The organism is Flavobacterium sp. DSP2-3-1 (assembly GCF_049896865.1).
Lineage (GTDB): Bacteria > Bacteroidota > Bacteroidia > Flavobacteriales > Flavobacteriaceae > Flavobacterium.
Genome location: NZ_JAFCVD010000001.1, coordinates 403,700 through 493,464, shown reverse-complemented (window position 1 = coordinate 493,464; position 89,765 = coordinate 403,700). Strand labels below are relative to the sequence as shown.

Below are 89,765 nucleotides of genomic sequence, written 5' to 3'. Positions count from 1 at the left end.
CTTGTTATTCTCTCTCAAAACTTTACGATAACTCCATAAGTGTTGACGGCATGTAATCGGTTCCGTTCAACACCGGCTTCATTGTTCGTGCTGCGCACGCAACGAAGCCTTATCTGTTACCTGCAGACTTTTAGTTCTTTAAGAGTCTTAATTCCAATTTTTTCCAAAAGCAATTGTTCGTGATTTTCTATATCCACTAATTTAAATTCCGTTTGTTTTCCATCAAGTTGAACTATTGCATCATTTCCAACAACAACTTGATCTTTAGATTTATAAATAGAGCATTCTCCAGCTACGTATAATCCAAGCTTTTCAGTAGCTTGTGGGGTTATTGCAATATTAAAGCCTTTTCCAGCAGTCCTAACACTTGGATACAGAATTCCGTCAAGCCCATTTCTTATTACATTCTCGGTAAAAATTGCTGAAATCATATAATCATAATCTTCTTGGATTTCTTCTTTCGCAAATTCACTTGCTAGATAATCTTGAAACTTAAGTGATTTATCAACAACTTCTTTCGGATATCCATCAATAAACCCTTTAAAAGCATTAACTAATTCTCTAGTATAATTACTTTCATTGTAATAAGATTCGTGATGAACAATTGCCATTAATTTAATATCCTCTTCAACAACCCAACGACCAAAAGAAATCTTTTGAAATCCGCTTTTAGTTTTGTCTCTTAACATTGGAATTGTCTCCGTTATTCCTATTATTCGCATATTATCTAATTCACCTTCTTCTAATTTATCTGGAACAGAAGTGGCATAAAACATTGTTTGATTTGGTGTACTCGCTCTTTGATAAGTTTTATTAAATTCTTGTGGTTTAAAAGATAAATCTGCTTTTTTGTCAAAGCGTTGGTTATCTTCGTTTGGTCTTGCTCTCATAACGGATTTTCCTCTGTGAAAGGTCACAATTATAGTCCCGACATGTCCAACTTCGTTAAATAAACTTTTTATTTCTGCATATGGATATTTAGATAAGTCTAACTTTTTAAATTCTTCTATTACTTTGTTGATTTCCATAGTTTTCTTTTACGCTTGCAGGTAACTTGTATATAAGTAAAGTAAACCTTCGTATACACACCCAAGCATGGGTAGGTAAGCGAAGGTTTGCCTTGCTTTGCGTTTTTCAAATATATTAAAATTTTCTTACAATTCGGAAAACTAAAACAGCTTATCAAAGGAATGCGTTGCGTGAGGGATGGCAGCGAAAATCCTTTATGTTTTTTCTTTAAAAACATAAAGATTGCAACGAACAGCCCGACCCGAAGTTGCAAGGAGGAACGACGAAGCAATTTGCAGGGTCACGCCCATACTTCGGCTACGCTCAGCATAAATAAAGAATTTTAAAAAACAAATCCGCTTCATGTGGAGCGGATTTATCAAACTACAAATCTAAAAAAAACTACTAACTAAACTCTTTATCCGGATTGTATCCTAAATACGGCATGGATTGTTCCTTGAAAACAACACCGTATTCCTCTAATTCTTTTAAAATAGGCACATAAACTTCCTTACGAATGGGTAATTGAACTCCAGGAGTTGTAATCTTACCATTCAGTATTAATAATGTTGCCATTGCAACGGGCAAGCCTACTGTTTTTGCCATCGCAGTATACGTTTGATCGTCCCCGATACAAACCATTTTGGAATCTATTTGTTCTTTTTTGCCATTTAATTCGTATCCAAATTTGTGATACATGACAATCATATCTTTATCATCTTGCTGGAGCGTCCAACTATCAGTCAAGATTTTTTCCAGAATTTGTGCCGGAGTGGCATTTTTCAAACTTACTTTTTTATTCGGATTGAACAAATCGAGTTCCAACAATTTGTCCCACATGATATCATCCTGATCAATCTTAAGAATCAAACGAGTCTTGATTTCCACTGAATCCGTGGGATGATACGGCAAGAAAGAATTCACGTATTCCCTGTAACTCATGTTCTCCGAATCCTCCATGACGTAACTGTCATCCGTCATTCCTAATTGCACAAACATATTCCAAGCTTTAGAAAAACCAACTCTGCGAATCGTTCCTCTATATAAAGTAAGCACATTGTCTAAACCATACACACTTCGGTATTTTAGGGAATCCCGATTCGAATAGCCTTCAAATCGTCCATATCCTTCCACTTGCAAAAACTCGGTTCTTCGAAACAAATTACAGTACGGAATGTATTTATACGTTCCTTCCTGAATAAATTTGGCAGCGCCTCCTTGTCCTGCCAAAACTACATTGCGCGGTGCCCAGGTAAATTTATAATTCCAAAGATTAGTATCGGATTCTGGCGCAACCAGCCCACCACAAAAGGATTCGAATAAAATCATTTCGCCCCCTTTTTCTTTTACTTCATCAATCACTTTCATCGCACTCATGTGGTCAATCCCAGGATCTAGCCCAATTTCGTTCATGAAAATGAGATTATTCTCTTTCGCCGCCGCATCTAATTGCTGCATAGCATCACTCACGTACGAAGCGGTAACAAGATGTTTTTTATAAATAATACAATCTTTGGCCACTTGAATATGCAAATGAGCCGGCAACATCGAAATGACAATATCAGCAATTTGAATCGCTTTTTTTCTTTGATCTTCATCAAAAATATCCAACGCAATAGCCGTTGCATTGGCGTGATTGTTCGTCTTTTTTTTGGCTAAAGCCAAAGACAAATCACCTATAACAAGATGCAAATTCTCTTTTTCAGATTTATTTAAAAGATACTGAATTAGAGACGAAGCTGATCTTCCTGCCCCAATGATTAAAATTGTTTTCATTTTTTTTATTTATAACACAAACATACAAAAATGTTGTATTTATAACAAATTGAAGTGAAATATTTTGGGTTAAATAAATAGGCATTTGTACTATTTAACGGTAAGAAAGTAAAACAATAATTGTAAATACTTTTAAATTCATTTGAGATGAAATACTTTTGCAGTAAAGACCAGCATAATGAAAAGAAAATTAATTATCACAGCAGCCATTCTAGGCATGATCGCTATAATTTTAGGTGCTTTTGGAGCACACGCCTTAAAAAAAGTACTCTCTATCGAGCAATTAGTTACTTTTGAAACTGGCGTACGCTACCAAATGTACCATGCGCTGTTTTTATTGTTCATAGGACTACTGGACAACGTCACTGAAAAAACAAAAAAAACAATCTGCTTCTTAGTCGTTTTTGGTGTAATTTTATTCTCCGGCTCTATTTATTTATTGGCTACAAACGACCTTACTGCTTTTGATTTTAAATCAATTGGATTTCTGACACCCATCGGCGGACTACTGTTAATAATGGCTTGGGGTGTTTTATTGGCATCTTCTTTAAATAAAAAAGCACAAAATTAAAAGAATCAAAGGCTAACTGAAATATAATTTCTATTTTTGCTGCCTATAAAAAAGTAACTACAACAATAAATTTATGGACAATAACACACTTTTCTCGCAATCGATTTCGTTAAAAGAATTAGGAATTGAAAATGCAAAAATTCATTACCAGTTATCCCCTGAAGAATTACACGACATAACAATAAAATCAGGTCAAGGAATTGAAAGCTCAACAGGCGCTTTAGCAGTTAATACAGGCGAATATACTGGCCGTTCTCCGCAAGACAGATATATAGTAAAAGATAGCATCAGTGAAAATAAAGTTTGGTGGGGAAAAGTAAATATCCCTTTTGAACCAGCTGCTTTTGAAGCGCTTTACAACAAAGTAACTTCCTACTTATCTAACAGAGAAGTTTATGTAAGGGATTCATACGTATGCGCTGATCCAAATTACAGATTAAATGTTAGAGTAATCACAGAAACGCCTTGGGCAAATTTATTTTGTTACAATATGTTTTTAAGACCTGAAACGGAAGAATTAGCAGACTTCGACCCCGAATGGACTTTACTTTGCGTGCCTAGCTTTATGGCAGATCCAATTATAGACGGAACACGTCAAAGCAATTTTGCAATTCTTGATTTTACACGAAAAATAGTTTTAATAGGCGGAACCGGATATACAGGTGAAATGAAAAAGGGAATTTTCTCTGCCTTGAATTTCATCTTGCCAGTTTTTAAAAATACGTTACCAATGCACTGTAGTGCCAACGTTGGGAAAGATGGTGATACAGCTATCTTCTTTGGATTATCAGGAACCGGAAAAACAACTTTATCAGCTGATCCTAACAGAAAATTAATTGGTGACGATGAACATGGCTGGACAAATGAAAATACCGTTTTCAACTTTGAAGGAGGCTGTTACGCGAAAGTGATAAACCTTTCTGAAGAAAATGAACCAGATATTTTCCGCGCTATAAAAAAAGGAGCAATCCTGGAAAATGTAGTATTTAAAAAAGATACTAATGAAGTCGATTTTGAGGATATTTCCATCACACAAAATACTAGAGTAAGTTATCCTATTTATCATATTGATAATATTCAACCAGGATCTATCGGCGAAAATCCAAAAAATATATTTTTCTTGACTGCCGATTCGTTCGGAATATTACCTCCAATTTCTAAACTAACCCCAGGACAGGCAGCATACCATTTTATTTCAGGATATACTGCGAAAGTTGCGGGTACAGAAGCCGGAATTACAGAACCGCAACCTAATTTTTCTGCTTGTTTCGGCGCACCATTTATGCCATTACACCCAACAAAATATGCGGAAATGTTGAGCAAAAAAATGAAAGATGCCAATGTAAAAGTGTGGTTAATCAATACAGGCTGGACAGGCGGACCTTACGGAGTAGGAAGTCGAATGAAATTAAAATACACGCGAGCCATGATCACCGCCGCCTTAAACGGAGAATTGGACGATGTGGCTTACGAAAATCACGCAGTATTTGGCATTGCAAAACCGCAAACCTGTCCAAATGTTCCTAGTGAAATATTGAATCCTAGAAATACATGGGAAGACCCAGAACAATACGATAAAAAAGCAGTAGAGTTAGCCCAAAAATTTAAAGATAATTTCGCCAAATTTGAAGAATTTGCTAATGCTGAAATTATGGCAGGAGCTCCTTTAGCTTAAGTTAATTATAATTCAAAAACAAATAGAGCCGTTCGTAAAGAGCGGCTCTATTTGTTTATGCAAAAGGCTAAACAAAAACATATCGGTCTTATATACCAATATTCTTTTTTTGGCGTTAAATTTGTAATTACCACAGGAACTCGACAGGCGAACTGGTGAAACAATCAATCAAAAAATCATAAATCATGTTAAAACAATTTTTCATTCTTTGCTCCGGAGCCGATAAGGATCTTCTTGAGGGCTGTTCCGAAGGCGAACAAACCAAATATGTAGGTATTGGCGCCACCGTTTTCTTTACTGCGGTCATGGCTTTTCTTGCTAGCTCGTATGCGCTTTTTACCGTTTTTGACAGCATTTATCCCGCAATCGCATTTGGTATTGTTTGGAGTCTGCTTATTTTCAATCTCGATCGTTTTATTGTTTCCACTATTCGAAAAAGAGACAAAGTAGGTAGTGAATTTCTACAGGCAACTCCACGAATTATTTTAGCGGTAATTATCGCTATAGTGATTTCGAAACCATTGGAAATTAAAATCTTCGAAAAAGAAATCAATACCGTTTTATTGAAAGAAAAAAATGTGATGGCTTTGAATAATAAAAAAGAAGTGGCCAATTATTTCAAATCAGATTTCGATAAAAACAAAGCTGAAATAGCTGGTTTGAAATCGGAAATCACCAAGAAAGAGAAAGAAGTTAATACACTCTATGAAACTTATATCACCGAAGCAGAAGGAACTGCAGGAACGAAAAAATTAGGGAAAGGTCCTGTTTTTAAAGAAAAAATCGCCAAACATGATCTGGCCAAAAAGGAACTGGACACTTTACAAAAAACCAACTTAGCTAAAATTGCTGAAATGGATAACAATACAAAAACGCTACAAACCGATTTAAACAAAAAAGTTACCGAAACCCAACCTATAATTGATGGATTTAATGGCTTAATGGCACGAATCAACGCCTTGGACAAATTACCTTGGCTTCCTTCGTTTTTTATTATGCTACTATTTTTAGCCATTGAAACCTCTCCCATTATAGCCAAATTACTTTCTCCAAAAGGCGAATACGACTATAAATTAGAAGATCTGGAAACAGCTTTGAAAGCAACAATCGAACAAGACAAATACCAACGTACTTTGCTTGTAAAAACTAGTGCTACAATGCATGATAAAGTCTACGGAGATATTGCTGACGACACCAAATTGTATGATTTACAACGAAAAAATGCTACCGATTTATTAGAATTGCAGTCCAATAATTTTGCAGAAAAGCAGAAAAGAACACTTTAAGTCAAAGGTCGAAAGTCCTAAAGTCAAAAGGGAGTAAATATCTTTTGACTCTGGGACTTTCGACTTTAAGACTAATTACATGTAACTCAAAATTTCTTTTTTGAAAGCGTCGTATTCGCCTTGTAAAATCAATCCGTTATCTAACAATTTTTTATAATTCTGCAATTTTTCAAAAAGTTCGTCTTGCGAAAAATCACTTAATGATTTGTCTTTTGACGTTACTGCAACCTCCTCAAATTCCTGATTTTCAGCAGTAAAATTAGGTTGTGAAACCGGCATTATTTCAGCAAAACTTGTCACTTCTTCTGTTTCCATTTCTTCGATAATTTCCACTTCTTCGATTGGAACAACCGGAACTTCATCCATTATTGTTGCGTTTAATACAGAACCAACTTTTAGTATATCCAATTGTTCTTTAGCATACGTAAAAATCTTGCGCGCTTGGATTTTAGGAATATAATCAATGGAAACCTCCATATTTGTTTTGGTTGTAAATGAAAACTCAGAACCCAAAATATTTTCTTTCACAAAAGTTCCTTCAACCTCATCCCAAGTGTAATCAATAAAATTCATCGATAGTCCCAGATTTTTGGGCTGACAAATGATAATTCTTTTATTCGTCATCACAATACTATCCGGCAAAACAGTAATCGCTGGTTTTTTTTGAACAGCAATATATCCGATTTCTTCATTTTTCATCAATAAATCACTCAGCTTTGAAGCGATTTTTTCAATGGCTTTTGGGTCTTGTTCCTCGTTTAAAAACTTTTTAAATTGTTCTTTCATGTGATATGCTGAATTTATTTCAGTAAGTATTTATAATTTTAATCCAAATTTATTCACAAAAGTAATGCCTAATTGTCAAATTCTTGAATTTCGTTTTGCAATTTCTTTGTTAAACTTTTGAAAACCAATTCATAGGAATGATCAATTAACGCTTTGACTAATGCATCCGCAACTGATTCATTTATCGCAATTGTATTCCAATGGGTTTTACTCATGTGAAAACCCGGCTGAATAGCATCGTATTCAGCGCGCAATTCCTGAGCACGCTCTGGATCACATTTTAAATTAACTGATGGCTGTCCTTTCTCCCACTGACTTAAAGAAGATAATGCAAACATTTTTCCACCCACTTTAAACACCAATGTATCTTTATCAAAAGGGAAATGTTCCGTCACTCCTTTTTTGGAAAGCGAATATTCGTAGTATGTTTCTAAGTTCATTTTATGAAATTATTTTCATTCAAATTTATAATTCATCATTTAAAAAAGCGTGCAAAACAGGTTTACTGGGACTCGCATCATTTTCAAAAGATGCAATTTGTAAATTCAATAAATAACTGCCATCTTTCACTTCTTCATCCACAAAAATCATCTCGGTAATCGTGCAGTCCAATCGCGCATCAGCATTCAGATTATTGACATCTTTTACATTCCAAAAGGCTTTGTGTGCCAATAATTTTCCATCATCTTTTTCTTTATCAACACTTGGCAAATCAATTAATAAATGCTGAATTCCGCTTTCGCGAATGAAACGAGCAGCATCTTCAGAAAGATATGGCGGATTGGTATTCGAATATTTTAAAGATTTTTTTATTTTAAAATTAGGTAGAGTTCTAATAATTAGGGCTTCTTTTGGAACACCTAACTTTAGCGTCACATCGAGCGCAGTCGAGATGTTATCCAGTGTAATCACCAAATCTTTTCCTTGTAGTTCCGGTACAACCGAAATCAATTCGGCCAAAAAGAAAAATTGTTTCAACGACTGATTAATACTGTAAAATTCTCTTGTTATATGACCCAGACATTCGGTGTGCGTTCCATGTCCGTGTGGATTGAAGAAAATATTGTTGAAATTAGTAGACGATTTTCCTTCCGAAACTTTCCCTATCCAATCCCCAAAAACTACCGGTTCAATGACTGGTTTCTCGATATACCACGCAATTGGATTCTCGTCTGTATTCGTTATCGGAATCGAAATATCAATGGGTTTTGATAAGTCGACTTTAAAGTTATCAATAGTTGCAATCATAATTATTCAACCACGAAGGGCACTAAGATTATCACCAAGATCACAAAGCATCGTGGACTTTGCGCCATCTTTGCGTTCTTAGTGGTTTATGTTATTCCAAATTTAAGTAAAACAAATCACTTGCAATTCCATCTGTCAAAAATTTTCCTTTCGGTGTTGGTTTCAGTATATCGTTTTCGATAAAAACTAAATCATCATCAAGAAATTTCTGCGCCTGTTTGTCCAGATATTCCAAATATTCAGTTCCAAATTCGGTTTTGATTCTATCCAAAGAGACTCCCCAAATCGTACGTAAACCCGTCATAATGTATTCGTTGTAGCGGTCCGTAATTGAAAGGATTTCTATTTCGTTGGGCAATTTATCTTCTTGAATGGATTTTAAATAAAGGGAATTATTCGACACATTCCAACTTCTCGAGATGCCATCATAACTGTGCGCCGAAGGACCAATTCCAATGTATTTTTTCCCCAACCAATACGCCGAATTATTCTTGGAAAAATAAGTTGACTTTCCAAAATTCGATAATTCATAATGAATAAAATCATTTACTTCGAGCATTTCGACCAAAATAGCAAAATGTTCTTGAGCAACATCATCTTTAGGAGCTGCAATTTTTCCCGTTTGAATCAGTTTATTCAAAGCCGTTTTTGGCTCTACCGTCAACGCGTAACTGGAAATATGCGGAATCCCGAAAGACAAGGCTGTTTCAATATTTTGCTTCCATTTCTCGTTGCTCATTCCCGGAATTCCATAGATTAAATCAACAGAAATATTGTCGAAATATTGAGTTGCTACTTCAAGGCATTTTCTGGCTTCCGCCGAATTGTGAGCACGGTTCATCATTTGTAAATCATCTTCAAAAAAAGATTGGATTCCAATGCTTAACCGGTTAATTTTGCTTTCAGACAATTCAATTATTCGGTCACTTGACAAATCATCAGGATTGGCTTCTAGTGTAATTTCAGGATTTTCTGCAACAGAATAGTTTTTATACACTTCAGCAATCAGGAAATTAATTTCTTCGGAAGTTAAAACACTTGGCGTTCCTCCGCCAAAATAAATAGTCTCAACAATTTCGTTTTTAAATTCATTTTTACGCATCTGAACTTCTTTCGCAATAGCCAAAACCATTTCTTCTTTCTTCTTCATCGAAGTCGAAAAATGAAAGTCGCAGTAATGACACGCCTGCTTGCAAAAAGGGATATGGATATAGATTCCGCTCATTTATTAGTGTTCAGTGTTCAGTTTTTTAGTATCCAGTCTTAAGAAAGTGTTCAGTGAGCAGTTATTTAGTAATCATATATGTACTGAATACTAAAAAACTGAACACTAATCACTCCTTTTTAACTCCAAACTTTTCAGGGTTCAAAATCATATAATTTACAAGTTTTCCAATTTCTAAACTTTCAGAAATAAATTCCTGATAAATAGCTTCCGAAATATATTTACAAGACACGGAAAACTCTAACCACACTTGTGTTTCTGAATTTTCTCCATCAGAATCGGTCAACTTACTATAAAAATGTTTTGGGTAAATTCTCTTTCTATATGCTTCGGCAATAGTTGCAGGAACACTCCTTGAAGAACGTCGAATTTGATCCGTTAATGAGTAGGTTTCTTCCTTTTGAAATGATTTTGTTATTTCAAAAATCTTCATTGCTAATGCAAATGATTTTTTATAGGCTAATAAATCTTGGAATCTCATATAATACATTTTAGAAAACTGAACACTCTAATTTAAAGAATACTACTGAACACTAAAAATTTGAACACTGCTCACTACTTTTTAACTCGTTCTTCGTTTTGTTTTACAAAGGCATCCCATCCGGTATAGCTTTTCTCTCCAACTACTTTCCCAGAGTTGAAAAAATGACAAACCGCAGCTGCTAATCCATCTGTACTGTCAAGATTTTTAGGCAATTCTTTTAATCCTAAAAGTTGCTGCAGCATTTTGGCAACTTGTTCTTTGCTGGCATTTCCATTTCCGGTAATTGCCATTTTTATTTTCTTGGGTTCGTATTCAGTAATAGGGATATCTCTCGAAAGTCCCGCTGCCATTGCCACACCTTGTGCGCGTCCCAACTTTAGCATCGATTGTACGTTTTTACCAAAGAAAGGCGCTTCAATTGCAATTTCGTCTGGATTGTGGGTGTCGATTAACTCGATAGTACGTTCAAAAATGATTTTCAGCTTTTGATAATGATTGTCGTATTTGGACAATTGCAGTTCGTTCAGTTGCAAAAATTCCATTTTTTTATTGACAATTTTTATCAATCCAAAACCCATAATCGTGGTTCCTGGGTCAATTCCTAATATGATGCGTTCGTTTGCCAATGATTTAGTTTAAAGTTTAAAGTCTAAAAGTTTAAAGTTTTGTTACTTTGCACCAATGATTAAAATTCCACACAAAACTAAGCAATTCCTCGTACTTCTGATCAAACTTTTGATTGTGGGCGGTGCGTTTTATTTTATATACAATCAATTGGCCAACAACGACAAACTGGATTGGCAAAAATTCATTGTTTTATTCCAAAAAAATCAATCCATTGGCGGAATTGCGTTTATTTTGTTACTGAGTGTTTTAAATCGGTTTTTTGAAATATTAAAATGGCAAAACTTAGTCGAATTTATCCATAAAATATCGTTAGGAGCAGCAACAAAACAAGTTCTTGGTGCGCTTACCGCCGGACTATTTACACCAAATGGAATTGGAGAATATGCCGGAAAAGCACTATTTTTTGATAAATCAAACGTAAAAAAAGTGATTTTCTTGAACCTGATTTGTAACGGAATCCAAATGATATTAACCGTCATCTTTGGAATTTTAGGGTTGTTGTATTTCAATGCGCAATACAATGTGATTACCACAAAAACGGCAACGCTGCTTTTTGGTTTTCTAATACTTCTTTTCATAATTTTATTTTCGGTGAAAAAAATTACTATTAAAGGCTATTCGATCGAAAAACTGATTCAAAAAATTAATGAAATTCCAAAACCAATCCATCAAAAAAATATCTTTTTAGGCATTTGCCGGTATCTGGTTTTTTCACACCAATACTACTTTTTGTTTTTGGCTTTTGATGTTGACTTGCCTTATTTTACATTGATTGCGACCATTTCGTCTGTTTATTTTTTAGCTTCCTCCTTACCTACTTTTCAATTTCTGGACTTTGCCGTAAAAGGAAGTGTTGCGGTTTATTTCTTTGCGATTTTAGGCGTTAACGAATGGATTGTGATTTTCATTTCGACTTTAATGTGGTTTTTGAATGTGGTTTTACCGGTAATAATTGGCACTTATTATGTGTTGAATTATAAAATCCTCTCCCCAACCCTCTCCAAAGGTGAGGGAGACGAAACTTTATAAAACAATTATGATTACAATTATTTTACACATCATAATTTTCTCCTATTGTTCTGCGATATTTGCATTAATTTATGGTTTTATCAAAGTAAATACATTTGAATATATTGGCTTAACGCCAAAAACAAACTTCTCCATTATTATTCCTTTCAGAAATGAAGCCGAAAATTTACCTGTTTTATTAGAAAGTTTGTCCAAGCTGAATTATCCAGTGGAATTCTTCGAAGTGATTTTAGTTGACGATGAATCTGAGGAAAAGTTCATCATTCCAAGTTTAAAATTTAAAGTTTCGGTTGTAAATAATGTCAGGTTTTCGAATTCACCAAAGAAAGATGCGATTGGAACTGCGATGCAAATTGTAAATTGGGACTGGATTATCACCACGGATGCGGATTGCACCGTCAATACAAACTGGTTATTATCCTTGGACAATTACATTCAGCTTCATGATGTTGCTATGATTGCCGGAGCGGTAACGTATGATTGTAATAATTCATTTTTGCATCATTTCCAGCAGTTGGATTTAGCGAGTTTGCAAGGCGCGACCATTGGTAGTTTTGGTATTGACAAAGCATTTATGTGTAATGGCGCTAACTTTGCTTACACTAAATCGTTTTTTAAAAAGCTGAATGGTTTTGAAGGAAACGACAAGATTGCCAGTGGCGATGATATATTTCTGTTGCAAAAAGCGATTGCTCAATTACCTGAAAAGGTGCACTATCTAAAATCGAAAAACAATATTGTACTGACAAAACCATTGAACAACTGGAAATCGTTATTCTACCAACGCGTTCGATGGGCTTCAAAAACAAGCTCGTATCAAAGTACTTTCGGGAAAGGATTGGGATTATTGGTTTTTGGTGGAAATTTGTGTTTGGTTTTAGGTATTAGCTTTTGCGTATTCGGTTTAGTTTCGTTTCCAAATATCTTCTTGTTATTCCTACTGAAATTAATTGTTGATACTGTTTTGATTTACAAAGCCAATCATTTTTTGAACAAAAGCAAAATCAGCTATTTGATTTTGAGCAGTTTGTTCTATCCGTTTTTTAGCACGGGTGTTGCGTTGTATTCTTTACTTGGTAAATATGAGTGGAAGGGGCGAAAATTTTAGATTGCAGATTTTTGATTAACGATTTTTGATTTCTGAAACGATACTTCTTGTTTTACACTAAAGCCCTAGCCCAGATGGAAACGGCATCCTTTTTCTTTTTTCTTAAAAAAAGAAAAAGATACAGTGACCAGCTGGAAATAGCTTCTAAAAAACTACTCAACTTTTAGAATAACCGGAAGAATAAATTGCGTTTTTACGGGAATTCCGCGTTTTATGGCTGGATTGATTTTTGGGAAATCAACCAAACGGGCTTTCAGAATACTGTCGATTTTGATTTTGTCGTAGGTTACGGAATCTTTGGGAAATTGAGGCTCAAATTGCAGGGTTGCATTTGGGAAAACTGTAACTTTTACTTCAATTGTATCGAGTTCAGGATAGAGAATCGACAAAGTGTCAACGCTCAGTTTCTGCTGAATCAACTGCGTTAAAACTTCAAAAAAACATTGTTGGCGTTGTTTTTTATCATCAATTTTTTCGCAATCTACCACTGATGGATATTCATCGACTTCTTTCCAGTTGATGGATTTCAGCTCCTTTTGTAACAATTCCTTTTCAGAAGGAATTTGCTTGTCAAAGTATTGACAGGAATTAAAAAATAGTAATACTAAAAAGAGGTAATGCTGCTTCAAGGCTTTGTTTTTGAATTGGACTAATATTTTATAAAAATACAATTATTTTTTTTGGGATGCTTTCGAAAGTAAATAATCTTCGTAGTTTTCAGCAAACCATTTCTTTTTGTTTTCGATTGCAATTTTTTTTTGACCTGAATCCAGAACCGTCAATCGATCTGAAAAAGTTGTAATCTGTATCATATCCTTATAATATTCCTCCTTTGTTAATATTAAACTAAGGCCGGATTTTTTATCCAAATATTCAAAAAATAATGCGTCAAACTCTTTGAGGAAAAATCCAGTACTTTTGCCCTCTCTGCGTTGTAAATGGTCTCTTTTAAAAGCAGGTCCTTGCCACTTTCATTTTTCTCGTGAGCGCTTACCGAATAAAAAGAAAGAGTAAATAAGAGTGTTCCTGAAAATAATTGTATTAATTTCATCTTAAACATTAGCGTAATACGTGTTGCTTTTGTGTTTTCAAAATTACTAAAAATAAATTTATGGATATTCTGCTTTTAACTTTAGGTTTCGCATGCGTTGTTACAGGTTTATTTGGCAGTTTTTTACCAATTTTACCCGGACCAAGTGTGAGTTGGGTTGGATTAGCATTACTCTATTTCACAAAAGCTGTTCCGGCTAATTATTGGATTCTGGGGATTGCATTCTTAATCACTGTAATGATCTCGGTTTTAGATTACGTGATTCCGGCAAAGGGAACCAAAAAATTTGGCGGAAGCTCGTATGGCATCTGGGGAACAAACATCGGTCTAATTATTGGAATTCTTGCTCCTGTTCCTTTTGGGTTCATTATCGGTCCTTTTGTTGGTGCGTTGATAGGCGAACTTATTTATGATTTTAAAGACCACAACAGGGCCTTGAAAGCGGCTGCAGGTTCCTTTGCGGGGTTTCTAGCTTCCAGTTTTATGAAATTTGTGGTTTGCATAATGTATTTGGGATTGTTTGTGTGGATTGTATGGAACTATAAATCCCAGTTGTTTTAATGTACCTTTAGTTTTAGAACTATATTTAAAAGAAAAAGCCTTTCCATTACGAAAGGCTTTCTTAAATGAGCGGTCTGGACGGGACTCGAACCCGCGACCCCATGCGTGACAGGCATGTATTCTAACCAACTGAACTACCAAACCTGCTTTATTTTTAAATCAAAAAAGCTATCCACAAAAGTGGAAAGCTTTTCATTGGTCTAACTACTAAACCCGCTACGAGTTACAAATTCGTAGCAAACAACACAACTAACGTTAAAAACCTTATGGGGCAAAAAAGCCTTTCTGTTACGAAAGGCTTTCCCCAATATTGCGGTCTGGACGGGACTCGAACCCGCGACCCCATGCGTGACAGGCATGTATTCTAACCAACTGAACTACCAAACCTCTGCGTTATTGCGGTGGCAAAGATACAATAGATTTCCGTTTACGCAAGCGTTTTTTGAAAAAATAATTGATAAAATTTCACATCAATATCCAAAGTTTTGTTTTTCAACCAAGTATGTCATTAAAACTTTTTCAAAACTTTCATTCACACTCACCGGAATATATTTTATTTGGTTTTGAGAACAGGTTAAAGCCAACTTCTTGAAGTAACTTTTAACTTGTTTTTCGTATTCTTCTTTCACATTATCCGCAAAAATCGCTACTTCTTCTCCCGTTTCCACATCAATAAACTTTCTTGGAGCGTTATCAAAGTCAAAATTTAACTCCGTCTTATTATCGACAACATGAAATAAGACCACTTTATGCTTATTGTGTTTTAAATGTTGCAGCGCATTAAACAGCGCTTCTTCTCCCGTGCCGAGACTTCGGGATTCGGGACCGGATTGAAACATATCCGTAAATAAGATAATCATCGAACGACGGTGAATTTTTTCCGCTATTTGATGCAAAAAAGTAATAGTATCCGTGTTTTTCTTTGTCACAGGTTTTTCTAAAAGACCTTCGAGTGTATTTAAAATCATTCGATGGTGGCGATCACTGCCTTTTTCAGGCGCGTAGTACTCATAAGTATCAGAAAACACACTTAATCCGACAGCATCTCGCTGTTTCTTCAACAGACTCATTAAAACCGCCGAAGCCAACACTGAAAAGCCAATTTTGTTCTCAAAAAAGTTTTGACTTTCTTTTAATTTCGGATAATGCATTGACGAGGAATTATCGATAATAATATGACACCTCAAATTAGTCTCTTCCTCAAATCGTTTGGTGTACAAACGATCGGTTTTGGCAAACAACTTCCAGTCAATATGTTTGGTGCTTTCGCCAACATTATAGACTTTATGCTCGGCAAATTCAGCCGAAAATCCATGAAACGGACTTTTATGCATACCTGAAATAAAACCCTCCACAACCTGATTGGCCAGCAACTCCAGATGCTGGAAACTGGAAATTTTCTCTATTTGCGATTCGATCTTCATATTCCAAATATATTAAAAGATTGAACAATTTAAAAATTAAACCATTACAGAAACTAAATTTAGGAACTAAAATAAATTCAGCTTAAACAAAAAAAAGGCTTGACTTTCGTCAAACCTTCTCTCTGAATCCTTACGGATTCTATATAAATCATAATCTACCGATTACAACAAAGCGTCTAAACTATCTGCGTAAGTTTGTTTTGGAGCAACTCCTACTTGTTTTCCTACTACTTCTCCTTTATGAAAAACCAATACTGTTGGGATGTTTCTAACACCATATTTAGCAGCAAATTCTTGGTTCGCATCAACATCAACTTTACCTACAACAACTTTACCTTCGTATTCGTTGCTCAATTCATCAATGATTGGACCTACCATTCTACAAGGTCCACACCATGCTGCCCAAAAATCCACCATCACCGGTTTGTCTGATTTCAAAACTACTTCTTCAAAAGTAGCATCTGTTATTGCTAATGCCATAATATTTTATTTAAAGTTTAGCGTTTGAATATCTTAAAGTTTCAAACTAGAATACAAATTTAGAAATTAAAAACAAATCAAACACTATTCTCAAATTAGTTTTGACTATTAACCTATTATCAATTCCTATCCATAACTTTTATAAAATACTTTTTCCTTCTTTCTTGAAGCTATTTCCCGCTGTACGCTATATCTTTTCCGGCTTAAAAAAGCCGGAAAAGGATGCCGCTCCCATCAGGGCTATTAACCCGTGTTTCCAAAACGAATTTTTTTAAAACAAAAAAGGGATGCTTTTTCAAACATCCCTTCACCTTTAAAAAGTTGTATTACAAGCTATATTTCAATCCAAGTGTCAAACCAAGACCACTGATTCCAACATAAGAACTTAATTCATCCATTGGTTTAGTAGAATTCAATCCATTAGGATTTGTCGCAGCATTATTTGAATTAACATCCAAACGGTTTACATAATTTGTGTGAATTTGAGCTTCAGTTCTGCCAGCCAAAGCATTTTGACCATTCATAGTAAATTCAGTAGTTTCTTTCGATTTACCGTGAACGGTAAAATTACGGTATTCTAATTCTGCAAATGCCGAAATATTTTTCCCTAATTTATAAGAAGTTCCTAATACCGCCATAAAACCAACAGTAGGATTCGGTTTCACCTTGTCCACACTATGAATGGCTACAGTAGCTGGATTAGCGACACCAGTTGGTGCAATTGCATCGGTAGTAATTTCTAAATCCCCATAAACTGGCACAAGAACTCCAACTTTAGTATATGGTTCAAAACCATTCTGCTCTCCTAAAAACAAAACTAAAGCAGGTGCTAAATCAAAAGCACTGATTTGCCCCACTGATTTAAAATTGTAAACAGGACGACCACCAGAAATAAAAATTACATCTGTGGTAGTTTGAGACATCGTTTTATCAGCACTAGAATAATAATTAATTCCCATTTCTGCTCCCAAACGAGTATTGAATCTGTAACCAACTGCTGCTCCACTTCTAAAACCTTCACCAAATGAACCTGTAACACTCTCTTCAGAAACTAATTTTCCACCTACGTATACTTTATTCAAAGCTGCATTTCCTCCTACAGTAGGGAACTCAGTGGCAGCCGTTTGAGTAAAATAAGATCCTGCTACTTTAAAATACCAACTTTCTTTTTTTTCCGTTTGCCCTACCATTGTGATCGAACAAATCGCAAATCCCAATAAAAATAATTGCTTTTTCATAATTTCGTTTATTATCATTTATGTAAAAATAAACCATTTTTGATGAAAAATTAATGACAAAAGCGATGAATAATATGTTAAATAAAAACAAAAGATTACAATTGAAGGTTTAGATAAAATTTAAAATGACACTAATTACACAACAGACTTAACATGAGATTCTATAGATTTCGTTTATAATCCGTGGATTTTTAATTCAATTTGAAGTTAACCTGCATTTTTTCTAACTCCACCAGCAGTTCGTTTGAGATTTTTATTTTCAATTTTCTGCTTGGCATCGTCAGTTTGGTTACAACTTTAATCTCTTCAACTTCTTCCACTTTTGCCAAAGTTTCAATCTCCGGGATTTCTAGCGTTTCCATTTCAGAATCTTCATTGTCATTAATAAAAGCTACCTCATCACTTTCAATCTCAACAGGAGCCACAGCAACAAGTCTTTTTGTTTTTTCTAATTCCATAATTTCAAAAGACACTGAATTATCACCTTTATTCTCTTGAAAAAGATGGCTTAATTTATGGATGAAATCCGTTTGCAAATCTTTAATATTCAAATATAAAATCAGTTTTTTAGCAAACGTTGACAGTACATCCTGTAATTGTTTTACTTCTGTAAACTGCAATCTGGGCTCGCTTTTTTTTCCTGTGTCTTGATTGACCCAGCCTTCTTTTATCAGAACTTTTATAAAAACAAACTGATTGTTGTATAAAAAATGATAGAACTTCAAATATTCCTCTCCAAAAATCTTAAACTCAAAACTCTCGTCAAAGCCTTCTAAAGTAAAGATTGCCCAATCTTTACCATTCTTTGCGGTTCTGCGTTGAAAATTGCTTACAATTCCGGCAAATGTTAAGCTTTTGCCCACATACATTTCCATGTTTCTAAGCGCTTCCAGCTTAGAATTACAAAAATATTTCATTTCAAATCTAAAATCATCCAGAGGATGACCCGAAATATAAATCCCAACAACTTCTTTCTCTCTTGATAATTTTTCCATCGTACTCCAATCCTCACAGGGCGGCACGATCGGTTCAGCGATTTGCACATCGCTGGCATCACCAAACAAACTCACTTGCGATGAATTTTCATTTTCCTGAAATTTAGATCCATACCGAATCGCTTTTTCATAAAATGTAATTCCGTCGCCATCATCATGAAAATATTGCGCTCGTGTTGTTCCTAAAAAAGAATCGAATCCTCCTGCCAAGGCCAGATTTTCCAATGCTTTTTTATTCGCTGCACGCAAATCAATACGTTTGGTCAAATCAAAAATAGACTTGTATTTTCCGTCTTTTCTTCTTTCTACAATAGTCGCTACTGCACCAGAACCCACTCCTTTTATCGCTCCCATTCCAAAACGTACCGCGTAATCATCGTTAACGGTAAACTTGTAAAATGACTCGTTGACATCGGGTCCCAAAACTTGTAATCCCATACGTTTACATTCTTCCATAAAGAACGAAACTTGTTTGATATCACTCATGTTATTGGACAAAACCGCAGCCATATATTCGGCTGGATAGTTAGCTTTTAAAAATGCCGTTTGGTAGGCAATCCAAGCATAACAAGTCGAGTGTGATTTATTAAAGGCATATTCCGCAAAAGCTTCCCAGTCTTTCCATATTTTTTCTAATTTATCTTCAGCATGCCCTTTGGCGGCCGCCTGACTGATAAATTTAGGTTTCATTTTATCTAAAACATCCTTTTGTTTTTTTCCCATCGCTTTACGCAAAACGTCGGCATCACCTTTAGAAAAATCCGCTAGTTTTTGCGACAAAAGCATTACTTGTTCCTGGTAAACGGTAATTCCGTACGTATCTTTTAGTAATTCTTCGCAGGCATCAAGATCATAAACAATTGGCTCTTCACCATTTTTTCGCTTGACGAAACTCGGTATGTAAGCAATCGGACCCGGACGATAAAGCGCATTCATGGCAATCAAATCGGGAAAAACCGTTGGTTTCAATTCCTTCATGTATTTCTGCATTCCTGGACTCTCATACTGGAAAATCCCTACCGTCTCACCTCTTTGAAAAAGCTCGTACGTCTTTAGATCATCAATCGGAAATTCATCGGGATTTAGGTCAATTCCACTTCTGTATTTAACTAATTTGACCGTGTCTTTTATTAGAGTCAGGGTTTTCAAACCCAAAAAATCCATTTTTAATAAACCGGCACTTTCTACCACCGAGTTATCAAATTGCGTCACATACAAATCAGAATCTTTGGCGGTAGCCACCGGAACAAAATCAGTGATATCACTTGGCGTAATAATCACTCCACAGGCGTGAATACCTGTATTTCTCAAGTTTCCTTCTAAAACTTTGGCTTGCTGAATGGTTTCTCCACCTAAATCATCTTCATTCGCTAGTCCTATTAATTCTTTTATTTTGTCAAATTCTTCCGGACGAACCGCTTTTTTAATTACATCTTCTTTTTCATTTAAAAAACGGGCTAAATTCCACTTAGAAGGCATCATTCCCGGAATCAATTTCGCAATTTTATCTGCTTCAAACAAAGGCAAATCCAATACACGAGCGGTATCCCGAATGGCTGATTTTGTTGCCATTTTCCCGTAAGTGATAATTTGTGCCACTTGTTTCGAACCGTATTTCCGGATCACATAATCCATTACGCTGCTTCGTCCCTCATCATCAAAATCGATATCAATATCGGGAAGTGACACACGATCCGGATTCAGGAAACGCTCAAAAAGCAGGTTGTACATTAACGGGTCGATATTGGTAATCTTCAAACAATACGCCACCACCGATCCAGCCGCAGAACCCCTCCCCGGTCCTACCGAAACGCCCATACTTCTCGCCTCGGCAATTAAATCCTGTACAATCAGAAAATATCCCGGATAACCAGAATTGGAAATTGTCAACAATTCAAAGTCGAGTCGTTCATGAATTTCTTCGGTGATTACAGGATATCTGCGATTAGCACCTTCAAAAGTCAAATGTCTTAAATAGGCATTTTCCCCCCGTACTCCGCCATCAACTGCATCTTCGGGATTATTAAATTCAACAGGGATTTCAAATTTTGGCAATAAAACTTCCCGCGCCAAATCGAAAATTTCAATTTTATCCACAATCTCCGAAATATTCGAAATCGCTTCAGGTAAATTTGCAAAAAGCTGCTTCATTTCGTCTCCCGACTTGAAATAATATTCTTGATTCGGCAATCCGTAACGATAGCCGCGACCGCGACCAATAGGTGTAGTTTGTTTTTCGCCATCACGCACACAAAGCAAAATATCGTGCGCATTTGAATTTTCCTTGTCTATATAAAAGGTATTGTTTGTCGCAACAATTTTGACATCGTGTTTTCTTGCCAATGAAATCAAAGAAGCATTCACCCGATTTTCATCTTCCTGATTGTGGCGCATCACTTCGATATAAAAATCTTCCTTGAACTCGTTTTTCCACCAAATCATGGCTTCTTCAGCTTGATTTTCGCCAATGTTTAAAATCTTATTTGGGATTTCACCATAAAGGTTTCCAGACAAAACAATAATATCTTCTTTATATTCCTGAATGACTTTCCTGTCGATTCTAGGCACATAATAAAAACCTTCCGTGTAAGCGATAGAAGACATTTTCGCCAAATTATGATAGCCTTTTTTGGTCTTCGCCAAAAGCACTATTTGGTACCCATTGTCTTTTACTTTTTTGTTTTTATGGTCCTCACAAACAAAGAATTCGCAACCTACAATTGGTTTCATCGGAACTTCGACAGGCTCTTCACCATTTTCGATTGCCGCTTTATTCTTGGCTTCAGCCGCTTTATTATGATATAAAATATCGCGGACAAAATGAAAAGCACCCATCAAATTCGCATGATCCGTCATGGCAACCGCAGGCATTTTTTGTTGTGCCGCCGCTTTTACCAATGCCGCAATACTAATAGTAGATTGCAACACCGAGAACTGCGTATGATTGTGCAAATGCACGAAAGGCGCATCTGTAAGTACTTTTTTATTCTCAGAAAGCGCTGCTCTTGAAACGGCCGGAGCTTGTTTTTCGCCAAACTGCTGGCGGATTTTATCCGAAGCTTCCTTAAGATTAATATGTTTTAAACCAATGAGTTTAATCTCGCTTGGATTTTTATTTTGAAAATCTTGAAAATAACTGGATGGAACATCTAATTCCTCCTTTGTGAAAATATCTCGACGAATTAACTCTAAGAAACAACGCGTAGTTGCCTCGACATCGGCAGTGGCGTTGTGCGCCTCACCAAAAGGTTTATTAAAAAGATAAGAGTGTAATTCCGTTAAGGTTGGCAATTTGAATTTTCCACCTCGACCACCTGGCAATTTCAATAAAGAAGCGGTAATTTCAGTACAGGTATCTAGTATCGGCATCGAACTCATCTGGCTTTCAACACCCATTCTGTAAAATTCGCAACCCATAATATTGATGTCAAAACCTAAATTCTGACCAACGATGAATTTGGCTTTGCCTAATGCGATATTGAATTTTTCTAAAACTTCTGCTAACGAAATCCCATCGACTTCCGCCAATTCTGTAGAAATTCCGTGAATCCTTTCAGCGTCATACGGAATATTAAAACCTTCGGGCTGGATTAAATAATCTTGATGCTCTATGAGTTTTCCCATATCATCGTGCAACTGCCAAGCGATCTGAATACAACGTGGCCAGTTGTCCGTATCAGAAATGGGAGCGCCCCAGCGCTTTGGTAATCCTGTAGTTTCGGTATCGAATATTAAGTACATAAATCCCCTCCCCAGCCCTCCCCGAAGGGAAGGGTGTCTAAATCCTTAGATTCGGACCGTGTATTTAACTGGTTTTAAACACTTTAAAATTAATAAAAGTAACCAAAAATGAATTTCAAATTTAGTTTTTTTCGAATGAAATAGAAGCAAATAATCAACAAAAAACAAATATATTTTTCAGGATTATTCCCCCATTAAAACCACAATCATTTTCAACAAATCATCTTGGTACTATCTTGTTGAAAAGATAAAAAGAGTCCATATTGATTTTTTGGATGTCGTAGTCTTTCATCAAAAAAAATATTGAAATACGGTTGAAAAATATGTCATTTACTAATAAAATCAGTTTTAAAAACAACTTCAACTAAAGTCAAATAACAAATTTAATATTAAAAAAAAGTCGATTTTATTGCCATTTAATTACATATTTATAAATATAATAGCTTATTATAAGCATATTTTAGCAATTCGATAATTATAAAAACCCGCCAAAAATTAATTTTTTATTATATCAAAATAAAAAACTACGTTACTGTAAAAAAAGCTTAAAAGCTAAAAATCAGTAAAGAAATGCTCTAAAACGGTTTTGGGTATCGTATATAATGAAATATTAAAAAATAAAGACTTGATTCTTTTTTTAGTTTTGCTTTCATTGTTATCATCTTAGCCAATTTGGCTATAAAAAAATACATTAAAAACATATTAAAATGAGTACTACATTATTCGACAAAGTATGGGATTCGCACGTGGTGCGTAAAATTGAAGATGGACCGGACGTGTTTTTTATTGACCGTCATTTCATCCATGAAGTTACTAGTCCGGTAGCTTTTTTAGGTTTAAAAGCAAGAGGAATTTCAGTTTTATACCCAGAACGTACTTTTGCTACTGCCGATCACAATACCCCAACTATAAATCAACATTTACCAGTTCAAGATGCATTATCTGCCAATCAGCTAAAAGCATTGGAAGACAACGCAGCAGAACATGGTATTTCTCACTGGGGATTAGGTCACCAAAAAAATGGTATCGTTCACGTGGTAGGTCCTGAAAACGGAATTACATTACCTGGCGCCACTATTGTTTGTGGAGATTCTCATACTTCTACTCATGGCGCTTTTGGTGCTATTGCTTTTGGTATCGGAACTTCGGAGGTAGAAATGGTGATGGCTACACAATGTATCATGCAACCAAAACCAAAGAAAATGCGCATCAACGTAAATGGTGAATTGAGTAAAGGTGTTGGTCCAAAAGACGTTGCACTATATATTATTTCTCAATTAACTACTTCGGGAGGCACAGGATATTTTGCGGAATATGCAGGAGATGTTTTTGAAAACATGTCTATGGAAGGTCGTATGACTGTTTGTAATTTGAGTATAGAAATGGGTGCTCGTGGCGGTATGATTGCTCCGGACCAAAAAACATTCGATTTTTTAGAAGGAAGATTATACGCTCCAAAAGGCGAAGCTTGGGACAAAGCGGTAGCCTATTGGAAAACATTAAAAACAGATGCTGATGCCGTTTTTGATACCGAATTAAATATCAATGCTTCAGATATTGAACCAATGATTACCTATGGAACAAATCCTGGAATGGGAATTGGCATCTCAAAAAACATTCCAAACGCCAACCAGGTTAAAGGTGGCGCCGAAACATATAAAAAATCTTTAGCCTACATGGGTTTTGAAGAAAATGACGTAATGATTGGCAAACCAATTGATTTTGTTTTTCTAGGAAGTTGTACCAATGGTAGAATTGAAGATTTCAGAGCTTTTACAGAAATTGTAAAAGGCAGAAAAAAAGCCGACAATGTTACCGCATGGTTAGTTCCAGGTTCGCATGTTGTAGAGGCACAGATTAAAGAAGAAGGTCTTTTGGACATACTTAACGAAGCTGGTTTCGTATTGCGTCAACCTGGTTGTTCAGCTTGTTTGGCCATGAACGATGACAAAGTGCCTGCTGGAAAATATGCGGTCAGTACTTCAAACAGAAATTTCGAAGGTCGTCAAGGTCCGGGTTCAAGAACTTTATTGGCAAGTCCAATTATGGCAGCTGCAGCTGCAGTTACTGGAATGTTGACAGATCCTAGAGATTTATTTTAAAAGATTTCAAAATGTAGAGGATTTTTAATTTCAGATTTCATTAAAATCGACACAGCATTCAGTTTAAATTACAGAATATAAAATAATATTAGTTAGCGTTTACGATTACATTTTCCTTAAGGTAAATCTAAAATCAGAAATCGTTAATCAAAAATCAAAAATCAAATGGCATACGATAAATTTAACATCCTTACGAGTAGCGCAGTGCCGTTACCGATAGAAAATGTAGATACTGATCAAATCATTCCTGCGCGTTTCTTAAAAGCAACTGAACGTGTTGGTTTTGGCGATAACCTTTTCCGTGACTGGAGATACAATGGAGATGACACCCCAAAAGCAGATTTCGTATTGAATGACGCAACTTATAGCGGAAAAATATTGGTAGGCGGAAAAAACTTTGGTTCAGGTTCTTCCAGAGAGCACGCAGCTTGGGCAGTTTACGATTACGGATTTCGCGCTGTTGTCTCCAGTTTCTTTGCAGATATTTTCAAAGGAAATTGCTTGAATATTGGTGTTTTACCGGTTCAAGTGAGTCCTGAATTTGCTGAAACAATTTTTGAGGCTATTGAAGCGGATCCAAAAACAAAATTGGAAATCAATCTTCCGGAGCAAACTATCACTTTATTAGCAACTGGTCAAAAAGAATCTTTTGATATTTCTGGTTATAAAAAAGACAATATGGTCAACGGTTTTGATGATATTGACTATTTACAAAACATCAAAGAAGAAATTGTTGATTTTGCTAACAAGCTTCTTTACTAGAAACAAACACGACTTCAAATTACGGAAGTCAAAACCACTTTTAGCATCAAATTTATAATGGAAAGAAGAAAAATTGAAATAATGGATACAACACTCCGTGATGGTGAACAAACCTCGGGAGTATCATTTTCTGCTGCAGAAAAATTAACCATTGCGCAATTGTTGTTGGAAGAATTAAATATTGATAGAATCGAAATTGCTTCAGCAAGAGTGAGTGAAGGAGAGTTTCAAGGTGTAAAAGGGATCATGTCATGGGCTTCAGAAAAAGGATATAGTAACCGCATTGAAGTCTTAACTTTTGTCGACGGAGGACTTTCTATTGAATGGATGAAAAATACTGGTGCAAAGGTGCAGAATTTATTAACTAAAGGATCTTTGAATCATTTAACACATCAGTTAAAAAAAACACCCGAACAACATTTTACTGAAATTGCACAAACAATAGCTTTAGCTAAAGAAAATAATATTGAAACGAATGTTTATCTGGAAGACTGGAGTAACGGAATGCGCAATTCACCTGAATATGTCTTTCAATATTTAGATTTTTTGACCAAGCAACCGATCAAAAGAATCTTACTACCGGACACACTAGGCGTTTTAATACCTTCTGAAACTTTTGAATTTATTTCTAAAATTGTAACGAAATACCCAAATACCCATTTTGATTTTCATGCACACAATGACTACGATTTAAGTATCGCAAATGTAATGGAAGCTGTAAAAGCTGGAATTCAAGGACTTCACGTAACCGTAAACGGAATGGGAGAACGCGCCGGAAATGCACCACTCGAAAGTACTGTTGCTGTAATTAATGACTTTTTTCAACAAATAGAAATCGGTGTCAAAGAATCTTCATTATATTCTGTGAGTAAATTAGTAGAAACTTTTACCGGTTATAGAATTCCTGCTAACAAACCTATTGTAGGTGACAACGTGTTTACGCAAACTGCAGGTATTCATGCCGACGGAGATAATAAAAACAACTTATATTTTAATGATTTACTTCCGGAACGTTTTGGCAGAACGAGAAAATATGCATTAGGAAAAACATCTGGAAAAGCTAATATTGAAAAAAACCTTCAGGAATTAGGTTTAAAATTAAATCCGCACGACTTAAAATTAGTCACCCAACGCATCATTGAATTGGGCGACAAAAAAGAAACAGTTACCAAAGAAGATTTGCCTTACATTATCTCTGATGTTTTGGACAGCCAAACCTATCAAGAAAAAGTTGTTGTCGAGTCCTATATATTATCTCATGCAAAAGGCATGCGTCCATCAACTACTTTATCCTTAAAAATAGATGGTGAAATTATTGAAGAGCACGCGCAAGGTGATGGTCAATTTGATGCTTTTATGAATGCATTGGCAAAAATATACAAAAGCAAAAATTTAGAATTGCCTAAATTGATCGATTACGCCGTACGAATTCCTCCAGGGAGCAGTTCTGATGCATTATGCGAAACCATAATCACCTGGACAAATAATGAAAAAGAATTTAAAACCAGAGGATTAGATTCAGACCAAACGGTTGCCGCAATTATAGCAACCCAGAAAATGTTGAATGTGGTTGCAGCCCAATAATAAATAGAAATACATTAATATAAAATAGACCTAATGAAATTTACCATAGCCCTTTTAGCCGGAGACGGAATTGGACCCGAAGTAATCAATGAAGCTGTAAAAGTTTCGGATGCAATTGCAAAAAAATTTAACCATGAAATCACTTGGACTCCTGCACTTACTGGAGCTTGTGCCATTGATGCCGTTGGAGTTCCTTATCCTGACGAAACACATGAAATTTGCATGAAAGCAGATGCTGTTTTATTTGGAGCCATTGGACATCCAAAATATGATAACGACCCAACGGCACCCGTTCGCCCGGAACAAGGATTATTATTGATGCGTAAAAAATTAGGTTTGTTTGCCAACATTCGTCCAACGTTTACTTTTCCTTCATTGATCGACAATTCTCCCTTGAAAAGAGAACGGATCGAAGGAACTGATTTGGTATTTTTAAGAGAACTTACCGGAGGAATTTATTTTGGAGAAAAAGGAAGAAAAGACGGTGGCGAAACAGCTTATGATACTTGTAGTTATACAAGAGTCGAAGTACAACGTTTGGCTAAAAAAGGATTTGAATTAGCCATGACACGAACCAAAAAACTGTGCTGTGTAGATAAAGCCAATGTAATGGAAACTTCCCGATTGTGGAGAGAGACAGTACAAGCAATGGAAAAAGACTATCCAGAAGTTGAAGTGAATTACGAATTTGTCGATGCGGTTGCGATGCGGTTGGTGCAATGGCCGAATTCCTATGACGTCTTGATTACTGAAAATTTATTTGGAGATATTTTAACGGATGAAGCATCTGTAATATCTGGCTCAATGGGATTAATGCCATCAGCATCTGTAGGAGAACACACTTCTTTGTACGAACCTATACATGGATCTTATCCACAGGCAACAGGTCTAAATATCGCTAATCCATTGGCGACTGTATTATCAGCAGCGATGATGTTTGAAGATGCTTTTGGATTAAAAGGAGAAGCAGAAGCGATTAGAACAGCAGTTAACAAATCGTTAGAGCAAGGAATTGTAACGGAGGATTTAGTGTCAATGGGAAGTAAAGCATATAAAACGAGTGAAGTTGGTGACTGGCTGGTTGCTAATTTATAAAAAATGTAGAGACGCACTGCAGTGCGTTCTCTAGATAGCGTCTGTGCATTGCTCTCTACCGTATACAAACAAAAAAGGTGTCAATTTACATTGACACCTTTTTATATAACTAGAAAAAAATATTAATATCCTCCTCTGTTTCCACCACCACGGTTTTCTCCACCACGGCTGCTTCCACCACCATAACCACCGCGTGAATCTCCACCACGACTGTTATTGTTAAAACTTCTTCTTTCACCTTCTGGCTTAGGCTCAGATTTGTTTACTACTATCGCACGTCCTTGAACAGTAGCTCCGTTCAATTCGTCAATTGCCTTTTGAGCTTCGTCATCATTTGGCATCTCAACAAAACCAAATCCTTTACTTCTTCCAGTAAATTTATCAGTAATAATTTTAACTGAATCAACTGCTCCGTAAGCCTCGAAAGACTCTCTTAAATCTGCTTCCTCAATACTGAATGGAAGGCTTCCAACAAAAATATTCATATGTACTTATTTAAATAATAGAACAAATGTACTGCATTTTTATTCTAATCTACTATATATAAGCTTATTTATGTTTTTATTTTAAATTTAAAAACAATATTAATCTGATAAAATATCGTGCTTCTGTGATGTAAGAACGCAAATTGCCATCATTTATGGGACTTGCAAACTTACTGGTACCTTATAAAAAACACCTTGCTGAAAATTCAAAATACCACCTCCTAAAGGATTACCATCTACGTTCTCTGCTTTAAATTTGAATGTCCCTGATATGGTATTACCCACATTATCATATTCAGTTATAACAATTTCACCGTTACCAATGCCAATTCCAGTTGCAAATGAAATTTCAACAGTACCATTTGTCAGTACATAAACAGCTGTTTTGGAGCTACTGGTGCCCAAAGGATATTTTTGCGCTTTTGTAGAAGTGGTTCTTAAAGTCAAAACCTCATCTCCGGTATATCCTTCGATTATCAAAGATCCATCAGCGGCCAAAAAAGCTTTAGAATCCACTGCTCTCCAAAACACATTGTCTTTCATTCCTTGAAAAGAAGGGTTGTTAAAACTAATGTCTTCCTCGCAAGAAATTAGAAAAAAAACTACCACCAGAAACATTAAATATTTTTTCATAAAAAAGTGCTTTAGAACAAACAAAAATAATGTAATAATGCTTAAAAAAACAGAACCCTAATAAAAAAGCCAACCAAAATTATACTTAAGCTACTCTAGTTCATTAAATTATTGTTCGGATTAGCAATTATCAATAAAAGATGTATCTTTGCACCCTTAATTAATCGAGGTCGAGTACCTCAAAATTTAATCATAAGATTATGTCAGTAAAAATTAGATTACAAAGACACGGTAAAAAAGGAAAACCTTTTTACTGGGTTGTAGCAGCAGATGCTCGCTCAAAAAGAGATGGTAAATACCTAGAGAAAATTGGTACTTACAATCCAAACACAAACCCAGCAACTATCGACTTAAACCTTGATAGTGCAGTAAAATGGTTGCACAATGGTGCTCAACCAACTGACACTGCAAAAGCAATTCTTTCTTACAAAGGAGCTTTATTGAAACATCACCTTGATGGTGGTATCCGTAAAGGAGCTTTAACTCAAGAACAAGCTGATGCAAAATTAGCGGATTGGTTAGATGCAAAATCTGGAAAAGTTGATGCTAAAAAAGAAGGTTTAACTAAAGCACAAGCTGATGTTAAAGTTAAAGCTTTCAAAGCGGAACAAGATGTTAACGCTAAACGTTTAGCTGCAGCTGCTCAAGCAGAAGCTGATGCTATCGCTGCTGCAACTCCAGCTGTTGAAGAAGAAGTTGCTGAAGTCGAAGCTGAAGAAGCTCCTGCTGAAGAAGAAAATAACAAAACAACTGAAGCATAATTTTAGAAGGCGAAAATGCGTAAAGAAGATTGTTTCTACTTAGGTAAAATCGCTAAAAAATTTAGTTTCAAAGGAGAAGTTCTTGCCTATCTAGACACGGACGAACCTGAGTTATACGAAAACTTGGAATCAGTGTTTGTTGAATGCAACAAACACTTGGTTCCTTTTTTTATTGAAAGCAGTTCATTGCATAAAAACGATTTCCTTCGAATTCGTTTTGAAGACATGAACACCGAAGAAGATGCCGATGCAATAATAGGAAACGCTATATATCTTCCTTTGAATATGTTGCCAAAACTTACCGGTAACAAATTCTATTTCCATGAAGTAATTGGTTTTGAAGTTGAAGATAAACGCCTTGGTGTTGTCGGGAAAATTCAATCCGTGAATGATACTACTGCCCAGCCTCTTTTTGAAGTTTTAAACGGTGATCTAGAAATTCTTATTCCAATGATTGACCATTTCCTTGTGAAAATTGATAGGGAAAACAAAAAAGTCATCATGGATTTACCAGAAGGACTTATTGAAATGTACCTTTAAGTTAGTGTTTAGTATTCAGTTTTTAGTGTTCAGTTCCTCAAAAATCGTTAATCTGCAATCTGAAATTAGAATTTTCTATGTCCAAATTCCAATTCAAACAATTTTCCCTTGAACAAGATCGTTGTGCCATGAAAATTGGAACTGACGGAGTTTTACTTGGCGCATGGACTCCTATTCAAAACAATCCTATTAGTATTTTAGATATTGGAGCGGGAACAGGCGTAATCGCTTTGATGCTCGCACAAAGAAGTAATGCGGAACAAATTGACGCTTTAGAAATTGACGAAGAAGCCTACGAGCAATCCGTAGATAATTTTGAAAACTCCCCTTGGAGCGATCGCTTATTTTGTTTTCATGCCGGCTTGGACGAATTTGTCGAAGAACCTGAAGATGAATATGATTTAATTGTTTCCAATCCTCCATTTTACACTGATGATTACAAATCTGATAACGAACAACGCGATTTAGCCCGTTTTGCTGACGCAATGCCTTTTGAAGATTTAATCGAGGCCGCAGATTTATTGCTTTCAGAGAACGGAATATTCGCAGTAATCATTCCTTTTAAAGAAGAAGAAAATTTCTTGGCTCTAGCCAAAGAACATGAACTTTACCCTTTAAAAATAACTAGAGTTAAAGGAACTCCGACTACTGAAATTAAGCGTAGCTTATTGGCTTTCAGCCGAAACGAAAGTGTGAATTTTCCAATTGATGAATTAATTATCGAAACTTCAAGACATCAATATACTCCCGAATACATTGCCTTGACCAAGGATTTTTATTTAAAGATGTAAAAAACTTGCTTTAACCCACTTCCCAAAATTTCATAGTTTCCTATTTAATTGAACCTTTAGTTGTACTTTAAATACTCGAATTCATTACAAATCAAATCAAATACGTTAAAATATAACAATTGTTAATCGTTTTGTTATATTTCTTTATGTAAATTTGCACTCTATAAAATTCATAAAACCATGAAACCAGACTTATTTCAATCTCCAGATTATTATAACTTAGACGATCTATTAACGGAAGAACACAAATTGGTGCGCGATTCTGCACGTGCATGGGTAAAAAAAGAAGTATCGCCTATTATAGAAGATTATGCGCAACGTGCTGAATTTCCGAAACAAATTATAAAAGGTTTGGGAGAAATTGGTGGGTTTGGTCCTTATATTCCAGTAGAATATGGCGGTGCCGGTTTAGATCAAATATCTTATGGATTAATCATGCAGGAAATTGAGCGTGGAGATTCTGGCGTTCGTTCCACATCATCTGTACAATCCTCGTTGGTAATGTATCCAATTTGGAAATACGGAAACGAAGAGCAACGCGTAAAATATTTACCTAAGTTGGCTACCGGAGAATACATGGGCTGTTTTGGATTAACGGAACCTAACTACGGTTCTGATCCAGGCAGTATGATTACCAACTTTAAAGATATGGGTGACCATTATTTATTGAATGGCGCCAAAATGTGGATTTCTAATGCTCCGTTTGCTGATATTGCCATTGTTTGGGCAAAAAATGAAGAAGGCAGAATTCACGGTTTAATTGTCGAAAGAGGAATGGAAGGTTTCACCACACCAGAAACACATAATAAATGGTCCCTTCGTGCCTCTTCAACTGGAGAATTAATTTTTGATAATGTTAAAGTTCCAAAAGAAAACTTATTACCAAATAAATCTGGATTAGGAGCGCCGCTCGGCTGTCTTGATTCCGCACGTTACGGAATTGCCTGGGGCGCTATTGGTGCTGCCATGGACTGTTATGATACTGCTTTACGCTATGCGAAAGAAAGAATTCAGTTTGACAAACCTATTGCAGGAACACAATTGCAACAAAAGAAATTGGCTGAAATGATTACTGAAATCACCAAAGCACAATTGTTGACTTGGAGATTAGGTGTTTTGAGAAATGAAGGGAGAGCTACCACAGCTCAAATCTCAATGGCCAAGAGAAATAATGTAGATATGGCAATTCATATTGCCCGCGAAGCCAGACAGATGTTGGGTGGAATGGGAATTACCGGAGAATATTCTATCATGCGACACATGATGAATTTAGAATCGGTGATTACCTACGAAGGAACACATGACATCCATTTGCTAATTACCGGCATGGATATAACCGGGATTCCAGCTTTTAAATAGTTGTAAACGATTATTAAAGTATTAATAAAATTGATAGTAAAAGCTTCTTGGAAACAGGAAGCTTTTTTATATTTACATAAAAAATAATACCTATGAATATTGAAACGATCAACAATAGCATTCAGCCCCAAAAAGAACTATTGTTACAACATTCTTTATACAAAAAAGTAAAAACCGTAGAGGATTTACAATCTTTTCTTGAAAATCATGTTTATGCAGTTTGGGATTTTATGTCATTACTGAAAGCATTACAATCTAAATTGACTTGCACAACAACTCCATGGTTTGCCACACAAAATCCTGAGACCAGATATTTAATTAACGAAATTGTCCTTGCGGAAGAATCTGATTTAACAAAAGACGGGAAGCGCTCAAGTCATTACGAAATGTACATTGAAGCAATGGAAGCGTGCAACGCTAACACGGATGGAATCAAACAATTTCTAAATGAAGTGGATTCGCTTAAAAACATATTTGTTGCGATTAAAACCAGCCATTTACACCCAAATATTAAAGCTTTTTTAGACTTTACTTTCAGAGTTATTGAAGAAGGGAAAACACATGAAATAGCGGCCGCTTTTACTTTTGGAAGAGAAGACTTAATTCCAAGTATGTTCACGGAAATCTTGAAAAATTTTCAAGCAAATTTCCCGGATACTGATTTGAGTAAACTCATTTATTATTTTGAAAGACACATAGAACTGGACGCTGACGAACACGGTCCAATGGCAATGAAAATGATAACAGAACTTTGTGGAACCGATGCACAAAAATGGTCCGACGTAGAAGAAGTTTCAAAATTAGCCTTAGAAAAACGCATCGGACTTTGGGATGCTATTGAAGAAACAATTATGATGAAAGTGGAATTAGCATAAAATTTATTCTTCCTTATAAAAATAACTTATTGTTTGAAATTAATTATCTTATTATAAAATAATGAAAAACACCTTCTGATAATAAGTACCGATGAAAAAAATAGCTTTATTAGCTATTTTTTTTATCTTTATTTTTTAAATTAAATAAATGTCTTCCCAAGAACGATTAACCAGAGCTTATAAAGAAGCACAAAGAATTCCTTTTGACAATCAATCAAAATTCATCCTTTTTAGCGACTGCCACAGAAGCGACAATAGTTTTGCCGATGATTTTGCAAGTAATCGAAATGTGTATTTTCATGCAATGACTCAATATTATAATGATGGCTTTACGTATTGCGAATTAGGAGATGGAGATGAATTATGGGAAAATATCTTCTTTAAAACTATTTTTGAAGCACACAAAAACGTCTATCTTCTGCTTAAAAAATTTCACGATTCCGACAGATACCTAAAAATTTGGGGGAATCATGAAATGACTTTTCGAGATAAAGATCATGTACAAAAAACTCTTACGACATATACAAACACACAAAATGACAAGCTTGAACCTTTATTTACCGGCATCAAATGCCATGAAGCCCTCGTTTTAGTTCATAGGGAAACCAAACAAGAATTGTTTTTGACACATGGACATCAAGCTGATTTTATGAATTACGTAGGCTGGAAAATCAATAGATTTATGGTCCGTATTTTATGGAAACCACTCCAAATTTGGGGAATATCCGATCCGACAAGTCCTGCTAAAAATTACGTGGAACGAATAAAAATCGAACTCCGAATAAAAAAATGGATTGAGAACAACAATCGCAAAATTACCATTGTAGGCCATACTCATCGTCCAAGTTTTTCTTATCCAAATGAAAAATCAACACCTTACTTCAATGACGGAAGCTGCGTACATCCCAGAAGCATTACCGGAATTGAAATAGTAAATGGAACCATAACACTTATAAAATGGTTTATCGACACTAAGGAAAATGGTATTCTGCAAGTTGTTAGAGAAGTACTTGAAGGCCCAACAAATCTAAAAGATTATAAATAAAGAAAGCGTTTGCCTTGGCAAACGCTTTCTTTATTTAATTTTCCGGAGCCAACTCCAATTCTAATCCTTCGAGGCTTTCGGTGATTGGGAGAAAAAATCAAATAGTCTATTTTGATTTCCATATGAATCCATCCAGAAGATAATGGGTGAATTGCGGTACCGTAAACAAAGGAACAAGTAATAACTGCCAATTTGAAAAATCAGAATTGTTCCATGAAAATTGTTCATTCCAAACAAAAACTTCCCAAACATACTCTTCAAAAAAAGCAATCGTTGATAAAAATGCCATAAAAACAAAAAAACCTCTGGCTCCTTTTAAATAATTCAAAACCCCTAAATCAGCTTCCGATTTTTTATCTATTTCATTGAGATAAATCAACGCGATATAAGGTATACCGTGAGAAACAACATTGAGTAAAGTGAAAACTAAATCATTATTGAAATACACAATACCAAAATACCATGAAAAGAAAGTTCCAGTTATAATTGCATTTTTAGGAATATTAAAATACTGTTCTTTAGTACTTTTATAAACTGTTCTTACAATATAGAAAACTATAATCAGTCCATAAAACCAGCCCAGAACCCCCAATACTACTTGATTTTCAAATCGAATAAAATCTTTTTCAGTAAACCAATTGAATGCCCGAGGGGAAGAAAAAAACCAATATAACATTGGATACACCGTCGCAGTGTAAATAATTAAATTATCAATTGCCACACTCCAATATGTTTTAACTTCTTTTCGAGAATAAAGACGCATAAAACCGTATTGCTGTCTTATAAAATGAAAAACCGCGATGTATGCCAAAACTGACCAAAAAACAACACTACCAAAACTGAAAAGAATTATCCCGATAACAAAACAAACTATAGGCAGGGCAACCAATAATTTTCTTCTTTTCTTACACTTTTCACGAACAAAATAGGTTTTAAATAAAGTAGCGTAAACATGTGCTACATCTATAAAAACGATCAAAAAAAGCCAAGTATAAAAAGAATGTTTTGTCTCAATAACTTTCAAAGCATCATGAAACAAAAATACAATAGCAATGACTAAAAATGAAGGTGCTAAAATAAAAAAACCATCCGTTTTTGGTTTATCAATCCAAGGTTGAGCCATCTATTATTTGATTTACGACATTAATACCCTGATGAAATGCTTCTTCGAAAATTGAAATTCCAGACAAATCTGAATGTGCAAAGAAAATTTTGCTGTCAATATTTTGTGATGCTTCTTCCTTGGCTGTGCCAAAAATAAAACCAGGAACTGGACTAATCATTCCGTGTCCTAAAAGGTGAATATTTATTTCCTCTGTAACACTTTCAATATTGGGATGTGCGATTTTTAAATCATCAAAAACTAATTGTTTCCAATGCGCATCTTTTTTATAATACAAATCCTTTCTGCTTTTCTTTACATCAGAAGACGAAAAACTATAATAATAGGTAATTACTTTTTTGGACTGTACTTGTTGCAAGGATTGATGTTGATCATAGATATAACCTAGCCCTTTTGCTCCATATACAACATTATCCCAACACAAAGGAAAGCTACCATCATCTGCCAAATCAGAAATAACCAAAGTTGCCAAAAGCCATGGCGCATAATGAAAATTATGCGTCAACATTTTTCTGTTTTTAATTATATATTGATTCACAAATTGAGGTGTAGCCATAATCACCTTATCAGCAATTATCTCCAGAGTTAATTTTTTCTCCGCGTCAAAAACAGTAGCAACAACTTTTCCATCTATACATTTTACATCATAAACCAAATGATTTTTCAGCGTTTTATTTTCAACATATTTTTGCAAATGATGGGATAATCTGGCATTACCTTCCGGCCACGTAAGTACATTATCTTTGTTATCTTGTGTGCTATCTTGCTTTCTTGCTGCGAAATAATGAATCCCTGCCCATGCAGAAACGTAACTAATTCCCAACCCAAAATCATCCCTACAGCAATAATCTACGTAATCGAATAGTGATTTCGAATTGAATCCTTCCTCCTCACACCATTGTTGCATTGTGATTGTATCAAATCCTCGAATAGTAAAATCATTGGAAGACAATGATAACGGAATATTGAAGAAATACTTACCGTCATCACCTTTTCCTGAACGGAAAGCATCCATTTTCAAAAAGAATTTTTTGAATTGAATATCTTCTTCTAAAGAGTTTCCGGTTTTAGGAATTAATGCTTCTTGCCAATTATTTTTATAAAACAAACGCTCATCAGGTGCAAACGTAAGTTGTTCCTCATCAAATTTTGGAAATCCTTTTGAATCATACCCTATGATTATTTGCTCTTCCTCAAGAAATTGGAGTAACGCGACATCCTGTTTATTAGGAAGGGGTAAATAATGTGCTCCCAATGGAAATTTAGAATATTTATTTTCTCCATTTGAGGAATTCCCTCCCAAATGGTTTTCTAATTCTATCATTAAAAAATCATTAATTCCTTTTTTAGAAAATTGACGTGCCGCACTCAAGCCTGAAATTCCCCCTCCAACTATCAAGTAGGGAATATAAATTTGACTCGAAGGCTTTGGGAAATTTTTAACCCGCAACCGATGTCCTAAAATATGATTTGTCCCTGATAAACGTATCAGTAAAGTAATTACTTTTTCCTGACACGATTGCAAAAATGGAATCACAAGTAAGGAAGCAGCAATACCTTTTAGAAAAAAACGCCTGGAATAACTATAATTTTTCCCACTCTTCATCGAAATAACGTACTAGAATTTGATTGTCCAAACGATTAATTTCAATTTCTTTTGAAATCATATCTTTGGAGAAATAATTGAATTTATCAAACTGATAATTATAAAAGCGCAACCCTTCAACTTCTCTGTTTACTTTGTTAAAATTAGTTTCAAAACCATTCATTGCGATGGAGAAACCCCATTCTCCAAATGACGGAACATAAGCGTGATATGCATCTACTTGTGGAAAAACCTCCATTAAAGTTTTATTAATACACCAAAAAGATTTTGGCGCAAAATAAGGAGAAGTGGTCTGCACCACCACCACAGCATCCGTAGTTAAAAGACTTTTTAAAGTACTATAAAAATTCAATGAATATAGTTTTCCTAAGCTATAATTTGATGGATCCGGAAAATCGATAATCACTACATCATACTTAGACTTACTATTTTTAGCCCATATAAAAGCATCCTGATTAAAGACTTTTACTTTCGAATTATTGAGAGAGTTATGATTAAAATTAGTTAAAATTTTGTTTGTCTCAAACAACTTTGTCATGCCTTGGTCTAAATCTACAATGGTGACATTTTTAACGGCTGTATACTTTAATATTTCACGAACTGCCAATCCATCACCTCCGCCTAGAACTAAAACGTTGTCTACTTGTTTTGCCATTGACATGGCAGGATGTACTAAAGCTTCATGATACCGGTACTCATCTGTAGAACTGAACTGAAGATTATTATTCAAATACAATCTATAATCACTTTTATTATGTGTTAAAACTATTCGTTGGTATTGAGTCGAATTGGAATAAATAATATTTTCGCCGTACATTTTTCCTTCTGAATAAGATAAGATCGTATTTGAAAAAAGGTAAACAACAAACAATAAAAGGAAAGATACGATGGCTTTTGCTCTAAGCAAATAAACTTTTTTGAGCTCTGATTTTAACAGAAAGCACAAAGCGATAGCAATACTGATATTAATCATACCAAAGAACAACGAAGTTCCCATGATCCCTAATTGAGGGACCAAAACTAAAGGAAATAATATAGATGCCAATAATGCTCCAATATAATCGAAGGTAAATACATTAGAAACCAGATCTCTGAATTCGACTTTATCTTTCAGGATATTCATTAACAACGGGATTTCAAGTCCTACCAAACAACCTGTTACAAAAACCAACAGGTAAAGGATAAACTGAAAGGAATATACACTCTCAAACAACATGAAAAGCACAACTGAACTCAATCCTCCAATTAAACCGACAAGAATTTCAATTTCAACAAAAGTGTTGAGCATGTTCTTTGTGAGAAATTTTGAAAAATAAGAACCCACACCCATTGAAAAGAGGTAGACTCCAATGATAAATGAAAACTGTTTAACAGAATCTCCAAGAAGATAACTGGCTAAAGTACCTGCAACTAATTCATAAACTAATCCACAAGTTGCAATAGTAAACACAGCGAAAAGAAGTAAATATTCAAATTTTAAAAACTTCTTACCCATGTATAGCTGCACTAATAATCATTGAAATCCCTATAATAAAGGCTCCAAAAACAATAGCTACAGCAATATTGTTTTTCTGTGTCACTTCGTTCCAAGTGTTCTCTGGAGTCAATTTTTCAATAATAAAATAGGCAATAAGTAAAATAATGATTCCCAAAAGAGAAAAAATAATAGAATTTAAGATAGGTTTTAATGTAAGAACATCCATGATTAGGTAGTTTTAAATTGTTATTTGTGATAAAAAGTATTTATTGGTCTTCGACCCATAGTTTGACCGGAACTGTATTTTTCTGTAGTTTCACAATCGCAGATTCTGTTTCCGGTATATGTGAAAAATAAATATGCCGAATAGACAAACAACCCTATCGCAATTGAAAATACATTATTTTTCAAAAATTTTAATGCTTCGTCCATAGCTTTAATTATAAGGGGAATTATTTGAATCTTCCCATCTTTTTTGTTCAAAATTAACATTGAGATAGTAAAAAGCGACTAGTAAAACTGCCATAAAAATAATGGTTAACCAACGGTTTCTACCTGAAGGTTGATCCCAAACTGCTTTTATTGTCAGAGAGTTATTTTGCAAATCCTCGAGTGCTTTTTGGGGTGTAATCACCAAATGGTATTTCCCTGCTGCAACGCCACATATATTAAACTCCTCTGAAGGATTTCCCTCAGTCCAACTTTCGCCATCCGTATAGCCATGATAATACTCAATATCTTTACTGGCGTAAACTGCATCATTTGTTTTCTCGTTTAATAATGCAACCTGCACATTTGCCCAAGAATTATCAACTCCTGAGTTAACTGCAATTGTCATAGGTGCTGAACCGCCTTCTAATTCAAATGAGGGACTCACAATCTCTTTATTATTAAAAGCATCAAAAGTCAGGTCTTTATAAAATACCTGTTTTTCTGATTTGTCTTTATAAATGAACCAGTGAGATAACAGAATCAAAATAGAAGCTACACAAAAAACAATAGCAGTATTCCTTATATTTAAAAAAAAGGGTTGCACTAATCCTGTTCCTACTTTAGATGGTAGTGTGAAAAATGGAAAACCCTTTCGAATTTCCTTTGTAGTGATATGTTCTCCAAAATAAATCGTCTCCGTATCTCCATCTTTTTCAATAGAGATCATATTGGGTACACTAATATATTCTATTGAGTGTATCTTTTTCTTTGGTAGTGTAAAATTAAAGAAACCCTGAGCAGAAACAATTTCAACATCTGTATAATCATACAAATTCATCACAATTCCTTCGTAAGTTAGAAATTTAGGATGATTTGAAACTTCAAATTTATCTACGATTTCTTTTAAAAAAATCCAATGTCCATCTGACTCAGAGAGATACACAAACTGTTTCAATTTATCAGTCAGTAAATATTCATTCCAATAATAAGTTCCATACACTTTCTTAGTAAGGATTCCAGTTACGGTATATTCGATTCCTTTTAGAATTCCTTTTTGACCAATTTGCAAACCAACATGGGGAATTTTATGATTGAATGATCTTTCGCGACGTAATCCTTTATTTATATCTAAGATATACACGCTCTGGCAATTAGGACAAACAAAATTTCTGACCTCAAAACCAACTTCAATTGTAGCAACCGTATTGCATTGATAACAAGAAACCTCCATATTTATCTGTTTATCTCAAAATCTTTAATTATAACAGCATCAAAATAGTCCAGATATTCTTTCGTTACTGATTTTACCTTTGCAGAATTATCTTGTAAATAATTGCATAAGTAAACGTCTAAAGTAAGCTGATTGAATTCCGGCCAAGTGTGAATACAAATATGTGATTCTTTTAGGCAAACTGCAATAGTAAAACTGTCATTATCGAAATTATGTACAATAACACCTACTTGTTCTAATCCATATTTATCTAAAATTTGGTTAGTAATAGCTATATATCCTTCGCTATCGGTGAGTTTATGAGCAGTCTCTACTTGAAGTGTAACCAGTTTATGCAAACCTGGAGAATAGGAATTTGAATTCATTTAAATACTACAAAATAAAGTTATATCGTAAAAACTGTTAGATGCTCTTTTTGGAAAAATGTTACATAAAAAAAGCGAGAATCTCTATCTCGCTTTCTCATTAATTTTCCGGAGCCAACTCCAATTCTAATCCTTCGAGGCTTTCGGTGATTGGGATTTGACAGCCCAAACGACTATTGGATTTTACGTAAAATGCTTCTGAAAGCATCGCTTCTTCATCATCGCCCATTTCTGGTAAAGGCACGTTATTCAACACATAACACTGACAAGAAGCACACATGGCCATTCCGCCACAAGTCCCTTCTACAGGAAGCTCATAAGCTTTACATAATTCCATGATATTCATGGCCATATCTGTAGGAGCTTGTAACTCATGCACTACTCCTTCTCTATCTTTAATTTTTATTAATACATCCATAAATCAGCTATGAGTTATAAGTTATGAGTTGTGTGTTTGCGTGAGGGATAGAAGCTAGCTACCGAAGTAGCGCGTATAGCCCGACCGTTTTAAGAAAAAAGGCAAATACTCGTTGTATTGAGTAGCCTTTTTTCTTAAAAGGGGCACGCCCAAAAGATTTATAGAATATTTACAACAGTTTCTATTTGTGGTGCAAACTTTTTGATGGTGGTTTCCACGCCTGCCCTTAGTGTCATTTGGTTTACGCTGCAACTGGTGCATGCGCCTTCGAGACGTACTTTTACATGTTTGTCGTCCTCTATGGAGATTAATGTGATGTCACCGCCGTCAGAATTTAAAAAGGGTCTGATTTCTTCAAGTGCTTTTTGCACTTCTACAAATAATTCTTCTGTTGTCATAATTTAGACTTATTAGATTTTCTGACCTTTTTAGGTTTTTAGATCTCTTAGTTTGTCTAAGTAGTCTAAAAATCTAAGTAGTCTATTTTTTTACTGCGGAACAACCGGCCATAGTTGTAATTTTAACAGCCTCTGTTGCAGGTAAATTTTCGTTTCTGCCTACTACTTCCCGCACCACATTTCTGGTGATTTCTTCGAAAACAGTTTCGATAACGGAACCTGTTTGCATCGCTGCCGGACGACCGTAATCTCCTGCTTCACGGATGGATTGTACGATTGGCACTTCACCAAGGAACGGAACACTCAAATCCTCTGCAAGATTTCTGGCTCCTTCTTTTCCAAAGATGTAGTATTTATTTTCAGGTAATTGCTTCGCCTGTTCGCTTTCGCTCGAGTCTTCTGGTGTGAAATACGCCATGTTTTCAATAATTCCTAAAACAGGAACATTTATAGCTTCTGACATGAACATAGAAACTCCTTTTTTAGCATCGGCCAAAGCTACAGCTTGTGGCGTACTTACAATTACAACACCTGTGATAGGTAATGATTGCACGATAGAAAGGTGAATATCTCCTGTTCCCGGAGGCAAATCAACTAACATAAAATCTAATTCTCCCCAGTCCGCATCAAAAATCATTTGGTTCAATGCTTTGGAAGCCATAGGTCCTCTCCAAATTACCGCTTGACTCGGTGCTGTAAAAAATCCAATCGAAAGAATTTTCACCTCGTAGCTTTCCACGGGTTTCATTTTTGATTTCCCATCCACCATGACAGAGATTGGTTTTTCATTTTCTACGTCAAACATGATTGGCATCGATGGTCCGTAAATATCAGCATCCAAAATTCCTACTGAAAAACCCATTTTGGCTAGTGAAACCGCTAGATTTGCTGTAACAGTAGATTTACCTACTCCTCCTTTACCAGAAGCAACTCCAATGATATTTTTGATTCCCGGTATTGATTTTCCTTTAATTTCCGGTTTGTCTGGAACTTCAACTTTACTATTGACTTTGATTTTAGCATCTGGAGATACTAATTCAAGAATTGTTTTTTTGATATCGTCTTCAGCACGTTTTTTAATGTGCATTGCCGGCGTGTGCAATACTAAATCTACCACAACCTCATCGCCAAAAGTAATCACATTTGCTATCGCGCCACTTTCAACCATATTTTTTCCTTCTCCCGCTATAGTAATCGTTTCTAAAGCTTTAAGAATGTCTTTTCTGTCTAATTTCATTTTTAGTTTACTGTTTTCTATTGGCATTTTAGCGCCAGAATATTATCTTTATTTAAACTGATTTCAGATTACAAAGATACTATGAAAAGTTCTTATTGTAAAGGATTTGTATCGGATTTATTGATGCGAAAATTGATGTTGGTTATCATCTAATTAAAGTTTTTAATCGCGAAACAGTATTATGAAGACGAAAATCTAATCAATTATTCCAATCGAACATCAGGTTGCCAGAAATGTTTCTCGAAATCCACAATTTGGTTGTCAATCACAACAATTCCCTCGTTTTCCAATAATTGTTGCATCAGATTGGTTCCTTCAAAATGCAATTTCCCGGTCAGTAATCCTTTTCGGTTCACGACACGATGTGCCGGAACATCTTCAAGACTATGCGAAGCATTCATTGCCCAGCCAACCATTCGAGCAGAACGAGCGGTTCCCAAGGACTTTGCTATGGCGCCATACGAAGTGACTTTCCCATAAGGAATTTGTCTGGCGACGGCATACACTCTTTCGAAAAAATTGTCATTTGACATGGTTTTACATCTAATAAAAAAGAAATTCTTATGGTTTTGGTTAAAAATCTACTTTAAATAATACCGAATAATATTGATTAAAGTGATTAAAGAGATTAATCCTGTAATGCTTCCTATGATGGTATTCATATTGCGCATGAAATAATCTGTTTTATCTTGAATTTTCTGAAAGAAAGTAATATAAAAGTAAAACACTAAAAAAGAGCCTAATACGACCCCTGAAACAAAAATAAAAACATGAAACATTTCGAAATAAAACAAATTGTAAGACGCTAACGTAACACTTACAAAAACATAATAAGGAATGGGGAAAAAGTTAAGTGCTGAGAGCAGCACTCCAAGAAAAAAACGAGTGGAAGTGCTCTTTTTTTTAATTATTTCTTTTTTCTTTTTGGGTTTTTTAGCAATTAACAAGAAATAGACTGTCAATGATGCAAATATTCCCAAACCCACTTCACGCAGCAAAACAATTACATCCGGGTGCTCTTTAATAAATTGCGCAAACAATATTGCGAGCGCTGCCTGAAAGAAAATTACAATTACCGCACCTAGAACAAACCAGTAAGCACTTCTTTTTCCTTCTTTGAGATTTACTTTAGCTGCTGTCATATTGATTAATCCCGGAGGCGTAATCCCTATAAAGGCAGTAATAAAACCCAATAGTAAAGAAGTAAATAAATTCATAGGTAAAGTGCAAGAATCGAAAAAGTAAAACTATTCTTTAATTTTAAATCGAATATACGTAATTGCTTTGTTAACTTCCAAATATTGTTTTTCATAAAAAGTTTGAAATGCGGTCACTTCCTCCGGACTTCCCTCGTTTACGTATACATTATGATTGGCGTACAAAACTTCATGTCCTTCGCCGTGCAACAATCCAAGGGTATATCCATGCATGAATTCACTGTCGGTTTTCAAGTTTACAACACCTTCTTTTTTGAGGATTTTTTTATACAATTGCAAAAACTCCGAATTTGTCATTCTGTGTTTCGTGCGTTTGTATTTGATTTGTGGATCCGGAAATGTAATCCAGATTTCATCTACTTCGTTTTCAGCAAAAATATGGTTGATCAATTCAATTTGGGTTCTGATAAAAGCCACATTGTATAATCCGGTTTCAACTGCCGTTTTGGCTCCACGCCAGAAACGTGCTCCTTTGATATCGATTCCAACAAAATTTTTATTTGGATACCTTTCAGCAAGACCAACAGAATATTCCCCTTTTCCACAGCCTAATTCCAGCACTAATGGATTTTCATTTTTGAAGAATTCCGAATTCCATTTACCTTTAAGCGGAAATAAATCTGCTACCACTTCTTCTCTTGTTGGTTGAAAAACATTTGTAAATGTCTCGTTTTCCTTGAATCTTTTTAATTTATTTTTGCTTCCCACTTTTTCAAAATATTTCGGCAAAATTAAGGAAATATAATAGACCGAATGGTGAACAAGTGAAAAAATGAAAAAACGTTTACGAAATCACTATTGTCTTAATCGTTTTTTATGCAATCTTTTGCAAAAATGTTTCCAAAAGAAATGACAATTGTACTATTTCAACTCTTAACTTCATTGTTAATTCACTTTTTACCAAGAAAATATTTCTGTATCTTTATACAAATAATCATGCTATGAAAAACGTTGTTTTATCTATTGCACTACTATTATTAAGCTTTTCACTTGCTTATGCTTACCATACCAATGCCAAAAAGATTACCAACACCTATGTTGCTCAAACATTCCCAAAATACAAAGCAGAAAGATATTTCGTCAAGATTGACAGTTCGATTATTTCGAGATTTTTTAAAACATATCCAAATTTAAAAAAATACAAATCGGATGTTCAGATGTTATATAAAAAGAGAGATTATAATTCCATTTGGCTTGATGGTAAAGGTGTTATCGAGTTTTCCAATTTATTATATTCCAAAGTAAATCAACTTGAAGAGGAAGGGCTACTTTCCCGATTTGCCTACAAAGAACGAACTGACTTGATTTTCAATAAAAAAACACCAAACAATCTTACCACCACCGAAACAGAGCTTTTACTATCAGCAATGTATATCTTCTATGCAAAAAAAGTATATAAAGGCATCGACATCGAAAAAATCAGAGAAATTGGATGGTTTTTACCAACAAAAAATCTCTCATACGAGACCCTTCTAAATTCTTTGTTGGCGGATCCAGAATTATTGGATAAAAATGAGAAACAGCTCTTTAGTCAGTATTACAAATTGCGTACTGTTTTAAAAAAATACCGCCAAATAGAGCAGAATGGAGATTGGAATTTAATAGTTAAAGATTCTTCAATACTGGAATACAAACCTGGTGATGACTCACGGACCATTGGTCAAATCAGACAACGACTCGCTGTAACCGGAGATTTAGAGCAAGATTCCAAAAGTAATTTATACGATGAGGAGTTAATGACCGGAATACTGAATTTTAAGAAAAGAAATGGCTATAAACCTGATTATATAATTACATCAAGCCACATTCAAAGAATGAATATTCCTATTGAAAATTACATCAAAACCATTATGGTCAATATGGAACGTTGCAGATGGATTGCTCCAGAGTTGACAAAAGCGGAAGAATACATCATTATAAACATTCCCTCTTTTAAACTGATTTACAAAAGAAATGGCATAACCGAATTAGAATCGAATGTGTTTGTGGGCGGAACCATGAATAAAACCGTCATTTTTAGCAGTAATATCAGCCATTTGATATTTAGTCCGTACTGGAACATACCGACGAGTATCGTTCAAAGCGAAATAAAAACGGCTATGGACCGCGACAAAAACTATTTGGCAGATAATGACATGGAATATAATAAAGGCAGAGTAAGGCAGAAACCCGGTCCTAAAAATCTTTTAGGGAAAGTCAAATTTATGTTTCCAAGTGCCTCCGATATTTATTTACACGATTCGCCCGCCAAAAGTTTATTTGATTCTGAATACCGGGCGTATAGTCACGGATGTATCAATGTAAATAAAGCACAGGAGTTGGCTTATTTAATTTTAAAAAATGATAAGGACTGGCCAGCTGATCGCATCAAGAAAGCCATGGACGGCGGCAAAGAAACCACATGCATCCTAAAAAAGAAAATTCCGGTTCACATTGGATATTTCACTACCTGGGTAAATGATTCCGGTGAAGTTAGTTTTTTTAATGACATTTATCAACGTGACGACCGTTTAGCGGAACTTCTTTTTTCTGATGACACCAAATAAAAGGACTGTACTCACGGTTTAATTTCGAACTTAACTTATTGATTCAACGGAATAAAACACGAAAAAAATAGAGGCATTTCGTAAGAAAGAAATGAATTCGATGATTTAAGCTAATCTGTTAAACTTTTTTTAGCATCAATGTACTAATAATCAATTAAATAAGATTATGCGAGATTTTTTATATTATATTTGATATTCTAAAAACCCAATTTATGAAATCAAAACCACACCCAATTAAAACACAACTAGTGTTGGCATCGTCCATTTTATTGTTGGCTGCTTTTTCTACTTTTGAAAAGTCAGACAAAACAATTTCCGGAATTAATACAGAAAACATGGACACATCCATTCAGCCAGGTGATAATTTTGATGCGTATGTCAACGGCGCTTGGATGAAAAAAACTAAAATACCGGACGATAAAGCCTCTTATGGCGTTGGCTATATGGTACATGAAAAAGCACAAGAAGACGTTAAGGCCATTATTGAAGCTTCCTCCAAAGGTAAGTTTGCAACAGGTTCTGATGAACAAAAAATTGGGGACTTTTACGAAGCCTTCATGGATACTAAAATAAGGGATCAAAAAGGAATTGCGCCGTTACTTCCTGAATACAAAAAAATTGACGCTATCAACAACTACAATGATTTGGCTGCTTATTTTGGATATGCCAATAAATCCGGAATCAACATTCCTTTTTCCGTTTCGGTAATGGAGGATTTAAAAGATCCAACCCAGTACATGCTTATTTCCTGGCAGGGTGGTTTAGGATTACCTGATAGAGAATATTACTCTCTTGTAGATGCTAAATCTAAGGAAATCCAAAAAAAATACGTAATCCATATCGAGAAAACGTTACAGCTTGGAGGGATTGCCAATGCTCCCGATTTAGCCAAAAAAATCATGGCGTTAGAAACAACTTTGGCTGCCCAACACATGAAAAAAGAACAAACCCGTGACATAGTAAAACTGTACAACAAATATGATATTTCTGATTTGGACCAACTTATGCCTGATTTTAACTGGGACAACATGCTAAAAAACGCCGGAATTCTTAATCAACAAAACATTGTTGTTGCACAAATTGATTATCTCAAATCGCTCAATAACATTATTAAAACAACACCTTTAACTACTTGGAAAGGTTATCTGAAATGGAATGCTATTCATGGAGCGGCAAGATCTTTGAACACGGCTTTAGACAATGAAAACTTTGACTTCTATGGCAAAACCCTGAACGGAATCCGAACACAACAACCACTATGGAGAAGAGGTGTTGACAGGGTCAATAATAACCTTGGTGAAATAGTGGGAAAGGTCTATGTAAAAAAACATTTCTCTCCTCAAGCCAAAGAAGAAGTAACACTGTTAGTCAAAAACCTACTTAAAGCCTACGGGGAAAGCATAAAAAACTTGGATTGGATGAGTCCGGTAACAAAAAAACAAGCCTTGGACAAACTCTCTAAATTCACTCCGAAAATTGGTTATCCTGACAAGTGGAGAGATTATTCTACTTTAAAAGTTGTTAAAGGCGATTTATATGGAAACCAGCAAAAAGCCACTGATTTTGAATACAACAGACAAATCAACAAATTAGGAAAACCTGTTGACAGAACTGAATGGGGAATGACTCCACAAACCGTAAACGCATATTACAATCCGCCACTTAATGAGATTGTATTTCCTGCCGCTATATTGCAGCCACCTTACTTTAATTTAAAAGTTGAAAACGCAGCAAACTATGGTGGAATTGGTGCAATAATCGGACACGAAATAGGCCATGGTTTTGACGACCAAGGAAGTAGCTTTGATGGTGACGGAGTGCTGCGCAATTGGTGGACACCGGAAGATTTAACCGCTTTTAAGCAAAAAACAGGTGCATTAGTCGCACAGTACAATACCTTCAAAGTATTTCCTGACCTCAATGTAAATGGGGAATTTACCCAAGGGGAAAACATTGGCGATTTAGGCGGATTATCCATTGCCATAAAAGCATATAAAATGAGTTTGGAAGGAAAAGAATCACCTGTTTTAGATGGCTTTACGGGTGATCAACGAGTATTGTTAAGTTGGGGACAATGTTGGTTAAATAAAAGTCGGGAGGAAGCTTTGCGAAATCAAATTGCTACCGATCCGCATTCACCCGCAAAATTTAGAGTCAATGGTGTAGTGCGTAATATTCCTGAGTTCTATACCGCTTTCAAAATAAAACCAACAGACTCATTGTATCTGGCACCCGAGAAAAGAGTTAAAATCTGGTAATTATCCGGTTTATATGTTACTGAAAACCTCTGCTTTTTTTGCAGAGGTTTTTTTGTACAAAAAAAAGAATAACTGATTAGCTAATAAGATAAATTTATTGCTTCGAATTTAAGGTTTGTATCAACGCATCTTCCAGCGTTGACTTTACTTTAACGACTTCATTCGAATTTTCATTTGGAATCGTCATCGATAGAACATATTGTTTTATTTTCCACTCGGTGCCTATTTTTACCAAAACACCCGACCCTCTACAAATTTTCATTTGTGTATTCAGCAATTCGTCAAACCAAGCTGTTTTACCCGTTTTATCAAAATAAATATGGCGTTCTAATGCGGTGAAATTCCACGCTTTTCCTTTATCAAAATGTGGCTTTGAATAGGCTTGAAAAGCTTTTTTATCCCAATTCTCCGTCGCATCAGTACCAATGAAAACAGCATCATCAGTCATTACAGAAAAATAATCGTTATAGTTAGCATCTGCCGCAGCTTTATGCCAGGAATTTAATGTGGCGTTGATATTTGCTTTTGAAATTGATTGGTTCTCCATTGTGCTTTTGCAACCCGATAAAGTGACAACCACAAGAACAGTCAGTAGTATTTTCATGTGCTTTTTGTGTTTATTCATGGTTTTTATTCCATTTTATGTTTATTTTTCCATCTACGTCAACGGCTAATAAATGCAATACAATTCCTTTATTTCGATTTTCAGCTCTTTCATTTTTATCCGTGATACCCTCATCCTTTTTTGGGTTTCTCAATGGAATAGTGATCGCTAAATTTGTCCCTCTGTCAAACGAATAAATGCCGTTTACATCTAAGTTTAAAACGCTGGAGCTCACTTTCAGATCATTAACAGCTACTAAATCGCCATTGATTTTAAAGTTTCCTGACAAATCTCTAAACACGATATTGTTCACATTTCTAAAAGGAAAAGCAAATTTTCCAATATTTGTAATCGGTTTAAAATCGATTAAAGTCCCTTGATTCACATCGAATTTAGCATTGCCGGAAAGCGAATTTTTCTTTAGTTGTCCGCCGGAAAGCAGCATTCCTTTCAACGATGCCGAAGACGTCAAAAATCCTTTTATGTTTTTAGGTTCAAAGGATTCAATCCCAAAATTATTCAACGAAGTCAGGAAACGGGAAATATTCACCCGATTGATTTTCGCATTGGATTCCAAAAGGAAATTATCCCCATATGGCGCTAACTGACCGTCAAAAGAAATTATCCCGCCAGAACTTTGCACCCAGCCATTTTTCACAATTAATTTATTGTTAAGTAATAAAATGGTAGCTTTAGCATTAGTCGCTTCGAGCTTACTATACACCATTTTATCTGCTTTAACATTTAACACCATTTGGCTTTTTTCAATTACTGAATACAATTCATCTGAAAAATCATCTTTTTTATTCTTGATTTTTGGAGATTTTTTACCCGAACTGGTAAAAACACCTACAAACTGTTTCACATCCAGAAAAGGAGCATAAATATCCCAATTAACGAGCATTTTTTCAGGATTTTCATAATATAACGTCAGGAAATTATTAATTTTTCCTTCCATAAAAACCGTGTTGCGACGGTCTTTAAAATTAATTTTTTTTATCAACAAAGCTTGCTCCGTAAAATCAAGCTGAATTTCTGTTTTTACGAAAGTCAAATTCCTTGGACCATAATTAACTGTTGCATTTTTAACTGCTACACTTCCTGTGAATAACGGTTTCTGTATTTTTAAATCTCTAATATCAAATTTGAAATCCAAATTCACTTCAGCTTGACCATTAGAAAAATGCATTAAATCCTTGTTGACTATCTCATTCAGTCGGGAAACGGGAAAATCCGATTTAAAACTTCCTGCTGCAGTGGTTTTTTCAAAATTGGAAATAATCCCGATTGGAATTGCAAATGGAATCGTTTTGTATTTCCCCGAAAATTCTGTTAAAGTAATTGTCGAGTTAGTATCGTTGCAGCCTGCTCCTTTTTTATATTGGTTGGTGAATGTAGCGCCAAAACTACAGTGGGTGATAATTCCGTCAGGTATCGTGAGTTCATTATTTTTTATATTCGTAGTCACGACAATCTCCGGATCACCTTCAGCATTCATATCGCCCACAATCGTACAACCCACATTTATTGGCTTTTTTAAGTCAAATTGATTGATTCGGCTACTAATATTAGCGCTCAATAATTCAGAAGCATCTTTCCACAAAATGTCGGTTTTAATAACAATATCAAAAGGAGACTTGTTTTTGTCCAAACTAAAATGTGCGTTAATATCAAAAAGTTCTATTCCTATTTTGAGATTTTCGGTTGCTACACTGATTTGGTTTTTCTGGTTCGAAAAGTCAACAACCAAAAAGCCTTCAACGATTTTTTCCTTTATAAAACTACCTCTTTTGGTATTGAAAGCCATGTTTTTGGCAAGCGTTTTCACGTACATTTTGGTATGCCAATTGTCATCTTCAAAATCTACTTTGCTTCGTAAAGCTAAAACATTAAAATCAAACAATTTATTTCCCATTTGATTTTCGGAAATGAAATGCACTTGGTCTAAAACAATTTCATTGATGGTGGAAGTAGTCGAACTTTTTGAATTTTTGCCTTTTGGCTTTGGTCTAAAAATACCGGTATTTACGATTCCGTTCTTTCCTTTAAATAAATACAAAGTCGCTTTTTGAATTTCGATTTTATCGATATTAATTTCATTGGAAATCAAATCCCAAAGATCAATCCTAATCTCAATTTGTTCCGCTTTTAGGAGGGTGCGCTTATGAACAGCCCACAAACTGTCTTTCAATTCCACTTGGCTTAATGCCAAAGTCATATTGGGAAAGCCTTTTAAAAATTTGTATCTAATATCGCCAATATCAATTTTTCCTGTAATATTTTCGTTGATTTTAATATTGATTTGGGTAATAATTTCCGCTTTGTTATTTTTAAAATAAAGTGCTAAAAGCCCAGAAGAAAGCATAAAAAACACAACTACTCCCAAGAAGAAAAAACCAATTCTTTTGAAAATTTTCTTAAAACCCGTTGTTTTAAAATATGTTTTTGTTTCCTGCCAAAATTGGTTCATCTGAATTTCTTTACTGTTCTCAAATAAAGATAGCATAAAAACTGGTTTTCCTACTGCTTTAAATCTACAAAATATGATTCGGCTTCCTAAACATCCGTTTGAGCCTTGTACCTTTTACTATTTCAAACTTCGGAAAGTATTTGAAATAATAACACCCTCAAAAAAGTGGTATTAAACTTTAAATTAAAACCTTACCTCTATAATAACAGGAGACAAAAACGGCAAAATAGTTGTGTAAAAAGCACTATTATTTTCATAATTTTTGGATTTTAAAAAATTTATCCAACGCTAAATTTCGTTTTAGAAAACAAAAAAAAATCGCAACTAATTTATTAATAAGTACTTATAAATTATTTTTCTTTCCCTTTTACTGTTAAACCACAGGTCATATTTTAAAGTTGAAAAACTCAGTCCGTCCAATTCTGGTAGTACGGCACGTGATTTGACGTATTTTTGTAGGCCCATAATTGTGTTCTTCACAAATTAAAAGTTGACTTATGAAAAAATTATTTTCGCCAATACTAATTGTTGTTTTTACGATACTATTTACTGCCGTTTCCTGTAAAAAGAAAAGCAATATTGATTTGCCAATAAATCAAACGAGTACAAATACCATTGAAGTTGCTTTTGACAGTACGCAAATCAAAACCTTCTTTAAAAAATATCCAAAACTGAAAAATTATCAGGGCGATGTAGAAAAATTATACCGTAAACATCAATTTCATTACATCTGGTTTGACAAAGATGGACTTAATGAATTTGCGGGTTTGTTGTACAATAAAGTGAACAATTTGGCTGTTGAAGGAATCGAAACCGTAATTCCTTACAAGGAAAAATTAGAAGATATCTATGACAATCCGGAGGAAAATCAGAAAGCGAATATTGACACCGAACTATTGAGCTCTTCACTGTACTTTTTTTATGCTGATAAAGTATACGATGGTATCAGTACTCAAAAAACGAAAGATTTAGGCTGGTTTTTGCCAAGAAAAAAACAATCGTATGTCAATTATTTAGATTCATTGTTAATCAATCCTACGCTTATCAACAAAGATGAAAAAGGGGTTTTAAAACAATATTACCTGCTTAAAGACGTCTTGCAGGAATACCGTAAAATAGAAAAAAAAGGCGGATGGAAAACCATTGCGTTAGATCCAAATGTCAAATCGTATAAACCTGGTGATAGTGCCGCTACAATTGCGCAAATCAGAACGCGTTTATTAATTACTGGTGATCTTAGCCGAGATTCTAAAAGTGCTGTATATGATGATGAGTTAGCTACAGGAATTTTGAAATTTAAAAAAAGAAGTGGCAATACCATTAACAAAACAATTCTGCCCGAACATATCAATTATATGAACGTTTCCGTTGCAGCCCGTATCAAAACCCTCATGGTCAATATGGAACGCTGTAGATGGATTTCGAATGACATTACCAAATCTAAGGAACTAATTGTTGTGAATATTCCAGCGTATGAACTGACTTTTTTCAGAAACGGAATCCCGGAATTACGTTCCAAAGTTGTGGTGGGAAAAACGATGCATAAAACCGTTATTTTTAGTGCCCCAATGAAATATATTGTTTTTAGACCGTACTGGAATGTGCCCGCAAGTATTTTAAAGAAAGAAATTCTTCCTGCCATCGAAAAGAATCCAAATTATTTAGCGGAACATGATATGGAGTGGAAAGATGATTATGTGAGACAAAAACCCGGCCCGGAAAATTCATTGGGACTTGTAAAGTTCTTATTCCCAAATTCGAATGCAATTTATTTGCACGATACGCCGTCCAAAAGTTTATTTGGTAAAGAAGACCGTGCGTTCAGCCACGGGTGCATACGGGTAGCCAAGCCAAAAGAACTTGCTGCGATGATTATGAAGAACGACAAAAAATGGAATCCTGAAAAGATAGAAACTGCAATGAATAGCGGGGAGGAATATTGGTATACGCTAAAAAATAAAATTCCGGTCTATATTGGTTATTTCACCGCGTGGGTAAGTGATGATGGAGTTGTACATTTCTATGAAGACATATACAAAAGAGATGAAACTTTGGCGACGTTATTATTTGACAAATAAAGAGCACCTTCTTTCACGTGAGAATAATTAACAAAAAAAATGACACTATCTTATTTAGACAGTGTCATTTTAGTTTTATGCTTGTTTGCCTACGGGCAACTATTTAGTGCGCTTTCTGTTTTTCGAAAGCTGTGTCTAATACTTTTTTGATTTTGTCTAATGCACCTTGAAAGGCTTTTTCGGTAGTATCGGCATGATTGGTAACTGCAACGGGCTGCATATTATTTGGTCTGGCTTCGATAAGGCATCGTTTGTCATTGACTCCGGATTTATCACTGTTTTCGTCACCAAGATGCACTTCTAATCGGGTTATTTTATCTTCAAAACGGGACAAAGCTGTTCCTACTTCTTCTGCAATATACGCTTTCAAACGTGCGTTTCCTTCTACATTGTTGTCTGTGTTAATCTGTACTATCATATTTTTATTTATTTAATGTTGACTTTCAAATTTACCGATTGCAGTATGAAAAAACGACTGAATTAATAAAACATTGGGAAAATAAAAGAGAGAAATTGTGGAGTTGAGGATGGGGTTGGATTCTCGTATCAGCTTAACGTTTGTACTTTTTGGGTTTGTCTCGAAATAATTTCGGATTGTATTTTAGTGATACAATCCTCGAGATTTTTTTTATTTCCAAACTCCAAAAACGAAGGACTTTCCAAATTTGTGATTCGAGATAATTGTTGACTTCAATGTCTCGTTTTATGTTGCGTTCAATTTTCTTTTGCCAAAACTCCGTATTGGTTTTCACGCGGTCTTTTTCATTTTCCCAATCTTTACCGTGGAAGAATTCACTGTCTACAAAAATAGCTATTTTATGCTTTTTGAAGGTTAAATCTGGTTTATCAAAAACAGTTCTGTTATTTTTACGGTAGCGATAGCCGAGATGCCATAAGGATCTTGCCAAAAGCACTTCAGCTTTGGTGTTCGTGCTGCGAATGGCTCGCATGTTTTTGGAACGTTGTTGTGGAGTGATACGTTCGATGGTAAAACAATTTAAAATCAGCAATAAAAGTAGGAATTTCAATTTCAAGAATTCAATAGTTCAAATCTAAATTCTCTAGATATTTACCAAGTTCTACCTCATCTTCAAAACTAAATTCAGGTTCAAATTTATAATCAAAAAAATCTAAAACTTGGATGATGTTATTAAAAACCCGAAAATGCCATCCTTCATAATTATAGATATATACGATTCTTTTTTTACTTGAGTTTTCTAATAAAATAGTTTCTATTGTTCTTGAAGAACGTAAATAGTCTACTTCTACACATGTTACATTATTCATCGGTTAAAATTATTTTGATAATCATATTGAAAATTTATCATCAGATAAAATTAATTTGCCAAGTTATGTAGTATTTGATTTTATGAGATATATACTTTCGAGAGCAAAACAACCTGTATTCTGAGATAAGAATCCAATATCATTTAAAAGCATTTTAAAAGAAGAAGTAATCAAGTATTTTTTTATTACATCTTCAATCGAAAATCCTTTTTCGTTTCCATTATGCTCTCCATTTCTGTAAATAGCAATAATTTTAGTTGTTTCATTTTTCGAAAATAGTATCGAGATGATATTCTAGAAATTCTTTTCTTGGTAAATATTTTATTCCATCAATAATTCTTTGGTTTTCAATCGAAGCAAAATGACTTTGGTAAAAAGAAGTTTCCTTTTTCTTTTTTAAACCATTAGATAATATCACTTGATAGCTTGAGTTTACCCCAATTAATCCTTTATCGAATGCTTTGTCGTAAAGAGCAGAAAGGCAAATTCCATTCTCTGGATTTAATCTTTCATTTTCATTTTTTGACCAAGGAACAATATGACTTGCCAACAGTAATTCAGGAATATCAATCCCTGTTATGGCACATTTAGTAGTGTAATTAGTTAAAACCATTTGTCTGAAAACCGATTGATTTACCCTTGTTTTCACTTCTCGAATGAACGTTTCTCCTTTCACACCTTTTCAGTCGAAAAGTATGTCTTGGTATTTGTTTTCTATTGAGGTATTTTCTTTTTGGGCTAGAATCTGTTCACTGAGAAAGACTAACTCTTCTTGATTATGAAAAAACTCATCCAAATGGGTTTTACTACATTTTTATTACCATCCATTCCTTTCACCCCTCGTGCTTGTAGGGCTGGATCAACACTTGCGAAATTCACTAATCGTATAGCAACTGAATTTGAAGTTCGACCAATTAAACTAGCTAGATAAATTATGTCTTTATTTGTACTGTGCATTTTCCCGAAAGGAATTTTTAAGTATAAATTAAAGGCAAGGATTAGTTCTTCTTTTGTCCAGAGGTTGCGGATTGCCATTTGTTATTTTTTTACAAAATCTACTCCAACTCTTACAGGATAGGTGAATGCTTGATTAGCAATTCTCTGTGCATAGTTTTGTTTTAAAGTAAAAACATATTCTAAACTTATAGATAATGGGTGACCATCAAACCAATCATATGCTAAAATATAGTTTTTCTCAATTTTATTGTTTGGAACATATATTTGAATTGGTTTTATAAATTCATCATCTGTTGACCACTTCAAACAAATACTATTTATATATGAAATAAAACCTGAATCACCATAATCAATAGCCTCTTCATTAGTTAAAATTTTGTTGTGTTTAACAAAGTAAAATTTATTCTTTATTTTATCAAAAGGAAATTGGCAATCACATAAAGCAGTTATGCATAAATAAAAATTATTATCTTCATCTTTAAAAATATCTCCAAAATTTAATATTCTTTCACTATCTAGATAATTACCATTATAAAACATATTCATCGAGATAATTTCATGCTGTTTGATTTCATGATTATCATCAATTTCTTTTAAAAAATCAGATTCCAATAGGTTTAGATTGTTTTTACTTATATTTTGTTCTGCGTTTTTTAATAAAACATTTTTAATTAAATCATTAAAATTGTCATCGTGCATTTGCCTTTTATGATGTAAAAATGCATCCAGGGAAATGTTTAATATACTTGGATCAAGAAAAGCTCCTTTCTTAGAAAAAAGATTTTGCATTTCAAGCCCAAGTAATTTGTAAAAACTCTTATTTTTGTCTTCGGTAATTTTTTTAACAAAATTATCAATTAACATTTGGGGCTCATTCTCGTCTTTTTTTAGAATTGATATTAAAGTGTTATCGATTATTAATACTGTATTATCATCTGTCGTGAGCATTTCAATTTTAAAAAAAAGAGGAATCTTAGGTTTTGGCAAAGTATTATCAAAAGCAAATTTTAAAAAAGTTATAGATTCTGGAAAATTTTTTTTAACTATTTCTTTTACATTTACTAAAATATCTTTGTTAATATTATTTATTTCCCCAATTAATTTATTATTCTCCGTCGAATCATATATATTAGCCTTTTTCAAAATTGGTATTAATTCATCCGCATACTCATTTATTTTATTGAGAATATCCTCACATATATCTTCAGTTATACCTGAAAAAAAGGAATATATTTTTGGTAAAATTGTTTCAAATATAGGAGTTGCGGTATAGATTGAACAAAAATGAATTTGTTTCTGTTTAATTATCTCATAAAGAAATTTTAGAGGTTTAACGTTGAATACATCAGAATTGTCTAAATCCCAGTCCAATAAAACTAGGTCTCTTTTGTGAAAAAGATATTTTTCTAAATCATTTTCAATTAAATTTTCATCACCATTTTTATATGTATGAACGTCAAATGAAATACCTCCTGTTTTGAAATTATTATAAAGATTATAAACTCTAATATGATCTTCATTTGAATCATCGAATGGTATGCAATCAAATGGATTCCAAGCTTTTTCATCTATAAAAATTACAGATTTTATAGACTCCCTTATTACTTCGCTAGCTTTGGTTTGATATGTATTCATTAATTTCAACTTTATAGTGGTTTGATAACGAAACAAGCTCCGTGTAAATAATTATAGTTTTCTTTGTTTGTGGCTTCAATGTCAAAATAATTTTCGTTTAAGCTTTGTTTAGCAAGATAAAGGCCAATACCTCTACCTGTTGGTCTATTGGAATAAAATAAATCGAAAATTTTATTAAGTCTATGATCTTCAATTTTTTGTCCTGAATTTAAAATTAAAATTTCATTTGTATCTTTAAAATAGTCAAAACGTATTTCTTTTTTATCTGAACTCCTCATCCAGTATATTGAGTTATTGATAATATTAATAATTACTGTATATAAAACAGGTTCTTTTATTTTTATGACTTGGTTTTCAAAGGAACTCGTATAAGTAATTTTGATATTATCTTCCTCAATTTTTCTGTCAAAAAATATTTTAATATAATCAACAATTTTTAAGCATTTGATTTCTTTTAAAATAGCATTGTTACTTCTATACAGTGGAGATAACATATTGTATTTGTCTTCTAAACTTCTAAAGGTCTTTTCTAACAATTCAAAATCAGAATTATTAGAAATAGTAGTTTCATTTTCTAATTTTTTAAGTAATCTATTTATTCGGGAATATAATACATTAAATTCATGGTCAATTATCTCTACTGCTATTCCTAATTGAGCTGCATCTTGTACTTGACTCCATTGTTGTTGCATTCTGTCATATTCCGATTTATAGGCACCTTGTAAAAGTTCTTCATCAATATCAAAATTCATTCTAGTAATATGAGTGACCATAGGAGATAACGTTGAATCAACAGATTTTTTAAGTTCTTCAAATTTGTTTTTAACTATACCCGATTGTTCTTCAATATCTTTTTTGGTAAAAATGGAATTCAAAGATTGTTCTTTACTTTCGTTAAAGTCTTTAAATATTTTCTTTGATCTATCATTATATTCACCTAACAAAGAATTTAATTTAGATTGTAATATTTGAAGATTATCATAGATTACTTTTTCTAGTTCACCTTTATAAACATCGATGTTCTTCGTAAAGTTTATTTTTAAATCTCTAATCTCAAGTTTTTCAGCAACTTTTTGCATCAATGTGAAACTATTAATTTTGACACGATTATTGAATGAATGTATTTGGTTTTCATATTTATTTAATCTATCTAATTGTAAGTCGTTAGGTTTATACCTTTTAGGAATAAATGGCAACAAATTTTCAAATTCTATGTCTAATTGTTGTAACCGTTGCAATAGGTTTTCAATTTCAGAATATGTAGTTGAGGCAACATTTATATTTTCTTCTAATTGATTTAACAGTGTAGTATATTCTTCCTCATATTTCTGGAACTTTACAGGGTAATTATTTAATTCTTGATTAAATTCTTTTCTTTCATCTGATTCTCGCTTTTTATCTTTCTCTATTGCGGTCTTTTGATCATTAAATTGTTTTTTTTGATCTAAGAAAATAGGTTTATCTGCCTTGTCAGAAAAATAATCTTTAGCAACTTGTATAAAAAAAGCTATGAGGTCAGATTCAAAAGCTCTGTATTGATCATTATTAATCAGCCCTTCTCTACTGGATTTGTCTCTCAAATCTGGATTTAGATCTCTACTTAATTCTAGACAACCAAACATTCTTCGGTATGAAAAAAAGAAAGTTCCAATTCTCTTATTTCGTCTTTCTTCAAATCTCAAAAAGTCTGTATTTGGCCGTCCATAAGGCAAAACTCTAAAGTTATCCCTATAAATGTACAATCCCCCGTTTGATTTCACCTTATCATTTATTTTTTTGAATGCAGACTCATTAAGCATTGAGTCTTTCGGATCTCCTTGGCTATACCCTAATTTAATAGGAATGTTCCCATAATATTTTTTCTTGAATTGTCTACGATTAGTATCGTATTTGTAAGGTATATCTTTACCATAAATTTTCAAAATGCCTTTAAAACCACCATTCCCGTTAAAAACCCCATCAATAACAACATCTGCCAAAGTAAAGTCTTCTGAAGTAAAGAAATTCCCTTCTTCATTAATAAGTTCTTTATCTCTTCCTAATAAATTATGAACGTATAACTTGGAATCTACCAAATCATTATTTTCTTTGAATGGGTTTACAAAGCCTGATAAGCTTGAAATAGTAAATTCTCTACTTTCTTTGTTTTCTTCTTCTTTGTTTTCCTCAGCTAATTCAAGAATTTGATCAATTGGCTCAAAAATTATAAATTTAGTTCCATGATGCTCTTTTAAATCTTTTAAATTTCCGAATATTTCATCAACTAGTTCAGGGTTCAAATGAGAATTTAAAACAGATCTTAAAATGTTGTATTTGAGTTCTAATTGTTTTTCTTCCCAAATAGAATTTTCATCTGAATCATGTTTTTTTTTGAAATTCTTAAGAAAAGACATTTTTAACTTAAAAAAGACACTTTTAAAATCATTAATACTCTCTAAATCTTCTACAGGAATATTTATATCATCTAAGAAAAGATTAAAATTTTCCAGTAATCTCCAATCAAAAAATAATAATTGAATAGGGTGTCCAATTTTTTTTGTGATCATTAACATTGGGTGTCCTAAATAAGCGACTGACAATCTACCGATGCCCTTTTCCCCTGCTTTAATTCTTGATTTTTTCCAGAGAGTTTCCTCATCTTCTTCTTTTTCCAATTCTGCCCTACTTTTAGAATCTGTGCCAAGAACTAGCCATTTTTCTAGAATATCTTTTTTAGACATTCCTTTCCCATCATCGGTTAATAAAAAAAAAGGCTTAACAAGTCCTTTGTAACCTTCTTTATATATTTCAGCAGTTAAGTTATCAGCATACGCATCGTAACCGTTTTTCCACAACTCTGTAATAGCTGTTGGTAAATCGGCAATTTGTCCTTTACCTAATAAATCGACTGCTCTTGCTTTGGTTCTAAACTGCATTTAGATGATTTTTTATAATTGCTTCTCCAATACATTTTGCATATTGCGGTGGAACAGCATTACCAATTAATCTTGCGATTGCTGAAGTGCTTGTTCCGTGAAATTTATATTCTTTTGGGAATGATTGTAGGGTTGCTCCTTCACGTAAAGACAATGCTCTATCTTCATCAGGATGAACAAAGCGACCATTCGAAATACTAAAAAATTTAGTGGTAATGGTTGGTGATGGTTTGTCCCACCATAAACGACCAAAAGTATCTTTAAAAGAAGTATCCTTACCTTCAAAACAAGCTAATTGTAATTCTGGATTATTGGCAAAACCTAATCGATTCCCTCCATCTTTTGCCACTTTCTCTAGTCTTTTTTTATTCATTGCCGAGATTGAAGCTACCGTGTGCAAAAATTCGCTCTTATCTTTGTGACCATCTTTTATTTCAGAAAAACCATTTGTCTGCCCTAAAACATCCCTAACAGTAACTTTTCTACCTTCGTTTTTTATTAAATCAATCCGTTCCTCAGTTACACGATTAGCTATTAAAGTAAATCTTTTTCGACTTTGAGGGACACCATATTCAGCAACATTATGAACTTCAAAATGCACTTTATAATTATTTTGTTCAAGCCAAATTATAAAATCTTCTAGTCCGCTTTCTCTTTTCTTTCTTAAAACCCCAGGCACATTTTCTACTACTACATAACCAGGATTAAAGTATTTTACAAAACGAGTAAATTCGATTAACAAATTAGCCGACTTTGTTGATTTTGACTTATCCGTATTAATTATGCTCCAAAACTGACAAGGACTACAACCTATCAAAATTAAATCATCATCATTACGATCAAGATTTAATCTTGTTTCTAATTCTTCTTCTTTTAATTCAAAAACATCGGCTTGTATGAATTGTGCGCCTGTTATATTGTCTTCATAAGTTTCTTTACAATTTGGCTCATAGTCAATTCCTGCTAAAACATTTATACCTGCTTCTAACATACCATAACTCATGCCGCCACCGCCACAAAAAAAGTCAACCGCTTTTAAAGTGTTAGCTTCATCCTCCATAATTAAATAATTCTTGAATTGTTACTTCGAGTGCTTTTGAGAGTTTTTCAATGATGAGTAGCGAAATATTTCTTTTTCCTTTCTCGATATCAGAAATATAGGTTCGATCAATGTTTGCAATATTCGCCAGATACTCAATAGAGTACCCTTTTTGCTCTCTTAGCTGTTTAATTTTATGTCCAAATTTTTCTTTCAGATTCATAACCTATAAAAGTAGTTTTGCGTGGACAATTGACCTGCTTACAATTGACATCATTTTTTAGTAATTTTGAAATAATTTTCTTAAAAAATAATCAGTAAAATTTGATAATCACAAAAAAAACGCTACTCTTTCGAATAGCGTTTTTTGAAAATTTATCAATTTATGATGTGAATGCCGAGTACCTCACAAGAACAATCGTCTGAGGAAACGAATGCCCTAGCCCTGATAATAGTGAAAATCCTTTTTCTAAACGCTGTCAGGGTTTTGAACCCTGACAGCGTTGAAAAAGATTGTAACGGATAGCAGGAAATAGCTTCTGAAATAAATTCAGAATAAATCCTGAAATAAATCCCGAAATAAATCCCGAATAAATTCTGAAATATCCCGAAGCGTCGGGACAGAATAAATCCTGCTATTCCAACTCTGGCAATAACACCACTCCCATATTATACAAGGTAAAAGCCTGAATGTCGACATTTTCCTGAATGGTTGCCGCCACGGATTTTCCGGCGCCGTGTCCTGCATTGATGTCAATACGGATTAGGATTGGGTTTGTTCCTGTTTGTTTTTCCTGTAATTCGGCAGCAAATTTAAAACTGTGCGCCGGCACTACTCTATCATCGTGATCGCCCGTAGTGACCATCGTTGCCGGATATTGAATCCCTTTTTGTATGTTGTGTACGGGAGAATACCCTTTGATATAGTTGAACATTTCCTTGCTGTCCTGAGCCGTTCCGTAATCATACGCCCAACCTGCTCCTGCTGTAAAGGTGTGGTAGCGCAACATGTCCATCACTCCCACTGCCGGCAAAGCGACTTTCATCAAATCCGGACGTTGCGTCATGGTAGCGCCCACTAGCAATCCTCCGTTTGACCCACCACGAATGGCCAGGTATTGTGAAGACGTGTATTTCTCCGCAATCAGGTATTCTGCCGCTGCGATGAAATCATCAAATACATTTTGTTTTTGCATTTTGATACCCGCATCATGCCATTTTTTCCCGTATTCGCCACCACCACGTAAATTTGGCACGGCATAAACGCCTCCGTTTTCCATCCAAACGGCATTAGCAATACTGAAACTTGGTGTTAAACTCACATTAAATCCTCCGTAACCGTACAGCATCGTTGGATTTGTTCCGTCGAGTTTCAATCCTTTTTTATGGGTGATAATCATCGGGATTTTGGTTCCGTCCTTAGAGGTATAAAAAACTTGTTTGGACTCGTATTGCTCGCTGTTGAAATCCACTTTTGGTTTTTGATATACCGCTGAAGTTCCTGTTTGTGGTTCAAATGAAAAAGTAGAACCCGGTGTAATGTAATTCGTGAAGGAATAATATAATGTTTTCTCTTTTTTCTTTCCACCAAAACCACCTGCGGTTCCTATGCCCGGCAACTGAATTTCACGAACTAGTTTCCCTGAATAATCGTATTGTTTTACCAACGAAACGGCGTCTTTCATGTAATTCGCAAAGAAATACCCGCCACCTGTGGATGGAGACAACACATTCTCAGTTTCTGGAATAAAATCTTTCCAGTTTTCCGGTTTTGGATTGTTGACATCCACGGTAACGATGCGTTTGTTGGGCGCATTCAAGTCGGTTTCTATGAATAATTTTCCACCTTCGTTTTCAATGATGTTGTTGTCGCTGTTGAAATTATCCACAATAGTCACAATAGGATTGTTGGGCTTTGTCAAGTCTTTGATGTACAATTCGTTTCCATACGTAGAATTTGACGCGGTGATGACTAAATAACGGTCATCTTCCGTAACTCCACCACCTACATAGCGGCGCTTTTGGTCAGCACCAAAAACCACTTGATCCTGTTTTTGCGAAGTTCCCAACTTGTGGAAATACAATTTATGCTGATCGGTTTTCGCCGATAATTCGCTTCCTTTTGGTTTGTCATAACTGGAATAGTAGAATCCTTCATTTGCTTTCCAAGACACACCGCTAAATTTCACGTCGACGATAGTATCTTCGATTATTTTTTGGGTAATGGCATCCATGATAATAACTTTTCTCCAGTCGCTTCCGCCCTCTGAAATGGCATAGGCTACTTTAGAACCGTCTTTGGAAAAATCCAAGCCGCCAAGCGAAGTGGTTCCGTCTTTAGAAAACGTATTGGGATCCAAGAAAACGGTTTCGGTTCCTTTGGTATCTTTTCTGTACAACACCGATTGATTTTGTAAACCGTTATTTTTATAATAATAAGTGAAATTTCCTTCTTTGAAAGGTGCTCCTATTTTTTCATAATTCCACAGTTTTTCCATTCTTGCTTTCAAGACATCGCGAAACGGAATTTGCGCCAAATACCCGTATGTTACTTCGTTTTGGGCTTTTACCCAAGCACCGGTTTGCGCTGATTTGTCGTCTTCGAGCCAACGGTACGGATCCGGAAGTTTGGTGTCGAAGTACACATCCACGGTTTCCCCTTTACTGGTAATGGGATAGGTTATGGATTTTGGATTTGGGTTTTGGCCAAAAGTCGCCATTGCAGATGATACAGCCATTATTAAAAAAGTGTTTTTCATATGTTGATATTTATTGTTTTTCATCGGTTATATGTAATTGTTTCACCTGTTCGCTATGCTCGAGTCGCATATTATCATTGGTGCTTGCGACCCAATTACCTTCATGCCCATTTCATTAGATTCTGTTTAAGGTTGTTACAAAAATAGGGAAAATAGTTAGTCTTCTAACGGTGAGAAAGTCTTAAATAAAACTAAAATTCGCTATTCTTACGAATAGGATTTGGGATGAATGAGATTGCTACTATTTTTTTCTTACCACGAATTGCTTGAATTTTGCTCGAATTATGGTTTTGATTAGAGTTGTGGATTTCAGAACTAATGCAATTGTGTCCGCACTGCGGACACAATTCAAACTAGCCCATAGATGTTACCTACTGAACAAATTTACAATGGTTTTACAGGTAGATAATTCTCATCTTCAAGTCAATATTTGTGTGCAGACTGTAGATTATTCACTTTCTTTTCCTTGCTCAAAATTATGTAATTCAATATTCATAGCTTCCAACAACTGTTGTTCCGTTGGCAGGTATAATTTATATTGACTGGCAACAATATTTTTTTCATTTTCCGGCAACGTAAATTTTACGACACCGTCATTTTTATTGGCGCAAAGCAAAATACCAATAGTTGGATTTTCACGAGGCAGTTTTTCTACTCGGTCGTAATAATTGACATACATCTGTAGTTGACCAATATCCTGATGCGTGAGTTTATCTGTCTTGATTTCGATAATGACGAAGCATTGTAATATTCGATTATAAAAAACTAAATCTGTAAAAAATTCATCACCGTCAATGTGTATTCTTTTTTGTCTCGCGACAAATGAAAAACCATTTCCCAGTTCCAATAAAAAATCTTGCAAATGCGTAATTATTGCGCTTTCTAAATCTCTTTCGTAATAAGCCGCTTCCCGTTTTAGTCCCAAAAATTCTAAATACATCGGGTCTTTTATAATCTCTTTAGCATCCGAAGGCAGTTTTTCATTTTTAGCTACAGCAAGTACGCTTTCTTTATCATTGCTGATTAAAAGGCGTTCGTATAAGCTACTGTTGATTTGACGTTCGAGTTGTCTTGATGTCCAATTATTCTTTACACTTTCCGCAACATAAAACTCTCTTTTATATTGATTGTCAATTGTCAAAAGGAATTTATATTGTGTCCAACTCAATTGCGTCCGCAGTGCGGACGCAATTGGAAACATTCGGTAAAACTGTCGGTATCTTTCTAATTGCCTCACTGAAAAACCACTTCCATATTCTGGTTGTAATTGTTGCGAAAGAAATTTAATTAAGTACGTGCCATAGTCCGCACGGTCTTTTCCTTCTTGTTCTTCCTCAAAAATACGTTGCCCAATATACCAATACATCAAGGTTCTTTCATTGTCCACCGCTTTAATCGCTTTGTCTTTCGAAGCTGCTATAATGACTTTAATATCAGGAATTACAGATTGGTTTTGTAGCATCATTATTTTGGTTTATAAAATTCATTTATTCTGTACACAATAATACGAAAAAGCACTGAAACAGTAATAAATGCTTTTTGTTCTTAAACCAAAAAAACGCTACTCTTTCGAATAGCGTTTTTTGCTTTTTACTGAAGCAAATAAATTACAAATTAAAATTCACACCCAAAATAATGTTTCTTCCTATGTTAGGAATACCATCGGTTTTTAGCCGAGAAAGATGTGCAATGTATCTTTTATCAAATAAATTATTCCCATTGATATTGACATCAAAAACAGTTTTACCCAACTTTACAGTTCCGCCAAAACCTAAATTCACTAAGTTGTACCCATTCGATTCGGTCTCAAATCCACTTACATTTTTTTGATTGAACGTGCTTGAAACATTAAAAGTTGCAAAACCATCTTCTAACCAGTTTTTGATTTTGAATTCGGTTCTAATGGTGTTGTTCCAGTTGTTTGCTGGGATTAACGGTAAGTAATCTCCGTTTTGTTTTTCACCGGTTACAGTTTCAAAACTCGTTTCAAAATGCAACCAGTCCAATGGATGCGGATGAAAATGCAGTCCGATTTCGCCTCCGTATAATTTGGCATTATTCTGAATATAATCAAAAACAGCGTTCTCTGCAACCATTTCTCCTGTTGGCGAGGTGTAGATATAATTGTTGATGTGATTGTAAAATCCGTTTACAAAAAACTCAAAATGATCCGTTTTATATTCTAAATTTAAATCCGTTTGAACATTTTGCTCGGTTTCTAAATCACTATTTCCTACTTCATAACGATTCGTTCCTTCATGAACTCCATTAGAAGTTAATTCGGCTAAATTTGGCGCTCTAAATCCTGAAGCTACATTCAAACGCAACGTCAAATCATCGGCCAGATTGGTTTTGTAACCCAACGATGCATTAAAACTGTCGTATGATTTATCGATGGCTTCAAATGAACCTTCTTCGCCTGCGATTCCTTGTGCATCCGTAGTGATATTTCTATTATCGAAACGCAATCCAGCTTGCAAAACATTCGTATTCCACTCATAATTAGCTGTCCCAAAAACACCAAAATCATTAGTAACCGCATCCGGAATTAAATATTCTTCCCCTGAATTTGTATTAGTTTGGTGCATTCCCTGAACTCCAACAATGGTTTCTATTTTTCCCATTTTTGGTAGATGGTATTTTGCGTTGTAATTGAAAGTCTTCAGTTTCATGTGTAGAACGGCCACATTGCTGTCTTCAAACTCGCTTCGATCGTTGGCAATATACCCTAAGTCGACATCCAACTTTGATTTTTCGAAAAAGAAAACATTGTTTAAACTCAACAAATGATTAAAAATTCCTTGTTTTGGAAATCCAGTTTTCTTGCTAGTCGTTTGCTCCGCAATACCATCTTCCGGAATTCCCAAATCTAATTCATTGTAATTGTAACGCAGTACACTTGAAAACTTGGCATTACTATAACCAATTCCTGTTTTAAAATCAGTTTCATTGTACCGGGTATTTGTCACTCGGTCGCCATCAGCACCCGAGGTCGTAGACCGAACTGGCGAAGCACTTTTATAATCAGAATGGGTGTTGTAACTTCCCCGTGCCATAAATTTCCAATTATCTGTGGAGGTTTTCACACCCAAAGAGGAATTGCTTCCGGCGGTATTCGAGAAATATTTTTGACTAAAGTTCGCTTTAAAAGTATTCGCATCAGCAAATTTTTCGGGGTTAAAATACAATACTCCTCCCAATGCATCGGAACCGTACAACAAAGAAGCCGGTCCTTTAATCACCTCAACACTTTCTATTCCTGAATCGTTCAATCCCAAACCGTGTTCGTCACCAAACTGTTGATTTTCTATTCGAACACCTTGAGAATACACCAAAACACGATTGCCGCTCAAACCGCGAATCACTGGTTTCCCAATAGATGTTCCGGTAGAAACCTGCGAAACTCCCGGGATAGTCGCCAATCCTTCAATTAACGTAGCAGTTCCTTTTCGTTGTAAATTTTTGATGCTTTCGTGCTCCACTTTCATCACGTTTTGCGATTGTATTTTATTGAAAGCGGTTGAAACAATAACTTCATCCATTTCGAATATTGCTTCCTCAAGGATAACATCAAGTGTGTTTTCTTTTTGAAGACTGCTTATGGTTTTATTTTGGGTTGCAAATCCTAAGAAAGTAAAGCTGATTTTTACGTTTGCGCTCGGCAGATTGGAAAATGCATATTTTCCGTTTTCATCTGTTGTGGTTCCTTTATGCAATTCTGATGCATAAACTGAAACACCCTTTATGGGTTGGTTCCTTAAATCGGTAACGGTTCCCGAAAGGGCATTTTGCGCTTGAAGCATTGCCGAAAAACCCAAGAATAGGGCTATAATAAATTTTTTCATTGAAAATGATTGTATAGTTTTTCCTCTGCCCAGCCCTCTACAAAGGAGAGGGAGCCGAGACCGGAATTATTTAGTAAATAATACGTGTAAAACGTGCGGAAATAAATTCAACAGAAGCTGAAATGAATTCAGCAGAAGCTGAAATGAATTCAACAGAAGCTGAAATGAATTCAACAGAAGCTGAAATGAATTCAGCAGAAGCTGAAATGAATTCAGCTTAAACTATTTACGGGTGGACCTCGGAGGGAATACAAACTGCCGGAAAACGAAATAACCGTCTCCGCTGTAGTAAAAAAATAAGGGATTTCTTCAATACTGGAGTACAATTGATAAGAGAAATCTTTTGGAGTGGTGTAACTTCCAAAAGAGAATTCACAAACGTAACAATGATCTAATTTGTGGTGTTGGTGCGTTATCTCTGTACCGGTAACATTGTATTTATGGTGGCACTGCTTTTCGGAAAGCTGTTTTTGCAAATGCTCATAGGTGTGCAATGACTGAAACAGCATTGAGAACAAGACTGTAACAATCAGAGAAAGACTTACTATAAGTTTATTCTTTTTCATTCGAGCCAAAGGTAACAAAAACAGGAAAAAAGAAAACCATTTGTCTCACAAAATATATTTTTGCGCAACAAATGGTTTCATTTTAAAAATAAAAATCGATTTACACCAATTTGGCTGCAATCAGATATTCTGCAATTTGTATTGTGTTAGTCGCTGCTCCTTTTCTCAAGTTGTCCGCAACAATCCACATATTCAATGTGTTTTCCTGGCTTTCGTCACGACGAATTCTACCTACAAAAACGTCATCTTTTCCTTGCGCATACATTGGCATTGGGTACGTATAGGTGTCATTATTGTCTTGTACCACTACGCCATCGGTATGATGCAGAATGTTTCGTACTTCGTTTAGGTCAAAATCATTCGAAAATTCTACGTTTACTGCTTCACTATGTCCTCCTACAATTGGCACACGAACTGCAGTAGCTGTAACAGCAATTGTATTATCGCTTAAGATTTTTTTGGTTTCACGAACCAGTTTCATCTCTTCTTTAGTGTATCCATTTTCTTCAAATGAATCACATTGTGGAATCGCATTTCTGTGAATTGGATATTTATACGCCATCTCACCTTGAACACCTGCGTATTCATTTTCCAACTGCTGCACTGCTTTTACACCTGTTCCAGTAATGGATTGGTAGGTAGAAACAATTACACGCTTGATATTGTATTTTTTGTGTAAAGGTGCCAAAACCAATACCATTTGTATCGTAGAACAGTTTGGATTCGCAATGATTTTATCTGCTGCAGTCAATTCAGCTGCATTGATTTCAGGAACGATTAATTTTTTGGTCGGGTCCATTCTCCATGCCGATGAATTATCAATAACAGTAGTTCCTGCTGCCGCAAATTTTGGAGCCCACTCCAATGACGTGTCGCCACCTGCAGAAAACAAAGCAATATCCGCTTTCATGTCTACTGCCGTTTGCATGCCCACTACTTTATATTTTTTACCCTTGTATTCAATTTCTTTACCCACTGATCGCTCAGAAGCAACCGGAATTAATTCTGTTACAGGAAAATTTCTTTCTGCCAAAACTTTCAACATTACTTCGCCAACCATTCCGGTAGCGCCTACAACTGCTATTCTCATCTTATATATTATTACTGAATATTGAATTTGAAGTACAAAAGTAACCAATATTAAAACCAAAACAAGTAGCTTCACAAAAAATAACAAAATGTTACATTTATAACATATGCTGTTAGGGATAATTCTATGGCTTTAGAATTCCATTGCCAATCTGAGAATCTAAGGACTAATTTTCTTGAAGAAAGCACAAAGCAAAACCGCTTCAAATATAAAGCAGTTTCTGAAATGTATACAGAATATATAATGTAGCGAAAATTACTTTTTCAATAAATCTCTGATCTGAATCAATAATTCTTCTTGAGTTGGCCCAACAGGAATAGCTACAACAACCACTTCTTTTTTCTTCGCTTTTTCGGCGGCTCTCAATATTACAAAAACAAAAAATGCAATAATAACAAAGTTAATAATAGCTTGGAGTAAATTTCCATAAGTGATTACAGCAGCCCCAGCCTTTTTTGCTGCAGCCAAATCAGGATAACTGCTCCGATCCAAAGTGATGAATTTTTGGGTAAAATCGATACCCCCAGTTATCAAACCAACGATAGGCATTATAATATCATCTACAGCAGATCCAACAATTTTGCCAAATGCACCAGCAATAACAACCGCAGTTGCTAAACTTAAAACGTCTCCTTTCATCAAAGAAGCTTTAAAATCCCTAAAAAATCCCATAATTTATTTAATTTTAGGGTTACAATTAATCTTTGTAAAATGAATTTAATATAAATTTTACCCCAATTGACCGTCTTTTACCCAATATTTATTTACTCCCTGTAAAATACCCGTTTCACTCGTTGAGAAATACTCGTAAGAATTTCATAGGGAATTGTGTTTAATTTCTGAGCCATGTAAGTCACCGTTGGGCTTTCGCCAAAAATAATCACCTGATCTCCTTCTGCACATTCTATAGCAGTGACATCAACCATCAGCATGTCCATACAAATACTGCCAACAATGGAAGCTTTTGATTTGTTAATTATTACATAACCTAAACCGTTTCCCCAACCTCTGGAAATTCCATCAGCATATCCAATAGGAATCGTGGCAATTTTTGTGGGTTTGTCCGCAATAAATCGTCTGCCATAACCAACACTTTCGCCAGCAGCAATACTTCTGATTTGTGAAATTATCGATTTTAGTGTACCCACGTTTTCCAACTTCTGCTGTTCTTCCGCATCATTAGAAACACCGTAAAGTCCAATTCCCAGCCGAACCATATCGTATTGTGAATCTGAATAATTGCTGATTCCCGAAGTATTCAAAATGTGTCGCAAAGGTTTTATTTGTAATTCTGTCATCAATTTGTGTGATAATTTTTCAAATAAATCAATTTGTGAATTTGCAAAATCCTTGAATTCCAAATCATCACTTGTGGCCATGTGAGACAAAATACTTTTTACTTTAACAGTTTTATTTCCTCTTAAAGTCGCAATCAAATCAGCAATCGTATTGTCCTCAAAACCCAAACGGTGCATGCCCGTATCGAGTTTGATATGTATAGGAAATTGATTTAAGTTCTTTTGTTCTGCAATCTTAAGGAATGCTTGAAGTCCTTTTAAACTATAAATTTCAGGTTCTAATTGATGATGAATAATCGCAGGAAAACTGGTCGTTTCAGGATTTAAAACCATAATAGGCAAATGAATTCCAGCACTTTTCAACGAAATTCCTTCATCGGCGAAAGCCACGCCGAGATAATCCACTTTATGATGTTCTAATAATTTAGCGATTTCAAAACCGCCATTTCCGTATCCAAAAGCCTTCACCATAACCATCATCTTCACATTCGGCTTCAATTTCGATTTAAAGAAATTCAGGTTATGACTAATCGCATTCAGATTGATTTCCAGAACTGTTTCATGTTTTTTTTCTTCTAATAAAGAAACAATTTCTTCAAATTGAAACGTTCTCGCTCCTTTGATTAGAATAGTTTCATTGGCAAAGTCCAAGTTTTGAAAATCAGCGACAAATGCAGCTGTGTTTTTGTAAGTGACACAATGAGCAAATTTATTTTCGTACGCCGAAATGGTTTCACCAATTCCAATAATACGATCAATTTTATTCGAAACAATCAACTGCGAGACTTTAGTATACAATTCGTCATTGGATAAACCACTTTGAAAAATATCCGAAAGAATCAACGTTTTCCTCTTGTATTGCTTCAGACTTTCGAGAAAATCCAACGCTATTTTCAAGGATTGAAAATCCGAGCTGTAACTGTCGTCAATAATACTACAGTTGTTGATTCCGTTCTTGACCTTCAAACGCATTTCTACCGGATACAACAATTCCATTCGGTTTTGAATGGTTTCTTCATCGTATTTAAAATACAACAAAACCATTACACACGAAATTGCATTTTCGACCGATGCCATATCCTGAAAAGGAATTTTTATATCAAAACGTTGCTTACCAAATTGAACATTCAAAAAGGTCTTGTCTAAAGCACTTTTTTTTGAAACAAAAACATCAGCATCTTTGCAGTCAAAACTCCACGAAAAAGTTTTCATTTCGGGATTGATAAAGGTATTGATGATTTCATTTTTATTGTAAATTAAAACTTGAACATGCTCAAAAAGTTTTAATTTTTCCGCTATTTTATTTTCTAAATTTACAAAACCTTCATCGTGCGCAGAACCAATGTTAGTCAGAATCCCAATCGTAGGCTTGATTATTTTCTCCAGTTTTTCCATTTCATAATGAGTGGAAATTCCGGCTTCAAAAATCCCCAAATTGTGTTGCTCATTGATTGCAATCACGGACAACGGAACACCAATTTGTGAGTTGTAGCTCTTTGGACTTCGAATTATGTTGTAATCAGGGCTCAATAAAAAATTAAGCCATTCTTTAACTATCGTTTTACCATTACTTCCCGTCAATCCTATAATAGGGAAATCAAAAAGACTGCGATAGTTTGCTGCAAATTGCTGTAAAGCAGTCAGCGTATTTTCGACAACAAAGAAATTAGCTTGACCTTCACATTCCAACGGAATATGTGTAACCACAAAATTCTGAACGCCAATTGCAATTAAATCCTTAATGTATTGATGCGCGTCATTATTGGCTCCGACCAATGCGAAAAATAAGGTCTGCGGTCCGTTTTGCAAAGAACGGCTGTCTATAGCAATAGCATCAATAGTCAAATCAGTGTTGTTACCAATGAATGTAGCGGGGACATCTTGAATGCTTTTTAGAATTTTCTGGCTCATGGAATTAGAAAGAGATTGAGGTAGATTTTTTATAGAGATTACTTTTTTAATAGTTTGTCTATTTGTAAAACTTCCTCAAAAATAACACTTCTTTTCAAAACGATGACTTAGATCCACTATAATTATGAGCAATTCCGTTTATTTAAGAAAAAGAAACAATAGCAATTGCTTTACTAATTTTCGCAGATTACTTATATTTGTTTTTAGATAAAAATCAGCAGTTTTGAAAAAAATACTCCCATTGTTTTCCTATGTTTTCCATCCGATATTCATACCGGTAATGGCAACAGTATTTTATCTTTTTTATAATGGGACTGATTTTGTAAGTCAGGAAAAACTATTTGTTTTTTTTCAAGTTGCGATTGTAACAGTATTTATTCCTGTCCTGGCATTCCTGCTTTTGCGAGCAACTGGAAATATGGATTCGATTATGGCGTTTAAAATATCCCAACGCAAAATTCCATTAGTACTACATTCTTTTTTGCTTATTTTTTTGGTACGAAAAAGCATTACCATAGACCGATATCCTGAACTGCACTTTTTTTTGTTGGGGGCACTTTTGAGCACAATCTTGGCACTTATCCTTTTGTTTACAAATATCAAAGCGAGCCTTCACATGATAGCAATCAGTTCCTTGACGGTATTTATAATTGGATTAAGTATGCATCTCCAAATTCAGAGTACGTTTACTATTGCAACACTGATTTTGCTGAATGGTTTTGTGGCCTCATCCCGGTTAGAAATGAAAGCACACACCAATAATGAACTGATTTTAGGTTTTTTTCTGGGAGCAATACCTCAGTTGCTTTTGTTGGTTCTGTGGTTATAAAATGTAGAATATGATCCCAAAATTTAAAGATCGCATATCAATGGATTCGTCGTTGACCTTCGCTGACTTAAACAACGAATTCAACCCATAATACGCATATAAATTAATCGTGTTGTAACCCGATGAAATATATGCGCCGTACTGAAATTTATTGAAATCTTTATTTCCAGTAACCGACACTTTACCGGTACTTGCATCATAAACAGACTTATCATACAATAAATAACTAAACTTTATTCCGGTGTAAATTCTCCAAAATTTATGACTTTCATAAGTAGAACTCCTCCATCTGAATTCAACAGGTACATCAACAGAGAATAAGGAGAATTTGTTTTTATTGTACTTTGTGTTCGGATCGATGTAAGCATAAACCGGCCCTGCATCCGTTGGCGAAATAATTAAATTCTGATTGTAATTATTATATGTAAAACCAAAACCCGAAGCTATGGCAATAGTTCTGTTTTTATTAATGGGCATATCTCTCAGAAAACCCGCTGAAAACCCGGAAGAAAATTTATTTTGAGACAAGCCTGTTGGCTTATCGACCAGCGTATTATACGTTATCGCAAAATAAAACTGATCTTCTCTATATAAGGAATCAACTTTTACAATTGGAGCCTCAACACCAGTTGTGTTTTCTTGCGAAAAAACATTAAAAACAAATAAAAGCAGGAAACAACTAAGAACTATTCGCATATTGTTTTTTGTTTTAAAATGGCTTGTTGCGCAAAAATAAAAATTGTGGTTTTTTATTTCTCGTGATCGCTTTACAAATATACCATTTTGTAGTATTTCTTACAGCCAGAAAGCATAATTATTGATTTTTACATCCTTCTCAAAGTTGAATAAAAAAATCCTGCTAAAATTACTTAGCAGGATTGTCATTTTGCAGAGAGGAAGGGATTCGAACCCTCGATATGTTGCCATATACACGCTTTCCAAGCGTGCGCCTTCAGCCACTCGGCCACCTCTCTATTTTATAAGATTGCAAAGAACACGAAAAAAAATGAGTTAGAAAAGTAAAATCTAAAATTATATCATTTCTCCACGTAAAGAAGTTTCAAAAATAGTTTTGAAATCCTTTGCTTCAATATTTTGACCTAACAAATACATTAATTTTGTGATTGCGGCTTCGGTTGTGATGTCTTTTCCAGAGATTACTCCAATTTTCTTCATGCCCGTACTGGTCTCATATTGCCCCATACTGACGCTTCCAGCAGAACACTGGGTAACATTGATAATGTGCAAACCTTCGGCAATTGCTTTCCTTAATAGGTTTAAAAACCAATCCTCTGTAGGTGCATTTCCAGCTCCATACGTTTCTAAAACAATTCCTTTGAGATTTGGAATATTTAGAATAGCGGATAAAACAGCTTCACTGATCCCCGGAAACATTTTTATAATCGCTACGTTGTTATCCAAGTTTTTATGAACCTTGAATTCTTTATTTTCATTTTTATACAGGAATAATTCTGAATTTAATTTTAAATGTACGCCAGACTCCACCAATTCAGAATAATTGGGAGATGTAAATGCTTTAAAATGTTCCGCATTAATCTTTGTAGTTCTATTCCCGCGATATAATTTATATTCAAAATAAAGACATACTTCGCTGATAACTGGTTCATCATTGTTTCGTAAAGACGCAATTTGAATGGCGGTGATTAAGTTTTCTTTGGCGTCTGTACGTAAATCTCCAATCGGTAATTGCGAACCGGTAAAAATTACGGGTTTCGATAAATTTTCAAGCATAAAACTCAATGCCGAAGCCGAATAGGACATCGTATCCGAACCATGAAGCACAACAAACCCATCAAATGAGATATAGTTATCCTCAATAATGATCGCAATTTTAGCCCATTTTTCAGGATTCATATTCGAGGAATCAATTGGATTTTCGAAAGAAATGGTTTCTATTTCACAATCCAATTGTTTTAATTCCGGAATACGCTGTAATAATTTACTAAAATTGAAGGCCGTGAGCGCTCCCGTCTCAAAATCTTTCCTCATACCTATGGTTCCACCGGTGTAGATTAAAAGTATTTTGGCTTTATACAACATCGTGATATTTTAATTTATTGACAACCGGATTCGCATACATAGCCAGAAAACCGTCTAAGGCAACTGGATTATCATGATCTATCCGCATTTCAAGTCTGCGTTCGAATAATGATTTTTCATTTTCGGTATACAAATGCGAAAAGCGATTGATCTTGTTTACAATATCATAAGCAATAAAATTCGTAGGCCACAATTTATAATTGCTCAATATGGCATCGTCAATCACTTGTGCCAATGCTAATATTTGCTTGTTGCAATTACCATTCTCGGCGCTTATTGAATCAATTTCAGCGTCTAGAACCTTCCCAACATGGATATGGATTCTTTTTTTCTGACCCAAAGCTCCACTAAGAATCGTCATGAAATCTTCGTTTTTTTCTTTAATGTACACTTCATTATTGGCCTCAGCCATTAATTGAGGCATTTTCAAAGCATCCGTTGGATCGTATTCATACGAAATGGAAACCGGTACAATTTTTATTTTCTTGAAATAATCCATCAAGTTCTTTTCATCAGAACCCATTCCAAGCATTTTCAAAACACCAGGATTGGTCTCGTCATTGCCGTCTTTTGTTCTTCCTTCGCGTTGAGCAATCCAGACAGAGCGGTTTTCATGCAGCAATAAATTACCAATATATTCCGACAATAACTTTGAACTTTGCAGCATTTCTCTTGGCGTTAAGCCACGTTGCACCAGAAAGTTCCGATTCAGTTTTGCTAACGTATTCAAAAATGCTTTTTTGACTAAATTATCGCCAATTGCTGAAGCAGTCATCACTAAACCATGCTCAAATAAAGCCGTGTTCAACAAAGTTGTGTCTAAAAGAATATCGCGATGATTGGATATAAATAAGTAAGAAGTATTAGGTTGTAAGTTTTCAAAACCGCAAGTAGTAAGTCCTTCGGAGCTTTTTTCTAAAACTTTTTGAACCGATTTGTAAATGAAATTACATTGAAAATCACGTATGGAATGCGTTTTTCGAAGTTGTTCTTTCCAAACTTCATCTGCAACATCGGGGAAAGTAAAATTCATCAATGCTTTCATCATTGGATGATTAACAACATTCTGAAGTGCTTCGTTTATTTCAGAATCATAAAATGGCCGAATAGCGTCAAATTTCTGCATTTTGGTTCTCAATTTTTGTGTGGGCAAATGAACAAAAAAAATATTAAAATAAGGTGAATTCCAAATTTAAATCCCAAAAATAGCTTTCGAATTCTCCGTGGTTATCTCCGCAATTTCATTTGCCGAAAGGCTGTAAATCTGGGCTAGCTTCTCTACTACGTTTAAAATATAGCTACTTTCATTCCTTTTACCTCGGAAGGGGACTGGCGCTAAGTAGGGAGAATCTGTTTCCAGAACAATGTGTTTAAGTTCAATTTGGTTCAGGAACTGGTCGATTTTTCCGTTTTTAAAAGTCACCACACCACCAATGCCCAACTTCATGTTATATGAAATCGCTTGTAATGCCTGCTCATACGTTCCAGAGAAACAATGAAAAATACCAAATAATTCAGGTGATTTTTCTTCCTCTAAAATTTCAAAAATTTCGTCGAAAGCTTCTCGGCAATGAATCACAATGGGTAATTTATACTGTTTCGCCAACTGAATTTGTCTTTTGAAAGCGATTCGTTGCTGTGGCAAATGGGTTTTGTCCCAATACAAATCGATTCCAATTTCGCCTACGGCGTAAAATTTTCTTCTGGCCAATTCGTTTTCTACATGTTGAAGTTCTTCCAAATAATTATCTTTTACATACGTTGGATGTAAACCCATCATTAAAAAAATAGTATTTGGGTGATTTTTCTCCAATTCATACATGGATTCTGTACAGGTAGAATCGATTGCGGGAATAAAAAAACGCGAAACACCGGCATCAATGGCGCGTTGTATCATTTCGTTTCGGTCTTGATCAAATTCCTCTGAATATAAATGAGTATGCGTATCAGTAATGGTCATAGTTGCTTTCAAGTGTAAAATTTAAGAGTACAAAATTACATGAATAAATGTTGTCGAAAAAATGGTTTTAAAAAGATTCGTACAATTCCTTAAGCAACTCCGCGTATCTTTGTAAACAGTTAAAAATTACTGAAATAAATTCAGCATAAATGAAAAACCTCCACGATATTCTCAAAAAAGAAAACTACAGAAAAGTAAAATTTAAAATCACTAAAACGCAACATCTTTTGATAAAAGCAAAAATAAATGGTGTAACAGGAAATTTTATTCTGGATACAGGAGCTTCAAACAGTTGTGTGGGATTTGAAAGTGTCGATTTATTTTTATTGGACGCAAAAAAATCAAAGACGAAAGCCGCTGGTGCGGGAGCAACCGGAATGTTTACGCAACTGGCTTTGAAAAATCAATTGCGGCTTGGTTCCTGGAAAGATTCTAATTTCGAACTCGTTATTTTTGATTTGTCACATGTAAATGAAGCGCTAACACAACACAAAGCCAAACCTGTTAATGGTATTATTGGCGCTGATATTTTGATGAAAGGGAAGGCGATTGTCGATTATTACAACCATTATTTGTATTTGCTAAAATAGAAAATCCTGTTTAGAACATACTAAACAGGATTCTTTTATATTCTAAAACCTTAGAATTACAATTCAAACGCTTTTTTAGGATTGTTGTCTAACAATAATTCCATTGGGTTTTCTAAAGCTTCTTTCACAGCAACTAAGAATCCAACTGACTCACGACCATCAATAATTCTGTGATCATAAGACAAAGCCACAAACATCATTGGGTGAATTTCCACTTTTCCGTTTACGGCAATTGGACGCTCAATAATATTGTGCATTCCAAGAATTCCCGATTGTGGAGGATTGATAATTGGCGTACTTAGCATACTTCCAAAAACACCACCGTTAGTAATTGTAAAGGTTCCACCAGTCATGTCATCCACTGTGATTTGTCCGTCACGTGCTTTAAGCGCTAATCGTTTAATATCTGCTTCAACACCACGGAACGTTAAGTTTTCCGCGTTGCGAACCACAGGAACCATTAATCCTTTTGGTCCTGAAACCGCAATTGAAATATCGCAAAAGTCGAAAGCGATCTTATGATCACCATCCATCATTGAGTTTACATCTGGGAATAATTTTAACGCTCTGGTTACTGCTTTCGTAAAGAAAGACATGTATCCTAAACCAATTCCACCGTGTTTAGCTTTGAATGCATCTTTGTATTCATTACGAATCAAGTTGATTGGCGTCATGTTTACTTCGTTAAAAGTAGTCAACATGGCCGTTTCGTTTTTAGCGGCAACTAATCTCTCAGCCACTTTACGACGCAACATCGATAATTTAGTACGCTCCGATCCACGAGAACCACCTGTAGGAGTTCCCATTGAAGGCACAGCATTTACGGCATCGTCTTTAGTGATTCTTCCGTCTTTTCCAGTTCCAGTTATGGAAGCTGGCCCTATATTTTTCTCGTCTAATATTTTTCTTGCTGCCGGAGATGGAGTTCCTGAAGCATAAGTCGCTGCTGGAGCTGCCGCTACCGGAGCCGCTTTTGGCGCTTCTGCCTTAACTTCAGCTTTTGGCGCTTCAACTGTTTTTGTAGCTTCGGCAACTGGTGCATCTCCTGCTGGTTTTGCTCCGTCCGTATCAATATGACACACAACTGCTCCAACTGCTACTGCGTCGCCTTCTTCTGCTTTTAAAGTAATGATTCCGCTGGCTTCTGCTGGCAATTCTAAAGTTGCTTTATCAGAATCAACTTCAGCAATTGCTTGGTCTTTTTCTACATAATCTCCGTCTTTTACCAACCAAGTTGCAATTTCAACTTCCTTTATAGATTCCCCTGGTGATGGGACTTTCATTTCTAAAATCATGTTCTATTATTTTAAATTATGAATTTTAAATTTTAAATTGTTCTCGAACAACCTGTGTTTATTGTATGAACTGTTTTTTAGCCCTGATTGCAGTGAAAATCCTTTTTATTTTTTTTTAAAAATAAAAAGATTGCAACGTAAAGCAGGTTCCCGGCTCGTAAAAATAATTATTTTAGTGACATTGCTTTGCTACGTCGCTAGCAACGCCTCGCAATGACTATCTAAATAAATTTTTATCAAAAACCATTCGCAAAGCATCGGCCTGACGGCGTTTTGCTCTTGTGTAACTTCCTGCTGCCGGAGCCGCGTATGCTTTTAGTGACGCCAATCTCCATTTTACTAAATCGAAATTCATCAACATAAAGCTGTACGCCCCCATGTTTTTTGGCTCTTCTTGTGCCCAAACATAATCGTCAGCGTTTGGATATTTAGCAATAATCTCTTTTAATTGTTCTACCGGCAATGGGAATAATTGTTCGATTCTAACGACCGCGACATCATTTCTACCAAGATTTTCTCTTTCGGCAGTAATATCATAATAGAATTTACCGGTACAGAAAACTAATGTTTTCACCTCGTCTTTATTCACTGTTTGGTCATCGAATGTTTCCTGGAAAGATCCGTTTGCAAATTCTTCAACGGTAGAAACCACTCTTGAATCACGCAACAAACTCTTTGGTGTAAAAACAATAAGCGGTTTACGGAATGTTGTTTTCATTTGTCTTCTCAACAAGTGAAAGAAATTGGCTGGCGTTGTACAATCCGCAACGTACATATTATGTCTGGCGCAGAGTTGCAAGTAACGCTCCATTCTGGCTGAAGAATGCTCTGCTCCTTGTCCTTCATAACCGTGAGGCAATAGTAAAACGATTCCGTTCTGGGTATTCCATTTGTCTTCTCCACAAGAGATATATTGGTCAATCATAATTTGGGCTCCATTACTGAAATCTCCAAATTGTGCTTCCCAAATGGTTAATGTATTTGGGTTTGCCAAAGCATATCCATAATCAAATCCTAGAACTCCGTATTCAGATAACAGTGAATTGTAGATATTGAATTTTCCAGTTGTTCCTTCTAAATTACTTAGTAAAGTTACTTCTTCTTCTGAATCTTCGACTTTTACAACGGCGTGACGGTGAGAAAATGTCCCACGCTCCACATCTTGTCCGGAAATACGAACATCAAATCCTTCTTTTAAAAGTGAACCATACGCTAAATGTTCGGCCATAGCCCAATCTAGCTTATTTGTTTCGAAAAACATTGTTTTTCTGTCGTTGATCAGTTTTTGTATTTTGCTGATGAATTTTTTGTCTGAAGGTAAGTTACAAATTACGTTTGCTACCTCAGTAAGTCCTGCCACAGGGAAAGTAGTATCAACTTTTTTCAGCATTTCCACATCAGAGACTTGTTCAAAACCTTTCCATTCATTTTTCATAAACGGTGTGATGATAGTTAAATCCTTTTTACGGGATTCTTCTAAGTTTATCTCCAAGTTTGATTTGTATTCTTGCTCCAATCCTTTTACAAAAGTGGAATCAATTACTCCGTCAGCAAGTAATTTCTCCATATAAATGTCTCTTGGATTTTTGTGCTTTGCAATAATTTTATATAATACAGGCTGGGTGAAACGAGGCTCATCACCCTCGTTATGTCCGTATTTTCTATATCCTAATAAATCGATAAACACATCGCGACCAAATTCCATTCTGTAATCCAATGCAAATGACATTGCGTGAACTACGGCTTCCGCATCATCCGCATTTACGTGTAATACCGGCGAAAGCGTGACTTTGGCAACATCCGTGCAATACGTAGAAGAACGCCCATCAAGGTAATTAGTCGTAAATCCTACCTGATTGTTGATTACAATATGAATTGTACCTCCGGTTTTATAACCGTCTAATTGTGCCATTTGCACTATTTCATAAAGAATTCCCTGAGCAGCAATCGCGGCATCTCCGTGAACGGCGATTGGCAATACTTTTGAGAAATCGTTAGGAAAATATTTGTCTTGTTTTGCTCTTGTGATTCCTTCAATTACTGCACCTACAGTTTCTAGGTGCGAAGGATTTGGCGCTAAATTGATATTAATTTTTTTACCGGTACTAGTAACTTTATCAGCGGTAAGTCCTAAATGGTATTTTACGTCTCCGTCAAAATATTCCTGGTCGTAATCTTTACCATCAAACTCTCCAAATATGTCTTGGGTTGATTTGCCAAAAATATTGGCCAAAATATTTAGTCGGCCACGATGTGCCATTCCCATTACAAATTGTTCCACTCCTTTTTCTGCTGCTTTTTCTATCAAAGCATCTAAAGCCGGAATGATTGATTCTCCACCTTCTAAAGAAAAACGCTTTTGACCTACATATTTTGTATGCAAGAAGTTTTCAAAAGAAACGGCTTGGTTCAGTTTATTCAGAATTGATTTTTTTTCATCCAAAGAAAATTTAGGCTGATTGTCATTGACACCTAACTTTTTCTGAATCCACTCCACTACTTCCGGTTTACGGATATACATATATTCCACCCCGATGTGCTGGCAGTATATTGTATCAAGATGCGTTATGATTTCCTGAAGCGTGCAAGGCTGAATATTTATCACCTTTGCGGCATCAAAAACGGTGTTCAAATCTGCGGAGGACAGTCCAAAATTTGTGATTTCTAGCGTTGGTGATGATACACGTCTTTCTCGAACCGGATTTGTTTTAGTAAACAAATGACCGCGAGAGCGATATCCATCTATTAATTTCAATACGTTGAATTCTTTTTGAAGCTTTTCAGAGATCAAACTTACATCTGTATTATTAGAGGCAAAATTTGCTATTTGTTCCACAGGGTTTTCCTCATTGTAAGTTGTCATCCCAAAGTCAAAACCTTGAAAAAAACTTCTCCAACTTGGCTCCACGCTGTCTGGATTCTCTAAATATTGATCGTATAACTGTGCGAAAAATTCTGTGTGTGCTGCGTTTAAAAATGAAAACCTATCCATAATATTTAGTGAATATACCTTTTTTGTTAAAATAGTTTGGCAAAAGTACGATAATACAATAAATTTATAATTTAATTTAAGATACTTTTACATTGAATATTGTTAAAAAACTAAAACTTATGACAAAGAATTGCTTTTTGAATATATCCAAATCATTTTTGACACTAATTGCCGTTTTTTTTTCATGCTGCGTGTTTGCACAACAAGATGATTTGCAACCAGAAACAGAAAATCAATTCTGGAGAAATGTACAATTTGGAGGCGGAATTGGTTTAGGATTTGGTTCCGGTTATACTGATATCTCTTTGGCGCCAAGTGCTATTTACAATTTCAATAAATACGTGGCTTTTGGTGTTGGTGCGCAATATAAATACTTAAAGCAAAAGGATTATTACGCTTCACATTTGTATGGGGGAAGTGTGATCGGATTGTTAAATCCAATAAATCAAATCCAACTTTCGGCTGAACTCGAACAATTAAGAGTCAATGTAAATTTGGATGGATCCAATAGCAATTCACAAGATTATTGGAACACCGGATTATTTATTGGTGCCGGTTACCGATCCGGAAATGCGACAATTGGCGCCCGTTATAATGTTTTGAACGATAAAAATAATATTTACGGCAGTGCCTTTATGCCATTCTTCAGAATATATTTTTAATTACCTGCTATGAAAAAAACCTTTCAATTATTCTGTATATTGTTTGTAAGTTACAGTTTTGCTCAAAACAATATATTGCAGTCTGGCCCTATGGTGGGGTATTGCGAAATGACGGAGGCGGTGATTTGGCTTCAAACCAACAAAAAAGCTTCGGTGAAAATAGCTTATTTCGCACTTGACAATCCTAGCAAAATTTTCTATTCCGAGGTCTATTCGTCTTCAAAAGAAGTTGGCTTCACGCATCACATTATTTTAGATCAATTAAGTCCCGGAAAAAAATATAAGTATGAGGTTATCATAAATGACAAAAAAATCATCTTGCCATACGAAACTTCTTTTTCATCAAAAAAATTATGGGAATGGCGCGAAGATGCTCCTGATTTCACAGTAGCAATTGGGAGTTGTTCCTATTTTAACGAAACTCCTTTGGACAGACCGGGAAAAGCCTATGGAAGTGAGTATGGAATTTTTGAAAGTATTGCCAAAAAAAATCCAGAAATTATGATATGGAGTGGCGATAACATTTATCTCAGAGAACCGGATTGGGATAGTAAAACTGGGATTTATCATCGCTATACTCATTCAAGGTCAATAAAAGAAATACAGCCTTTGCTGGCAAAAACACAGAATTTTGCCATTTGGGACGACCATGATTTTGGTCCGGATGATAGCGATGGCAGTTTTTACAACAAATTTCTGACTCAAAAAGCGTTTAAAGATTTCTGGGCAAATAAAAGTTACGGCATGAATTCAGCGCAAAACGAAGGCATTTATTCGACCTTTAGCTGGGGTGATGCGCAATTCTTTTTATTGGATGACCGGTTTTTCAAAACTCCAAACAACAGAATCACCGGCGAAAGAACGGTTTTAGGAAACACACAATTAGAATGGCTGATAAATGCCTTAAGCTTTTCCAAAGCCAGTTTTAAAATAATTGTGATTGGCGGACAAGTATTAAATTCAGTAGCAGAAAAAGAAAACTACAGCAATTATCCTAAAGAGAAAGAACGATTGTTAAAAGAAATTCTTGATAATAAAATCAAAGGCATTCTGTTTATAAGCGGTGACCGGCATTTCACTGAATTTTCTGAAGTTCCTCGAGACAATACCTATCCGTTGTACGACTGGACTGTTTCGCCGTTAACTTCTGGCGTTGCATCTGAAAATATCTTAAAGGAAAACAACATTTACAGAACAAAAGGCAGCTTGATTGCGCAACATAATTTTGGTACAATTTCATTCTTGGGTTCTAAAGAAAACCGCCAAATGAAATTAACTATTTTTGATACTGCAGGAACTGAATTATGGAATAAAATAATCTTTAAAAAAGACTTACAGTAACTAATACTTGTTCCTAAACCACACTTTTTGCCATTCTCTTTTTAGAATTAAAAAAGATACGTGTTCGGCAAGAACTACTAAATCTGATCCGTCCAGTTTTTTTATTTCTTCTTCAGAAACATCAATTATGTAGAGTAAATTAAGGTATTCTGCAAACTTGTATTGAATGAGTCGGTAGATTTTTTCATGGAGCTGCGCCTTTAATTCGTCAGGTGTGCTTTTTAGAGAACAATCAATGGCTTCGTTAGCCAAATTGAAATCCTTATTCATTTGTTCAATTAATTTCAAATATAAGTTTTCGCCTTCTGCTTCAGTAAGCAGTAAATCGGTATTTTTTGGAACTATAAACATATCTTTAAAATTTCAATGGCAATATAAATTGCAATTTTCAATATTGTTATTATGGTACATTTTACTTTTTGTTAATTTGAAATATCAACTTTCAAAGTCAACATTACTATTGATTTTTGAAATTGTTATTGAAATTGAATTACACTTTCCTTCCCATTAAATTTTCACCAAAACCTTTTAGCATTTCTTTTTTATCGGTACCAATATTCATTTTATCTAAAGTATGGAAAGCCTTTAAAGTAAAATCCTGAATCGCATCCTGAGTTGCCTTTGACGCACCCGAACTATTAAAAAGAACTTTCACTCTCTCTATTTTATTGGTATTATCTTCAGGCTGAACTGAAAACAAGCTTCTCAATTCCTGTGCTTCCTCTCTATTTGAAAAAGCAACTGCTTTAAGGTATAAATACGTTTTTTTGTTTTCGATGATATCTCCTCCTACTTGTTTTCCAAAGGTTTCTGGATTCCCAAAAGCATCTAGAAAATCATCTTGTAATTGAAAAGCCAACCCTAAATTGAGTCCGAAATCATAAATCAAATTGGCGTTTTCTTCAGAGGTCTCGGCAATAATTGCCCCCATTTTCATGGCCGCGGCTACTAAAACAGCCGTTTTACATTCAATCATTTTCAAGTATTCCGGAATGGTAACATCATCACGCTCTTCAAAATCAACATCCAATTGTTGACCTTCACAAACTTCGAGTGCCGTTTTGCTGAAAAGTTTGGCTAAATCTTTAAAAATAATTGGTTCGTATTGTTCAAAATATTGGTATGCTAAAATCAGCATTGCATCACCCGATAAAATCCCAGTATTCAAATTCCATTTTTCATGAACCGTTTCATGTCCTCTTCGTAAAGGCGCATCATCCATAATATCATCATGTACCAGCGAAAAATTATGAAAAACCTCAACAGCCAAAGCCGCTGGTAATGCTTTTTTATAATCCGCATCAAAAACCTCAGCACTCATTAATGTAAGTACCGGACGCATCCTTTTTCCGCCAAGATCTAATATATAATGTATAGGCTCATATAAATTTCTAGGTTCTTTGGTTTCATATTGTGATTGCAAATAATCCGAAAGGAACTCCTGATACTGGTAAATAGAATGCATAAAATAAATTTTTTGGCTAATTTACAGTATTCAATTTGCATTACAAACTCCGTTTCATTATCAAATGTTAAATAAATCAAAATACGTTGGAAACTATTTTGGTATTCAAAGTTTCCATCTTACATTTGCAGTCGAATTTAACCGCTCAAATACTGACAGTATTTTTGAAGCGGTTGTACGAATTGATTAAATTTATAATACACCCGAGAATTATGAAAACCAAATGGACAATTGACTCCAATCAATCTGATGTTCTAATTAAAATGAGACACTCTATAATTGCTTATTTAGCGGGTACCATCAACAAATTTAGCGGGCATATAGAGATCGAAAATAATGAAATTGAAGACGCATCAATTGAGTTTTCTTTGGATGTAAACAACAAAGACATTAAACTGGAACAAATCGACACGCATTTAAAAATGAATGATTTATTTGATGTCAACGAATATCCAATAATCAGCTTCAAGTCGACTTCTTTTGAAAAAATAAATAAAAACATCAATTTTTTAAAAGGAAATTTGACTATCAAAAACATTACTAAAGTAGTGGAACTCGATGCGGAATTTATTGGAATCAATGCTTACAATGGGGATCAAAAGGCAGGATTTGAAATAAGCGGAAAAATTAACCGTAAAGATTTTGGGCTAACCTTTATTTCATTCAATCAAACTAGCGGAATAGCTCTGGGTCAGGACATTAAACTGATTGCCAATTTAGAATTTACCGTTTAAAACTTCAACCGTAGTCGAATGTTAAATAATTACAAAATTAATGGAAACTATTTCAGTGCTAATAGTTTCCTTTGTACATTTGCCCTCCATTTTAAACTTTAATTAATTGATTTATAACAGAATAAAACTATTTCAGATTACAAAAAATGAAAGAAAAAATTATAAATAAAGCAAAAGATATGTTTTTGAAACTGGGTTTTAAGAGCATCACTATGGATGACATTGCTGGTGAAATGTGTATTTCAAAAAAAACAATTTATAAATATTTTGCTAACAAAGAATTGTTGATACAAGAAAGCACACAAGTGCTTCGTAAAGAAGTTCATGAAATTATCACCGACATTATTTCTAGAAACTACAACGCCATCGAGGAAAACTTCCAAATCAGGAAAATGTTTGCCGATATGTTTCAATCAACTGATACTTCTCCGATTTATCAACTGAAGAAACATTATCCGGAAGTTTACGAAACGGTTTTAGAGTATCAAATTCAAGAATGTGAAAGTTGTTTCAAGCAAAATATCGAAAAAGGAATTGCTCAGGGCTTGTATAGAAAAGACTTAAATATTGAAGCCTACATCAAACTTTATTATGCATTGATTTTTAGCATTAACGAAAACACCCGTTCCGAACGAGAAGCTTTTGCATTAGAAATGGAAGCCCTTGAATACCACACACGAGCAATGGCTACAGAAAAAGGAATTGCCGAATTAGAAAAAAACTTACTTAATCCAATTACTTAATAATGAAAAAAACAGTTCTATTAATAATTTTGACATTTGCGCTTGGTGCCAATGCACAAAATACAAAATCGCTGACGCTGAAAGAAGCTATCAATTACGCTTTAGAGAATAAAGCCGATGCTAAAAAAGCAAAACTGAAAGTGGAGAACAGCGAATACCAAATTCAGGAAATACGCTCCAGAGCTTTACCACAAATTTCAGCCAACGGTAATCTGACATACAATCCTGTTTTACAGACAACTGTAATCGATGGAGCTAATTTTGGTCAACCAGGAAGTACTATCCAAGCTAATTTTGGTCAAAAATGGATTTCAACTGCTGGTGTTTCTTTGACTCAAGCACTTTTCGATCAATCGGTTTTTATTGGTTTGAAAGCAGCAAAATCTACTAGAGAATTTTACCAAATTAACGAACAGTTAACAGAAGAACAGGTAATTGAGCGCGTGGCCAATAATTATTATCAGGTTTACGTGCAACGACAAAAACTAACGGTTATTGATAGTACATATAAAAACACTACTAAAGTACGAAACATAATCAAAGGGCAATTTGACAACGGATTAGCTAAAAAAATTGATTTGGATCGAATTTTAGTTAAAATTTCAAACATCAATACGCAACGCCAACAAGTATTGAATGCAGTTCAAATTCAGGAAAACACATTGAAATTCTACATGGGAATGCCAATAGAAACTCAGATCGTGATTCCTAATACGGCATTTGAAGTGAGCTCGCAATCATTGTCAGAAGTTCCAAATACGTCAAACAGAACAGAATATTTGCTTTTGAAAAAACAAGAACAACTGTTGACTTATCAAAAAAAGGCTGTTGAAGCTGGTTATTATCCAACAGTATCATTGAGCGCCGGGTACAATTATATTGGTCAGGGTCCTGTAATGCCTATCGGAGGAAAACCGGCTGATGGCGTATATTGGTCAGATTTCTCCTCAATTGGTTTGAATTTAAAAGTGCCTATTTTTACTGGATTTGGTACTCGTGCCAAAGTAAGACAAGCTGATATCGATTTACGATCCATAAAAGAAGATCTAAACGATACAAAATTATCCCTTGACCTGGCTTTCGCCAATGCAAAAACTCAAATTGACAACAGTTTAACGACAATCAACAATCAAAAAGAGAATGCGCAATTAGCCAAAGAAGTTTTAGACAATACTAGAAACAATTACATTCAAGGATTGGCCTCTTTAACTGATTTATTAGATGCTGAAAACTCATTGACTGAAGCGCAAAACAACTACACATCAGCCATATTAGACTACAAGCTGGCAGAAATACAATTAATCAAATCAAAAGGAGAATTAAAATCACTTATAAATAACTAAAAAAAATGAAAAAAAACATACTAATCGTTGTAGCAATCGTAGCCACTTTAGGCGTTATCGGATATGTATTAATGAATAACAAAAAAGAAAACGAAGCTAAAACTGCTATTGTAGCAGAGAAAAATGCCAGTATTTCTGTTAAAGTTGCCACGGTAAAAACCGAAGAAGTTTCACTTGATTTCTCTGCCAATGGAAATTTCGCGCCATTACAAGAATTAAGTTTTTCTGCTGAGAAATCAGGAAGAGTAGTTCGTGTTTTAGTTGATGAAGGTGACAAAGTGCGCATTGGTCAAACTTTAGCAATTGTAAGAAGCGAACAAATTACGGCTGACTTGCAAACAGCACAAGCTTCTTATCAAAATGCTTTGACCGATTACAGTCGTTTTGAAAATGCTTTTAAAACGGGTGGTGTAACGAAACAACAATTAGACCAAGCCAAATTGAATTTAGTAACTTTAAAATCAAGATTGCAACAAGCAAGAGTAAACATTGGTGATACTAATATCAAGGCGACAATAAACGGAATTGTGAACAAAAAATACATTGAACCGGGATCTGTTCTTGGTGCGGGAACTCAATTGTTTGACATCGTAAATGTGTCAAAATTAAAACTGAAAGTTAATGTCAATGAAAATCAGGTTGC

At 34.9% G+C, this 89,765-nt stretch carries 82 protein-coding genes and 3 tRNA genes (1 of these 85 cut by a window edge); 27 read left to right on the top strand and 58 right to left on the bottom strand.

The window, feature by feature from the left end:
• Positions 1-116: 116 nt before the first annotated feature.
• Both ACP7AT_RS02290 and ACP7AT_RS02285 read right to left on the bottom strand, forming a co-directional pair.
• Positions 117-1,028 carry an RES domain-containing protein gene (locus ACP7AT_RS02290; RefSeq protein ID WP_426062737.1) on the bottom strand — a complete coding sequence of 304 codons (912 nt, stop codon included), beginning with the start codon at positions 1,026-1,028 and terminating at the stop codon, positions 117-119.
• Between the two features lie 385 nt (positions 1,029-1,413).
• The gene (locus ACP7AT_RS02285; RefSeq protein ID WP_426062736.1) at positions 1,414-2,784 is read right to left on the bottom strand and encodes a saccharopine dehydrogenase family protein; all 1,371 of its coding nucleotides are present in this window, start codon (positions 2,782-2,784) and stop codon (positions 1,414-1,416) included.
• A 178-nt stretch (positions 2,785-2,962) separates the two neighbouring features.
• On the opposite strand from ACP7AT_RS02285, the gene ACP7AT_RS02280 reads away from it, so the two are divergent.
• The 3 genes from ACP7AT_RS02280 (at position 2,963) to ACP7AT_RS02270 (ending at position 6,316) form a co-directional block, all read left to right on the top strand.
• The gene (locus ACP7AT_RS02280; protein ID WP_426062735.1) at positions 2,963-3,355 is read left to right on the top strand and encodes a DUF423 domain-containing protein; all 393 of its coding nucleotides are present in this window, start codon (positions 2,963-2,965) and stop codon (positions 3,353-3,355) included.
• Between the two features lie 73 nt (positions 3,356-3,428).
• On the top strand, positions 3,429-5,030 hold the full coding sequence (gene pckA, locus ACP7AT_RS02275) for a phosphoenolpyruvate carboxykinase (ATP) (RefSeq protein ID WP_426062734.1): 1,602 nt from the start codon (positions 3,429-3,431) through the stop codon (positions 5,028-5,030).
• 185 nt (positions 5,031-5,215) lie between these two features.
• A complete protein-coding gene (locus ACP7AT_RS02270) occupies positions 5,216-6,316 on the top strand; it encodes a DUF4407 domain-containing protein (RefSeq protein ID WP_426062733.1) in 1,101 nt (366 codons plus the stop codon).
• A 75-nt stretch (positions 6,317-6,391) separates the two neighbouring features.
• On the opposite strand, the gene ACP7AT_RS02265 is transcribed toward ACP7AT_RS02270, so the two are convergent.
• From ACP7AT_RS02265 to ruvC, 6 genes are all read right to left on the bottom strand, one after another.
• Positions 6,392-7,102, bottom strand: a complete 711-nt coding sequence (locus ACP7AT_RS02265) for a PH domain-containing protein (RefSeq protein WP_426062732.1) — start codon at positions 7,100-7,102, stop codon at positions 6,392-6,394.
• A 68-nt stretch (positions 7,103-7,170) separates the two neighbouring features.
• A complete protein-coding gene (locus ACP7AT_RS02260) occupies positions 7,171-7,542 on the bottom strand; it encodes an MmcQ/YjbR family DNA-binding protein (protein ID WP_426062731.1) in 372 nt (123 codons plus the stop codon).
• 25 nt (positions 7,543-7,567) lie between these two features.
• Positions 7,568-8,350: a cyclase family protein gene (locus tag ACP7AT_RS02255; protein WP_426062730.1), complete on the bottom strand. Its 783-nt coding sequence runs from the start codon at positions 8,348-8,350 to the stop codon at positions 7,568-7,570.
• 91 nt (positions 8,351-8,441) lie between these two features.
• Positions 8,442-9,575 (bottom strand): radical SAM family heme chaperone HemW, encoded by a 1,134-nt coding sequence (gene hemW / locus ACP7AT_RS02250; RefSeq protein ID WP_426062729.1) that lies wholly within the window; start codon positions 9,573-9,575, stop codon positions 8,442-8,444.
• A 109-nt stretch (positions 9,576-9,684) separates the two neighbouring features.
• Positions 9,685-10,056: a four helix bundle protein gene (locus tag ACP7AT_RS02245; RefSeq protein ID WP_426062728.1), complete on the bottom strand. Its 372-nt coding sequence runs from the start codon at positions 10,054-10,056 to the stop codon at positions 9,685-9,687.
• 74 nt (positions 10,057-10,130) lie between these two features.
• Positions 10,131-10,685 (bottom strand): crossover junction endodeoxyribonuclease RuvC, encoded by a 555-nt coding sequence (gene ruvC, locus ACP7AT_RS02240; RefSeq protein ID WP_073205242.1) that lies wholly within the window; start codon positions 10,683-10,685, stop codon positions 10,131-10,133.
• A gap of 55 nt (positions 10,686-10,740) precedes the next feature.
• On the opposite strand from ruvC, the gene ACP7AT_RS02235 reads away from it, so the two are divergent.
• On the top strand, positions 10,741-11,715 hold the full coding sequence (locus ACP7AT_RS02235) for a hypothetical protein (protein WP_426062727.1): 975 nt from the start codon (positions 10,741-10,743) through the stop codon (positions 11,713-11,715).
• Between the two features lie 7 nt (positions 11,716-11,722).
• On the top strand, positions 11,723-12,823 hold the full coding sequence (locus ACP7AT_RS02230; protein WP_426062726.1) for a glycosyltransferase family 2 protein: 1,101 nt from the start codon (positions 11,723-11,725) through the stop codon (positions 12,821-12,823).
• 152 nt (positions 12,824-12,975) lie between these two features.
• Here ACP7AT_RS02230 and ACP7AT_RS02225 read toward each other — a convergent pair whose 3' ends face one another.
• Both ACP7AT_RS02225 and ACP7AT_RS02220 read right to left on the bottom strand, forming a co-directional pair.
• On the bottom strand, positions 12,976-13,452 hold the full coding sequence (locus ACP7AT_RS02225) for a hypothetical protein (RefSeq protein ID WP_426062725.1): 477 nt from the start codon (positions 13,450-13,452) through the stop codon (positions 12,976-12,978).
• Positions 13,453-13,494: 42 nt separating this feature from the next.
• Entirely contained in the window at positions 13,495-13,635 is a 141-nt protein-coding gene (locus ACP7AT_RS02220; RefSeq protein ID WP_426062724.1) for a hypothetical protein, read from the bottom strand.
• A 299-nt stretch (positions 13,636-13,934) separates the two neighbouring features.
• Here ACP7AT_RS02220 and ACP7AT_RS02215 point away from each other — a divergent pair, with 299 nt between their 5' ends.
• The gene (locus ACP7AT_RS02215; protein ID WP_426062723.1) at positions 13,935-14,435 is read left to right on the top strand and encodes a DUF456 domain-containing protein; all 501 of its coding nucleotides are present in this window, start codon (positions 13,935-13,937) and stop codon (positions 14,433-14,435) included.
• A 70-nt stretch (positions 14,436-14,505) separates the two neighbouring features.
• Here ACP7AT_RS02215 and ACP7AT_RS02210 read toward each other — a convergent pair.
• The 6 genes from ACP7AT_RS02210 to dnaE form a co-directional block, all read right to left on the bottom strand.
• Positions 14,506-14,579: transfer RNA gene (locus tag ACP7AT_RS02210), tRNA-Asp, on the bottom strand.
• Between the two features lie 169 nt (positions 14,580-14,748).
• A tRNA-Asp gene (locus tag ACP7AT_RS02205) sits at positions 14,749-14,822 on the bottom strand.
• An 83-nt stretch (positions 14,823-14,905) separates the two neighbouring features.
• A complete protein-coding gene (locus tag ACP7AT_RS02200) occupies positions 14,906-15,859 on the bottom strand; it encodes a DUF58 domain-containing protein (protein WP_426062722.1) in 954 nt (317 codons plus the stop codon).
• 162 nt (positions 15,860-16,021) lie between these two features.
• On the bottom strand, positions 16,022-16,339 hold the full coding sequence (gene trxA, locus ACP7AT_RS02195) for a thioredoxin (RefSeq protein ID WP_091203124.1): 318 nt from the start codon (positions 16,337-16,339) through the stop codon (positions 16,022-16,024).
• 326 nt (positions 16,340-16,665) lie between these two features.
• Complete coding sequence (locus ACP7AT_RS02190; RefSeq protein ID WP_426062721.1) at positions 16,666-17,577, bottom strand: outer membrane beta-barrel protein; 912 nt, start codon at positions 17,575-17,577, stop codon at positions 16,666-16,668.
• Between the two features lie 191 nt (positions 17,578-17,768).
• Positions 17,769-22,313: a DNA polymerase III subunit alpha gene (dnaE, locus tag ACP7AT_RS02185; protein ID WP_426062720.1), complete on the bottom strand. Its 4,545-nt coding sequence runs from the start codon at positions 22,311-22,313 to the stop codon at positions 17,769-17,771.
• A gap of 707 nt (positions 22,314-23,020) precedes the next feature.
• Between dnaE and leuC the strand changes: the two genes are divergently transcribed.
• The 4 genes from leuC (at position 23,021) to leuB (ending at position 27,856) form a co-directional block, all read left to right on the top strand.
• Positions 23,021-24,415, top strand: coding sequence for a 3-isopropylmalate dehydratase large subunit (gene leuC, locus ACP7AT_RS02180; RefSeq protein WP_426062719.1), 1,395 nt, complete (start codon positions 23,021-23,023; stop codon positions 24,413-24,415).
• 165 nt (positions 24,416-24,580) lie between these two features.
• The gene (leuD, locus tag ACP7AT_RS02175) at positions 24,581-25,177 is read left to right on the top strand and encodes a 3-isopropylmalate dehydratase small subunit (RefSeq protein WP_426062718.1); all 597 of its coding nucleotides are present in this window, start codon (positions 24,581-24,583) and stop codon (positions 25,175-25,177) included.
• A gap of 57 nt (positions 25,178-25,234) precedes the next feature.
• On the top strand, positions 25,235-26,761 hold the full coding sequence (locus tag ACP7AT_RS02170) for an alpha-isopropylmalate synthase regulatory domain-containing protein (RefSeq protein WP_426062717.1): 1,527 nt from the start codon (positions 25,235-25,237) through the stop codon (positions 26,759-26,761).
• A 33-nt stretch (positions 26,762-26,794) separates the two neighbouring features.
• Entirely contained in the window at positions 26,795-27,856 is a 1,062-nt protein-coding gene (leuB, locus tag ACP7AT_RS02165; protein ID WP_426062716.1) for a 3-isopropylmalate dehydrogenase, read from the top strand.
• A gap of 122 nt (positions 27,857-27,978) precedes the next feature.
• On the opposite strand, the gene ACP7AT_RS02160 is transcribed toward leuB, so the two are convergent.
• Entirely contained in the window at positions 27,979-28,341 is a 363-nt protein-coding gene (locus tag ACP7AT_RS02160; RefSeq protein WP_426062715.1) for an RNA recognition motif domain-containing protein, read from the bottom strand.
• A gap of 153 nt (positions 28,342-28,494) precedes the next feature.
• A complete protein-coding gene (locus ACP7AT_RS02155; protein WP_426062714.1) occupies positions 28,495-28,974 on the bottom strand; it encodes a DUF6252 family protein in 480 nt (159 codons plus the stop codon).
• 200 nt (positions 28,975-29,174) lie between these two features.
• On the opposite strand from ACP7AT_RS02155, the gene ACP7AT_RS02150 reads away from it, so the two are divergent.
• The 6 genes from ACP7AT_RS02150 (at position 29,175) to ACP7AT_RS02125 (ending at position 34,345) form a co-directional block, all read left to right on the top strand.
• Positions 29,175-29,735: a 30S ribosomal protein S16 gene (locus ACP7AT_RS02150; protein ID WP_091203130.1), complete on the top strand. Its 561-nt coding sequence runs from the start codon at positions 29,175-29,177 to the stop codon at positions 29,733-29,735.
• 15 nt (positions 29,736-29,750) lie between these two features.
• Positions 29,751-30,275: a ribosome maturation factor RimM gene (gene rimM / locus ACP7AT_RS02145; RefSeq protein ID WP_426062713.1), complete on the top strand. Its 525-nt coding sequence runs from the start codon at positions 29,751-29,753 to the stop codon at positions 30,273-30,275.
• A 77-nt stretch (positions 30,276-30,352) separates the two neighbouring features.
• Entirely contained in the window at positions 30,353-31,066 is a 714-nt protein-coding gene (locus ACP7AT_RS02140; protein WP_426062712.1) for a tRNA1(Val) (adenine(37)-N6)-methyltransferase, read from the top strand.
• Between the two features lie 180 nt (positions 31,067-31,246).
• Complete coding sequence (locus tag ACP7AT_RS02135; RefSeq protein ID WP_426062711.1) at positions 31,247-32,425, top strand: acyl-CoA dehydrogenase family protein; 1,179 nt, start codon at positions 31,247-31,249, stop codon at positions 32,423-32,425.
• A gap of 92 nt (positions 32,426-32,517) precedes the next feature.
• Complete coding sequence (locus ACP7AT_RS02130; RefSeq protein ID WP_426062710.1) at positions 32,518-33,300, top strand: DUF3050 domain-containing protein; 783 nt, start codon at positions 32,518-32,520, stop codon at positions 33,298-33,300.
• Positions 33,301-33,448: 148 nt separating this feature from the next.
• On the top strand, positions 33,449-34,345 hold the full coding sequence (locus tag ACP7AT_RS02125; protein ID WP_426062709.1) for a serine/threonine protein phosphatase: 897 nt from the start codon (positions 33,449-33,451) through the stop codon (positions 34,343-34,345).
• Positions 34,346-34,451: 106 nt separating this feature from the next.
• Here the strand turns inward: ACP7AT_RS02125 and ACP7AT_RS02120 are convergent, their stop codons facing one another.
• The 13 genes from ACP7AT_RS02120 to trmB form a co-directional block, all read right to left on the bottom strand.
• A complete protein-coding gene (locus ACP7AT_RS02120) occupies positions 34,452-35,468 on the bottom strand; it encodes a hypothetical protein (RefSeq protein WP_426062708.1) in 1,017 nt (338 codons plus the stop codon).
• Entirely contained in the window at positions 35,449-37,074 is a 1,626-nt protein-coding gene (locus tag ACP7AT_RS02115) for an NAD(P)-binding protein (RefSeq protein ID WP_426062707.1), read from the bottom strand. The genes ACP7AT_RS02120 and ACP7AT_RS02115 overlap by 20 nt, the downstream gene beginning before the upstream one ends.
• Positions 37,052-38,524 (bottom strand): polyamine aminopropyltransferase, encoded by a 1,473-nt coding sequence (locus ACP7AT_RS02110; RefSeq protein WP_426062706.1) that lies wholly within the window; start codon positions 38,522-38,524, stop codon positions 37,052-37,054. Before ACP7AT_RS02110 ends, ACP7AT_RS02115 begins: the two co-directional genes overlap by 23 nt.
• 37 nt (positions 38,525-38,561) lie before the next feature.
• Positions 38,562-38,777, bottom strand: a complete 216-nt coding sequence (locus tag ACP7AT_RS02105; RefSeq protein WP_426062705.1) for a DUF350 domain-containing protein — start codon at positions 38,775-38,777, stop codon at positions 38,562-38,564.
• 20 nt (positions 38,778-38,797) lie between these two features.
• Positions 38,798-38,983 (bottom strand): hypothetical protein, encoded by a 186-nt coding sequence (locus ACP7AT_RS02100; protein WP_426062704.1) that lies wholly within the window; start codon positions 38,981-38,983, stop codon positions 38,798-38,800.
• 4 nt (positions 38,984-38,987) lie between these two features.
• Positions 38,988-40,214, bottom strand: coding sequence for a DUF4178 domain-containing protein (locus tag ACP7AT_RS02095; protein WP_426062703.1), 1,227 nt, complete (start codon positions 40,212-40,214; stop codon positions 38,988-38,990).
• A 2-nt stretch (positions 40,215-40,216) separates the two neighbouring features.
• The gene (locus tag ACP7AT_RS02090; RefSeq protein WP_426062702.1) at positions 40,217-40,579 is read right to left on the bottom strand and encodes an S-adenosylmethionine decarboxylase family protein; all 363 of its coding nucleotides are present in this window, start codon (positions 40,577-40,579) and stop codon (positions 40,217-40,219) included.
• A 100-nt stretch (positions 40,580-40,679) separates the two neighbouring features.
• Positions 40,680-40,997, bottom strand: a complete 318-nt coding sequence (locus ACP7AT_RS02085; protein ID WP_426062701.1) for a ferredoxin — start codon at positions 40,995-40,997, stop codon at positions 40,680-40,682.
• Positions 40,998-41,155: 158 nt separating this feature from the next.
• Positions 41,156-41,395: a NifU family protein gene (locus ACP7AT_RS02080; RefSeq protein ID WP_113636516.1), complete on the bottom strand. Its 240-nt coding sequence runs from the start codon at positions 41,393-41,395 to the stop codon at positions 41,156-41,158.
• An 82-nt stretch (positions 41,396-41,477) separates the two neighbouring features.
• On the bottom strand, positions 41,478-42,632 hold the full coding sequence (locus tag ACP7AT_RS02075; protein ID WP_426062700.1) for a P-loop NTPase: 1,155 nt from the start codon (positions 42,630-42,632) through the stop codon (positions 41,478-41,480).
• A 203-nt stretch (positions 42,633-42,835) separates the two neighbouring features.
• On the bottom strand, positions 42,836-43,165 hold the full coding sequence (locus tag ACP7AT_RS02070; protein WP_426062699.1) for an MGMT family protein: 330 nt from the start codon (positions 43,163-43,165) through the stop codon (positions 42,836-42,838).
• A gap of 48 nt (positions 43,166-43,213) precedes the next feature.
• The gene (locus ACP7AT_RS02065; RefSeq protein ID WP_426062698.1) at positions 43,214-43,849 is read right to left on the bottom strand and encodes a LysE family transporter; all 636 of its coding nucleotides are present in this window, start codon (positions 43,847-43,849) and stop codon (positions 43,214-43,216) included.
• 30 nt (positions 43,850-43,879) lie between these two features.
• The gene (trmB, locus tag ACP7AT_RS02060; protein ID WP_426062749.1) at positions 43,880-44,557 is read right to left on the bottom strand and encodes a tRNA (guanosine(46)-N7)-methyltransferase TrmB; all 678 of its coding nucleotides are present in this window, start codon (positions 44,555-44,557) and stop codon (positions 43,880-43,882) included.
• Positions 44,558-44,790: 233 nt separating this feature from the next.
• On the opposite strand from trmB, the gene ACP7AT_RS02055 reads away from it, so the two are divergent.
• Positions 44,791-46,395, top strand: a complete 1,605-nt coding sequence (locus tag ACP7AT_RS02055) for a L,D-transpeptidase family protein (protein WP_426062697.1) — start codon at positions 44,791-44,793, stop codon at positions 46,393-46,395.
• 212 nt (positions 46,396-46,607) lie between these two features.
• The gene (locus ACP7AT_RS02050; RefSeq protein ID WP_426062696.1) at positions 46,608-48,653 is read left to right on the top strand and encodes a M13 family metallopeptidase; all 2,046 of its coding nucleotides are present in this window, start codon (positions 46,608-46,610) and stop codon (positions 48,651-48,653) included.
• A gap of 94 nt (positions 48,654-48,747) precedes the next feature.
• Here ACP7AT_RS02050 and ACP7AT_RS02045 read toward each other — a convergent pair whose 3' ends face one another.
• Both ACP7AT_RS02045 and ACP7AT_RS02040 read right to left on the bottom strand, forming a co-directional pair.
• Positions 48,748-49,278, bottom strand: coding sequence for a nuclear transport factor 2 family protein (locus ACP7AT_RS02045; protein ID WP_426062695.1), 531 nt, complete (start codon positions 49,276-49,278; stop codon positions 48,748-48,750).
• Complete coding sequence (locus ACP7AT_RS02040; protein WP_426062694.1) at positions 49,271-51,763, bottom strand: AsmA-like C-terminal region-containing protein; 2,493 nt, start codon at positions 51,761-51,763, stop codon at positions 49,271-49,273. Before ACP7AT_RS02040 ends, ACP7AT_RS02045 begins: the two co-directional genes overlap by 8 nt.
• Positions 51,764-52,224: 461 nt before the next feature.
• On the opposite strand from ACP7AT_RS02040, the gene ACP7AT_RS02035 reads away from it, so the two are divergent.
• On the top strand, positions 52,225-53,805 hold the full coding sequence (locus ACP7AT_RS02035; protein WP_426062693.1) for a L,D-transpeptidase family protein: 1,581 nt from the start codon (positions 52,225-52,227) through the stop codon (positions 53,803-53,805).
• A 103-nt stretch (positions 53,806-53,908) separates the two neighbouring features.
• Here the strand turns inward: ACP7AT_RS02035 and ACP7AT_RS02030 are convergent, their stop codons facing one another.
• The 16 genes from ACP7AT_RS02030 to ACP7AT_RS01955 form a co-directional block, all read right to left on the bottom strand.
• Positions 53,909-54,223, bottom strand: a complete 315-nt coding sequence (locus ACP7AT_RS02030; RefSeq protein WP_426062692.1) for an HPF/RaiA family ribosome-associated protein — start codon at positions 54,221-54,223, stop codon at positions 53,909-53,911.
• Positions 54,224-54,356: 133 nt separating this feature from the next.
• Positions 54,357-54,833, bottom strand: coding sequence for a very short patch repair endonuclease (locus ACP7AT_RS02025; RefSeq protein ID WP_426062691.1), 477 nt, complete (start codon positions 54,831-54,833; stop codon positions 54,357-54,359).
• Positions 54,834-54,843: 10 nt separating this feature from the next.
• Complete coding sequence (locus ACP7AT_RS02020) at positions 54,844-55,092, bottom strand: hypothetical protein (protein WP_426062690.1); 249 nt, start codon at positions 55,090-55,092, stop codon at positions 54,844-54,846.
• Positions 55,093-55,354: 262 nt separating this feature from the next.
• Positions 55,355-55,768, bottom strand: coding sequence for an HNH endonuclease (locus tag ACP7AT_RS02015; RefSeq protein WP_426062689.1), 414 nt, complete (start codon positions 55,766-55,768; stop codon positions 55,355-55,357).
• Positions 55,769-55,854: 86 nt separating this feature from the next.
• Positions 55,855-56,127: a hypothetical protein gene (locus ACP7AT_RS02010; RefSeq protein ID WP_426062688.1), complete on the bottom strand. Its 273-nt coding sequence runs from the start codon at positions 56,125-56,127 to the stop codon at positions 55,855-55,857.
• A 3-nt stretch (positions 56,128-56,130) separates the two neighbouring features.
• Positions 56,131-57,684 carry a response regulator receiver domain gene (locus ACP7AT_RS02005; RefSeq protein WP_426062687.1) on the bottom strand — a complete coding sequence of 518 codons (1,554 nt, stop codon included), beginning with the start codon at positions 57,682-57,684 and terminating at the stop codon, positions 56,131-56,133.
• A gap of 11 nt (positions 57,685-57,695) precedes the next feature.
• Positions 57,696-60,599: an ATP-binding protein gene (locus ACP7AT_RS02000; RefSeq protein ID WP_426062686.1), complete on the bottom strand. Its 2,904-nt coding sequence runs from the start codon at positions 60,597-60,599 to the stop codon at positions 57,696-57,698.
• Entirely contained in the window at positions 60,589-61,659 is a 1,071-nt protein-coding gene (locus tag ACP7AT_RS01995; protein WP_426062685.1) for a DNA cytosine methyltransferase, read from the bottom strand. Before ACP7AT_RS01995 ends, ACP7AT_RS02000 begins: the two co-directional genes overlap by 11 nt.
• Positions 61,649-61,861, bottom strand: coding sequence for a helix-turn-helix domain-containing protein (locus ACP7AT_RS01990; RefSeq protein ID WP_426062684.1), 213 nt, complete (start codon positions 61,859-61,861; stop codon positions 61,649-61,651). The genes ACP7AT_RS01995 and ACP7AT_RS01990 overlap by 11 nt, the downstream gene beginning before the upstream one ends.
• A 412-nt stretch (positions 61,862-62,273) precedes the next feature.
• Positions 62,274-64,376, bottom strand: a complete 2,103-nt coding sequence (locus ACP7AT_RS01985; protein ID WP_426062748.1) for a prolyl oligopeptidase family serine peptidase — start codon at positions 64,374-64,376, stop codon at positions 62,274-62,276.
• Between the two features lie 469 nt (positions 64,377-64,845).
• Entirely contained in the window at positions 64,846-65,859 is a 1,014-nt protein-coding gene (locus ACP7AT_RS01980; protein ID WP_426062747.1) for a PDDEXK nuclease domain-containing protein, read from the bottom strand.
• 145 nt (positions 65,860-66,004) lie between these two features.
• Positions 66,005-68,242 (bottom strand): TonB-dependent receptor, encoded by a 2,238-nt coding sequence (locus ACP7AT_RS01975; protein ID WP_426062683.1) that lies wholly within the window; start codon positions 68,240-68,242, stop codon positions 66,005-66,007.
• 212 nt (positions 68,243-68,454) lie between these two features.
• Positions 68,455-68,808 (bottom strand): hypothetical protein, encoded by a 354-nt coding sequence (locus tag ACP7AT_RS01970; RefSeq protein ID WP_426062682.1) that lies wholly within the window; start codon positions 68,806-68,808, stop codon positions 68,455-68,457.
• 100 nt (positions 68,809-68,908) lie between these two features.
• A complete protein-coding gene (locus tag ACP7AT_RS01965; RefSeq protein ID WP_426062681.1) occupies positions 68,909-69,898 on the bottom strand; it encodes an aspartate-semialdehyde dehydrogenase in 990 nt (329 codons plus the stop codon).
• 255 nt (positions 69,899-70,153) lie between these two features.
• Positions 70,154-70,570, bottom strand: coding sequence for a large conductance mechanosensitive channel protein MscL (gene mscL / locus ACP7AT_RS01960; protein WP_426062680.1), 417 nt, complete (start codon positions 70,568-70,570; stop codon positions 70,154-70,156).
• Between the two features lie 92 nt (positions 70,571-70,662).
• The gene (locus ACP7AT_RS01955) at positions 70,663-73,107 is read right to left on the bottom strand and encodes a bifunctional UDP-N-acetylmuramoyl-tripeptide:D-alanyl-D-alanine ligase/alanine racemase (RefSeq protein ID WP_426062679.1); all 2,445 of its coding nucleotides are present in this window, start codon (positions 73,105-73,107) and stop codon (positions 70,663-70,665) included.
• A gap of 223 nt (positions 73,108-73,330) precedes the next feature.
• Here ACP7AT_RS01955 and ACP7AT_RS01950 point away from each other — a divergent pair, with 223 nt between their 5' ends.
• Positions 73,331-73,936, top strand: a complete 606-nt coding sequence (locus tag ACP7AT_RS01950) for a hypothetical protein (protein ID WP_426062678.1) — start codon at positions 73,331-73,333, stop codon at positions 73,934-73,936.
• Here the strand turns inward: ACP7AT_RS01950 and ACP7AT_RS01945 are convergent.
• From ACP7AT_RS01945 to ACP7AT_RS01925, 5 genes are all read right to left on the bottom strand, one after another.
• Entirely contained in the window at positions 73,931-74,632 is a 702-nt protein-coding gene (locus tag ACP7AT_RS01945; protein ID WP_426062677.1) for a porin family protein, read from the bottom strand. The two genes, ACP7AT_RS01950 and ACP7AT_RS01945, sit on opposite strands and share 6 nt — an antisense overlap.
• 193 nt (positions 74,633-74,825) lie before the next feature.
• A tRNA-Ser gene (locus ACP7AT_RS01940) sits at positions 74,826-74,910 on the bottom strand.
• Positions 74,911-74,968: 58 nt separating this feature from the next.
• The gene (locus tag ACP7AT_RS01935; RefSeq protein ID WP_426062676.1) at positions 74,969-75,997 is read right to left on the bottom strand and encodes an asparaginase; all 1,029 of its coding nucleotides are present in this window, start codon (positions 75,995-75,997) and stop codon (positions 74,969-74,971) included.
• Positions 75,987-77,123: a 1-acyl-sn-glycerol-3-phosphate acyltransferase gene (locus tag ACP7AT_RS01930; RefSeq protein ID WP_426062675.1), complete on the bottom strand. Its 1,137-nt coding sequence runs from the start codon at positions 77,121-77,123 to the stop codon at positions 75,987-75,989. Before ACP7AT_RS01930 ends, ACP7AT_RS01935 begins: the two co-directional genes overlap by 11 nt.
• Before the next feature lie 66 nt (positions 77,124-77,189).
• Positions 77,190-77,957: a TatD family hydrolase gene (locus tag ACP7AT_RS01925; RefSeq protein WP_426062746.1), complete on the bottom strand. Its 768-nt coding sequence runs from the start codon at positions 77,955-77,957 to the stop codon at positions 77,190-77,192.
• A 149-nt stretch (positions 77,958-78,106) separates the two neighbouring features.
• On the opposite strand from ACP7AT_RS01925, the gene ACP7AT_RS01920 reads away from it, so the two are divergent.
• The gene (locus ACP7AT_RS01920; protein ID WP_426062674.1) at positions 78,107-78,547 is read left to right on the top strand and encodes a retropepsin-like aspartic protease; all 441 of its coding nucleotides are present in this window, start codon (positions 78,107-78,109) and stop codon (positions 78,545-78,547) included.
• A gap of 56 nt (positions 78,548-78,603) precedes the next feature.
• On the opposite strand, the gene odhB is transcribed toward ACP7AT_RS01920, so the two are convergent.
• Positions 78,604-79,842, bottom strand: a complete 1,239-nt coding sequence (gene odhB / locus ACP7AT_RS01915) for a 2-oxoglutarate dehydrogenase complex dihydrolipoyllysine-residue succinyltransferase (RefSeq protein WP_426062673.1) — start codon at positions 79,840-79,842, stop codon at positions 78,604-78,606.
• 217 nt (positions 79,843-80,059) lie between these two features.
• The gene (locus ACP7AT_RS01910) at positions 80,060-82,834 is read right to left on the bottom strand and encodes a 2-oxoglutarate dehydrogenase E1 component (RefSeq protein WP_426062672.1); all 2,775 of its coding nucleotides are present in this window, start codon (positions 82,832-82,834) and stop codon (positions 80,060-80,062) included.
• 119 nt (positions 82,835-82,953) lie between these two features.
• Here ACP7AT_RS01910 and ACP7AT_RS01905 point away from each other — a divergent pair, with 119 nt between their 5' ends.
• The gene (locus ACP7AT_RS01905) at positions 82,954-83,496 is read left to right on the top strand and encodes a hypothetical protein (protein ID WP_426062671.1); all 543 of its coding nucleotides are present in this window, start codon (positions 82,954-82,956) and stop codon (positions 83,494-83,496) included.
• A gap of 9 nt (positions 83,497-83,505) precedes the next feature.
• Entirely contained in the window at positions 83,506-84,837 is a 1,332-nt protein-coding gene (locus ACP7AT_RS01900; RefSeq protein ID WP_426062670.1) for an alkaline phosphatase D family protein, read from the top strand.
• Here ACP7AT_RS01900 and ACP7AT_RS01895 read toward each other — a convergent pair whose 3' ends face one another.
• Together ACP7AT_RS01895 and ACP7AT_RS01890 are read right to left on the bottom strand one after the other, a co-directional pair.
• Positions 84,838-85,188, bottom strand: coding sequence for a hypothetical protein (locus tag ACP7AT_RS01895; protein ID WP_426062669.1), 351 nt, complete (start codon positions 85,186-85,188; stop codon positions 84,838-84,840).
• Between the two features lie 139 nt (positions 85,189-85,327).
• On the bottom strand, positions 85,328-86,302 hold the full coding sequence (locus tag ACP7AT_RS01890; RefSeq protein WP_426062668.1) for a polyprenyl synthetase family protein: 975 nt from the start codon (positions 86,300-86,302) through the stop codon (positions 85,328-85,330).
• 212 nt (positions 86,303-86,514) lie between these two features.
• On the opposite strand from ACP7AT_RS01890, the gene ACP7AT_RS01885 reads away from it, so the two are divergent.
• From ACP7AT_RS01885 to ACP7AT_RS01870, 4 genes are all read left to right on the top strand, one after another.
• Entirely contained in the window at positions 86,515-87,036 is a 522-nt protein-coding gene (locus ACP7AT_RS01885; protein WP_426062667.1) for a YceI family protein, read from the top strand.
• A 146-nt stretch (positions 87,037-87,182) separates the two neighbouring features.
• Positions 87,183-87,779: a TetR/AcrR family transcriptional regulator gene (locus ACP7AT_RS01880; protein ID WP_426062666.1), complete on the top strand. Its 597-nt coding sequence runs from the start codon at positions 87,183-87,185 to the stop codon at positions 87,777-87,779.
• A gap of 2 nt (positions 87,780-87,781) precedes the next feature.
• Positions 87,782-89,122, top strand: coding sequence for a TolC family protein (locus ACP7AT_RS01875; RefSeq protein WP_426062665.1), 1,341 nt, complete (start codon positions 87,782-87,784; stop codon positions 89,120-89,122).
• A 5-nt stretch (positions 89,123-89,127) separates the two neighbouring features.
• Positions 89,128-89,765 carry the 5' portion of an efflux RND transporter periplasmic adaptor subunit gene (locus ACP7AT_RS01870; protein WP_426062664.1) on the top strand. The gene runs 424 nt beyond the window's last position, so the window shows 638 of its 1,062 coding nt (coding positions 1-638); the start codon lies at positions 89,128-89,130; the stop codon falls past the right edge of the window.

Coding starts and splice junctions, on each gene's coding strand:
- ACP7AT_RS02290 (WP_426062737.1), bottom strand. CDS start 1,028: ATGGAAATCAACAAAGTAATAGAAGAATTTAAAAAGTTAGACTTATCT.
- ACP7AT_RS02285 (WP_426062736.1), bottom strand. CDS start 2,784: ATGAAAACAATTTTAATCATTGGGGCAGGAAGATCAGCTTCGTCTCTA.
- ACP7AT_RS02280 (WP_426062735.1), top strand. CDS start 2,963: ATGAAAAGAAAATTAATTATCACAGCAGCCATTCTAGGCATGATCGCT.
- pckA (WP_426062734.1), top strand. CDS start 3,429: ATGGACAATAACACACTTTTCTCGCAATCGATTTCGTTAAAAGAATTA.
- ACP7AT_RS02270 (WP_426062733.1), top strand. CDS start 5,216: ATGTTAAAACAATTTTTCATTCTTTGCTCCGGAGCCGATAAGGATCTT.
- ACP7AT_RS02265 (WP_426062732.1), bottom strand. CDS start 7,102: ATGAAAGAACAATTTAAAAAGTTTTTAAACGAGGAACAAGACCCAAAA.
- ACP7AT_RS02260 (WP_426062731.1), bottom strand. CDS start 7,542: ATGAACTTAGAAACATACTACGAATATTCGCTTTCCAAAAAAGGAGTG.
- ACP7AT_RS02255 (WP_426062730.1), bottom strand. CDS start 8,350: ATGATTGCAACTATTGATAACTTTAAAGTCGACTTATCAAAACCCATT.
- hemW (WP_426062729.1), bottom strand. CDS start 9,575: ATGAGCGGAATCTATATCCATATCCCTTTTTGCAAGCAGGCGTGTCAT.
- ACP7AT_RS02245 (WP_426062728.1), bottom strand. CDS start 10,056: ATGAGATTCCAAGATTTATTAGCCTATAAAAAATCATTTGCATTAGCA.
- ACP7AT_RS02235 (WP_426062727.1), top strand. CDS start 10,741: ATGATTAAAATTCCACACAAAACTAAGCAATTCCTCGTACTTCTGATC.
- ACP7AT_RS02230 (WP_426062726.1), top strand. CDS start 11,723: ATGATTACAATTATTTTACACATCATAATTTTCTCCTATTGTTCTGCG.
- ACP7AT_RS02220 (WP_426062724.1), bottom strand. CDS start 13,635: ATGATACAGATTACAACTTTTTCAGATCGATTGACGGTTCTGGATTCA.
- ACP7AT_RS02215 (WP_426062723.1), top strand. CDS start 13,935: ATGGATATTCTGCTTTTAACTTTAGGTTTCGCATGCGTTGTTACAGGT.
- ACP7AT_RS02200 (WP_426062722.1), bottom strand. CDS start 15,859: ATGAAGATCGAATCGCAAATAGAGAAAATTTCCAGTTTCCAGCATCTG.
- trxA (WP_091203124.1), bottom strand. CDS start 16,339: ATGGCATTAGCAATAACAGATGCTACTTTTGAAGAAGTAGTTTTGAAA.
- ACP7AT_RS02190 (WP_426062721.1), bottom strand. CDS start 17,577: ATGAAAAAGCAATTATTTTTATTGGGATTTGCGATTTGTTCGATCACA.
- dnaE (WP_426062720.1), bottom strand. CDS start 22,313: ATGTACTTAATATTCGATACCGAAACTACAGGATTACCAAAGCGCTGG.
- leuC (WP_426062719.1), top strand. CDS start 23,021: ATGAGTACTACATTATTCGACAAAGTATGGGATTCGCACGTGGTGCGT.
- leuD (WP_426062718.1), top strand. CDS start 24,581: ATGGCATACGATAAATTTAACATCCTTACGAGTAGCGCAGTGCCGTTA.
- ACP7AT_RS02170 (WP_426062717.1), top strand. CDS start 25,235: ATGGAAAGAAGAAAAATTGAAATAATGGATACAACACTCCGTGATGGT.
- leuB (WP_426062716.1), top strand. CDS start 26,795: ATGAAATTTACCATAGCCCTTTTAGCCGGAGACGGAATTGGACCCGAA.
- ACP7AT_RS02160 (WP_426062715.1), bottom strand. CDS start 28,341: ATGAATATTTTTGTTGGAAGCCTTCCATTCAGTATTGAGGAAGCAGAT.
- ACP7AT_RS02155 (WP_426062714.1), bottom strand. CDS start 28,974: ATGAAAAAATATTTAATGTTTCTGGTGGTAGTTTTTTTTCTAATTTCT.
- ACP7AT_RS02150 (WP_091203130.1), top strand. CDS start 29,175: ATGTCAGTAAAAATTAGATTACAAAGACACGGTAAAAAAGGAAAACCT.
- rimM (WP_426062713.1), top strand. CDS start 29,751: ATGCGTAAAGAAGATTGTTTCTACTTAGGTAAAATCGCTAAAAAATTT.
- ACP7AT_RS02140 (WP_426062712.1), top strand. CDS start 30,353: ATGTCCAAATTCCAATTCAAACAATTTTCCCTTGAACAAGATCGTTGT.
- ACP7AT_RS02135 (WP_426062711.1), top strand. CDS start 31,247: ATGAAACCAGACTTATTTCAATCTCCAGATTATTATAACTTAGACGAT.
- ACP7AT_RS02130 (WP_426062710.1), top strand. CDS start 32,518: ATGAATATTGAAACGATCAACAATAGCATTCAGCCCCAAAAAGAACTA.
- ACP7AT_RS02125 (WP_426062709.1), top strand. CDS start 33,449: ATGTCTTCCCAAGAACGATTAACCAGAGCTTATAAAGAAGCACAAAGA.
- ACP7AT_RS02120 (WP_426062708.1), bottom strand. CDS start 35,468: ATGGCTCAACCTTGGATTGATAAACCAAAAACGGATGGTTTTTTTATT.
- ACP7AT_RS02115 (WP_426062707.1), bottom strand. CDS start 37,074: ATGAAGAGTGGGAAAAATTATAGTTATTCCAGGCGTTTTTTTCTAAAA.
- ACP7AT_RS02105 (WP_426062705.1), bottom strand. CDS start 38,777: ATGGATGTTCTTACATTAAAACCTATCTTAAATTCTATTATTTTTTCT.
- ACP7AT_RS02100 (WP_426062704.1), bottom strand. CDS start 38,983: ATGGACGAAGCATTAAAATTTTTGAAAAATAATGTATTTTCAATTGCG.
- ACP7AT_RS02095 (WP_426062703.1), bottom strand. CDS start 40,214: ATGGAGGTTTCTTGTTATCAATGCAATACGGTTGCTACAATTGAAGTT.
- ACP7AT_RS02090 (WP_426062702.1), bottom strand. CDS start 40,579: ATGAATTCAAATTCCTATTCTCCAGGTTTGCATAAACTGGTTACACTT.
- ACP7AT_RS02085 (WP_426062701.1), bottom strand. CDS start 40,997: ATGGATGTATTAATAAAAATTAAAGATAGAGAAGGAGTAGTGCATGAG.
- ACP7AT_RS02080 (WP_113636516.1), bottom strand. CDS start 41,395: ATGACAACAGAAGAATTATTTGTAGAAGTGCAAAAAGCACTTGAAGAA.
- ACP7AT_RS02075 (WP_426062700.1), bottom strand. CDS start 42,632: ATGAAATTAGACAGAAAAGACATTCTTAAAGCTTTAGAAACGATTACT.
- ACP7AT_RS02070 (WP_426062699.1), bottom strand. CDS start 43,165: ATGTCAAATGACAATTTTTTCGAAAGAGTGTATGCCGTCGCCAGACAA.
- ACP7AT_RS02065 (WP_426062698.1), bottom strand. CDS start 43,849: ATGAATTTATTTACTTCTTTACTATTGGGTTTTATTACTGCCTTTATA.
- ACP7AT_RS02055 (WP_426062697.1), top strand. CDS start 44,791: ATGAAAAACGTTGTTTTATCTATTGCACTACTATTATTAAGCTTTTCA.
- ACP7AT_RS02050 (WP_426062696.1), top strand. CDS start 46,608: ATGAAATCAAAACCACACCCAATTAAAACACAACTAGTGTTGGCATCG.
- ACP7AT_RS02045 (WP_426062695.1), bottom strand. CDS start 49,278: ATGAATAAACACAAAAAGCACATGAAAATACTACTGACTGTTCTTGTG.
- ACP7AT_RS02040 (WP_426062694.1), bottom strand. CDS start 51,763: ATGCTATCTTTATTTGAGAACAGTAAAGAAATTCAGATGAACCAATTT.
- ACP7AT_RS02035 (WP_426062693.1), top strand. CDS start 52,225: ATGAAAAAATTATTTTCGCCAATACTAATTGTTGTTTTTACGATACTA.
- ACP7AT_RS02030 (WP_426062692.1), bottom strand. CDS start 54,223: ATGATAGTACAGATTAACACAGACAACAATGTAGAAGGAAACGCACGT.
- ACP7AT_RS02020 (WP_426062690.1), bottom strand. CDS start 55,092: ATGAATAATGTAACATGTGTAGAAGTAGACTATTTACGTTCTTCAAGA.
- ACP7AT_RS02010 (WP_426062688.1), bottom strand. CDS start 56,127: ATGGCAATCCGCAACCTCTGGACAAAAGAAGAACTAATCCTTGCCTTT.
- ACP7AT_RS02005 (WP_426062687.1), bottom strand. CDS start 57,684: ATGAATACATATCAAACCAAAGCTAGCGAAGTAATAAGGGAGTCTATA.
- ACP7AT_RS02000 (WP_426062686.1), bottom strand. CDS start 60,599: ATGCAGTTTAGAACCAAAGCAAGAGCAGTCGATTTATTAGGTAAAGGA.
- ACP7AT_RS01995 (WP_426062685.1), bottom strand. CDS start 61,659: ATGGAGGATGAAGCTAACACTTTAAAAGCGGTTGACTTTTTTTGTGGC.
- ACP7AT_RS01990 (WP_426062684.1), bottom strand. CDS start 61,861: ATGAATCTGAAAGAAAAATTTGGACATAAAATTAAACAGCTAAGAGAG.
- ACP7AT_RS01985 (WP_426062748.1), bottom strand. CDS start 64,376: ATGGCTGTATCATCTGCAATGGCGACTTTTGGCCAAAACCCAAATCCA.
- ACP7AT_RS01980 (WP_426062747.1), bottom strand. CDS start 65,859: ATGCTACAAAACCAATCTGTAATTCCTGATATTAAAGTCATTATAGCA.
- ACP7AT_RS01975 (WP_426062683.1), bottom strand. CDS start 68,242: ATGAAAAAATTTATTATAGCCCTATTCTTGGGTTTTTCGGCAATGCTT.
- ACP7AT_RS01970 (WP_426062682.1), bottom strand. CDS start 68,808: ATGAAAAAGAATAAACTTATAGTAAGTCTTTCTCTGATTGTTACAGTC.
- ACP7AT_RS01965 (WP_426062681.1), bottom strand. CDS start 69,898: ATGAGAATAGCAGTTGTAGGCGCTACCGGAATGGTTGGCGAAGTAATG.
- mscL (WP_426062680.1), bottom strand. CDS start 70,570: ATGGGATTTTTTAGGGATTTTAAAGCTTCTTTGATGAAAGGAGACGTT.
- ACP7AT_RS01955 (WP_426062679.1), bottom strand. CDS start 73,107: ATGAGCCAGAAAATTCTAAAAAGCATTCAAGATGTCCCCGCTACATTC.
- ACP7AT_RS01945 (WP_426062677.1), bottom strand. CDS start 74,632: ATGCGAATAGTTCTTAGTTGTTTCCTGCTTTTATTTGTTTTTAATGTT.
- ACP7AT_RS01935 (WP_426062676.1), bottom strand. CDS start 75,997: ATGTTGTATAAAGCCAAAATACTTTTAATCTACACCGGTGGAACCATA.
- ACP7AT_RS01930 (WP_426062675.1), bottom strand. CDS start 77,123: ATGCAGAAATTTGACGCTATTCGGCCATTTTATGATTCTGAAATAAAC.
- ACP7AT_RS01925 (WP_426062746.1), bottom strand. CDS start 77,957: ATGACCATTACTGATACGCATACTCATTTATATTCAGAGGAATTTGAT.
- ACP7AT_RS01920 (WP_426062674.1), top strand. CDS start 78,107: ATGAAAAACCTCCACGATATTCTCAAAAAAGAAAACTACAGAAAAGTA.
- odhB (WP_426062673.1), bottom strand. CDS start 79,842: ATGATTTTAGAAATGAAAGTCCCATCACCAGGGGAATCTATAAAGGAA.
- ACP7AT_RS01910 (WP_426062672.1), bottom strand. CDS start 82,834: ATGGATAGGTTTTCATTTTTAAACGCAGCACACACAGAATTTTTCGCA.
- ACP7AT_RS01905 (WP_426062671.1), top strand. CDS start 82,954: ATGACAAAGAATTGCTTTTTGAATATATCCAAATCATTTTTGACACTA.
- ACP7AT_RS01900 (WP_426062670.1), top strand. CDS start 83,506: ATGAAAAAAACCTTTCAATTATTCTGTATATTGTTTGTAAGTTACAGT.
- ACP7AT_RS01895 (WP_426062669.1), bottom strand. CDS start 85,188: ATGTTTATAGTTCCAAAAAATACCGATTTACTGCTTACTGAAGCAGAA.
- ACP7AT_RS01890 (WP_426062668.1), bottom strand. CDS start 86,302: ATGCATTCTATTTACCAGTATCAGGAGTTCCTTTCGGATTATTTGCAA.
- ACP7AT_RS01885 (WP_426062667.1), top strand. CDS start 86,515: ATGAAAACCAAATGGACAATTGACTCCAATCAATCTGATGTTCTAATT.
- ACP7AT_RS01880 (WP_426062666.1), top strand. CDS start 87,183: ATGAAAGAAAAAATTATAAATAAAGCAAAAGATATGTTTTTGAAACTG.
- ACP7AT_RS01875 (WP_426062665.1), top strand. CDS start 87,782: ATGAAAAAAACAGTTCTATTAATAATTTTGACATTTGCGCTTGGTGCC.